Annotated in this window: 92 protein-coding genes and 1 tRNA gene (1 of these 93 running past the window's edge); 31 read left to right on the top strand and 62 right to left on the bottom strand. The window is 55.7% G+C overall.

Annotation, left to right across the window (positions count from 1 at the left end):
• Nucleotides 1-2,533, top strand: partial view of a BamA/TamA family outer membrane protein gene (locus H6815_05640; protein ID MCB9859920.1) — the 3' portion only. Its footprint begins 101 nt before the window's first position; only the last 2,533 of its 2,634 coding nucleotides appear in the window; its start codon lies off the left edge, out of view; it ends in the stop codon at nt 2,531-2,533.
• Here H6815_05640 and ccsA read toward each other — a convergent pair.
• The 3 genes from ccsA to H6815_05625 are packed head-to-tail and all read right to left on the bottom strand — an operon-like array spanning nt 2,530 to nt 6,613.
• Entirely contained in the window at nt 2,530-4,329 is a 1,800-nt protein-coding gene (gene ccsA / locus H6815_05635; GenBank protein MCB9859919.1) for a cytochrome c biogenesis protein CcsA, read from the bottom strand. The genes H6815_05640 and ccsA overlap by 4 nt on opposite strands.
• A complete protein-coding gene (locus H6815_05630) occupies nt 4,326-5,549 on the bottom strand; it encodes a cytochrome c biogenesis protein ResB (protein ID MCB9859918.1) in 1,224 nt (407 codons plus the stop codon). Before H6815_05630 ends, ccsA begins: the two co-directional genes overlap by 4 nt.
• A complete protein-coding gene (locus H6815_05625) occupies nt 5,546-6,613 on the bottom strand; it encodes a hypothetical protein (GenBank protein MCB9859917.1) in 1,068 nt (355 codons plus the stop codon). Before H6815_05625 ends, H6815_05630 begins: the two co-directional genes overlap by 4 nt.
• A 104-nt stretch (nt 6,614-6,717) precedes the next feature.
• On the opposite strand from H6815_05625, the gene H6815_05620 reads away from it, so the two are divergent.
• Both H6815_05620 and H6815_05615 read left to right on the top strand, forming a co-directional pair.
• The gene (locus tag H6815_05620) at nt 6,718-6,885 is read left to right on the top strand and encodes a hypothetical protein (protein ID MCB9859916.1); all 168 of its coding nucleotides are present in this window, start codon (nt 6,718-6,720) and stop codon (nt 6,883-6,885) included.
• Between the two features lie 163 nt (nt 6,886-7,048).
• Nucleotides 7,049-8,398 (top strand): hypothetical protein, encoded by a 1,350-nt coding sequence (locus H6815_05615; GenBank protein MCB9859915.1) that lies wholly within the window; start codon nt 7,049-7,051, stop codon nt 8,396-8,398.
• A 12-nt stretch (nt 8,399-8,410) separates the two neighbouring features.
• On the opposite strand, the gene H6815_05610 is transcribed toward H6815_05615, so the two are convergent.
• The 4 genes from H6815_05610 to H6815_05595 form a co-directional block, all read right to left on the bottom strand.
• Nucleotides 8,411-8,483: transfer RNA gene (locus H6815_05610), tRNA-Ile, on the bottom strand.
• A 52-nt stretch (nt 8,484-8,535) separates the two neighbouring features.
• The gene (locus H6815_05605) at nt 8,536-10,959 is read right to left on the bottom strand and encodes a heavy metal translocating P-type ATPase (GenBank protein ID MCB9859914.1); all 2,424 of its coding nucleotides are present in this window, start codon (nt 10,957-10,959) and stop codon (nt 8,536-8,538) included.
• An 86-nt stretch (nt 10,960-11,045) separates the two neighbouring features.
• The gene (locus H6815_05600) at nt 11,046-12,209 is read right to left on the bottom strand and encodes a N(4)-(beta-N-acetylglucosaminyl)-L-asparaginase (protein ID MCB9859913.1); all 1,164 of its coding nucleotides are present in this window, start codon (nt 12,207-12,209) and stop codon (nt 11,046-11,048) included.
• Between the two features lie 69 nt (nt 12,210-12,278).
• On the bottom strand, nt 12,279-12,812 hold the full coding sequence (locus tag H6815_05595; GenBank protein ID MCB9859912.1) for a Dabb family protein: 534 nt from the start codon (nt 12,810-12,812) through the stop codon (nt 12,279-12,281).
• Between the two features lie 136 nt (nt 12,813-12,948).
• Between H6815_05595 and H6815_05590 the strand changes: the two genes are divergently transcribed.
• Both H6815_05590 and H6815_05585 read left to right on the top strand, forming a co-directional pair.
• On the top strand, nt 12,949-13,809 hold the full coding sequence (locus H6815_05590; protein MCB9859911.1) for an RluA family pseudouridine synthase: 861 nt from the start codon (nt 12,949-12,951) through the stop codon (nt 13,807-13,809).
• 37 nt (nt 13,810-13,846) lie between these two features.
• Nucleotides 13,847-14,293: a hypothetical protein gene (locus H6815_05585; protein MCB9859910.1), complete on the top strand. Its 447-nt coding sequence runs from the start codon at nt 13,847-13,849 to the stop codon at nt 14,291-14,293.
• On the opposite strand, the gene H6815_05580 is transcribed toward H6815_05585, so the two are convergent.
• From H6815_05580 to H6815_05570, 3 genes are all read right to left on the bottom strand, one after another.
• Nucleotides 14,265-17,588 carry an efflux RND transporter permease subunit gene (locus H6815_05580; GenBank protein ID MCB9859909.1) on the bottom strand — a complete coding sequence of 1,108 codons (3,324 nt, stop codon included), beginning with the start codon at nt 17,586-17,588 and terminating at the stop codon, nt 14,265-14,267. The genes H6815_05585 and H6815_05580 overlap by 29 nt on opposite strands.
• Nucleotides 17,585-19,273, bottom strand: coding sequence for an HlyD family efflux transporter periplasmic adaptor subunit (locus H6815_05575; GenBank protein MCB9859908.1), 1,689 nt, complete (start codon nt 19,271-19,273; stop codon nt 17,585-17,587). The genes H6815_05580 and H6815_05575 overlap by 4 nt, the downstream gene beginning before the upstream one ends.
• Nucleotides 19,274-19,358: 85 nt before the next feature.
• Nucleotides 19,359-21,245 carry an HlyD family efflux transporter periplasmic adaptor subunit gene (locus tag H6815_05570; protein ID MCB9859907.1) on the bottom strand — a complete coding sequence of 629 codons (1,887 nt, stop codon included), beginning with the start codon at nt 21,243-21,245 and terminating at the stop codon, nt 19,359-19,361.
• A 334-nt stretch (nt 21,246-21,579) separates the two neighbouring features.
• Here H6815_05570 and mqnB point away from each other — a divergent pair, with 334 nt between their 5' ends.
• The gene (gene mqnB, locus H6815_05565) at nt 21,580-22,395 is read left to right on the top strand and encodes a futalosine hydrolase (protein MCB9859906.1); all 816 of its coding nucleotides are present in this window, start codon (nt 21,580-21,582) and stop codon (nt 22,393-22,395) included.
• 127 nt (nt 22,396-22,522) lie between these two features.
• On the top strand, nt 22,523-23,068 hold the full coding sequence (locus tag H6815_05560) for a histone H1-like repetitive region-containing protein (protein ID MCB9859905.1): 546 nt from the start codon (nt 22,523-22,525) through the stop codon (nt 23,066-23,068).
• A gap of 39 nt (nt 23,069-23,107) precedes the next feature.
• On the opposite strand, the gene H6815_05555 is transcribed toward H6815_05560, so the two are convergent.
• From H6815_05555 to H6815_05545, 3 genes are all read right to left on the bottom strand, one after another.
• Nucleotides 23,108-23,596 carry a hypothetical protein gene (locus H6815_05555; GenBank protein ID MCB9859904.1) on the bottom strand — a complete coding sequence of 163 codons (489 nt, stop codon included), beginning with the start codon at nt 23,594-23,596 and terminating at the stop codon, nt 23,108-23,110.
• A 68-nt stretch (nt 23,597-23,664) separates the two neighbouring features.
• Nucleotides 23,665-24,882 (bottom strand): hypothetical protein, encoded by a 1,218-nt coding sequence (locus H6815_05550; GenBank protein MCB9859903.1) that lies wholly within the window; start codon nt 24,880-24,882, stop codon nt 23,665-23,667.
• 159 nt (nt 24,883-25,041) lie between these two features.
• Nucleotides 25,042-26,235, bottom strand: a complete 1,194-nt coding sequence (locus H6815_05545) for a hypothetical protein (protein MCB9859902.1) — start codon at nt 26,233-26,235, stop codon at nt 25,042-25,044.
• Nucleotides 26,236-26,995: 760 nt separating this feature from the next.
• Between H6815_05545 and H6815_05540 the strand changes: the two genes are divergently transcribed.
• The 4 genes from H6815_05540 to H6815_05525 all read left to right on the top strand — a co-directional run bounded on the left by H6815_05540 (nt 26,996) and on the right by H6815_05525 (nt 31,291).
• Nucleotides 26,996-27,688 carry a response regulator transcription factor gene (locus tag H6815_05540; protein MCB9859901.1) on the top strand — a complete coding sequence of 231 codons (693 nt, stop codon included), beginning with the start codon at nt 26,996-26,998 and terminating at the stop codon, nt 27,686-27,688.
• A gap of 133 nt (nt 27,689-27,821) precedes the next feature.
• A complete protein-coding gene (locus H6815_05535) occupies nt 27,822-29,330 on the top strand; it encodes a hypothetical protein (GenBank protein ID MCB9859900.1) in 1,509 nt (502 codons plus the stop codon).
• Between the two features lie 98 nt (nt 29,331-29,428).
• On the top strand, nt 29,429-30,775 hold the full coding sequence (locus tag H6815_05530) for an excinuclease ABC subunit UvrC (protein MCB9859899.1): 1,347 nt from the start codon (nt 29,429-29,431) through the stop codon (nt 30,773-30,775).
• Between the two features lie 6 nt (nt 30,776-30,781).
• Nucleotides 30,782-31,291, top strand: coding sequence for a ClbS/DfsB family four-helix bundle protein (locus tag H6815_05525; protein ID MCB9859898.1), 510 nt, complete (start codon nt 30,782-30,784; stop codon nt 31,289-31,291).
• On the opposite strand, the gene H6815_05520 is transcribed toward H6815_05525, so the two are convergent.
• The gene (locus H6815_05520) at nt 31,288-32,769 is read right to left on the bottom strand and encodes a sulfotransferase (GenBank protein MCB9859897.1); all 1,482 of its coding nucleotides are present in this window, start codon (nt 32,767-32,769) and stop codon (nt 31,288-31,290) included. The genes H6815_05525 and H6815_05520 overlap by 4 nt on opposite strands.
• A 60-nt stretch (nt 32,770-32,829) precedes the next feature.
• Complete coding sequence (locus H6815_05515; protein ID MCB9859896.1) at nt 32,830-34,308, bottom strand: sulfotransferase; 1,479 nt, start codon at nt 34,306-34,308, stop codon at nt 32,830-32,832.
• A gap of 96 nt (nt 34,309-34,404) precedes the next feature.
• Here H6815_05515 and H6815_05510 point away from each other — a divergent pair, with 96 nt between their 5' ends.
• From H6815_05510 to H6815_05485, 6 genes are all read left to right on the top strand, one after another.
• A complete protein-coding gene (locus H6815_05510) occupies nt 34,405-35,136 on the top strand; it encodes a DNA alkylation repair protein (protein ID MCB9859895.1) in 732 nt (243 codons plus the stop codon).
• Between the two features lie 146 nt (nt 35,137-35,282).
• Nucleotides 35,283-36,320 carry an L-threonine 3-dehydrogenase gene (gene tdh, locus H6815_05505; GenBank protein MCB9859894.1) on the top strand — a complete coding sequence of 346 codons (1,038 nt, stop codon included), beginning with the start codon at nt 35,283-35,285 and terminating at the stop codon, nt 36,318-36,320.
• Nucleotides 36,321-36,460: 140 nt separating this feature from the next.
• Nucleotides 36,461-36,871 (top strand): hypothetical protein, encoded by a 411-nt coding sequence (locus H6815_05500; GenBank protein MCB9859893.1) that lies wholly within the window; start codon nt 36,461-36,463, stop codon nt 36,869-36,871.
• 7 nt (nt 36,872-36,878) lie between these two features.
• Nucleotides 36,879-37,466 (top strand): uracil-DNA glycosylase family protein, encoded by a 588-nt coding sequence (locus H6815_05495; GenBank protein ID MCB9859892.1) that lies wholly within the window; start codon nt 36,879-36,881, stop codon nt 37,464-37,466.
• 116 nt (nt 37,467-37,582) lie between these two features.
• Nucleotides 37,583-38,455, top strand: coding sequence for a glycosyltransferase (locus H6815_05490; protein MCB9859891.1), 873 nt, complete (start codon nt 37,583-37,585; stop codon nt 38,453-38,455).
• On the top strand, nt 38,422-39,327 hold the full coding sequence (locus H6815_05485) for a glycosyltransferase family 2 protein (GenBank protein MCB9859890.1): 906 nt from the start codon (nt 38,422-38,424) through the stop codon (nt 39,325-39,327). The genes H6815_05490 and H6815_05485 overlap by 34 nt, the downstream gene beginning before the upstream one ends.
• Before the next feature lie 80 nt (nt 39,328-39,407).
• Here the strand turns inward: H6815_05485 and H6815_05480 are convergent, their stop codons facing one another.
• The 13 genes from H6815_05480 to H6815_05420 form a co-directional block, all read right to left on the bottom strand.
• Nucleotides 39,408-41,054, bottom strand: a complete 1,647-nt coding sequence (locus tag H6815_05480; GenBank protein ID MCB9859889.1) for a trypsin-like serine protease — start codon at nt 41,052-41,054, stop codon at nt 39,408-39,410.
• Between the two features lie 312 nt (nt 41,055-41,366).
• Nucleotides 41,367-43,301: a 5'-nucleotidase C-terminal domain-containing protein gene (locus H6815_05475; protein MCB9859888.1), complete on the bottom strand. Its 1,935-nt coding sequence runs from the start codon at nt 43,299-43,301 to the stop codon at nt 41,367-41,369.
• A gap of 236 nt (nt 43,302-43,537) precedes the next feature.
• Nucleotides 43,538-44,779, bottom strand: coding sequence for a beta-lactamase family protein (locus H6815_05470; protein MCB9859887.1), 1,242 nt, complete (start codon nt 44,777-44,779; stop codon nt 43,538-43,540).
• Nucleotides 44,780-44,978: 199 nt separating this feature from the next.
• A complete protein-coding gene (locus H6815_05465; GenBank protein MCB9859886.1) occupies nt 44,979-47,084 on the bottom strand; it encodes a trypsin-like serine protease in 2,106 nt (701 codons plus the stop codon).
• Nucleotides 47,085-47,331: 247 nt separating this feature from the next.
• Nucleotides 47,332-48,045, bottom strand: a complete 714-nt coding sequence (locus H6815_05460) for a hypothetical protein (GenBank protein MCB9859885.1) — start codon at nt 48,043-48,045, stop codon at nt 47,332-47,334.
• 188 nt (nt 48,046-48,233) lie between these two features.
• Complete coding sequence (locus tag H6815_05455; GenBank protein MCB9859884.1) at nt 48,234-49,454, bottom strand: hypothetical protein; 1,221 nt, start codon at nt 49,452-49,454, stop codon at nt 48,234-48,236.
• Nucleotides 49,455-49,669: 215 nt separating this feature from the next.
• Nucleotides 49,670-51,319 (bottom strand): esterase-like activity of phytase family protein, encoded by a 1,650-nt coding sequence (locus tag H6815_05450; GenBank protein ID MCB9859883.1) that lies wholly within the window; start codon nt 51,317-51,319, stop codon nt 49,670-49,672.
• A gap of 260 nt (nt 51,320-51,579) precedes the next feature.
• Complete coding sequence (locus H6815_05445; GenBank protein MCB9859882.1) at nt 51,580-52,329, bottom strand: hypothetical protein; 750 nt, start codon at nt 52,327-52,329, stop codon at nt 51,580-51,582.
• Between the two features lie 278 nt (nt 52,330-52,607).
• On the bottom strand, nt 52,608-54,992 hold the full coding sequence (locus H6815_05440; GenBank protein ID MCB9859881.1) for a VCBS repeat-containing protein: 2,385 nt from the start codon (nt 54,990-54,992) through the stop codon (nt 52,608-52,610).
• 36 nt (nt 54,993-55,028) lie between these two features.
• Nucleotides 55,029-56,417: an aryl-sulfate sulfotransferase gene (locus tag H6815_05435; protein MCB9859880.1), complete on the bottom strand. Its 1,389-nt coding sequence runs from the start codon at nt 56,415-56,417 to the stop codon at nt 55,029-55,031.
• Nucleotides 56,418-56,445: 28 nt separating this feature from the next.
• Entirely contained in the window at nt 56,446-58,371 is a 1,926-nt protein-coding gene (locus H6815_05430) for a hypothetical protein (GenBank protein MCB9859879.1), read from the bottom strand.
• An 81-nt stretch (nt 58,372-58,452) separates the two neighbouring features.
• Entirely contained in the window at nt 58,453-59,154 is a 702-nt protein-coding gene (locus tag H6815_05425) for a hypothetical protein (GenBank protein MCB9859878.1), read from the bottom strand.
• Between the two features lie 43 nt (nt 59,155-59,197).
• The gene (locus H6815_05420) at nt 59,198-60,022 is read right to left on the bottom strand and encodes a hypothetical protein (GenBank protein ID MCB9859877.1); all 825 of its coding nucleotides are present in this window, start codon (nt 60,020-60,022) and stop codon (nt 59,198-59,200) included.
• 269 nt (nt 60,023-60,291) lie between these two features.
• Between H6815_05420 and H6815_05415 the strand changes: the two genes are divergently transcribed.
• On the top strand, nt 60,292-61,275 hold the full coding sequence (locus H6815_05415) for a site-specific DNA-methyltransferase (protein MCB9859876.1): 984 nt from the start codon (nt 60,292-60,294) through the stop codon (nt 61,273-61,275).
• Nucleotides 61,276-61,277: 2 nt separating this feature from the next.
• Here the strand turns inward: H6815_05415 and H6815_05410 are convergent, their stop codons facing one another.
• The 4 genes from H6815_05410 to H6815_05395 all read right to left on the bottom strand — a co-directional run bounded on the left by H6815_05410 (nt 61,278) and on the right by H6815_05395 (nt 66,598).
• Nucleotides 61,278-63,875, bottom strand: coding sequence for a ComEC/Rec2 family competence protein (locus H6815_05410; GenBank protein MCB9859875.1), 2,598 nt, complete (start codon nt 63,873-63,875; stop codon nt 61,278-61,280).
• A gap of 6 nt (nt 63,876-63,881) precedes the next feature.
• The gene (locus tag H6815_05405) at nt 63,882-64,286 is read right to left on the bottom strand and encodes a DUF721 domain-containing protein (protein ID MCB9859874.1); all 405 of its coding nucleotides are present in this window, start codon (nt 64,284-64,286) and stop codon (nt 63,882-63,884) included.
• A gap of 30 nt (nt 64,287-64,316) precedes the next feature.
• The gene (locus H6815_05400) at nt 64,317-64,637 is read right to left on the bottom strand and encodes a hypothetical protein (GenBank protein MCB9859873.1); all 321 of its coding nucleotides are present in this window, start codon (nt 64,635-64,637) and stop codon (nt 64,317-64,319) included.
• A 188-nt stretch (nt 64,638-64,825) separates the two neighbouring features.
• Nucleotides 64,826-66,598 (bottom strand): polysaccharide biosynthesis protein, encoded by a 1,773-nt coding sequence (locus H6815_05395; GenBank protein ID MCB9859872.1) that lies wholly within the window; start codon nt 66,596-66,598, stop codon nt 64,826-64,828.
• Nucleotides 66,599-66,740: 142 nt separating this feature from the next.
• On the opposite strand from H6815_05395, the gene H6815_05390 reads away from it, so the two are divergent.
• From H6815_05390 to H6815_05380, 3 genes are read left to right on the top strand one after another with little or no spacing between them, the layout of a single operon-like run.
• Complete coding sequence (locus tag H6815_05390; GenBank protein MCB9859871.1) at nt 66,741-67,394, top strand: hypothetical protein; 654 nt, start codon at nt 66,741-66,743, stop codon at nt 67,392-67,394.
• A 49-nt stretch (nt 67,395-67,443) separates the two neighbouring features.
• Nucleotides 67,444-68,580 (top strand): hypothetical protein, encoded by a 1,137-nt coding sequence (locus H6815_05385; protein ID MCB9859870.1) that lies wholly within the window; start codon nt 67,444-67,446, stop codon nt 68,578-68,580.
• 38 nt (nt 68,581-68,618) lie between these two features.
• On the top strand, nt 68,619-69,008 hold the full coding sequence (locus H6815_05380) for a RidA family protein (protein MCB9859869.1): 390 nt from the start codon (nt 68,619-68,621) through the stop codon (nt 69,006-69,008).
• Between the two features lie 9 nt (nt 69,009-69,017).
• Here the strand turns inward: H6815_05380 and H6815_05375 are convergent, their stop codons facing one another.
• Both H6815_05375 and H6815_05370 read right to left on the bottom strand, forming a co-directional pair.
• A complete protein-coding gene (locus H6815_05375) occupies nt 69,018-70,805 on the bottom strand; it encodes a hypothetical protein (GenBank protein MCB9859868.1) in 1,788 nt (595 codons plus the stop codon).
• Between the two features lie 198 nt (nt 70,806-71,003).
• The gene (locus H6815_05370) at nt 71,004-73,760 is read right to left on the bottom strand and encodes an AAA family ATPase (protein MCB9859867.1); all 2,757 of its coding nucleotides are present in this window, start codon (nt 73,758-73,760) and stop codon (nt 71,004-71,006) included.
• 310 nt (nt 73,761-74,070) lie between these two features.
• Between H6815_05370 and H6815_05365 the strand changes: the two genes are divergently transcribed.
• From H6815_05365 to H6815_05355, 3 genes are all read left to right on the top strand, one after another.
• Nucleotides 74,071-76,845, top strand: a complete 2,775-nt coding sequence (locus H6815_05365) for a hypothetical protein (protein MCB9859866.1) — start codon at nt 74,071-74,073, stop codon at nt 76,843-76,845.
• Between the two features lie 341 nt (nt 76,846-77,186).
• Nucleotides 77,187-77,705: a hypothetical protein gene (locus tag H6815_05360; protein MCB9859865.1), complete on the top strand. Its 519-nt coding sequence runs from the start codon at nt 77,187-77,189 to the stop codon at nt 77,703-77,705.
• A 223-nt stretch (nt 77,706-77,928) separates the two neighbouring features.
• Nucleotides 77,929-78,459 carry a PEP-CTERM sorting domain-containing protein gene (locus H6815_05355; GenBank protein ID MCB9859864.1) on the top strand — a complete coding sequence of 177 codons (531 nt, stop codon included), beginning with the start codon at nt 77,929-77,931 and terminating at the stop codon, nt 78,457-78,459.
• 25 nt (nt 78,460-78,484) lie between these two features.
• Here H6815_05355 and H6815_05350 read toward each other — a convergent pair whose 3' ends face one another.
• The 3 genes from H6815_05350 to H6815_05340 form a co-directional block, all read right to left on the bottom strand.
• The gene (locus tag H6815_05350) at nt 78,485-78,724 is read right to left on the bottom strand and encodes a hypothetical protein (protein MCB9859863.1); all 240 of its coding nucleotides are present in this window, start codon (nt 78,722-78,724) and stop codon (nt 78,485-78,487) included.
• A gap of 99 nt (nt 78,725-78,823) precedes the next feature.
• Complete coding sequence (locus H6815_05345) at nt 78,824-80,191, bottom strand: 3-deoxy-7-phosphoheptulonate synthase (protein MCB9859862.1); 1,368 nt, start codon at nt 80,189-80,191, stop codon at nt 78,824-78,826.
• Between the two features lie 184 nt (nt 80,192-80,375).
• A complete protein-coding gene (locus tag H6815_05340) occupies nt 80,376-81,161 on the bottom strand; it encodes a hypothetical protein (protein MCB9859861.1) in 786 nt (261 codons plus the stop codon).
• 141 nt (nt 81,162-81,302) lie between these two features.
• Here H6815_05340 and H6815_05335 point away from each other — a divergent pair, with 141 nt between their 5' ends.
• Nucleotides 81,303-81,482, top strand: coding sequence for a hypothetical protein (locus H6815_05335; GenBank protein MCB9859860.1), 180 nt, complete (start codon nt 81,303-81,305; stop codon nt 81,480-81,482).
• A gap of 48 nt (nt 81,483-81,530) precedes the next feature.
• Here H6815_05335 and H6815_05330 read toward each other — a convergent pair whose 3' ends face one another.
• The 12 genes from H6815_05330 to H6815_05275 form a co-directional block, all read right to left on the bottom strand.
• Entirely contained in the window at nt 81,531-84,170 is a 2,640-nt protein-coding gene (locus tag H6815_05330; GenBank protein ID MCB9859859.1) for a glycosyltransferase, read from the bottom strand.
• Nucleotides 84,170-84,745: a hypothetical protein gene (locus tag H6815_05325; protein ID MCB9859858.1), complete on the bottom strand. Its 576-nt coding sequence runs from the start codon at nt 84,743-84,745 to the stop codon at nt 84,170-84,172. The genes H6815_05330 and H6815_05325 overlap by 1 nt, the downstream gene beginning before the upstream one ends.
• A 35-nt stretch (nt 84,746-84,780) precedes the next feature.
• Nucleotides 84,781-85,071, bottom strand: coding sequence for a hypothetical protein (locus H6815_05320; GenBank protein ID MCB9859857.1), 291 nt, complete (start codon nt 85,069-85,071; stop codon nt 84,781-84,783).
• A gap of 68 nt (nt 85,072-85,139) precedes the next feature.
• On the bottom strand, nt 85,140-85,520 hold the full coding sequence (locus H6815_05315; GenBank protein ID MCB9859856.1) for a hypothetical protein: 381 nt from the start codon (nt 85,518-85,520) through the stop codon (nt 85,140-85,142).
• 19 nt (nt 85,521-85,539) lie between these two features.
• Nucleotides 85,540-85,959 carry a hypothetical protein gene (locus H6815_05310; protein MCB9859855.1) on the bottom strand — a complete coding sequence of 140 codons (420 nt, stop codon included), beginning with the start codon at nt 85,957-85,959 and terminating at the stop codon, nt 85,540-85,542.
• A gap of 30 nt (nt 85,960-85,989) precedes the next feature.
• Nucleotides 85,990-86,643: a hypothetical protein gene (locus H6815_05305; GenBank protein MCB9859854.1), complete on the bottom strand. Its 654-nt coding sequence runs from the start codon at nt 86,641-86,643 to the stop codon at nt 85,990-85,992.
• A gap of 131 nt (nt 86,644-86,774) precedes the next feature.
• Entirely contained in the window at nt 86,775-87,950 is a 1,176-nt protein-coding gene (locus H6815_05300) for a DUF5309 family protein (protein ID MCB9859853.1), read from the bottom strand.
• Between the two features lie 74 nt (nt 87,951-88,024).
• The gene (locus H6815_05295; protein ID MCB9859852.1) at nt 88,025-88,552 is read right to left on the bottom strand and encodes a hypothetical protein; all 528 of its coding nucleotides are present in this window, start codon (nt 88,550-88,552) and stop codon (nt 88,025-88,027) included.
• A gap of 43 nt (nt 88,553-88,595) precedes the next feature.
• Nucleotides 88,596-90,017: a phage portal protein gene (locus H6815_05290; protein ID MCB9859851.1), complete on the bottom strand. Its 1,422-nt coding sequence runs from the start codon at nt 90,015-90,017 to the stop codon at nt 88,596-88,598.
• Nucleotides 90,018-90,249: 232 nt separating this feature from the next.
• A complete protein-coding gene (locus H6815_05285) occupies nt 90,250-91,116 on the bottom strand; it encodes a PilZ domain-containing protein (protein ID MCB9859850.1) in 867 nt (288 codons plus the stop codon).
• Nucleotides 91,117-91,358: 242 nt separating this feature from the next.
• Nucleotides 91,359-91,931: a YkgJ family cysteine cluster protein gene (locus H6815_05280; GenBank protein MCB9859849.1), complete on the bottom strand. Its 573-nt coding sequence runs from the start codon at nt 91,929-91,931 to the stop codon at nt 91,359-91,361.
• Nucleotides 91,928-92,581 (bottom strand): cyclodeaminase/cyclohydrolase family protein, encoded by a 654-nt coding sequence (locus H6815_05275; protein MCB9859848.1) that lies wholly within the window; start codon nt 92,579-92,581, stop codon nt 91,928-91,930. Before H6815_05275 ends, H6815_05280 begins: the two co-directional genes overlap by 4 nt.
• Nucleotides 92,582-92,787: 206 nt before the next feature.
• Here H6815_05275 and H6815_05270 point away from each other — a divergent pair, with 206 nt between their 5' ends.
• Complete coding sequence (locus H6815_05270) at nt 92,788-94,179, top strand: hypothetical protein (GenBank protein ID MCB9859847.1); 1,392 nt, start codon at nt 92,788-92,790, stop codon at nt 94,177-94,179.
• 154 nt (nt 94,180-94,333) lie between these two features.
• Nucleotides 94,334-95,344, top strand: coding sequence for a hypothetical protein (locus H6815_05265; protein ID MCB9859846.1), 1,011 nt, complete (start codon nt 94,334-94,336; stop codon nt 95,342-95,344).
• Between the two features lies 1 nt (nt 95,345).
• Here H6815_05265 and H6815_05260 read toward each other — a convergent pair whose 3' ends face one another.
• From H6815_05260 to H6815_05225, 8 genes are read right to left on the bottom strand one after another with little or no spacing between them, the layout of a single operon-like run.
• Nucleotides 95,346-96,953, bottom strand: coding sequence for a hypothetical protein (locus tag H6815_05260; GenBank protein MCB9859845.1), 1,608 nt, complete (start codon nt 96,951-96,953; stop codon nt 95,346-95,348).
• A gap of 18 nt (nt 96,954-96,971) precedes the next feature.
• Entirely contained in the window at nt 96,972-98,132 is a 1,161-nt protein-coding gene (locus H6815_05255) for a glycosyltransferase (protein MCB9859844.1), read from the bottom strand.
• Entirely contained in the window at nt 98,129-98,686 is a 558-nt protein-coding gene (locus H6815_05250) for a colanic acid biosynthesis acetyltransferase WcaF (GenBank protein ID MCB9859843.1), read from the bottom strand. The genes H6815_05255 and H6815_05250 overlap by 4 nt, the downstream gene beginning before the upstream one ends.
• A complete protein-coding gene (locus H6815_05245; protein ID MCB9859842.1) occupies nt 98,683-99,549 on the bottom strand; it encodes a sulfotransferase in 867 nt (288 codons plus the stop codon). The genes H6815_05250 and H6815_05245 overlap by 4 nt, the downstream gene beginning before the upstream one ends.
• Nucleotides 99,542-101,161, bottom strand: a complete 1,620-nt coding sequence (locus tag H6815_05240) for a glycosyltransferase (protein MCB9859841.1) — start codon at nt 101,159-101,161, stop codon at nt 99,542-99,544. Before H6815_05240 ends, H6815_05245 begins: the two co-directional genes overlap by 8 nt.
• Nucleotides 101,158-102,090: a polysaccharide deacetylase family protein gene (locus H6815_05235; GenBank protein ID MCB9859840.1), complete on the bottom strand. Its 933-nt coding sequence runs from the start codon at nt 102,088-102,090 to the stop codon at nt 101,158-101,160. Before H6815_05235 ends, H6815_05240 begins: the two co-directional genes overlap by 4 nt.
• Nucleotides 102,090-102,962: a hypothetical protein gene (locus H6815_05230; protein MCB9859839.1), complete on the bottom strand. Its 873-nt coding sequence runs from the start codon at nt 102,960-102,962 to the stop codon at nt 102,090-102,092. The genes H6815_05235 and H6815_05230 overlap by 1 nt, the downstream gene beginning before the upstream one ends.
• Nucleotides 102,963-102,974: 12 nt before the next feature.
• The gene (locus H6815_05225) at nt 102,975-104,273 is read right to left on the bottom strand and encodes a glycosyltransferase family 4 protein (protein MCB9859838.1); all 1,299 of its coding nucleotides are present in this window, start codon (nt 104,271-104,273) and stop codon (nt 102,975-102,977) included.
• A gap of 419 nt (nt 104,274-104,692) precedes the next feature.
• On the opposite strand from H6815_05225, the gene H6815_05220 reads away from it, so the two are divergent.
• On the top strand, nt 104,693-105,328 hold the full coding sequence (locus H6815_05220) for a hypothetical protein (protein ID MCB9859837.1): 636 nt from the start codon (nt 104,693-104,695) through the stop codon (nt 105,326-105,328).
• 141 nt (nt 105,329-105,469) lie between these two features.
• Here H6815_05220 and H6815_05215 read toward each other — a convergent pair whose 3' ends face one another.
• Together H6815_05215 and H6815_05210 are read right to left on the bottom strand one after the other, a co-directional pair.
• Entirely contained in the window at nt 105,470-106,042 is a 573-nt protein-coding gene (locus tag H6815_05215; GenBank protein ID MCB9859836.1) for a dihydrofolate reductase family protein, read from the bottom strand.
• Between the two features lie 85 nt (nt 106,043-106,127).
• Nucleotides 106,128-106,367, bottom strand: coding sequence for a hydrolase (locus H6815_05210; protein ID MCB9859835.1), 240 nt, complete (start codon nt 106,365-106,367; stop codon nt 106,128-106,130).
• Between the two features lie 186 nt (nt 106,368-106,553).
• Here H6815_05210 and H6815_05205 point away from each other — a divergent pair, with 186 nt between their 5' ends.
• Both H6815_05205 and H6815_05200 read left to right on the top strand, forming a co-directional pair.
• Complete coding sequence (locus tag H6815_05205; GenBank protein MCB9859834.1) at nt 106,554-107,690, top strand: thioredoxin family protein; 1,137 nt, start codon at nt 106,554-106,556, stop codon at nt 107,688-107,690.
• A gap of 95 nt (nt 107,691-107,785) precedes the next feature.
• Complete coding sequence (locus H6815_05200; protein MCB9859833.1) at nt 107,786-109,531, top strand: hypothetical protein; 1,746 nt, start codon at nt 107,786-107,788, stop codon at nt 109,529-109,531.
• A 6-nt stretch (nt 109,532-109,537) separates the two neighbouring features.
• Here H6815_05200 and H6815_05195 read toward each other — a convergent pair whose 3' ends face one another.
• The 3 genes from H6815_05195 to H6815_05185 all read right to left on the bottom strand — a co-directional run bounded on the left by H6815_05195 (nt 109,538) and on the right by H6815_05185 (nt 114,223).
• On the bottom strand, nt 109,538-111,577 hold the full coding sequence (locus tag H6815_05195; GenBank protein ID MCB9859832.1) for a hypothetical protein: 2,040 nt from the start codon (nt 111,575-111,577) through the stop codon (nt 109,538-109,540).
• Between the two features lie 93 nt (nt 111,578-111,670).
• Nucleotides 111,671-112,222 carry a hypothetical protein gene (locus H6815_05190; protein MCB9859831.1) on the bottom strand — a complete coding sequence of 184 codons (552 nt, stop codon included), beginning with the start codon at nt 112,220-112,222 and terminating at the stop codon, nt 111,671-111,673.
• A 762-nt stretch (nt 112,223-112,984) separates the two neighbouring features.
• Entirely contained in the window at nt 112,985-114,223 is a 1,239-nt protein-coding gene (locus tag H6815_05185; protein ID MCB9859830.1) for a ParB/RepB/Spo0J family partition protein, read from the bottom strand.
• Nucleotides 114,224-114,375: 152 nt separating this feature from the next.
• Here H6815_05185 and H6815_05180 point away from each other — a divergent pair, with 152 nt between their 5' ends.
• A complete protein-coding gene (locus H6815_05180) occupies nt 114,376-114,825 on the top strand; it encodes an NUDIX domain-containing protein (GenBank protein MCB9859829.1) in 450 nt (149 codons plus the stop codon).
• Nucleotides 114,826-115,343: the final 518 nt, after the last annotated feature.

Raw genomic sequence — 115,343 nt, 5'->3', positions numbered from 1 at the left:
AGGCACACCTGCCTTCGCGCAGAATGCCGATGATCCGGATCCGATCGAACTCAGGCAGAATCCGGAGCTTGATCCGCTGTTCGGCAGACCCGTTCAGGATGTGCGGCTGTTCAGCTTCACAGAGGACGATCCAAACACGCTGCGCCCGATGAAACCGGTCCTCGCCTCGCTGGCAACAAACCAGATCCGCACTGTCAGGGGCATGCCGTATTCGCCGGAAACCGCACAGGAGGATGTCAAAACCCTGTCCCGTCTGCCCCAGTTTGGACGCATACGCGTCGAGGTGCAGCCAACCGGCGAGGGAACAGTCATTGTCACCTACATGGTGGTCGAGCAACCGATCATCGAGGATGTGCAAGTCGTTGGCAATGTTGTGCTGAGCGACGGCGATGTTGCACGAGTTGTTGGCGGTCTTGTTGGTACACCTGTTGACAAGTTCATCATCTCCAACCTGACGCGGCGCATCGAGACAGCATACCAGAAGAAGGGCTACTACCGCGTTCAGGTGCTCTCGGACATGGAGGAGCTTGCCGAGACCGGGATCCTGTATCTGAAGATTCGCGAGAGTATGCTGCTCCGCGTGTCGGACGTGCGATTCAGTGCGGTGATAGGCGAGCTCTCATTCACCCAGCGCCAGTTGCGATCGGCCATCAAAACCGAGGTCCGCGGGCTGTTCACGAGGGGATACATGGACGACGACAAGCTCGATGGCGACATCGCTGCGCTTGCGTCGTTCTATCGCGATCGCGGATACCTCGATGTCAATGTCGGCAGACGCATCCGCGAAGCACCCAACGGCAAGGAAGCCATCGTTGAGTTCGATATCGATGAGGGACCGGTCTACACACTCGGAACGGTCAAACTTCTCTACCGCGACGAGGAGCTGCAGCACAGACCAGACGATCCATTAAAGCAGTACTTCCAGTCGATGTACGAAGCCCAACAGGCCATGCAGCCGAACGAGTATCTGTTCCGGCTCTCACCAAACCAGGTGATGCTGTACCGCATGGGTGCATTCGCCCCGGAGCAGATTGCAGGACACATCACCGTCAAGTCGGGCGATGTGTTCAATGAAACAAAGATCAACGAGTCCGAGCAGATTATCAAAAAAGCCTTCTACGAACTGGGATACACGGATGTTTCCATCTACCAGTTCCGTCAGCGGCGCACCGACGAGCACGTCTTCGATCTGCTGATCGACATCCAGCAGGGAAAGAAGTTTAAGACAGGCGAGGTCATCATTGCTGGAATACCTATCACGAGGAAGGATGTCGTGCTTGACCGTCTGGATGTGCGCCCCGAGCGTCCCGCAAACAGAAACGATATCGACGAGTCAATAAGAAAACTGACCAACACGCGCATCTTCAGCACTGATCCTGACAAGCAGATGGCGCTGACATTCCAGCCCGAGAGCGAGACCGACCCCGGATACCGCGACATGCTCGTGGAAGTCTCTGAAACACAGACCGGCAGCTTCAACTTCGGCGCTGCTGTCAGCAGCGACTCGGGCGTCTTTGGCACTATCACTATCAAGGAAGACAACTTCGACATTACTGACACGCCGGACTCCTTCGACGAACTCATCGATCGCAAGGCGTTTCGCGGTGCTGGCCAGACAATGGAACTGAACATCCTGCCCGGCACGCAGGTGCAGACCTACAGCCTGACGTTCGGTGAGCCACGCGTCTTCGGATCTGACTACTCGTTCTCAACAACCATGCAGTACAGGGACAGGCAGTTCTCAGAATACGATGAGAACCGGTACGGCGGTAGGTTCACTGTCGGCAGAAGGTTTGGATCACGCTGGGTCGGCAGTGTTGGTCTACGAACTGAATGGGTTGGGCTGAGTGACATCGATCCAAGCTCGCCCGTGGACTTCTTCGAGGTTGAGGACACAAACCTGATCGACTCGCTCTCGTTCTCACTGCGACGATCCAGCATCGACAATCCGTATGTCGCCAGCAAGGGCAATCAGCTTGCATTTGCAGTTGAGCAGACCGGACTGCTCGGCGGCGACTTCAGCTATACAAGGCTCTCTGGCGAGTACGACGTCTATGTGCCCCTGCACGAGGACTTTTTCGGTCGATCGACCGTGTTCCGGTTCAACACGAAAGCAAACTGGATCCCGCAGGGCGAGGACGCGGTACCGACCTATGAACGCTTCTATCTGGGCGGACAAAGCTTTCGTGGATTTGACTTCCGTGCTGTGTCCCCAATCGGCATCCGCAACGACACAATGACGGTTGGCGACGAGCCTGTTGGTGGTACGTGGTCGTTCTATGCTGGCATGGAGGTTCGCCAGCCAATCTATGAGGACTTTCTCGCACTCGTCGGGTTTATCGACACCGGAACCGTGTCCAATGACATCGGGTTCGATGATTACCGCGTCAGCGCCGGGTTTGGATTGCGTCTTCTGTATCCTGGCCTCAGCTCCGTACCGCTCGCTTTCGATTTCGGTTTCCCGATTCTGAGGGAGGACACCGACGATCTTCGTCTGTTCACGTTCTCGGTTGACATCCCGTTCGGCAACTAGATCGAGACGGCCTGTTTCAAACTGGGCATGCTCTGCGAACCGGGCTGCTTCGGATCACTCATCCACAACCGCTGCGGCAGAGTGCCAACTGTCATGATGAGCAACTGGCTCGCAACAAAGACGATCAGCCAGAACGCTGCCGAGTTTGTAAAGCCGTACGAGTGGAGACCAACACCAAGCATGTTGGTGCCGAACCATGCCCACGCGGTAATGATGTTGCCGAAGACCGCCAGCACTGCCATGCCACGTTGCTTGATCATCCCTCCCCATCGCGCGTGAAGAATCAGCAGGTTCATCATCACAATGAGCACTGCACCGTTTTCCTTCGGATCCCAGCCCCAGAACCTTCCCCACGACTGGTCCGCCCAGATCCCGCCGAGCACTGTGCCAACAAAGCTCATGAGCGATGCAAAGCAGATCACTCCGTAGATCATCTTGGACAGCGCTGTTGCGCGTTCCTTGTTGAGTGCGAGTGTCAGCACACCCATGAGGATGTACACAATCGCGAGTGCGCCGGCAAGGAACGTTGCTGAATACCCGATCGTGATAACAACAACATGCGTTGCGAGCCAGAAGTTGGAATCAAGCACCGCCTGCATCATCTGCATCGTGTCGCCACCGGAACTGAGATTGTGCGCGATGATAAGCGTCGCAAACCCGACCGCAGAAGCAACGATGGAACCGATACCAATACGGAACAGACGCTCAAGGAACATACCGAGCAGCACACATCCCCAGCCAACAAAGATGGCAGAAGAGTACAGATTTGTCACAGGTGGACGACCCTGCAAATAGATGCGTGTGCCAAGACCGATGGTGTGCATGACGAACGAGATGAATATCACTCCCAGAGCTGCCCGTCCCAGCGCGTCGGCCCAACCCTGTTTCGTCTGCATGCACGAGAACAGCACACTGAAAAGGGCCAGCAGGAACGCGAGCACATACAGCACTGCTGCATTCAGAAATGGCTTTGCGCGGTTGAATATGACCTCCACATTCGCTCGTGATGTCGCTCGCCCGTTCGTCTTTGCAACCAGGTTGAGATGATTTTTCACTGCTTCATTGAACGCCTCGACATCGTCGCTCTGATGTCTCAGCATGATCTGCTCAATTGAGACGAATCCCGGGTGCGACGGTGCGTTCTGCGCAGCAGAGCTTGCGCTTTGCCAGTCTTCCTCCTGCGTCAGCGGCGGAACAAAGTACGGCGTGTCAGATCGGGTAATAAGCGCGTATGTTGTCAACTGATCGTCAAGATTTGCAATATGGCGCTGGAATGGATCGCGCTGCTTTGCTGGTACATTGAGCGCTCGTGACGCCTGCTCATCTATCTCTGCAACATTCGGGAGCAGTTCATTCAGCGAGAATCGCTTGCGATCTGTTCCTGCCAACCCGATCGTTCCAAGCACATCGGGATGATCGATGCGGAACACCGGGAAGTCGGCGGCTTCCTGCGATCGTGTCATCACCCACGCCAGCCACTCGATCGCTTCGACCTTCCTCTCTTTCCGTCCTGCTTCTACATCGGCGTTGTCGTGATGTGAAGCCGGCATCGAAAGCTCAACTGACTGCTTCCCGCTGATCTGCATCAGCGCATTGCGTGCAACGGTGTCGAGCGGCTTGGTTCTCCCCTCTGCCGAGACGGGGATGCGTCCGAATGCGTCGTAATCAAACCCGGAATCAGACTTCGGCGCACCGCGGAATATCGAACTGCCAAGAAACAGTACCAGCAGCATGCACACGATCCACGGAAACGCACGCTGCAGAAATGAGGATGGTGCACTGTGTGCTGATGTCATCGCGCCTGCCTCCGGACGAATGTGCTGAGGCGAATACCGAAGTGCCACATCATGCCGAATGCAACAAGAATGCACGAGATGTACGGAATCAACCAGCCGGGATTGTTCACCACCTGCAGCACGGTGCCGGTATCGTTGGGCTTGTACGACTGCTGATAGAACGTCTCGCCACGATAGCGTAATGGATTGTTCATCCATATCTTTACCGTGCGATCGACGTTCCGCTCACGATCGATCAATCTGCACTCGCTGGAGAAGTTGCGCGGTGTCTTTGTTCCAACAAACAGATCATGCGAGAAATCAATCAGGTGGATCTCGTACGGCTTGTATACTCGCTTGAATCGCAATGACACCCGGTACTCCGTGCCATTCACATCCAGCACCTGCACATCCTCTGAGGTGAAGTATGCCGAGAGCAGATACGACCCGAGCGATTCCTTGAAGTTCGTGCCTTTTTTATAAAACGTGACATAGCACGCGGGTACATCGACCCTGCTCGCATCAACACCTGTAATCGTCGGTACACGTACCGACGCAACAAACTGCCCCAATCCCGTGCTTACTCTTGAGAGCAGTTCAGCACGTCTTTCAGGCGACACCTCGATTGGCGGACTCAACGCTGAGTTCGATTGCCACTCATCAATGTGGATATCCACAGGCAATGCATCGTCCGAGATGCTCGCGCCGGATGTTCGCAGCAGATGATCGGGCACAACGATCACATCATCCATCGTCTCGTCTGAGTCTGATGTCCGCACGATGGCGAGTTCGGGATGGCGCGTGTCCTCGATGAAGTTCGAGTAGCTGGTCTCGTAGATCGACATGTTGCCCTCGCGCGCGAAGGCTCCCGTAACAAACTCGCCTGCCAACAGCAGGATCACGCCGAAGTGCATGATGATGATGCCGAGGCGCTTCAACGAGTACTTGAAGTGGATAATGTGCGCAGTGATCAGATTGAAAAACAGCACAACACCGATGGTCAATCCACCGGGAAAGAAGAACGCAAGCGCGTCGGGTGGCTGCTTGAACGCGCCGGGCACGAAGATCTTCACGGGAATGCGCACGATTGGCGATCGGAAGTATCTGTCGACAACTGTCCACACACCGTCGTATTGCTGCGCAAGCGTGCCCGCGAATACAAGGAACATTGACATCGCGAACAGCGCGACAGTGAGCTTCAGCGACGCAATGGGCTTGCATATGGTGCGGAGCCAACTCACTTTTTCTCCTCCGCAATCACGTGATGCACAAACTGCATGAATCGTTCGGACTCATCGCTCACACCCTGTGTCGGCCCCATGATCTTGAGATACCAGGAGATCGCGCCATCCTCCACGACCGCAACCAAGGTGCGCGTTGCCCCATCGGATGAGGTCTCGTCGAACAGTTGAGCGTTCTCACTCAGCGTCTGCATCGGCTGATCGTCCATCGACATGATCGAGGGCAATCCCAGTTGCGCGCGCCATCGGTTCACATTCGGCAGCAGCCCGCCACCTTCTCCACGCAGCGGTGTCACAGTGATCTTGACGTTCTCGTCGGAACGCGCAACGAATGACATTGCGATCATGGACGATGTCGGCTCAGTCCATGTCCACGTCTCGTGCGCCTGCCATGTGCCAAGCCGTTTCGTGATGGCGCTGATCTCCATGCCGGCCTCTGGATCGGACGCATCAAGCCCGAGGCTCTTCGGTCTCAACGACTTTGCGAAAGTGATCAGATCCTGCTCGATCAGTGCGCAGATGTCACGGTGTGCCAGCACCTTCACAAACCACGTTTGTCCGTCCCCGGGAAGCATCGCAGCACCAAGCACCTGCATGTCGTTCTCGCCGATCTCACGCACCACTGCGATCTGCCCGCCGAGCCCATCCATCAGTTCCACGTGATCGATCAACTGCGCTCCCTCGATCGGAGCGAGGTTCACCTGCGATCGCCAGCGGTTGATGTTTGCAAGCAAGCCACCAACATCGCCTCCAAACGCGTTCAGCGAGATCTCGGCAGGATCATGCCCTTCGACCTGCGCGAAGAAGGTCGTCACACGCATCTCTCTCGGCGACGGGTCCTCTGTCCACGTTGCTGGCACATCCCAGATGATCTCGATGGTCGGCTGATCGGAGCTTGCTTGGCCGTCCGCCTGTTTCACAAACTCCGGCACGGGAGGATCCTTCGGCGCCTTGTACGCCCGGATCGGCTCCTTCTCGCATCCAGCCAGCCCCAACCCGAACGCAACGAGCGCACAACAACCCTGAAAAACACGTCGGTAAAGCAGCTTCTGGAGCAGGGGCATCACAGCGTCGCATCGTATGCCTCAGCCTTGAAATGTGAACGCGAAACCACACCACAAGACACGCAATATACCCTCAAACACGGCCTGCCCGGAAGGGACCACGCATGCACGTCTCGTTTGTCATCCCAGCTTACAACGAGGAGCAGTACATCGCGGACACTATCGGCGAGATCAGGACGGCTGCGAAGGCTGTCGGTGTCGATCATGAGATCATCGGCCTGCTGTTCCGGCTCGCACTGCGAGGAACAAAGGGTGTCAGGTCACGCGACTGACTCGACCTGTGGTATGGCGAGCGGCGCGAGGATCGGGATAACTATATATGAACTACTTATCTCTTAGAAGAAGCCTTGGATTACGATCAAAAAATAAGCTAAAATGCCAGCATGTAAGTGAAAAGCCAGAGATTTGATAAATCGTATTGAGTAGGACGCCCAGATGGATGATGACATAATTGCTGCGTTGATGAGTTCCAACAGTAACTCCGAGGAACTTCCTCCGCTACCCGATGATTCATTTAATCACAATCAGCTAGCAGGAACACTTCTCAAACGGCTTGAGCGTCTGAGAGAGGGAAGTTGCGTTGCGCTTCGTGGATGTTGGGGGCGTGGTAAAACGGATCTTTTAAATCGATTAGCTAGAATCATTGAAGCGGCAAACAGCTCTAATGATTCCAGTATATCTACAACTTTTAAGCATGTCTTGACTATTAACCCGTGGAAGGCGCAAGATCTTGATTTGCTAACTCCATTAATCGCTGGTGTATGGAATCTTATAGAAGAAAGCGACCGGCAGGAATGCGCTGAATATGCTAGGTTGCTCGTAAAAGCGGGCTATATTGCCGGCCTGCATTTACTTAAAGCACCCATTTCCAATGAAAATATTACAAATTTAGTCACAGATTTCGGCTCCAAACTACTCTCGAAGCCGCCTTCATCAACAGAAGTTGGAAAACAAATAAAAAGCAACACTCATGGAATATATTTTCATAAACTTGTATCTAAAGTTATAAAAGATCCAAATGATCGCATACTTGTGCTCATAGACGATCTAGATCGTTGCTTACCTGACAAGCAACTAGCCTTACTTGAGTCTATGCATTTTTTATTGAACATGAATCCAAGAGCAATATTTGTCGTGGCAATAGACCCAGAACATCTTAGAAAAGCTCTAATGTCAAGACATGCTTTCTCGTCCAACGATGCAGATGGATATGTTGAAAAAATCTTTGACTTTAGTCAAGAGTTAGTTTCAGCCAATTTAGATATGAGAAAATATATTTATGTAAAAATAGATGAAGACATACGGCTGTCTAACAATCAGAATACCACTATTCGTAAGTGGTTTCAGGATAAAAATATTGCCCGAGAAGAAACTTTGTGGCAATATTTTTCTGGTGACCATATTTCTACGGAATTAAGAAATCCACGAGTCTATGAAAGAGCATTTTTAAAACTAAGAAATCTTGTTTTAGCTGATCCGAAGGAAAACTCGGTAATCCATGACAGAGACGACCTTCGTTCACTGTTCCCCTTCTGGGTTCTGTCCACACAGCGATGGCCCTCCCTTCGCGAAGCATATCACAGATTATATGAAGAGCTAAGCCCTCATAACTTTAAAGATGCCCACAATGTGCTCATTCAGCAAATTGGGCACTACAATCCAGTGACTCACGCATACAACAACTATCGGTCGCGACAGGTCAACACAGTTCCTGATGTAGCTTGCAGTAGATTCTTGCAGCACTTGAGCCAAGTGGATATGTTTTTTCGAAGCGCAAACTTGTAGCAAAAACTAAAGTGGCCCCGCTCGGATTCGAACCGAGGACCAAGCGATTATGAGTCGCCTGCTCTTACCGCTGAGCTACGGGGCCGCAGCCGCTCGCGTTGATCGCGATCAGACCGGCTCTGAGTGTATGTCCCGCGTCATGCCATAGCACCTTGCCCGGGTATCTTCGCTGGATGGAACCCCAGCAGGCGCAGGCTGTTGAGCACGACGAGAATCGTCGATCCCTCGTGCAGCAGTACCGCGATACCCAGATTCGCAAACCCCAGCGCACCCAATGGCGCGACGACCACGATCACCATCATCGCGAAGATTAGATTCTGCATGAGAATCCGGCGTGCTGCACGAGCGAGACCGATCATCCCGGGCAGGTTCGCAAGCGTCGACCCCAGCAGCGCGACGTCGGCGGTTTCCATCGCAACATGAGAGTGCGCAGCTCCAATCGCGATACCGACATTCGCCTGCGCAAGCGCGGGCGCGTCATTCACGCCGTCGCCGACCATCGCGATGACACCGTGATCCTGCTGGAACTGCTCGATGCGCCGCAGCTTCTCGTCCGGTGTGAGTGAGGCGAAGTACTCATCGAGATGCAGTTCGCTTGCAACACGCGCAGCCGATCCCTCGTGATCGCCGGTGAGCATAACCAATGGCGAAACATGTTGTGCTCGGATCTGGTCGATGATCTGCGATGTTTCGCTACGGATTCGGTCGTCGAGTGCGATGATTCCGATCGGTGCGTGATTGCGAGCAACAACAATGATCGTCGAGCCCTGTGTTGCGAGTTCATCGCGGATCCGCGCAAGATCATCAGTCCATGATGCGGTCACCGCTGACGGCTTGACCACATCAATCCGCGATCCGTCAACTGTTCCGTACGCACCGGAACCCGCGATCTGCCCGACATCGGCTGCGCCGGGAATCACGACAGATCGCGATTGTGCTGCGCGCACGACTGCGTCGGCAAGTGGGTGCGTCACCGACTGCTCGATCGCGGCTGCGATCGCGAGCAGCCTGTTCTCGTCGATATCTTCTGCATTGCCAGCAACGACGATGCGCACCACCTCGGGCTTGCCCTCCGTCAGTGTACCCGTTTTGTCGAACGCAATGGCATTCGCACGAGCGAGCGTGTCCATCGCAGCGCCGCCCTTGACGAGCACACCCATCCGTGCAGCACGTGCGACAGCGCACAGAATCGTCGCGGGAGTGCCGATCGCCAGTGCGCACGGCGATGCAGCGGTCATGAACGCCATTGACCGGTAGAACCACGTGCCCCACGACGTATCCGCACCGAGGACTGGCAGTTTCAATAGTGGCGGGATTACCATCACGCACGCGGTGAGCACGAACACCATCGGCACATAGAAGGTTTCAACCCGGTCGGTGAACAACTGGGCCTTTGACTTTGCTTCCTGCGCATCTTCAACGAGACGCATGATGCGCGCGAGCGTCGTGTCGGACGCAAGCTGGGTAACACGCACCGTCAGCACGCCCTGCATGTTCATTGTGCCAGCAAACACGTTTGACCCGTTCACTTTCTCAACGGGGATAGGCTCGCCGGTCAGCATGGTCTCATCGACAGATGACTGACCTTGTGTCACGATGCCGTCGATCGGGACACGATCGAACGCGCGGATACGCACAGTCTGCCCGATCTCTATATTCTCGATCGGAACTTCGCGCATTGATCCGTCTGCATTCACCACCGTTGCAACGCGCGGCGCAAGATCGGACAGCGCTTCGATGGACCTGCGCGCGTGCGACATCGCGAGATGCTCGCCAGCAGACCCAAGCCCGAACAGGAACAGCAGCAGCGCGCCTTCCTCGGGATGTCCGATGGCAGCTGCGCCCCCAGCTGCGGCGAACATCAGCACGTCGATATTCACCTGAAAACCAAGCACGCTCCGCATCGCCTCGGGGAATGTGCGAGTGGATGTCAGGATTGCGCTGATCGCGAGCAGCCCATACCGAGCAAGCATGGGGAGTTCCGTCGTTCTCCCAAGAACAAATGTTGTGAGAAGAATCGCGCCGCCCAGCAGTACCATCGCGAGTTCTGGTGACAATGTGACGAGCTTTGCAGCGTGCAAGGCACGACGCTTTACACCAAGAAACACATGCACTATCGATTGTTGCGCGGGGAGCGCTTCGACCTCACCACCACGAACCGTCAGTGTGACCGGAGTCAGCGTTGCATCGCGACAATGTGTGACCTGGGGCGCAACGCCGAGCGGCATGAGGGCGGCTGCAACCTCCTCGACCGGACACCCCCCCGCGTGGTAGCGCAGCACAACGCGCGCCGGATTTGCGTGGACCGTTGCAATGTCAGCAAGTCTGTCCGCGTTCGTATCAAGCCTTGGCTGATTATTCAGCGCCGTCTGGCACTGCGCGATGAGTGCCGCATCGAACGCATCACTGCCAGTGGACATCAAGGGAATCACCGCGCAGACCCGATCGTCGCCGATCCGCGGCGGCTTGCGCGTGATGGCTCGTCTCCAGCCATGATCACGCCACAACCGCGCAGCGGTTCTGACATTGCGTGTTGTAATGCTCGCAGGCTGATCGGTCACGTGATGCTCCGCTCGGCCACTCAGATGGCCACAGAGCATATGCGTGACACCAATACAAGGTCCTGAGATTTGATCAACTCTGAGGATCAGTAGATCGACGCACAGTTCTCGTGACGATTCCCATTCGCATCGCACACTGCAAACCGCGCGTTCGGTCTGATCGAAGCGCTCCCGTACGCACCATCCTTGCGAACCGCGTACAGCTTCACATCGAAGTTGACCTCGCCGTCTTCATTGCGAAGACGTTTCTCGCGGGTCTTCTTCACGATATGTGAGAGCACTTCAAGGCAGGCATCGGTCGGTGACAGTCCGCGTTCCATCGCGCGAACAACAGCAAACCCGCCGCAGTTCTGGATCACCGCTTCGCCGCGTCCGGTCGCGCCAGCAGCTCCGACATCGTTGTCGCAGTACATCCCCGCACCGGGGATTGGGCTGTCACCGACGCGCCCCGGGATCTTGTAGCTGAGTCCGCTGGTGGTCGTACACGACGCAACATCGCCGCTCGCATCAACGGCGCAGCAGTTGATGGTGCCAGTCGTGTACGGGATGCCGTTCCGCCACTCGACATGCATGTCAGCGCCGGTGTCTGCCAACTTCTCGCCGAACTCATTGTATAAAGCGCCGAGCGGGCCTCTGCCGTTGTTCTTCGGGTCTTTCGGATCCCAGTCCATCTCGTCGTCGCCCAGCCAGTCGTCGGACCGATTCGCGTTCGCTTTCCAGCGAAGCCAGACCTGACGCGCCTCGTCTGTCAGCAGGTTCTCAGGCGTAAATCCGTTGGCAATTGCAAAGTCACGCGCTCCCTGACCGACGATCAGACAGTGATCGGTGCGTTTGAGCACAAGCAGCGCAACAGCTGCAGGATTCTTTATATCCTCAATGCACGCGACAGCACCACATTTGTGCGTTGGACCGTGCATGACCGAAGCGTCAAGCTGCACCACGCCATGCTCATTCGGCAGACCGCCATACCCCACCGACATGTCCTTCGGATCGTTCTCAACGAGTGACACACCCTCGACAATCGCATCGACACAGTCGGCACCACCCACAATCCTGTCGTATGCAAGCTTCACAGCGTTGATACCGTTGGCTGATGCAATAACAACCGGCCCCTTTGCCGGTTTTCCCGCAAGCGATGATGATGGCATGGCTGAAACACCTGACGAGACACCGACACCAACCCCGGCCGCGATACCAAGACCAAGAACGGCGCGACGATCTATTGCCCTGAGGGCATGCTCTGAATCCATACCAAAAGCATATCAGGTTTCCGGACTCGCTGCAAAGCTTGGGGCACTCTCGTGGAATTTGTCGCGAAGTCAGCCCTCATCCCGGATGTCGTACACGCGCAGCCATTCCAGCTTCGGCTTCCATTCGGTCACCAGACCAACGTGCGCAGGATGATCGACATAGTGCTCGTACGCGTGTGTATCGATGAACCCCACGTACAGACACAGATCATAATCGGTCTCGACTGTCCCACGACCGATGTCCAGATGCGATCCGCAGAACACCGAGGTGATCCCCGGGATCTGGCGCGTCATCTCGCGGCAGTCCTCCAGAAGATCTCTGCGGTCTGACGGATCCTTGAGCTTCATGAACACAACATGGTTCACCTCGGCTGGCGATTGCATCACCAGCATGGGAGGCTCATCTTCCCCATGAGCGTCGGTATGAAACTCGTGATGCTCGTGCATCTTGCGGGCTGGCGCATCTTTCGCATCAACAACGCGCACCTCGCGCGTGCGGACATAGATGCAGCCCTGGAGCACCATTACGCTGGAAAGAAGCACACCTGCTATGGCAAGCGTGCGGGTGAGAGAAGGCAGAGAACGAGGCGGTGGGTTCGTCATGTGGATACTCCGGAAAGTCAGACAAGATGGATGTATGGTACAACATCACGCGCTCACATGATGCATGCGCCTGTATTGGGAGTCGGCAGACCACTCTTTCTGTCGTGTTTGGGTGAATGGACACTACACTCGCCATGTGGACAATCAGATGGAAGAACCCACTATCCCCGATGATGCACACGGCCTGGTCGTCCACTTTGCTGACGAACACATTGCGGTGGTAGATAAGCCCGCAGGTCTGTTCGCTGTTCCCGCCAAGGGTGCTGAGACCGATCCATCGCGGGCGGATTGCGTGGTCGCGCGGGTCAGGACCATGTTCCCTGATGCAAGTGGGCCTATCGCGGTGCATCGACTGGATCTTGAAACAAGCGGTCTGATGGTCGTCGGATTAACAAAGCCCGCGCATCGATCGCTCTCACGCCAGTTTGAGAACAGGCTCGTCGCAAAGACCTACACAGCGCTGCTGCAAGGGCACGTGACACCGGACACCGGCGCGATTGATCTGCCGTTGATCGCTGATTGGCCGAACAGACCGAGGCAGATCATTGACTTTGTTGTCGGCAAACCCGCGCGCACACTGTTCAGCGTCATTGATCGCACCGAAGCTGAATTTCACAATCTTTCCATGTCCGTCACGCGCATCAGATTCCATCCACTTACGGGCCGATCGCACCAACTGCGTGTGCATGCGGCTGCACCATGCGAAGTACGCCGGGATGACTATTCAACACTTGCGCAGGAAGCGGAGAAGAACCCGAAGCTACGCACCGACAACCCGATTGTCGGCACAGCACTCGACACGCACGCACCGAGGCATCTTCGCAATGCGAGCACGCTCCCGGGTGGGCTCGCCTGCCCTATTGTTGGAGATTCACTCTACAACACGAGAGACGGTACAGCCGCAGCACCCCGCATGATGCTGCACGCGAGCAGGCTCGCATTCTTCCATCCCGTGACCGGCGAGCGGATCACCATCACCAGCAACGCTGCGTTCTGACATGCGATCACATCCGTCATGATGTACAATGCTGGACGTGCTCTACCAGCTCCTTGAGAACATCTGCGTCTGGTTCCATCTGCTTTCAAGGGACGAGAAGCTGATGTGCATGTTTGCCATGATCCCCGTTTCATTCGTCTTCATATACCCAGCGGGTGTTTTCTTTCGCAGAAACAATGGAGGCAAAGAGACACCGGCACATATCGCACTTCACGCGGGATCCGCACGCATCGTACTGCTCTTTACTCTGGCCTTCGGTTGCACGCTGCTCGCGCTGATGTACGCAGTCGAATGGATGTCGTGGACATCCCCTGACGCGAAGCTCGCATACGAGATGTCAAAGGGGCAGGGCATCGCTATGCGGGATATCTCTTTCCACGAACAGATGCGCATGGTCCCGCAGTATTTTCTGTTGCTTGACTCAATCGGAGTCATAGCCGGAGTTGCCGGGTTCTTCAGTGTGCATCGATCTCGGCAAGGCTAACAGTCTTCGGCACGAGGCGCGTGCGAGCCATGATCAGATCGCGATCGCCGGTCCACAATCCCACAACGATCCGCTTTACATCCTGAAAGATTAGCAGCAGGCACGGAAGCACAACCAGCAGCAGCAGCGTTGACGACAACAGCCCGAAGCTGATGGTGATCGCCATGGGAATCAGGAACTGCGCCTGGAAACTCTGCTCAAGCATCATGGGAAGCAGCCCGGCGACCGTTGTGAGTGTTGTCAGCAGGATGGCGCGAATGCGAGCGGTGCCCGCGCCGATGCACGCGTCCTTCAGGCTCTTCCCTTCAACTCGATACGCGTGATTGATAAACTCCATCAGAATAAGCGAGTCGTTCACAACAATTCCCGAGAGCGCCATGAAACCAACCAGCGACAGGAACGTCATGGTGTATCCCATCAGCAGGTGCCCCCACACCACACCGATGATCGCGAACGGAATCGCTGTCATGACAATGATCGGCTGAAGATAGCTTTGGAACAGCCACGCGAGCACGACATAGATCAGCACGCACGCAATGAGCATACCGATCGGCAGCGAACTCATCGCATCAATAAAGTCTTTCTGTTTCCCGCGCTCGACGATGCTGACACCACGCACGTTCGCGATCGCTTCAGCGTACTGCGGGCGAAGCTCGGCCATCACCTGCTCGGGTTTCACATCGGCGTTGTCGTCGATGTCCGCGGTCACAGTCACAACACGCTTGCCGTCGAGCCGACGGATCGTCGCATACGCCTGCGATCGGGAGAGAGACGCGATCTCGGCGAGCGGCACAAGATCTCCCGCGGGGCTCCGCACGTACGAACGCTCAATCTCAGCAAGGCTCCTGCGCTGCTCATCGGGCAGCGTCACGCGCACATCGACACTCTCACGATCGCCCGGGAATGTGTGTGCTTCAAGCCCGAACACCGCACCACGGATCTGCCGAGCAACATTCTCCGTCGTAAACCCGAGCTCATTGGCACCGGGCAGCAGGCTGATGCGCAGCTCGCGTGCGCCAGCGTCCGAATCATCCGATATATCGCGCACGCCCGCAAACTCGTTGAGTCTGCGTTTCATGTCCTCAACAACCAGCTTGATGGATTCCTCATCTTCACCAACAACAGACAAGGTAATTGGCGGCCCGTCCGGACCTCCTTGGATCTCTTCAAGACGAAGCTCGCGCACACCCGCCAGCACGCCGAGCTGCGATCGAATGTCCGATCGCACCTGCACGCTCGTGCGATCACGCTGCTCGATGGGCACAAGCTCAAGCACAACCTGGCCGATGTGTGTTGCCACATCCACCGACTCCATGTCCATCGCGCCAACCGCGCCAACCGATGTCGAGATCGAGGACACCTCAGGCATGGAACCAGCGATCCGCTCGATCCTGCGAATCATGCTGTCTGTGACTGTCACCGGTGTTCCAACAGCCATGCGCAGCGAGATGTTTACTGTCTCGGAATCGTTGGTCTCCATCATGGTGAACTTCACACGCCCGCCACCAACAAGCCCGAGCGAGAACACCAGTGTCGCAGCAGCAATTGCCAGCGTGAGATACCGTGCTCGTAAGCACCATCGCAACAGCTTCTCATATGTCGGGATCAACAGCTTCTGAAAGAACGAAGCCCGCACCGCGTCCATGCGCATCTCGATCCTGTCAAGCCGGGAGTGCTTGCCACGAGCGCGTCTGCGGTCCATCGTCTCAAGGCTGTGCCCCATGTGCACGGGCAGGATGAATAGACTCTCGCCCAGCGACACGAGCAATGCGCATGCGACGACAACCGGCAGCACACCGATCATGTCTCCGAATCGACCCGTGATCACTGTGAACGGAAGGAACGCAACAACCGAGGTGACAACCGTCGCAACAACGGGCCAGCCGACCTGCTCGGTCCCTTTGATCGCCGCTTGCAACGGCGATTCGCCGGACTCGTGGCGCGATGCGATGTTCTCGGCAACGACAATTGCATCGTCCACAAGCAGACCCAGCACGATGATCAATCCGAACATCGTCAGAAGATTCAGCGTCTGCCCGATGAAGTGCATGACCATCAACGTCGCAGCCATCGACACAATCAATCCGACGAGCACCCAGAAACTGGCGCGCCAACTGAGGAACAACATCAGCGTCAGGAACACCAGCGCCGCGCCCCAGATCGCATTGCGTGTCAGCAGGTTCAAGCGCCCGACAACAAATCGGGCAAGGTCCGTGTCGTAGCTCAGCATGCCCGGCAGCGGAACCTCGGCACGCGACTGTCCCAGTTGGTATGCCTGCATGCGGGGCGATGGTTTGCCCGACTGGGCACTCATCGTGTCGAGGAAACTCGGCTTGAACTCATCGCCATTGCGCCCCGCGATGTAGGCCTTGACCATCTCTGCAATCTGCACGATGTCCTGATCGCCCTTCTTCAGTACCATCAGACCCATCGCAGGTTTGCCATTCGACCGGTAGTACAGGTCCTGATCAACAAAGTCATCATCGATGTCGGCGATCTCGTGCAGGCGCAGAACCTGCCCGCCCGGCGACGACTTCACCACAATGTCACGAACCTCGCTCACACGATCGTCGGCGCCGATCGTGCGGATGTTGATCGTCTCTGTGGGTGTGCGCACCGCACCAGCGGGCAGATCGATCATGCTCTGGCGAATTCGCGCAGCAACCTCGGGGATGTCGAGCCCGTGCTCCTGCAGCGCATCAGGATGCACGCGCACGCGAATCTCGTCCGTCCGAGCGCCGTTGCGCACCAGCGTGCCCATGTCCGGCAGCGACTCAAGATCATCGCGGATCGAGTTGATCGCATCCTTGAGCGCCCGCTTCTGCGCGCGTTGCACTTGCTCTGATTCCTGCGTCCAGTCGTCCTCGCTGGTCACCAGCAGATTGATCGTTGGAAGATTCGGCTCGATCTTCGTCACAACGATCCGCTCGGCTTCTTCCGGCAGATCCTGCAGCGCATCAACAATCCGTTTGATCTCGAACAGGCGCTCGTCAATGTCTGTGCCGGGGAGGAACTCGACGGTGATCGACGCAAGACCCTCTGCTGCGGTCGTGCGGATCTCCTTGATGTCGTCGACATCCTTCAGCGCGTCTTCAATCTTGACCGCGAGCGCGCTCTCTACCTCATCCGGCGACGCACCCGGATACGGCGCTGTGACGGTCACCATGTCCGAGTTGATCTCAGGAAAAAACTCACGGCGAAGTCCCACGCCAAACACAAGTCCGCCAAGCAGAAGAGCGAACATCGTGAGATTCGCGACAACCGGGCGCTGAACACCAAACCGGGCAAGACTCATGATGCGCCTCCCGCAGTGGATTCATCCGTTGGCTCAGCAGGCACCTGCGGATGCTCAGCGAAATGGATCTCGCCACCGATCGACGTGTTGACATACGTTCCCGGCACCATCTGTGACAGGTTCGACAAGATCACACGCTCGCCCGGTTCAACACCCGAATCCAGCACTGCCCACTGGGTGATGTGGTGCTCGGTCTCGGGGATATTCTCGAGCAGACTCGGCAGTTCCTTCGCATCCACGGTGAACGCGATGCGCACCGATCGCCTGGACACCTGTCCCTTCTCATCTGCGACGAACACATGATCGTTGTCGACAGAGGTGCGCGGGATGACAACGCGCTGCTGGCTTGAAGAACTGACAACCGTTGTTTCAACAAACTGTCCCGGCAGCAGCACCGGCTTGTCCGACACACCGGCCCCGTTGGCATGGTCCTGATCAACCACAACGTAGGCAATGATCGTGCGTGTCTGGGTGTCAACCTCCGGCGATATACGCGCGATCGTGGCGTTCCACCGTGTCTCGACAAACGCACCTACCCAGGCACCTGTTACGATCTCAATCGCATCCCCAGGATGCACAAGGTTGCGGGCACTCATTGGGAGTCGTACCGGCACCTCCACACGCGAGAGATCAACAATCCTCGCAACGAGCGTGCCGGGCATCAACTGCTCGCCGACACGGGCGTTAACCATCTGCAGCGTGCCACCAATTGGTGCTGAGATCTCTGTCCGGTCCACGTTCTTCTGTGCGAGCGCAACATCTGCCTTTGCAGAGTTAACCTGTGCCTGCAGCGATTTTCTGCTCGGCTCGATGCCTGCCAGTTGTACCTTTAGAATCTCAAGATCACGCTGATGACGGATCAATGACGAAAGCGTTTGCTCAACATCGATGTCGTTGTGCGCTCCCTGCTCGCGGGCTTCAAGTTCCCGGTTGTAGTCGTTCCGCGCAAGTTCGGTCTGTTCTGATGTCAGTTCGATCTGCTTCTTCAGGCTCTCCTGCTGGATGTCGAGTGACTCGATCTGCGCCTCCAGAGATGCCACCCGCTGCTGCGCACCAAGCAACTGTTGTTGGTAATCTGACGCGTCGAGCAGGACAATGCGCTGTCCCTGCGCAATAGCAGATCCCTCTTCAACACGCACGGGTCGATCGATCACAACACCCTTCACCTCGGCGGTCACGTCAGAATCAGCCATGGCACGAACCGTGCCGTACCCGTCGAATCGCTGCGCAACAACAAACTGCGGTGCTTCAATCGCAACCACGGAGTATGTGCTCTCCTCCACCGGTTTTTTTTCCGGGGGTGGCTTGGTCGCAACAAGCATCTGCGCTGCCGCCATAGCAGCACCCAGCACCACACACCCAACTACTGATCGTGTGATCAGCGCGATCGGCCTGCTCCGTTCGCCGGACTGCACAACCGTCTGCACGCCAGCGTGCGGCTTCGTCGTCACGTTTGCCTGAGATGCATATGCACTCGTGTTGTTCGCAGGTACATCAGCACGCTCGGACCGGGGTCCGTGCTGCGCCTCTTTCGTCGATGCAACACCCATGTGTACTGGTTCCTGGATTCGCAGAGCTTGCGGCTGAACCATCGCAGCCATGCGAATGTGGCGTATCGGCAGCTCGCGCTGCGCGGAAAACCCTGCATTGTTGCGCGTGATCGATGTGCCGTCTGCCCATGGCATTGAATTTCGCATGATTCCCAAACGAAAAGCCCGCGCAACTGCTGCACGGGCTTCAAAGTAATCGTCCGGAAAAACGGATGTCGTCTTAACGGTTTGCTTCGGGCTTTGCTGTGGTCGTTGTTTCGGAAGCAGATGTACTCTCTGACGTGGCTTTAACGGGGGTCTCAGATGTTCCGTTTTCAGAGCGTTCCGGAGCTGGCTGATTCCCGTCACGATTGCCCTGACGATCTCCGCCCCGCTCGCCATTGCGGTTCTGTCTGGGCATATTCCCGCGGTTTCCGTTCATTCCGCCATTCATATTGGGTGCCGTGCGACCGCCGGAACCCATGATCCCGCCACCCTCACTTGTTTCCATCATGGCTGGCATCATGCGCATGGACTCATCAATCGGGTTACCTTGGTCGTCGACGCTCAGCCCAACGAGCTGCAGTTGCGCTGCATCCCATGCCGCTTCCTCCACCTCACCGGTGTCTGGCTTGCGGACGAGCACTCTCGCCCCATTCTCTATGCCAGCAAGGATCTCGGCATAGGTGTTTGAACGTTTCCCGACCTTGACCGGAATCCGCTTTATCTCCTCGCCGTCCAGTGCGTACACATAGCGCACTGGCCCATCCGTAAAAACGGCAGGAACGGGCACCGTCAGCGCATCTGAAACCTGACCAAGCTGGATGTCCGCGTCGCAGCGCATGGAAGGCTTCAAAGCGCCAACGTTTCCGCTGGTGATCGTCACAAAGACTGTATACTCACGGCGATTTGGGTCACGCCATCCGCCACCCTCCGCCAGCACGCCGATCGAGTCCACCACACCGGTAAACACTTGCTTGCCGAGCGCATTGACCGTGATCGTGGCGTGCTGGCCTCGCTGCACTTTCCCCGAAAGCGCTTCGTTCACCTTCACGCGAGCACGCATCTCACCGGTATCCGGAATGATCATGATCAGTTCGTTGTATCGAACCTCTGTACCGACTTGGAGTGGCGTGTCGTTGTTGCCGCCACGACCGTTGTTCTCACCGAGACTTGTCGCGTACACAACGAGACCGTCGTTCGGCGCACGCACCTCGCACATCTCAAGCTGTGAGCGAAGCTTGGCAAGACGCTCATCGCGGATACGAAGCTGATCGATCCTGTTGTCGAGCGTTGCCTGCCTCGATTCGAGTGTGTTCTCATCCGAACGTTTCTGGCGTTCGCGCTCTGCCTTCGCTTCTGTCAGGTCTGACTCGGCCTGAGCCTTGCTCGTTGCACGGCGATATTCGTTGTAGATCTGGCGATCCAGTTCAGCCGTTTTGATCTTGGCCTTGGCTTCCTCCAGTTCGATCTCGTCGAGCTGAAGCCGATCAACGCTGTAATATCCCTTCTCGGTCAGCACCCGGCTCTCATCCACCTTCTCGATCAGTCGGTTCAGATTGCGCTCTGCGCTGGCATAGGCCTGATCCAGTCGGATGATCTCCTTCTTGTCTTCTTCCTCCCATTGAGCAAGAGCGAGTTCAGCAAGGTCCACCTTCAGGTTCGCTTTGCGAAGATTCGACTCGTTCTGATCGACCTGATTCTTCAGATCGTTCTCAGCATTCACCTTCGCTGCGACCGCGTTGGCCACCTCAAGTTCCTGCGACGCGATCTCCTGCTCGATCGTTTCGGTGTTCAGGCGCAGCAGTACATCGCCGGGCTTGACCAGCGTTCCCTCGTCAATGATGTATGAGATGGTTGACCTCGCTTCAACGCGAGAACGAATCTCAACACGATTCCGGGTCTCGATGGTGCCCGACGCGACAGTGTTGATATCGAACGATCTGTTGGACGCAGTCGCAAGATCTCGCCGTGCTGCAACATCAATGGAATCACCGCCGGACCGCATCGCAAAGTACCCAGCAGCCGCGAGTAAACCAACGACGATGAGCGTAACGACCAACGCCATCGCGCCCCCACGCCGGGCAGATGTGCGATCCAGATATGTGTGAAGTTTCTGTGCTGCCATATGTGCCATATCCCGAACTTGATCCAGTGTGCTGCGCCACAACAAGTCTGGCGAGGCAGAGATTATCGTCGTGTGAAGCTCAAACTGTTCCGGTTTCGATGAGGAGGCTCCTGTAGATGTTCGGAACCCATCCACAGTACCATTGTTTCTTCAGCAACGCCTGACCTGCCCCACATCGGCACCGAACAGCCGATCTTCCACTCTCACCAACCACACAAACGCGGTTGTGCTTCCATTGATTGCCTCAGAACCTGATCTTTGTCGAGAACTCCCCCATTTCAACAGAAATCCCAATCACAAGCCGAAGATCCGGACGTCCTGATATCCTCTCCTCATGCAGCACCAAGATACCCAGCCTGACGCAATCGTCTCCTCTCAACTGCCTTCTAGGCATGGGCTCGTGGTCGTTGCTGCTCCAAAGGAGTGGGAGGCAGTCGCTCCAGTCCTCGGATTCAACCCCGATTCGCCGAAGATCGGCGAAGTCTCGCGGAGCACCAGCGGCAGTCATCAGTGGGATCTCATGCGGTGCGGTGTTGGAAAGACGCAGGCTGGATTGCTTACCTTTCGGGCCCTCAACGAGTATGGACACGCCCGGGTCATCAGTCTCGGTATCGCAGGTGCCCTGTCTGGACCAGACGGGGCTCCCAGCCTTGACATCGGGACCGTTGTTGTTTCATCACAATGCCTTTTCGCGGACGAAGGAGTGCAAGCTCCGGATCGTTTCATACCCATGTCTGAACTTGGGTTCGGCATCGAGGACCCCCACAACAAACAAAGCCCGCCCCACACCATCGAGGCTGCACCGCACGATCCAAATGCCAGCAAGGCACTTCTCGACCAACTTGTCGAGCGATCAGCCCAGCCCGACAGCATGATCTCCTGTGCAGTGTCAGCTCCCGTCGCAACCGTGTCGATCTGTGCTGGGACCGACGAACTCGCGTCCACCCGGGCTCAATACTCGGGCGCAGCGTGCGAAGCAATGGAGGGGGCCGCGGTTGTCCTGGCCGCTCACTGGCTCCGCGTTTCAGCTGTTGAGGTGCGTGTCATTTCCAACACAACCGGAGATCGAAACCATCAGCGATGGGATCTGAATCTGGCCATGGATGTGCTCGCCGAGGTCGCAAGCGTGGTCGCGTCATTGCCGCAGTAGCAGGTTCGATGTTTCCCGACACGCTGTTCATGGCACGATCTTCGCGCCCGCGGGCATGTCTGGGGAATATCGTTTTGCGCTGCACGCCGCAGCGCAAACACACGGTCAACCACACAGGATGCTCGACATGGCGAAAAAAACCACCACAAAGAAACCGACTGCGAAGAAGACAACTGCAAAGAAAGTTGCTGCGAAAAAGACAGTAGCGAAGAAGGCGACTGCAAAGAAATCAGCGACGAAGAAGACAACAACGAAAAAGAAGGCATCTCGCAAAGCTGTCGCAAAGCCGAAACCGGTCAAAACCGGCAAGGGAGCAACACCAGCCGAGATCGGCGCAGATGTTGTCGAGATGATCAAGGCACAAGCTGGCGACGATGCCATCTGGAAGAAGCACTTCCATCGCAATGTCGTTTCGACCGAGGGCGCAGGAGTTGCGATGTCGTGGACAGGCATGAGAGCGCTTCGCGAGAAATCCCAGGCATGGATGGACGATCACATCGTCCACTCACTGGAAGTTGACGGTCCGTATGTTGGCGCCACCGGGTTCGGCATCCGCTACACAATTGATACAACCACAAAGTCAACGGGTCAGCGCATGACCATGACCGAGGTTGGTGTGTACAACGTAAAGAACGGCAAGGTTGTTGCCGAAGAGTTCATGTATCGGTTCTGATATACCGACTCGATTCCAAGACAAAGAGACCGGCTTAAATCATGGATTTTTGCCGGTTTTTTCATGCAATCCGTAGCAAACACTAAGCACGTTCTTTTCATCGGCGTCACATCGTCCGTGCGCATCCATCGCAATTGACCGATGTCTGGCTGTTTCTTCAACATCACCAGCAAGATGATTCGCGCACATCGCTGCACCGTGCACACACGCGGTATCAAAGCTGCTCATAGTATCAGCAATCTGCCCTGATGCACTGAGCATTCGATGGGCATAATGCATCGCACACTCGCTCAACTCAGCCTTGATATATGCAGTCACAACGAGCACCAACCCTCGAACAGCATGCGTCGGTGTGCCAATGTGCTGCCAATGAAAAGCCGAAGCATGCGCTAGCGCAATCATGCGATCGGTCTCTTCGCCGGTACGATCATCCTGCTCGATCAGATCCCACGCAGCGTTGTTGCACTCAACACCAAAGTACCGATGGGCAACAGGAAGATCAAACGATGCCTGCTTCGTCGTGTTCATGCTGTATCATTCGCACAAAAAGCTCGCGATATGCGAGCAATCAGTTTCATCTGGTTATGCGCAGCGTATCAATACCGAGCCTGGATCTGCCCTTTGAAGACAACTTCGCCCGCGTCCACACTGGGAAGCACGCCCGTGAGGGTTGACCCTGGTGTTCCACTACCCACGGGATCCTGGAAAAGCCATTGCACATCAAACGAGAGCTTGAGTGCCTGCGGATCATCCGGAATCAGATACTCGTTGATGCCAAACGTCAGAATTGTTGTCGGATCGTGATTTGGACGTGCGTCATCCGGGAAGATTGAATCGAATCGACCGAAGATCTCGGTTGACTGTGAAAGGTACATACCCGCCTGGAACTCGGCAGTAAACTCCACAAGATCGGAAGCGTTTGTCTGATCGATCGTTGCAACAGCAACTTGACCGAACAAGTTCCAGCCTGATCCCTGATACATAGCATCAAAGATAAAGTACAGCGCATCGATATCCTGCGAGCCCACTGTAGAGCCGCCCGTCTGGAACCCAAAGGCTGCACCGACACGCCCCGCTTCTTCGGCATCCATCGGACTTGTAAACTGATCGAACTGGTCCCACGCACCCGCCCATTTATACTCGCCACGGGCAACGAGCGCAACGTCCGCTTCATCCGCGGAATCGATATCGGTATTGCCGGAACCGACACCGTCGTGCAGCATCAGCCACCCGCGTGTTGCGTCCTGTTCAGCATAAACCCAAACACCCTGCACCTCAATGGGCGAGAGAAAGAGATGTGCGCTCGATACCTCGATCGCCTGTTGATTCCAAGGTTCCACAATGTCCTGCTGGAGGAGTGGAGATCTTCTCTGACCAGCACCAAACTGGACTCGTTCATTGTACTGATATGTCAGGTATGCGTCGTTTAATCCGAACTCGCCCGGATCAAAGTGGTCGAATCCGCCCTGCACATACACGCGGAACTCCTCACCGAGATCTCCGCCAAACCACACAAGCGTGCGAGAGTTCTGGAAGCCGGTTGTCAGCTCATCGTTGATAAACTGGTCGCCGCGATAGATGGAGAGATAGCGGAACTGCATGACGCCACCGAACTCGACGCCTGACAGCGTGTTGTTCCTCTCAGCAATCTCACGGAGCGCTGCATCGCCAAACAGTTCGTCATACGAGCTGACCGGCACGCTTGAGGTCCCTGTTTGCGCGAAGGCAATCGCGGGAACTGTGAATGCAACGCCTGCTGCGAGCACCCGACTCGCGACACATGCCCCTGCACGACGAGGTTGCTGTGTATGCATCGGACATGCCCTCCGTCACCCAGCCTCAAATGATACCTGAGGTCTACCCCTGGCGGTCTTTACCTACAAGACCGGGCGGACCAGCAACGGCCCGCCCGGCGATCGTTTTCATCTCATTCAGCAAATGCCGAATGTGTGATCAGCCGAACGAAGGGCTGATTAGAACTTGCCCTGCACCTGTGCACGTGCTGCAAAGTCGCCGCTCTCGGAAGAAGCGAACAGACCTGTTGTTGTGCTGGTGGTGACAATGTCACAGTTGGCTGCGTCCTCGAAGGGGATCATCACGTCAACTGTGAACTTGGCTGAGTGCGGATCAGCCGGGTTGAAGTAATGGTTCATACCGAATGTGAGCGCGAGGAACATATCGTCGCCCGAGCGATCGCCATCGGGAATGAGACCTTCGATGCGGAGAATACCTTCGTTGTTCTCGTCGAACATATAGCCGCCCTGTGCAAGGAAGCCGATGTCGAGCGTGCTGTCGCCGCCATCCGGATCCATCTGCATGAGGTCGATTTCAGCAAAGCCGTTCCAGCCATCGCCTTCGACCTGCACATAACCGGATGCCCAGAACATGGTTGCATCTGTTGTGCCGACCGTGCTGCCGCCGGACTGGAAGTGCACTGCACCACCAACCAAACCGTGGTAGTCCTGACCGTTGGCTGCGCCCTGACCTGATGTGAAGTCATCAAAGATCTTAAAATCAGAACCTGTCCATGAGTAATCGACATTACCTGTGATGGCGATATCGCCCTCGCTGCCGGAAGTGATATCCGTGTTCGAGGTACCGAAGCCGTCTGTCACAGCGATCGCACCGCGCATGTTGCTGTCCGGGTTCTCGAACATGTATGCAAGACCCTGTGAACGACCGGGGCTGAATGTGCCACGGACAATCGAGGTATCTGCAAACAGACCCTTGGATGAGGAAATGCTGTTCTCGCGTGATGCACCAGTCTTGAACTGACCAACACGGAGGTTTGCGCCTTCGCCCATATCAATGTCGAGGAATGCATCGAGCAGGCCTGCCGAACCGGATGAACGAGAGAACTCGAACTGAACGTAGTACGAGAACTGGTCGTCGATATCACCCTTGAATCCAGCGCGTGTGCGGCGTGTCTGGAAACCAGTCACAACGTCATCGTCGCCGGACTCGAGTGCTGCAACCATGAAACGGAACTGGATCATACCGAACGCAGTCAGCGTGCTCTGCGAGTTGCCGAGCAGGCTGGACTGGTTGGCTGCATTGCTGAGCACCTCGTTACCAATCATGGTATTTGTCGAGGTCTGGGCAACGGCGGAACCAGCCAGTGCCCCGCAGATGCCAGCCGTCAAGGCCAAAGTCTTTGTCTTCGTCATTGTAATTAAACTCCTTCGCTGCGTACTTGTGTCGTAAGACACGGAACATGCCGGCGTACTTGATATGAGCCGGACTTTTCCCGCATGACGCGCGGGGCACTGAAACCTTCACGTGCAATGCACACGCTGCACTGCACACAACTCTTTGTTTTTCAGCAATCACTGAACGTGATTGCACCTGGAAACTTCCCAAGCCATGTGCGAACTGCGTGGTTCCACACAATTGGAGGCCAAGACGTTATACCTCCCCAGCCAAAAAGGCTAGCAAGTGCAAACTCCTGCGGAGCGAGATAACGGCAACAGTCTTGTTGAAAAGCATAACTTTTCTGGTATACCGAACAAAATCCTACATTAATTACGGCCACTTTCGAGCAAGTTGGCATCAATAAGTGACAAAAAACCATACTTCATGTTCAGAATCAGTAAATAACGCCATCTGCAGTGGTGACTCTTCACGTTTCGTTCTTCCATGTCTTTTAGTATTGCCTCCCGACCAGAAATCCCCTCTCACACACGATTTGTGAGGGAGTCACATATGAGCAATGCCACAACGTCCCATACTGACCCGTTCCACCAAGCGAATCGCATGAGCGACGTGTTTGAAAGCGCCAGTTTGCTCGCTGCCCAGCAACGTGCCGAGCGAGCAACTCCCAGCAAGGGTGCTCCACATCACCAGACGCATGCCCAGGAACTTACAACAAGCCCCATGGGTATCGCACAACCAGCGACAGCAGTCTCCACAGTTGCGAACTCGCCAGGCATGGCCCGCCACATCCTTGTTGTTGAGGATGAGCGTGATCTTGCGGACATGTTGAAGATCCATCTCGAAAACGCGGGCTACACAACAGACGTTGTTCACGACGGACGTGATGCGTTAACCATGATCCAGACACAATGCCCGGACCTTGTGCTGCTGGATCTCATGCTCCCCGGCATGCATGGCACTGAGGTTGCACGTCGTGTGCGCACCGATCACACACTTGCGCGCGTCCCCATCGTCATGCTCACAGCAAAGAGCCAGGAAAAGGACGAACTGGTTGGTCTTGATCTCGGAGCGGATGATTACATCACAAAGCCATTTTCCATGAAGGTGCTGCTGGCTCGAATCGACGCAGTACTCAGACGGGCCGAAGCAGCCGCCGGAGCGCAGGTGAATCGGATGGGCCTGTCTCTCGGTCCGGTCGACATCGACCCGGAAGCTTGCGAAGCAACCTATGGCGGCGAACCGATCGAACTCACGAGGACAGAGTTCCGCATCCTGCTTGTGCTGGTTCAGGCACAAGGCAGGGTCATGTCACGCGAGGCGATCATGCGCCGCGCTATCGGCCCCGGGATTAACATCACCGAGCGCACGGTCGACGTACATATGACAGCTATCAGACGCAAGTTGAAGGACGCTGGTGAACTTATCAAAACAGTTCGCGGCGTTGGTTATAAGGCTGTCTCGCCCTGACCGCTGTGAGTCGTAACCAGCTTTCACACAAACACTTTCGTTCATGCCCTTGTTCTGCCGATGCACCCTGTGTCGGGGTGGGCGTATCCTCTTTGAATCACATCAGCACACCATTCCACCCAGCGGACATATCGTGTTTCGATCCAGCAGCGCATTTGAACAGCACCATAAAGCAGTCATCACAAGCATCTGCTTGATTGCACTGCTCGCTGTCATACTCAGCGTGGTTGGCACGGCTGTGTGGCTTGTGCTCATTTTTCTGAGCTGCACAACATTCGTGAGCATTCGGCTCCTGAAGAAATCACTCATCCGTTCCGAAGATGCCTTGCTACACAACATCACACCTGCGGTTGAGCAGACATTTCACGAGCTTGGTACTGAGGGCGCCATCGATCGATCTACAAATGTTGATGGTCTCAGCAAAGTCATTCGATCGATCCCGCCGCAGGTCGAGCGCATTGTTGGTTCGTATCATCAGGATCATGCCAGCGTCACGCGCTTGAACATCATGTTCGAAGCAATCAACGAGCCCATCGTCGCGATCGACAGTTCCGGCATCGTGACAAATGCGAATGAAGCCGCACTCGCATTTCTTGCATTCAAATCAAACCGACCAGTGCGTTCGATTGTCGGCATGCCGATCGAGAACGTGCTGACCAAGGCGGATCTGCTCGACGTTGTTGCTCGCGCTTCAACGGGCACGTCGTCCGAGCGACAGATCGCGTTTGCAAGGGACAACATCACTCGTCTGGTTCATGTGCGAGCTGTGCCGCTTGATGCAAACGGACACGATGCATCGCAGCGACCATCCCGCTCCGGCGTGCTGCTAACCATGCGTGACGTCACATCGCTCGCATCAGCAAATCAGGTCAAAACTGACTTTGTTGCAAACGCATCACACGAGTTGCGGACACCCATCGCCACCATCCAGTCGGCGGCGGAAACACTCGGATCGATCGAGAACCTTCCGCCTGAAACACGCGCCCGCATGGTCAATGTCATCCAGGCGCACGCGGGCAGGCTTGAGGAAATCGTGCGCGATCTGCTCGATCTATCCAAGCTCGAATCACCCCAGCTTCGTGTCGCGCTGGGTCCGTTCGATCTTGATGAGATGCGTCACCGGCTGCACACGCTGCTCGAACCAAGGCTTCTGGCGCGACATATCACACTTGAATACGAGTTTGCTCCTGAGTTTGAGTCGCTGCACACCGACCCGATGCTGCTGATGCTGGTCATGAAGAACCTTGTTGAGAACGCGGTCAAGTTTGCTCACAAAGAGACGGCTGTCCGTGTTGTCGGCCATGTCGGCAGCAAGAGCGACATTACGCATGATCGCGTAACCGAATCCATGGACAACATCGCTCCTGCGCCAATCCCATACCCCAATGGTCGAACAGCAATCATCGAAGTCATTGATAGCGGTATTGGCATCCCCATTGATCAACAGCAGCGAATCTTCGAGCGGTTTTATCAGGTTGACAGCGCCCGTACCGGCGCAACTGGCGACCGAGGTTCGGGTCTGGGTCTTGCTATAGTCAAGCACGCTGTGCGAACACTGGGTGGTCGTGTCCGTGCAGAATCTGTCTGGAAGCAGGGCACGCGCATGATTGTCGAGCTGCCCTCTGCACTCCCACCCGCGTAATCCAGGCACAAGCAAAGCTGGCACAACGCATCCTGCGTATCTTTATCCTTGTGATCGACGAGAACGCACCACAACCAGACACAACAGCTGATGCACCTATGCATCCGAGCGCGCAGGATGAGATACTCGCTTCGATGCTGAAAAAAGCACGCGCGCTCCCAAACTCGCCCGGCGTGTATCTGCTCAAAGATGCCAACGGTGTCGTGCTCTACGTTGGAAAGGCACTCCGCCTCCCGGACAGGGTCTCATCGTACTTCATTCCCAGTGCCGATCTCGGCCCGCGAAAGGCTGCACTCCCTGGGCTCGTACGAGACATCGACTATCTCGAATGTGAGACAGAGTGGGAGGCCCTGCTCGCCGAGAACAGGCTCATCAAGGACATTCAGCCGAAGTTCAACGCCTCAATGACAGACGGGCGTTCGTACCCCTATCTGGTCATCACACACGGAGAGGACTTCCCGCGCGTCACCGTCACGCGCGATCCCGATGAGATCAACATGAAGGGCGCGCGCGTGTTCGGCCCGTTCGTCGCGGTCGGCGCACTGCGAGAGGCGGTCCAGATGTTGCAGACCATTTTCAAGTACCGCACGTGTACGCTCGACATCGTGGACGGCGATCCGAAGAACAGGTTCTTCCGCCCGTGCCTGCTCTACGCCATCAACCAGTGTACAGCGCCGTGCGCCGACAAGATTACGAAGGAAGCCTACCGCAACGACATCGAAAGGTTTGCACGGTTTCTCACCTCAAAGCGTTCCATCATGCTCCGCGAGTTGCGCACAGAGATGGACGCCGCGTCGAAGAACATGCAATACGAGAAGGCTGCCCAGTTGCGCGATCAGATCCGAGCAATCGAGAAGCTCGATCATCGCGCAAAGAAATCTGATGGCTGGCAACCCGAGATGGAGATCCAGCGCATCGACCCGCGCAAGGCGCTCAAATCCCTCCAGAAGACGCTCAGCCTCATAGACCCAATCCGGTGCATTGAGGGCATAGACATCGCACATCTGCAGGGAGGCGAGACCGTCGGCTCAAAGGTCTGCTTCGTTGACGGCAAGCCGTTCAAAAGTGAGTACCGCAGATACAAGATCAAAACAGTCCCCGGCGGCAACGACGACTACTCCAGTATCCGCGAGGTCGTCATGCGCAGATATCGCGAGGCGGGTTCCGGCAACGAGCTCTATCCGGATGTCATTCTCATCGACGGCGGGCTTGGCCAGCTCCACGCCGCGATGGAGGTCTTCCACGAGCTTGACGTCAGCCCCCCCATGGTCATCTCGCTCGCGAAAAAAGAAGAACTTATCTACACACAAGCAAGGTCTGAGCCCATCCGTCTTGGCCGGGAAAACCTCGGCCTCAGGCTCATTCAGTCTGTCCGCGACGAAGCGCACAGATTCGCCCAGCACTATCACCATACACTGCGCAGAAAAAAGACGCTGGGAGAGTAACTGATCATGCCTCCAAAGCTCACACGAGATGTGCTCCTTGATGAGATACAGCGCGAGTACGACAAACTACTCACGCTCATTGATCGCGTGCCGAAGAAGGACATGGCAACATCAAGCATCAACTCGGCCGGATGGTCGCTGAAGGACGCGCTCGCGCATGTTGCAGACTGGGCCCATCGCTGCGCAGATTGGTGCAAGGCAGGACTTGCAGATGATGCGCCCGAACCACCCAGCGACGGGTTCAAGTGGAACGAAACACGTAAGCTGAATGAAGCAATCTACAACAAACGAAAGAAGCACTCCCTGCCGCGTGTGTTGCGGGATTTCCACGCGGGGCATGAGGCACTCGTCGAGCTTGCGCAGACAATGGACGAGCGCGATCTGTGCGATCCGAAACGATTTGCATGGTGCGGCCCGTCGTGGAGTGTCGCAAAGCACATCCGCGCAAACACCGCGTCGCACTACAGATGGGCAAGCAAACATTTCAGAACATGGCTCGCTTCACAGAAGAGTTAAACGCTGACTGCATCCCCCAACGCTTCAATCAAAGGCCCGAGATGCTTCTCGTACCGCTTCCACCCCCCTCTGGAAGTTGTGTAGAGCTTTTGACGCACCTGGTCCTGGCTCGCGGTCAGCACGACTCGCTTGTTCTCATGGAACTTCATGCATGCGTCGTCCCACGCAAGATCAAGATGATCAAGCAGCGCACGCACCTGCCTCTCGGGCTCTTCAAGCAACTGCTCGTACACCACCTCGTGGATCGCGATTGGGAGCACACGCTTCCAGTGGTCCATCACGTGCAGATACTCGCGATAGAACGCGCCAAGATTCGCAAGGTCGTACGCGAATGGGCTTCCACTCGTGAAGTTCTGCCGGTAGCACGACCAGCACGTGTCGATCGGATTGCGCACGCAGTGGACGATCCTCGGCTCCTTCCCCGGTGCAAAGATGCGCGAGATCAATCCAAGATGGAAGAAGTTCGACGGCATCTTGTCAGTCACATGCAATGCACTTGACGAAACATGACGAATGGCGTCAAGATATGCTCGCGCAGCTTTGTCGACCGAAACCTGATTCAGCTTTGACGTGTCCGTCATCAACGAGACCAGCTGCGCCGGGGCTGGCGAGAGCGCATGCACAGCGCGCTGCATGGCAACGAGCTCGCCACCACCAACAACATCGGGATGACTCGCAAGAACTTGTTCTACGAGACTCGTCGCCGATCGCGGCATACCCACAATGAACACACAGCGCGACCCGTCCAGCCTGCCTCGCGGCATCGATTGCATTGCCTCGGCAGACCATGACGCGATCAACTGCCCGATCCGCTGCGCATGATGCGCTGCATCAAACGGCATATCACGCACCGTGTTCGCCTGCACGTACAGATAAAATGCCTCGTCAATCTCCCCCTGTTTGTCCTTCAGATCACCTAATGCATACAGCATCGCGGCTCGATGGATCGGCGAAAGCGAGTCCTGCGACGCCACTGCCTCGACACGCGCTACCGCAGCATCAACATCGCCCGATCTCAGCGCAAGCTTTGCCCCAACCATCGCAAGCGGCGCAGAAACCATCCCGCGTTCATCGCAGGATGAAATCAGCATCCTGCACTCGTCAAGCTGACCCAGCGCAAACAAGCAGTCGGCACGCACTCCAGCAACATACGGGTTCGTGGGCGCAAGCTCTGCTGCTCTGGTAATCGAACGCAGCGCCTCATCCCATCGACCGAGCCTCTGATACGTGATGCATAGATCGTTGTGGATACCCGGATTGCTCGTCTGGATCTTTGCAAGTTTCTCAAGCACCCGGCGTGCATCATCGTAATAGTCGAGCCCACGCAACGATGTCGCATAGCACATCTGGACGTTCGGGTTGCTCGGGTACAACTTTGCCAGCTTGCGGGCAATCGATAGCGCGGACGCATAGTCTCCGGCGCCACAGAACGCTGCTGCCTGTCTGAGCTGCTGCTGATGGGCCAGGTTCACATTCATGAGAGAATCAGCGTAGCCGATCGAACCGCCTGTTGCACGATGATACTGCAATCCACATCGTTACATCTGCGCAGCATCTCCGAGCGCAGCGATCAGCGGTCCAAGGTGCGTGCTGTACCGCTTCCATCGTTCGCGCGATGAACGAAACAGTTTCTGTCGCACCTGGTCCTGGCTCGCCGTGAGGACGACCCGCGGATTCTCATGGAACTTCATACACGCGTCGTCCCAGTCAAGCCCTGCAAAGTCGATAATGCGCCGGATCCCCGCTTCGGGATCGTCCAGAAGATCCTCGTACACCACGTCGGTCATCGGGATCGACAGCGTCGACTTCCAGTGCTCCATCACACGCACGTAGTCACGGCAGAACTCGCCAAGATGCGACAGATCAAACGCAAATGGCACTGCGCCGGAAAAGCTCTGCGTGTAACACGACCAGCACGTATCAACCGGGTTACGAATGCAGTGGATCACGCGTGGTTCTTTCCCTTTCGCAAACATGCGCGAGACAAGCCCAAGATGGAAAAAGTTTGCTGGCGTTTTATCTGTCACCCGTGCAGCGGACGACGAGACCTTCTGGATCGCACTGAGGTACTCGCGTGCGGCTTTATCAAATGTAAACTGTGACAATGTCGACGTATCGGTGATGATTGGCACGCGTTCATTGAGCGGATCAAGCGAGTGAGCGATGTCCTGCAAAGCTCGGAGCTCGCCACCACCCGCAACCTTGGGATGGCTCGCGAGGATCTGTTCCACAAGACTGGTCGCCGATCGGGGCATGCCCACAATAAACACACATCTCGAACCGTCCAGCCTCCCTCTCGGCATCGATTCCATTGCTGAAGATGACCACGCCGAGATCATCGCGTCGACACGCTGCCGATGATGTGCAGGATCGAACGGCTCATCACGGAGCGTGTTTGCCTTCACATATGTCTCAAACGCCCTGTCGATGTCATCCGCTCTGTCAAGCAGATGCGCGAGCATGAACGTCAGCGTTGCACGATGGGCTGGCAGCAGCGTGTCCCGCTCAAGCAGGCGCTCAAGACGATTGATTGCCTCATCCACCTTTCCGGTCCGCAGCGCGTGGCGACCGCAGATCATGCCGAGCGATTGTGACTCCAGACCCCTCTCAAAGCACGAATCAAGAAGTTCGCCGCACGCGTCATACTCTCCCATCGAGAACAGACACTCGGCATGAACCCCAGCGATCATTGCGTTGTCAGGCTCCAGCTCGGCTGCTCGGCTGACTGCGCGCAGCGCATCGTCCCATCGACCAAGACGCTGATACGTCAACGACAGATCGTTGCATGCGTGCGCGTTATCAGGATGAAGCCGTGTAAGTTTTTCGAGGGTTTTTCTCGATTCGTCGAAGATCCCAGCACCGCGCAGTGCAATCCCGTGCAGATGCATGACGCGAGGATCACTCGGCTTGGTACGGATGAGACGGCGGGTGATCTCTACCGCTGCGTGGTACTGCCCGGCACCACAGAGCTGCCGAACCTGCTGGAACTGTTGCTGGAATCCGAGTTTTATTGTCATCAAAATGCCACCATCGCACCAACCTGTCGACACCATGTGCCGTCGTGTTGAGACACTGCCATATCGGTCTTGCCATCGACCGCATAACCTTGCGTCGTGCCACCAGAGTCATCTATAACCCCACTCGCTCGAACGTACGTCAGACTCATTCGCACACATCTTCGTGCGGTTGCCGATCCGAACAAATCTGGGCCCATGCAGGTGTACATGAAAACCGACATGCCGTTCTATGGCGTGCAGAAGCCGCAGCGGTCTGCCATTCTGAAAGAAATCAGAAAAGCACATCCAATCACCTCTCGTGATGACTATCGCAGCGTCGTCATAGCGTTATGGAACCTTCCGCATCGAGAGGAAAAGTACCTCGCAATATCAACAGCCCAGGCATTCCCGAAGCTGATCGAGCGCGATCACATCCCCATGTACGAGCAGATGATCCGCGAGGGGGCGTGGTGGGACTTTGTGGACGATCTTGCGATTCGACTCGTCGGAAGGGCTGTCCTCGACGCACGGAAGAAGAACCAGACATGGCCCAGCACACTCATGGACACGTGGATCAACGATGACGACATGTGGATCCGCCGCAGCGCGATCATCATGCAGGTGCTGCACAAGGAACACACCGACGAGGAGCGCCTGTTCACCTACTGCATCGATCACATGCACGAGACAGACTTCTTCATCCGCAAAGCTATCGGATGGGCACTGCGGGCGCATTCATACATCAATCCGACTGGTGTGAAGAAGTTTTTGAAGCAGCACAAGTCTGACCTCTCGGGCTTGTCCTATCGCGAGGGCGCAAGGGCACTGGTCCGCAAGGGGAAGATGTGAACACAACCTAACTGGCGTGCATCATCTCTCCCTCGCACCTCTGTCCCTTTGTCTCTCGGTGGTGTGCTCTTTTCCGCTTTTCTCCTTTTCTGTTTTCCCGGTTTTCTTCCCCGTGACAACGCCCTCCACCCCTCGAACAATCAGGCATGAGAGCACTCTACAAGCACCACGCGGGCGAAGGCCTGAAGTTCGACCCCGACCGCCCCATGCCCGAAGTCGGGCCGCGCGATGTCCTCATCCGCGTCAAGAAGGTCGGGATCTGCGGCACGGACCGGCACATCTGGGAATGGGACGACTGGGCCGCCTCGCGCATCCCCGTCGGTGTCGTCACCGGGCACGAGTTCGTCGGACACATCGAGCGCGTTGGGAGTGCCGTTACCAAGTTCTCGCCCGGGCTCCGCGTCAGCGCCGAGGGGCACATGACCAAGGGCATCGACTACAACTCTCGCACCGGCAATGCCCACATTGCGTCGGATGTCCGCATCTTCGGGATCGACACCGACGGGTGCTTCGCCGACTACATCGTCGTGCCCGAGGACAACGTCTGGCCCGTCCACGACGAGATTCCGGATCGGTTCGCAGCGATTCTCGATCCGTTCGGCAACGCGGTCCACACCGTCATGAGCGCTGATGTGAGCGCGAAGACCGTGCTCGTCTCGGGTGTCGGGATCATCGGACTGATGGCTGTCACCGTCGCCAAGGCTGCTGGCGCATCGCGCATCTTCGCGACCGATGTGAACCCGCCGAGACTGGAACTTGCAAAGAAGCTCGGCGCGACCGAAGCCTTTGACGTGCGCGAGGGTGACAGCTGGATCAACGATGTACGCAAGGCATGCCGAGGCGAAGGTGTCGATGTTCTGCTCGAAATGTCGGGCGCGCCGCAGGCGCTCGATCAGGGATTCCGAGCACTTCGCAACGGCGGCGTCGCAGCATTGCTCGGCTTACCCGCAAAGCCCGTTACGTTCGATTTCAACTCGCACATTGTCTTCAAGGGATGCACCGTGCTGGGTATCAACGGGCGCAGGATGTTCGAGACATGGTACCAGATGGAAGAACTTCTGCTCTCGGGTCGCATAGAACTCGACGAGATCGTCACGCACGAGTTCCCACTGGAACAGTTTGAGACCGCGTTCGCAACGATGATCTCGGGCGAGGGAATCAAGGTGCTGATGAACGTGGAGTGAACCTGACGAATAATCGAACAACCACAGAGACACGAAGACACAGAGTTTTCAAAGCCCAGGGATTCCAATCCCTGGGTTTACCATGTGGCCTATTCGCACAACTACAATACACGAGCATTGATTCCAACTGAGAGCATCTTATGAACGGCGCGAAATACTATAAGAAAAAACTTATAGCCGACGGCTTATTAGAGTTTGAGATGACCGCAAAGTCGGTTGCTAAAGCAAAGCTGTTGCGCAAGAAAATAGTGAATCAACAGAAAAGACTGCGACAAGTTAAGCGCCAGATCAATCTAGAAATGACTGAGATTCGAGCAAATTATCGCGCAAAGACAGGTGCAGCAGGAAGTGGCGGCTCGTTTCTTCTTTCACTATTAGGCAGCCGACGCGAAGCTGGAAAATGGCGTGCGGACGCAAAGCGAAGTTTGCAGAAAGAGCGAGACAAAAAGTTAAAACCATATGATCAAGTGAAACTGATGATTGATGATATGCTTGTGCAGCTTGATGGAGCAAAGCTACAAACCGATCAGTATATTGATGAAGAGAGTTGATCGAGTCATGCCATCCCTCCCCGTCCTGCTCAAAGACGTCCGCAACTGCACGATCTGCAGCGACTACCTGCCGCACGGCGTTCGTCCCATCGTCCAGGCGCACGCGAAGTCACGCATCCTCATCGCGGGGCAGGCGCCGGGCAGGAAGGTGCACGAATCAGATGATGGATTGCCCTTTCACGACGCGTCGGGCGATCGGTTGCGGGAATGGATGGGCATCACGCGCGACCAGTTCTATGACCCAATGCTTGTCGCGATCCTGCCGATGGGTTTCTGCTATCCCGGCACGGGCACATCCGGCGATCTCCCGCCAAGACCGGAGTGCGCGCCCGCGTGGCGCAAGCAGTTACTCGCCTCGATGAAGCATGTGCAACTGACACTGGTCATCGGCGCGTACGCGCACAAGTACCATCTGCCAGATGCAAAGGGCTCACTGACCGAGACAGTCCACGCATGGAAAACGTACTGGCCAGACGTCGTGCCAATGCCCCATCCAAGTCCGCGCAACAACATCTGGCTCAAGAAGAATCCATGGTTTGCAAAGGAGCTGGTACCAACACTGCAAATGCACATTGACAAACTGTTATCGAACTAAAAAACGAGCCTTCTGGTCTAATAACCGCAAGAAAAAAGAGCTGCTAAATGAAACATATAAGTAGACTGTTCTTTGCTTTGTAAAAGTGCATCCTGCTCCTGTATATTGCACTCGCCGTGGAAAACTGGTGCAATATTGTCATCCCTTGCAGAGCAAGCGACGGACGTTGCAGCGCAGCTGCCGAACGCCTGCTTTCTCAGTCCGATACTCCATTTCTCAATGTTGTTCTTGTTATCAACGGCAGTGAAGCAGAAGCTGTCCATATTGATGATTCTCTTCATCAGGCATTTACAGAACGCGGCTGGACACTGACAACACTCAGAAGATCGGTGCTTGGCAAGGTCAGCGCGTTGAACGCTGGTGACATGCAGCTTGTGGATGGAAGCATTGTGTACCTGGATGATGATGTTGTTCTTTCAAGCAACGCAGTTAGGCACATCCACAGATCGCTTTCTGCGCGTCAGTCTCCGGCTATTGCGCTTGTCCCTCCGCGCAGACATGACATGAAGAGCTTCATCTGCCGATCCTACTTTCAGTTTCTTGCACAAACGCCCTATTGCAAGCTGTGGCTGCCGGGGAATGGCATGTACGCAGTGAACCCAGCTGGGCGATCTCGATGGATGGAGTTTCCCCCTATCTGTTCCGACGACACATTTGTTCGATTGCGGTTTGACGAAAGCGAACTCATCAGACTTGACAGCTGTTACGCCCTTACCTCGGCGCCCGACAACCCATTGACATTGATGCGGGTGCGCGCCCGTTGGTGCCGAGGCAGCCGAGTTGCACGCGCAAGATCCAAGCGGCAGCGTGGCATTAGGCGGAATCGTTGCAGCGGAATCTTGGGCAGCTGCATTCGTCATCCGCTTATGCTCAGGCACGCTCCTGGATTTGTTCTTGTTGTCGCGGGCAGTTGGATATGGCGGCTTATTGATCGACAAGCGGGCTCCGTTTCCGCGTGGCAACCCCACCATCAGCAATCGCAAGCATGATCGGCACGGTTGTCATCCCCGCGTACAACGAGGCCGATGTGATTGGGCCCTGCTTGTCATGCCTGCTCGCACAGGACATCGCACACTGGCGAGTGGTTGTTGTAGCAAATGGGTGCGAAGACAACACGAGCCACATTGCCGGCACATTCATCGATCGATTCGCTCAAGCCAACGCCGAACTGCATGTCACTGATCTGCCAGACGGGCACAAGCCGAGTGCGCTCAATACGGGTGACACACATGCCGTCGGCCAGATTCGTGTGTACATGGATGCAGATGTTCGCATGCAATATGGCTGCCTCGCCGCGATGACACGATCACTTTCAAACGCCATCCATGCGTGCTTTCCTACGGTTGTGTACGAACCGAATCGATCCATTATTGCAATGCTACACTGGCGAACATGGAGAACGTTGACAAACTCGACAACGGATTCTGTTGTTGGAAACTGCATTGCACTCTCAATCGAGGGTAGATCGCGATGGAGCACATTCCCCGATCTCATCAGCGATGATGGATTTATGATCTCCCGATTCGCAAAGCAGGAACGCACTGTTGCGCCCGATGCGGTCGCACACACTCGCCTCCCCTCCACATTTCGTGAGATTGTTGGTGTACGTGCTCGATGGCGCGCTGGACATCGACAACTTGCTGATCGAGTTGGCAAACTGAATGTTGAACGAGCCCAGCTTGCACGCATTGGCACAAATCCGGTAGCGATGCTCGGACTTCCGGTTTTCGCCGTTGCAACATATCTTGCTCGTCGAGAAGCAAGCTTCATACTTTCAAAGCCTGCACCTGCGTGGTATCAAGCAAGATCAAGCCGTAAATCTGCGTCCAATCGGGCAGGTTCCAGCAAGTATCAACTTTAGCGGACAAGATTGAAACAAAGAAAACGGGACCGTGCATCGCTGCACGATCCCGCATCATAGAAGCGGTTTATTCACGCGACTCAGTTGCAGCCAAGTCCGTATGCTGTGCCGAAGCAGATGTAGTCAAAGATGTTCAGCACGCTGTTGCCGTCGCAGTCAGCATATGGATCGTTCGCAGCGTATAGCCCGCCGAAACAGATGTAGTCGAAGATATCGAGCGTGTTGTTCTGGCTGCAATCGGCATATGTTGTTGCAGTCGTGGAGTAGGTCTGCGTCGGCGCGGTCTTTGGATCGGTGTACGTTTGTCCACTGGTGGTTTCTGCGCTGAAGAAGAAGTCGCGGACTGTGCCGCAGGACGATGTTGGAAGCGTCACGCTATACGTGTTCGAGCTGGTTTGTGTCATTGCAACTGTGACAACACCCGAACCATCGTCGTAATGGAACTCACCCGTGCCTGGCTGCGGGATGTTGCTGCCATTTGCCTGCACGACGACCTCAATGGTGTCACCACCATGGATCTCAAAGTTTCCAGGCAGACCTGATGGATAGACAAATGTCAGGCCAGCAGGGATGCAAATACCCTTCGGATTGTTCAGAAAGTTCTGCATACCAGCATGCGCAAGCTGTGTGCCGTTGTTGCCAGCGGTTGATGAGCAGCCAGCGTGTGTGTGGATGCCGATTGCCATTCCGGTCACGTCGTTGATGACCGGCGAGCCGGAGTTGCCACCGGTTGTGTCGACCTGATACGAAACCGGATTCGGACTGCCCTGTACAGATGCCACCCGCGGACCTGTGTGGGTCTTCTGCACCTGATTCCATGTTGGGCTGACAGGCGATGATGTTGTGCCGTAGCCAGTGATACGTATGGTGGTTCCGTTCGGAGGCAGTGCGGTTGTGATTGAATACGCATCGCCTTGGCGCTCGAAGGGTGTCATGCCCGAGCTCTGGTTGAACCCAACATAAGCATAATCGTTCCCGATACCCTGGCCGCCGTTCGATTGGATCGATGCCGAGTTCACTGGATACTGATGGATTGATGGCGGATTGATTGTGCCACCACCTGAGCTTGAGAGAGGTACGTTAAACTGCGCAACTGCGTTGGTTGTGCCGTTGGAAATGCAGTGGCCAGCGGTAAGGAAGCAGTGCTCCGCATCATTGATCAGCCACACCGTGCAACCAATCGGCATCAAACGCGCGTTGCGAGGATCGGTCGAAAGCTGGCGATCATCTGCGCCGCAGAGCGACTCGGGTGATGCCGCAACCGGGAGACCAGCATCCGCACTGTCGATGATAAGACGATTCAGCCCGGTGTCGGGGGCGGCAAGAAGCTCGACGATAACGGTGTCACCATTGAGGTATGCTGTTGAGTTGTGCCAGTCCTCAAGCTCACGCGCGTTCAGTGTCTGCACGTCGCCATCGAACATGGATGTGATACGGATATACGACGCTCGGTTCACATCGTACTTGTTGCCGGAAAGCACAACATCGCCAAAGTACAGACGCATCCACGACGCGCCAGGCTTACTGACAACTGTCGAGTAGACCACGTTGAATCCCGGTTCGCCGTTGTTCGCAAGGAAGCCGGAATCTGATCCGATCTGCACGGGCTCAGAAAGCACGGGGGCAGCCTGAGCCGATGCCGACTGGGTCAATCCGAATCCAGCGATCGCGCCCGCAGCAACGCACAGCGCAGCAATGTGTGATGAACCAACTCTCTTGTTCCGCATTCCGGTCTCCTTGTTGATGCGTAATAAATCCCTTGTGGTGTTCTGCAACAGGACATTGATACCGCGATGCCCATCACGGGCATCTTCGACTCCCCACATCACAATGTCGAGAATACACGCTACGAACGTTTTCCCCAAGTGGTTTCAGGCAACTTTGCACGAAACCGCACCGGTCTCGACCCTCACATCCCACCTGCATGCGTCCAATAAACGACATCTCCCCTGATCCTCCGAGAATAAAAATGCGGAAGACATGCCTAACAGCACATCTTCCGCTTTGCTCATTCAGTCATTTCGTTTACAGACTCGGTATTATGGGCATCCTACAGCGTACGCATCACCAAAGCAGATGTAGTCAAACACGTTCAGAGATCCGCTGCCATCACAGTCAGCATATGACGAGCCAGCCGCATACCGATTACCGAAGCAGATGTAATCGAAGATGTTCAGCATTCCATCAAAGTTGCAGTCAGCAAAGCAGACACTCTCGATGCGACCTTCGCCGCCGAACGGGTAGTCCTGTGTGCTGATCACACCGCTGAGATCATTCGTGATGTAGTTTGCGAGAGCCTGCTGGTACGACACGCCGAGCGACGTGAACGCAGCACCATTGAATGGGTATTGATCACCGCCCCGTGCAAGGAAATCAATGGTTGCAACATCGATATCCGGCGCGTTCTGATTCACCATGCCTCCCTGAACAACAATCGTGCCGTCGTTGAGTGTGATATTCACAACGCGGTTTCCTGGTGTTGTGATCAGTCCGGTGTTTGGATCGATGATCTGGGCGGTACCGTCCTGATTGATATCCATCTCAAAGCCGGCAATCTGGGCAAAGCGGCCGCCAGACTGACCAACCTGTGATACCGCGTTCTCCATGATCTCCTTGAACTGTGCTGGCGGAATATTGGGCACAACAGAGACAAAGTTTGCAAATGGAAGCACCGAGAATGAGTCAAACTCTGTGATATCACCGGTTGGGAGGATGGTGTTGTTACGGATACCGCCGCCGTTCTGCAGCGCAACCTGCGGCGCATCAACGCCAAACTGTCCAGCGAGCGCCTGACCCACCGCGAGCATTGAGTCTGCGCACAGGTTACCAAGATTTGTTTCCCGATTGCGTACCTCGGATCGGCGACCATCAAGTTGCACCTCAGACTGACCGAGAACGTTCGCTGCAAGCGATGCAACCGATGCCTCAACCGGATCAACAACCTGCGCCTGCACTGATGGATCAGGGATGACAGCATCCGGCGCAACGCCGGACACACGCACGGGGTCGGACTCACTCAGAATCTCGACGATATTGCCGTTGACATCAAACCCAACAACAAGACGCCCAATGTACTTGTAATCCCCGTCGGTTGTCACGACTGGCACCATCGCGCCAGTGCTGTCGGTACGCAAGACTGGATAGCCCGACTCGCCAGTGGAGAGCATCGCGGGATTATCGCCAGGGACAAGCAGCGCGCCAGTCGAAGCGAGCAACTCGTCACCACCACCACCGACCACAATGTCGATGTTGGAGAGACTGGCAACAAGATCAAGCTCGTTGATGATGCCCTGCAGATGGCTCGTCAGAATGATGATGTCAACACCCGCATTTGTCAGCGCTGTTGCCTCCGCCTGCACAGCCGGGAGCACCTGATTGATAATGGTGTTGCGAGGGCTGGAAACATACGAGAGTGTTTCGGTGGTCGCACCAATGATCCCGATCTGTCTGCCCTGCACTGTCACAACAGTTGATGTTGCGATCTGGCCGTTGTTCACCTGTGCCTGCAAACCTGGCTCGTTCGTGAAGTCAAGATTCGAGCTGAGGAACGGCACTGGGCCAACAAAGCTTGAGATAAAATCTTCGAGCACATCGGGACCGAAGTCGAACTCATGGTTGCCGATACACGCCGCGTCGTACCCGATCAGATCCATGCCGATCGCGTCATAGAACGGCACACCATTGGTGATGCTCGCATTGAACTCCGGGCCTGCAAGAAAGTTATCGCCAGCGGAGATGAGGATCACTCCCTTGTCGGCACCCGGCGCCGCTGCCGGAAGAAGATTCGCGCGGAGATTATCTGCAAGTGTCTTAAACCTCGCGATTCCACCAAAGTCTTCAATACCCGATCCTGCGTTGACAAGCTGCGATTCGCCGTCGTTGTGATGAAGGACTGTGAGGTAAAAGTCGGCCTGGCCGAACGCTGTACCCGCGATTCCCAGAATCGAGGCAACTCCCAACAATTGTGTGCGCATTCTCTGTTCCTCTCTTTCGTGTGGTCTGTGTGAGCATCAAATCGCCGGAACATAAACGGGTATCACGCCCGGGCCAAGCAGAGCGCACGTTTCGCGCGAAAGACTTAGCGCACCACAGACAGACTATGCACATCTTCACCGTTTGCTGGCGAGGTCTGAACACATCGCAAACAAAGAAAGCCCCGTGAAAACACGGGGCAGAGATACACACAGTTGTGCATCGAAGTGCGGACAGCTTACGGGCAGCCAGCTGCATAGGCGTTGCCATAGCAGATGTAGTCAAAGATATTCAGCGATCCATTGCCGTCGCAGTCGGCGTACGACGTGCTCGCTGCGTACTCATTCCCAAAGCAGATGTAATCGAAGATATTCAGAGTACCGGAACTGTCGCAGTCGGCATAACAGCACGACACCGGCGCATCCACAATATCCCGTATCAGGCGCTGGACGACAAAGAGATCGTCCAGAAGGATGATGCTCGTCTGCGTCATGAATACAGCAACAATTTGGCGATCCTGATCGATCCAAGGCGTAAAGCCGCTTGCGCCAGGGGAAGTGTTGATCTTTTCTCCTGCCGGATCATTGAAATCGTACGGCTGAATCCAGTTGCCAAGCCCATACCGCGGATCTCCAAACCCGCCAACAACATACGGCGAATAGGTTGACGGAACACCGTTGGTCTGGCTCGACAGAACGTCAGTCACACTCGCAACACTCAGAAACTCTGCCCCCTGCCACATTCCTGCATCAAGCAGCATCTGGCAGAACCTCGCGTAATCTGGCATGGTGCTTGATGCACCTCGCGCCAACCTGGGATTGGTTGCAGAACCCCACACTGGATGGTCGTACCGTGTGTTGAGCATGCCAAGCGGCTGCGCAACGCGCTGCTGGAACAGATCGTTCCATGACTGACCTGTCAGCACTTCGCAGACACGCCCCGCTGTCTGCATCGATGCGTTCCCGTAGAAGAAGTCCTCACCGGGTAGAACACCGATCCGCAGACCGGTCGTCGCAATCTGATCGACACATACGTCAAGTGTTGTGTTTGGATTGGTCTCGCAGGGAGGATCACCCGGCAATCCCGACGTCAGCGAGAAACACTGGCGGAGTGTGATCTGATCCAGACCGGGCTGCGCAAAGGAAGGGATATACGTCGCAACGGTATCATCAAGCTGCGCAAATCCATCGTCAATTAATGTCATCAGCGTCACCGCAGAGAGCCACTTACTCGCTGAAGCGATGCGCACTTCTTCCTCTACGGTGTACACACCAAACGCCTGCGAGTACACCTCCTTTCCATCCACCCACACCACCATCCCAGCACCTGGGAGTGTGGGGTGGGAGACCAGCAGGTCCTCCATAGCCGTTGTCAATGGACCAAAGTCATACGTGCACACTTGCCCATTCACAGATCCGACATACCCGCACACCCCAACGCAAAGCGAACCGAGAACCCGTATCGATATGTTGGCTGCCATACACACCTCATCTTTCCATCACTTCGATGCGATTTACTACACAATGTAGTAGATTTCAGGTTTGACGAGGTATGCGAGACAGAATCTACAGGAATCGCTCTCTGCTGAAAAAATGATCTGACCAGCAACCGCATAAAGACAAAGACCGCCCAGAAAGGACGGTCTTTGTTTATGTTTTACTCGGATTGCTTCAGCGGTATTACGGGCAACCAGCCGCGTATTCGTTGCCGAAGCAGATGTAGTCAAAGATGTTCAAAGATCCGCTGCCGTCACAATCTGCGTACGAGGTGTTTGCCGCGTACTCGTTGCCGAAGCAGATGTAATCGAAGATGTTCAGCGCGCCGCTGCTATCACAATCAGCATAGCAGGCGTTGCAGTCTGCTGTAGAAGCGCTGATCTTCACACCATCAATCTGCGGTCCTTCATGGTCGTTCTGAATGCTGTCGACCGTGTTGAAGGAGAACGAGATTGTCACGTTCTGACCCGAGAAGTTGGACAGATCAATCGAATGTGCGGTCCAGCTGCTTGTATCGGAGAGCTGCTCGATCTCTGTCCCGTTCACAAGCACCTTGAGCTGGTCATAGCTTGCGTTGTTCTCGGTGCGAAGCGTGTAGCAGAACTCAAGCACACCGTTCGCTGGAACAAAGACGGATGGAGCTGTCAGTGTTCCTGAGTTTGCTGCGCCGGTGTTGTATGTGCAGTTTGCCTGGCTGTAGTACGCGTAGTTGGCTCCATCGCACGGTGAGCCAGACGCTGCGCACGCTGTGCCGAACGCCCACAGACCGGTTGCCGCCCAGCCGGACGGAACACCACCCGACTCAAAGTCTTCTTCGAGCACGGTGTTTGTGGTGAGACCGGTTGCTGAGAGTGTCGCGAATGTGTTTGTGGGAGCGTTGAGCGGATGGACATACATGTTGCCACCCGTCGAATCAGCCGAGAAGAAATAGTCCATCACAGTGCCGCAGGGAACAGCCGGTGTGATCGCCTGATACACATTCGGGGTCACCTGATTCATCGGAACAGACACAAAGCCCGAGCCGATGTCATAATGGAACATGCCGGTGCCGGGCGCGGGCGTGTTTGCACCAGAAGCGCCAACCTCGACGTTGATCACATCGCCACCAGCAGGGTCGATCAGCGCAGGGAGACCGCCCGGATACGTGAACGTCAGTCCAACCGGAATGCAGTTGCCTTGCGGGTTATTCAGTGCGTTCTGCACTCCCGTGTGCGCAAGATGTGTGCCGTTATTGCCGTCGGTGCTGCTGCAACCGGCGTGTGTATGGATACCGATCGCCTCGCCAGTCGACTCATCAACAACAGGCGAACCCGAGTTGCCACCGGTTGTATCTGTCTGATACGAGATGGGATTTGGTGAGCCAGTGGTGGATGTCACCTTCGGGCCAGTGTGTGTCTTCTGCACAAGGTACCACGTTGGACTGACAGGCGAGGTTGTCGAGCCATAGCCTGTAATGTTGATCGGTGTGCCGTTGGCGGGCATGTTTGTGGTGATGTTGTACGAGACCATACCCTGGCGTTCGTACGCCGTCATGCCCGCACTCTCATTAAAGCCAACATACGCGAAGTCATTGCCAATGCCCTGACCGCCGTTCGACTGGATGGATGCGGTGTCCACCGGATACTGATCCTGCGGTGCTGGATTCACAGGGCTGCCACCGGATGTTGACAGCGGCACATTGAACTGTGCAACCGCGTTCGTTGTGCCGTTGGAGATGCAGTGGCCCGCGGTCAGGAAGCAGTGGGCAGCATCATCGATCAGCCACACCGTGCAGCCAATCGGCATGAGTCGCGCATTGCGGGGATCACTGGAAAGCTGGCGATCGTCTACGCCACAGAGCGATTCGATGGATGGCGCATTCTGCGGCTCGCCAACATCAACGCTCTCGATTTGCACGCGATTCAAGCCCGTGTTTGATGCGAGAATCTCAACAATCACCGTATCGCCGTTGAAGTACGCCGTAGAGTTGTGCCAGTCACGCATCTCCTTCGCGTTGAGCGTCTGCACCGCACCATCCTGCATGGAGGTGATGCGAACGTACGACGCGTCCGGGTTGAACATGTTGCCCGAAAGAATCACATCACGGAAATACACGCGAAGCCACGACGCGCCGGGGCGGGAGATCGTGGTTGTGTACACAACCTGATGGCCCGGTCCTGCGTTATTCGCAACGAACCCGGAGTCAGAGTTGATCGTGTCGACATGGAACTGGGCCGGCGCTGTCTGTGCAACAGCGTGACCAGCAAGAGCAAAAAATGCTGCTGCTGCAGCGGCGCGATACTGACGCATGAGAACTCCTCTTCTCAAATCAGAATGAAATGGATCAATCCAGAGATTCACAACAGCCCGGCATACAAGCAGACCGCCGAACAAGCCCAGCATACACGATCCAGCGGCAAGTTGGAGTACCAAGTGCGAAAAAACTATCTGGACCTATAAAAACAAGTCGCACGGAGCGATCCGTGCGACTCAGCAAACGCAATATGCCTTCAGGATTTGCTGTATCCAAACCCACCCCGTTCAGGCATCATCTGTATTACGGACAACCGGCGCTGTACTCGTTTCCGAAGCAGATGTAATCAAAGATATTCAGTGAGCCTGAACCATCACAGTCAGCATACGCGGTACCCGCTGAGTACTCGTTGCCGAAGCAGATGTAGTCAAAGATGTTCAGCGCGCCGCTCCCATCGCAGTCGGCATAGCAGCCAGTATCAGGCGAACCCTGCACTTCGTAACGATTGGCAAAGGCGCTGGAGTTGCCATTAAAAATATAACCAGCGCTTGTTGCAATACCAGTGGGTTGTGCGCCGCCGGAATCGCCTTCCCAGCGAGTACATCCAGACTGTATTGTCGGCTCCACATACACCCAGTATGTCTGGCCAGCTTCAAGGGTCACAGGTGAATCGGGGACGAAGTCGAACGCGCCGAGGCCTGTTGAAGTTCCTGACATTGTTGTCGTTGTAAGCAGTGTTGATGGTGCACCCGCACCAGACCATACCGACACAGCCAGATCTTCTGCTGGCGGCGATGTGTCAAAGTTCACATAAAGCTGGACAAGATCAAGCTCATAGTTCGGACCGCTGGTGGGCATGGTAAACCCGCCTGCCTTGTACACAGTTGTCGCACAGTTACCAAACACTGTGCCACTGGCTGAAGCTATATTGAGGTTGCTGATAACAACATCGGCAGATGCTGCTCCAGCAAGCGCTGCTACGGCCAGCATTCCAACCAATCCACTTCCTGATTTCATTTTGAACTCCTCTCGTTTCACTCTAACACAACAACAAACACAACTACAGCGTCCAGAAGAGACCCTGCAATCAAACTCAACAGTGGACCAAGGCCCACGAAGCCCTATCCGTTGTTCAGTTTACTGGAAACAGGGAGAAATCGCAACCGGTTTTTCGGACATATAGCCGTGGAAATGGGGCTTGACTGTTAAGGGCACCCTCCTGCATACGCATTCCCAAAGCAGATGTAGTCAAAGATGTTCAGCGAGCCGCTCCCATCGCAATCAGCGTACTGAGAACCGCTTGCGTACTCATTCCCAAAGCAAATGTAGTCAAAGATGTTTAGCGTGCCGCTCCCGTCGCAGTCGGCATAGCACGATGTGGTCGGCACCATGGCATATGCCCGTGTGTTGCTGTTGTGAACACCCGTCCCGACAATGATGCCATCATCCGAGATTCCCATGGCCGAGGACGACGTGTTCATGGACAGATCCCATCCGGAGCCCGCAGGCAGCAGATCCGCGACGAGATACGTCTGCGTGCCATCGAACAGAAATGGGATTGCAAACGCATTGGACGCTGTTCCAACAGCCCAGCCGTTCGCGTTCACACCGCGTGCTGATCCCTGGCTTGTGCCAACAGGCAAAGGGATCGCAAGAGAACCAGTAGTCTGCGTCCAGATGAACGGCTTGCCGTTTGCCTGATTGAATGAGCTTGATCCAACGACATGTCCGCCGTTGCCAACTGCAAAGCAGATCACAGAGTTGTCACCCGACAATGCAGGAATCAAAAACGCACTGAGCGTGTTCATGTCGAACGCCACACCTGCGTTTATCGCTGCGTTGTTCGGATCAAACCCAGTCCCAACAATCAGCCCAGCATCATTAATGCCATACGCGACCTGCATGTAGCTGCCGTTGGTCGTTGTCTGTGTAATGACCGACGGCACAGGCACATTGAAGATCGCACCGCGCTCCAGGCTGCCGCCATTGACCGAACCAACAGCAACACCGAGCGAGTTGATGTCGTACGCACGTCCAAGTGTCTCGGTCACTGGGAGCGGAAGCACTGAGACAACGCCATTCTCCCACATCAATGGCAATGGATCTGAACCAAACGCAGTGGTTGAACCAACGCCGACGACAACACCAGCGTCGTTCACGCCGTTGCCAACCGAGAATGCGCGGACAGGCGACGCGAGGTTTGGCAGATCGACACGACCACCCACTTCAGTCCAAGACCACGCATGCGTTGGGCTGCCAAGAGATCGTCCCGTCACGATGCCGCTTGGCGAGACACCGAACGCCTGCGAACCAAAGTCGCTCGTCTGCACAATGCCGATGTCATAAATCTGGTACTCCGGCTGAGCGGAGAGAACACATGCGAACCCGCACACAACCAAAGATCCCAATGCACATTGTTGTTTCACGGCTACTCCAATCTGGTGAAACCCACGATCGGCCATGATACTCGAATGTCTTCCCATGACTCCCTGCGTGTGCCACTGCTGAGACACAATCGTATGATACAGATCGGTTATTGGACCGCAAGTCCGCTTGCAGACATATCAGCAGCGACAGTTAAAGCGCCGGTCGAGAACGACCGGCGCGCAAACATCACAAGGCTGTTGTGTGCTGAGTTCAGTTACTGGCAACCAACCGCATACAGGTTACCAAAGCAGATGTAGTCAAACACATTCAGCGTACCGTTGCCATCGCAGTCTGCGTATGGGTCGTTCATGCTGTATGCATTACCGAAGCAGATGTAGTCAAAGATGTTTAGCGTACCACCGCCATCGCAATCGGCGTAGCAGAGATCAAGCGTCACGCGATATGCAAGGAACATGGTATCGTGATCGAACGGGTCGCTGTATGCGAACGGAGCAATGCCAAACGGCGCCATCACACCGTTGGTCGCAATGAAATCGTTGTCATTCGCAACAAAGAGGAAGTAATCATCCTGCTCGGGGGTTGAGAGATCTGGCACGAGTGCGAGTCCTTCCCATTTTTCAGAGAATGTGTTGGCATCGCCATCGGGCTGCTGAGTTGTGATATCAAGATTAAGACCAAATCGAGTCAGGTCAGCAAGATTGAGCATATTGATGACCTCCTGCGTTGCAACCGCAGTAATAGACGGATCAAGCACTCCACCGGGTGCTACCGGCGTCGTGTCATGAAACGCTGTGCCGACAAGATTCGTTGCACCGGATATGTCTGCTGCAACAATGCTCGTGTATACGAGCGGCTGCCCGTTCTGCGAACCACGACCGTTAGAATCGCGCGGGAGCAGGAGGAACTGCGTGTCACTGAGTGCGACCAGCTCACTCTGCGAAGCTGTAGCGTTCACTGCTGATCCATTACCATCATTGCGATACGTTGGAAGTTCAAGAACATAGTGCCCAATCGGCGCTGTGGGGACCGGGTTTGTCTGGATATCGAAAATCAGTACACGCGTGTGCCTGCGTGCGGGCTGCCCGCCTGAGCTGGAGTCCTGGATAGCCGCGCTCTGATTCACTGCGATGAGGTATGCACCATCGGGAGTCAGACCAATCGCTTCCATGCCCTGGTTCTGCCTGCGCCCGGTCACTGGCGCAGCTGTCGATGTGAAGTGTGGTGTCGTTGCAGCATCACGGGGGAGCAGTGCATCGGGTGGATTAATCACGCCAAGGAGTGTTCCACTTGCGCTGATGTAGTAGATCGCCGAGCCGTACTCATCGCTGATGTAGTAGTTCCCGTTGTCAAGCGCAATGATGCCTTCAGCATCCACAGTGATATTGCCGTTCAGTCTTGGCACTAGCGCGCCCAATGTCGTGGTGAACGTGTCAGGGTCGTTGCCAACAAGCGGCTCACCGGTCGCCTCTGTCGCCAGTGTCATGCCGGTATAGTTGAATGTAATCTGGTCCTGCGACACTCCGCTTCCAGTTGCGAGCGGATTGAAAGTAAAGTCAAACATCTGGATTCGTGTCTGGTAATCGATGAAGCTGGATGTTGCAGGGTCATTGCGTCCACGATCGGGAACCGTGAGGAACGTGCCTGAGAACCCCGTGGCAGGCGCGTAGCTCCATGTACCGGGCGCGATAGCCAGTGCCGACACCGATCCATATGTCGAACCCTGCGCATCAAGAAATGATGGGATGCGCCCTACACCGACAAGGCCATGGTTCACAAACCGCATCCCGCCAAGAGAAGCGAATATGGAGCTTGGCTGATTGATCACGTTCGGCGTGGTGTACTGAGCGTGGGCAAGTCCTGCAGCCCCGAGAATGGATACGACAGCAAACGATGTACGACGCATGATGCATTCCTTCCATGATTCGCGCTCAGCACCGGACCATGTTTCCCGGGAGCGGGAAGCTTCCGGCACTGTGCGACGCGTGTGAAAGGAAGAGTGAAGCCGCGAAGCGCGTGGATCAACGTTCAGACTGATTTCAAGTTCAATGAAGATCTGTACAAGACAGGTTCAGATGCTTACTGGTTCTTCACAAAGGCCAAGACAAAGACACCTCGCAGGAACACCCGCGAGGTGCCGATTGACAGAATACAAACTCATACCGGTTACGGGCAGCCTGCCGAATACTCATTGCCGAAACAGATGTAGTCGAAAATATTCCACATGCTGTTGCCATCGCAATCACCATAACTGGTCTGTGCAGAGTACTCGTTTCCAAAGCAGATATAGTCAAAGATATTCAGCGATCCGCTGCCATCGCAATCGGCATAGCAACTATCCAGTTCAGTATAGTTGATACTGCCGGAGTACATCCGTGTGCCAATACCGAACTGGTTTGGTGTAAAGTTGAGGTCGTTCGCAATAGCACCAGGAACCGCGGTCAACTTGCCATCTGAATATGGCCCCGTTGCATCCGTCTGAACGGTAAGAGATCGCACCGAACTCGTGTTTGGCGCATGCGACAGAAGCGCAAACCCGTAGGTCTCACCCGGGTTGATCACCAAGGTTGTCACGTCAAGGTCCATGTGCTCAGTGCTGCCATGCGCCCCAGTAAGGTCGTACGTGTGATCGCCTATCACAGTCCAGTTTGCTGGCATACTCGCGTTGACTTCCCAGCCTCCCGGTGCGACAAAGCACTGGATCTGTGTCGTGTAGACTGGTGGCGCTGCTGAACCTGCGCCAATGAAAAAATCTAGACTGTCAAGCTGGATGGGATTCGGACTGTCATTGCGGACATCAATCAGGGCGCCACGAGTGATCCCCGTCCCTGCTGGTCCGCACACCAATGTTTGTGCAGACACATAGCCGGATGATACTACAACTGCTCCAACAGAAAGAACGTGCATCAAACGCATGTCAAACCTTCCCTTCATTGCTCTGCCTGATGAAATCGTGCCCGAAACTCCTGCGACAACATTCCACCAAACAACGTCGTTGCGGCACACTCACACGCATGAGCGTGACACCTCAGTGTACAGGATTTTCCTACGTTTCACACAAGGAATGCATCGCGCGTGCTGACAATGCACAAGAGCATCTCCATGCCGGCTGTGACGCTGAAGGCGCATCTACAGCCCGGACCACATATTGCACAATATCCGTCCATTCGCAATGACTGCGTTGTACGGCATCCTTACGGGCACCCGGCTGCGTAGGCATTCCCAAAGCAGATGTAATCAAACACGTTGAGTAATCCGTTGCCATCGCAGTCCGCGTAAAGCTCGCTCGCGCTGTACGCGTTGCCGAAGCAGATGTAATCAAAGATGTCAAGGTTCTTATCGTTGTCACAGTCTGCATAGCAAAGAGCCTGCTGATGGTTTCTCAGTAGAGATACGCCAGAATCATTTTGGTATTGCGCCCGACCGCATGCTACAACATCAACCGAACAATCTCCATCAAAATCGTTAGCCGCTATCGTAACAACGCGGGGCCACGCAGAATGAAGGGTCGGTGCCTCAAACGTGCCGTCACCATGTCCCAATACCACACAGACCCCGCTGTTTGTATAAGTATTCATGAGAATATCGATTGTTCCATTTGAATCAACATCCTCTGCTATAAGAGCGTTTGCGGATCCTGTGACAGTAATAAACTCATCAACTAACTCAAACTGAAAGCTGCCGTCCCCTGCGAATGAATACAGGTACAAGCCAGCCGCGCATATGTCAAGGAGACCGTCATTATTCAAATCTACAAGAGCTACCTGTTGAATACCGCCAATAGTTTCAATCACTGACTCAACTGAGTAACTGCCGTCCCCCCTATTTTTCAATACTTGAACTCGATTGCGAGAGCACGCAACAATATCTAATAGCGTGTCATTATTAATATCTCCAGCGGCAAGGCATACTGTTTCTGGTTCCAGATCATGAAGCACAAGTACAAACTGCTCGCCATCGTTTTCCCATATCGCCAAGTTACTGGGCGAGGAAGCGTTCGAATAAACAACGGAAGCAATGTCTACATAGCCGTTATTATCAAAGTCGCCAGTAACTGTCTGGCCCACGCGATTTCCCGGCGGTTGCATCAGGGTCAGCTGGGTATAGCTGCCTGTATTGGTTCCCATAGCCACCTTAAATCTTACACCTCTCGCATACTCTCGGAATCGGGACATTACAATGTCATATATACCATCTTTGTTTATATCGATATATTCCATCGGGTACTCAGACGAACTAAATAGTGCAGCGCTCTTTGTAAATGTTCCCAAACCGTCATTCAGCATGGGAGTCACTTCTCCACCTACGCAACAAAGAAGATCCTGATTACCATCAAAGTTAACATCTGCTGCGATTAACCACTCATTCTCTGGCAAGGATGTGCGTTCACAAGATTCGAAAGTGCCGTTGCCCTGATTTATCAGAATCTGAAAAATCTCCGGATCAAATGTGCCGATCGAAATGTCACCTGAACGAACAATGTCAATATCTCCATCGCAATCCAAATCAACAGGCTGAGTCCAGCCAATAACGTTTACACTTCCCGCCGGCAATCTCTGGGTTTCGGTTAGCACTCCATTGCCATTATTGACAATAACTACGTGCTCATCGGAATCGATTGTTGTAACAATAAAATCAGGATCAAGATCATTATCCAAATCTGCAACTGATATGGCCCTAACTTCACCTATAACACCGACTCCAAACGAGAGCGATAAACCTCCAGCACCATCATTCTCAAGCACAACGATATTGTCTGATCCATAACAAGCAGCAACGACATCTAAATCCGTATCGTTGTCGATGTCAACAACATCAATTCCAGTTGGATTTCGATCAGCCACATAATGAACAACCGATGCAAAGGCCTGGTTGCCTATATATTTTCCAATAGCAACTCTTCCAGTAGTCTGCTGAGTTGAAACAGAGGCGACAATGTCGAGATCTCCATCGCTATCCATATCTGCTAGCTTGATGTCCGCTGCGCCATTGCCTAGTCCAACTATAACAGGGTCCGCAAAGTTACCGAATCCGTCTCCAAAGAGAACTATGGCTGCTTCGGCGTTGTTTCCATACCCCAATATGACAGCATCAACATTTCCATCTAAATCAATATCACCGGCCAGCGATGTCCCGGACATGTTGATGCCGACAACTTCGATACGACTTTGCTGAGAAAAAAATGCTAACCCATCATTTACATAAAGTAAATACTCTCCGTTGCCAGACATCAGCAAGTCAATGTCTCCATCATTATCGAAGTCACCCGACGTAACCAGTGCGTCTCCAGGTGAGTTAATCCCGTTAGCAAAGACAATTTCTGGATCAAAGCCTGGTCGTTTATTCCCCAGGTAAACATGGAGACCTAACGATGCACTTGCTGCATCAACTATTCCATCACCGTCTAAATCACCGACAAGCCTCGCCTTTCTAGCACCGGCGACAGAGCCTGATCCCGGAAAAGCTCGAGCATAGTGCTGCGCATGAAGAGATGTCGCAAAGAGACAAATTACCAATAGACACCACAAAGTTTTATAAAAAAGTTGAACAGAACTTGTTATCATAATTTGTTTTTTCATTAGTGTTTTCTAAATCTAAATATGTTTGACCCCAAGCTAAGGGCACCCGGCTGCGTACGCGTTCCCAAAGCAGATGTAATCAAACACGTTGAGTGATCCGTTGCCATCGCAGTCCGCGTAAAGCTCGCTCGCGCTGTACGCGTTTCCGAAGCAGATGTAATCAAAGATGTTCAGCATAGTGTTCTCGTCGCAGTCCGCGTAGCACCACAAAAGCCCCTCAAGGCGTGGATCGTGCTCGCCAATCCGTGTCGCACGAAACTGTGTTCCACCTGCAGCAAAGCTCCACTGGACGTTGCAGTTTGCGTCTATCTCGATAAACGTGCCAGCTGTTGCAGGGCAAACAAGGCTGTTGCCATTGGGCATACGCTGCAGACCCGACATAATCAGCGAAAAGAAGGATTGCCCGCTCAGCGCATCGCACTCCCAGACAAATCCGGATGGTCCATATCCACCAACTGCAGGAAGTGTGTATGTACCGTCGGGATTGACACCCGTATCAAGCTCAACAACGGATGAGTATCCTCGCCCGTCGCCATTGTTAAAGATCGTGATATTGCCCTCGCCCGGCAGACCATCGGGAATCCACTCGGGGTCGTGTTGACCAAACAGCATCTGATCTGCTTGTGTCCCGCGTCCGTACGCACGTGGATTGCCCCATCGATACACCAGATCTCCCGAGTGCCCCTTCTCATGCGACAGAATCCAGATCTCCGACCATGTTCTTGACGAAACGACGATCTGGTCGAGCTCGGCGTTGTAATCGATGGCGTTCCAATGCAGCCAGTCTGAGTCGCTCGGCCCAAAGTTGATATCGATTCTGCCGGGATGATCCGCGGGGTTCCCATAGTTTGGTTTCGTTGGATCAAGATTCTGCACGAGATGGTCCCACACGTGCCATTCCCACACGATGTCGCCCGTCGTTGGGCCCGTTGGTTCGATTTCGTAGATGAGTTCCGACCACACCCACGGGCCAGCATGTGCAGGATCGCGACCCATCGCAACTGCTTCAGCACCCGTAAACCGTTCCCATGCCATGACCAGCACATTCCCGTTCGGTAGTATCTCGATATCGTGATGCTGCACGTAGTTTGGACCAGCTGCAACATAGTTCCATTCGATTGTGCCATCCCACGCGATCTTCTGGATGCGGCCCCCACGACCTCCGCCCCCGAAGTTTGACACGGTCTGGTCGTTGCACGTACGCATCAGCGCGCCATCATCAAGAAGATAGACCGCAATGCCAGGCGCAAAGTTACTTGACCACGTATGCACGTTGTTCCCTGCAAGATCGATCAGATAGGTCGATGTGGATCCTTGAAACGGCGCATAGAGCGTCCATTCCGGATAGGCCTGAGCCATCACAGTTGAGTTCACACCAGCAGTAAACACCACGGAGCACACGAACTGGACAGATATCGATCGCATGAACCCTCTCCATTCAGCGTATCCAGGGTTATGGACAACCGCTCGCATACTCGTTCCCGAAACAGATGTAATCGAACACGTTGAGCGATCCACTGCCATCGCAATCGGCGTATGGGTCGTTTGCGCTATATGCGTTGCCAAAGCAGATGTAGTCAAAGATATTCAATGAGCCGCTCTTGTCACAATCGGCGTAGCAGGCACTCGGGAGAGGCGGGATCGAGTTGAGCGCCTCAAAGATCTCGGAGGTGATCTCGCCATCATCCGTTGTTGAAGTGTGTACGCCATCTGAGAAGTTCGCATGACCGCCAATGTGGTACCAAAGCACCGACCAGTCGTCGTGGCCATTGAGAATTTCGTTCGGCGACGGCTGTTGATAACAGTTTGCCGGTGGTGGAGTGCATGTGTAGAGGTAGTTGATGTCGCCGGACGTTGCGCTCATACTGATTGTGCCGGTGTTGTTCCAATCGACCGGATCCCCATGGTCGAGGCTGGCGTACTGGAACTGGCGCAGTCCATTCGGGTGTGGCGTGCCCGGCAAACCGAACATCACATACGCGCCAACTGGATACGCACCCATGGGTGCGCCGAGTCCGTCGGCTTCGATAAGCATCGCCTCGTTGAGCGATGGGAGTTCGATGCGCGAGTAGTCGAGAATCCAGAATGCGTTTGACCAGAACGCCGGTGTCTGCCAGAGATAGTTCATCACGCTGACATAGTTCGGTTTGTTATGGATGCTGTCATCGCCACCGTGGCGAAGGAACAACGTGTGTCCAAGCTCATGCATGAACGTGCCAGCCTGCTGATTGGGCGTGCCGCCAGGTGTATTCCAGCCGCCGAGTGTGACCATGAAATCGTCGCCGGGGAGTTCTGCGAGCCCGCTTGATGTTGTCCCACCCCACGTGTTTGCAAAGATGCAGTACCGAAACGCGAGATTGCGTGCTGCCTTTATGTTCGTCCAGTTGGCACTGGCTCGCTCGGTCATTGTGCCGAAGTACGCGTTCTTGTCCTGATCGAACTCAGTAAATTTATTCGGATAATCGCGGAGCGGAAGATTGATCTCGTCGAGCACGGGATGGAGCGTGATCCCCGTTGTGCCGTTTGGATTCTCCACCGGCGAGTTCGCAAACGCGACGATGACCGCTGGAAGCACCGAGATGTGCGGTGCACGACCCGTCATCGCGTCAACCTCGATAAACAGATCCTTGCGCATGGGGTCGGCACCCATAGCTGGCAGATCAAGATCAATCGTGCCGTCGCCATTGACATCAATGCCGTTTGTCTCCCACCCGTCCGCGAGCCCGTCGCCATCTGTGTCGCCAGCGTCAATGATGAACTCGAACGTTGCTGTACCAGAACCGAGCGACTCCGTTTCCGTGGTGTGCGACACACAACCAACCGAGAGGTAGTAGGTTTCTTCGGGCTCGAAGGTTCCCGAGAACATAATCTGCTCGGTAACGGAAGTCTTGGACGCCTCAGCCAGATTGGTGTAGAGCTCGCCTGTGACTGAGCCCGAGAGGGATATCTCGCTCTGCGCTACACCCTCGTTCACGTGCAGCGCGTGCAACTCACCAATGATCGAGAACGGCGTGGATGTCGCCACGGTGAACTCTGCGAAGATTCTGGACTCCGCGTTGCTGTACATTGTGCATCCACCGCCACAGAACGCGTCCTCCTCGGTTCGACCACTCCCTGTGATCTTGAACGAGGTCAGCTCCGATTGCTGCATGGCTTTCGCCTGAACACCCGCGACGCTGGCATCCACCGACTCGTTCCATGGCTGACCGGGATACACCAAGCCCGTCTCCTTGAACTCATCATCGAGCGCAACGCCAAGATTCTCTGCCGACGCGACAATGAGCCGGTTGTCAGATGTAATCGATATCTGTGCGCTGGAATCAAACGTCAGCAGCGCAGTGAGTGCGGCGAATGAAACAAAGCCGATGGGGGATCGCATGGATGCGCCTCCTGTGCTCAAGAATATGTGTATGTAAAAATCTGCACAGCGTTGCTTCCAACGCCAGTGCAGTACTGAGACTTACGGACATCCATTTACGTACTCATTGCCGAAGCAGATGTAATCGAAGATATTCAATGATCCGCTGCCATCGCAGTCGGCGTACGAACTTCCAGCAGAGTACTCGTTGCCGAAGCAGATGTAATCAAAGATATTCAGCGAGCCGCTCTGATCACAATCGGCATAGCACGTGGTGTCAACGTATTCGATACGCATGCGGGGGAACGCAACATTCGAATAGTTTGACGCGTCGTACCCGGCTCGGCCATCGCGGATGGTGACAACGCCGAGATCAAGATCCTCACCCGGATCATCGCCCCAGAAGAACCGCTGATAGCTGTTGGCGACTGACAGATTCGGGTCTGCGCTGCGAAAGTGAAGGAGGTAGTCCTGTCCAGCGTTGAGCGTGTAGCTGATCGCAGCGTCCTGCCATGTCTGTCCGATCCCGCCAAGACTCACAGTTACCGAGTGCAGCAGCGGCCCGGGAGCAGCAAACTCGCCAGCACCCTGATAGATCTGCACCTCGTAGAGACCCGGATTCATGTCGCAGTAGAACCCCGCGCCAGTGAGCGTGATGGTCTCATCGCACGTGAAGTATGCGGCACGCCCACCACCAACACCGCCGGCAGAAGCCCAGCCCTGCATCGGGTCAAACTCGAGTGTTGTCTGCGCCGATGCGCAGCATGTCATCACACACACACCAAGGAACCAAACGCTCTTCATGTTGTTCTCCCTTTCTTTCCACTCACGTGAAACACGCACGGATTCACGGACACCCAGCTGCGTACGCATTGCCAAAGCAGATGTAATCAAACACATTCAATCCACCGGACCCGTCACAGTCAGCATACGGGTCATTTGTGCTGTAGGCGTTGCCAAAGCAGATATAGTCGAAGATGTTCAACGTGTTGTTGTTGTCGCAATCAGCATAGCAGGCGACCGGTGCATCAAAGAGGAACCGCGTCACAATCGGTCCCTGGTTGTACCAGTCGTTCGGATTCGAGATATCACTCGTGCCCTTTGCTTTCATGTCGGCGCTACCCACGGTATCAAGCGCACAGTTCGAAAACCCGTGTCCAGTATGCAGGATTGTCAGGCACAGATCTCCGCCCTGATAGGTGAAGGGGCTTGCGAACTGGATCGTTGTTCCCCACGCGTTCGGTGTCGGCGAGAGACTCCCACCAGCATACGAGTTCGCATCCACCTGCCATGCTCCGCTATGCACTTGCACAACATCGGGCCCGATGTTCTCGGTGTACGTGGTGCTCATGTTTGCAGGCGTATTTGCAGCTGTTGCCAGCGACACATCAAACTGTGAGTACAACAGCGTCACGCTCGGCCATGACGGATACACCTGCCATGATGTCTGACGCCATTCGAGCCCTGTCACCACACTGCCCACCGGCATACCGCCGAGTTCCGCCTGACCGATGATCAACTGGTACCCGCGAGGCTGGTTGTTGAAGATCGTCGTGTACCCGCCAGTACCGGCGGCATTGGCAGCCGCGTTCGGTACAACGACCGTCTGCGCTGTTGCTCCCGCACACACACACAGAACTGCTGCGGACACGATGCTTGCTCTGATGATCATTCCAGCTCCTCTTTCTCAATGCCGCTATGCGCATTGTCTCTTGTGCAGCGGCTGCTACACATACTGATTCATGTTCGGCCATGTCAGGCGCCTGTTCAATATACAGGATACCTGCAACGCTGTGGAAGAAATTCTCGCCAATCTACCGAGTTTTTCGCCCCTTCCCCCATCCAGCCACCGATCAGATCCTTCCCGAAAACCCGAGAATAAATGCGTGAATGACAGCCGAACGAACTTGCGCTTTCCAAACAAACCATCTATCGTTGCTCATGCCGACAGCAACCAAGCCAAAGCGTACTGCGCAGCGTGCAAAGGCGTTCCCTTGCACAAGCATCAAGGGGCCGCCCGAAGCGCGTGTCTACATCGGCGATTGCCGCGACATCATCCCCACCATCTCCGATTGCCAGCCGACGAAGGAAACAGGCGCAGGGGTGGTCGATCTCGTCTTCGCAGATCCGCCGTTCAACTGGAATCGCGCGTACGACAAGTGGGAAGACAACATGCCTCGCGAGGACTTCCTCGAGTTTACATACCAGTGGCTGAACCTGTGCCGCATCGCGTTACGCCCCGGCGGTGCATTCTGGGTGAACATTCCGGATGACACCGCAGCTGAGATCGTTGTGCATCTCAAGAAAGAAGACGACAAGAACAACCAGCCCGGGCTTGAGATGATCAACTGGTGCATCTGGCACTATCGGTTCGGGCAGAACACAAAATCGCGCTTTATCAACTCAAAGGTCCACGCCCTCTACTTTGTCAAGCCCGATCCCACAGGCACATTCGAGCGCACGTGGGACACTTCAGAGATCCTTGAGCCCACAGACCGTGCAACAACATACTTTGACCCGCGCACGCTCTCAAAGCGTGACGGCATGCCTGCTGGCAAGCGCGTGCCGCTGGATGTGTGGTACGGACCATACTGGGGTCGTATCCAGGGGAACAACAAGGAACGCCGCCACGGTCACGACAATCAACTGCCCGAGGCCTATCTCGAACGCGTAATCCTCGCGACGTCAAAGCCGGGCGATCTCGTGATGGACCCGTTCCTTGGCTCTGGCACAACGGGCGTCGTTGCACACGCGCTCAATCGACGATTCATCGGTACAGAGTTTTCAAAGGACAATGCGGCACGATGCATCCAGCGGATCAAGGCCGGCCCTGTCAATCTCGGCAAAGCCCGCGGCGTTTCCACCGCGATCCATCAGGCGCGATCAACATCCGAGAAAACCCGGCAAACATTCCGTAATGTCTGAGTTTATCGCATGGTGCGCACACGCCATGTGCCATCGCGCAAGAGTTCCGTCGTGATTGCGCCGGTGTCCGGCGTTGCATACCACTGTCGCGTCTGCTTTGCCCGATCCCATCGTGTCTCATCAAGCCGCTGTACGCCGGTCGATTGCACAACGATTGCCGGGCTCAGCATACCAACAAACTCGTGCGAGACGTCGGAGTAACTCCCGTGATGCGGAAGCTCTAGCATATCGGCTTGCAGTTCTGGATATTCTGTCATGATCGCGATCATCGCGCTGCGCTGGATATCTCCAGTCATCAGCATACGACGTGTCGCGAACTGCTCATCGGTCGATTCGATCAGGGCAACAACAGATGTGTCGTTATCAAAGGCAAAGCGTCGAACTTCAACCGGATCCTTTGGTGGCCAGAGCACGCGAAGCTGCATGCTGCCGAACGGGATCACATCGCCCTTCCCGATCGTCAGAATCTCGATATTCATTATCTCCAGATCTCGCAGCAAATCAGCAGCTGCGCCATGCGGCCTGGTACTCGCTGTATCAAGAAACCGCTGCGTCACGAGCACACGCCTGAGTCCAATGTCGTTCGCTGCACTCACCAGTCCGTTATAGTGATCGATGTTCGGATGAGTGAGAATCGCAGTCGGCACACGCCACCCACCAACTGCGCGCAGCGCGTTCGGCACAAGGCGCACACCAATATCAAGCCCGAGACTCCCGCAATCCCACAGAAGTGCGTCGCGATCAGAGCGAAGTATGTGGCACGTGCCATCGCCAACGGCGAGCGTATCAACACGCAGCGCTGTCTGCGATGACAGGTGCGTCGCGAAGCGAATCTCGACGGCCAGCCATCCCAGTAACACGACACATCCAATCGCAAACACAATCCGTGAACGCCAGTGGTATCGAAATACGCGACCGCACCAGAAGAACCCATACACGACTGCCGCAACCACCCACGCGATCGACACCGCGGGCACACGAACTGATGAGCCCGGAATGCTGTCGCACCATCGCACAATCAACACAGCAAGTTCAGCGGGGACAACAACCACAGAGCCAATCAGTGTCCCCAGTGCGTGACTTATTGCAGCCGCGCAGAGCATTACAGCGCCCAGCATCAGCACCACCACGACCACCGGGCCGACAAGAATCGTTGCAACAACACCGATCACACTCAGGAGTCCAGCATGGTACATCACAATCGGCGTTGCGATCAGCCAGCACATCACATTCGTCACAAATAGATCGCGAGACTGCGCCCATATCCACTGCACGCGCGTAGTGCGATGAGCCTCCCCCGGCTTCCCAACAATCACATTTGCCTCGAATCTCGCGGCAATCATTGGCGTTAACACCAGCAGCGCTCCAACCAGCACAAACGTGAGGTGGAATCCCATGTTGAACGCGTCCATCGGCTTGCAGATCAACATACCGCACGCCGTCCACGCAAGCACAGCAACCGGGTCGTACCGTCTTCCAAGTGCTTCAGCGCCCATCAGCGCAAAAACCAGTGTTGCTGCACGCACGATCGGTGGATTTGCAGGAACTAGCGCAACATACACAAGCACCATCGCTCCAACAAACACCGGTTCAAACCGACCCCAATCGCCAGTCAGGCGCACACACAATCGCATCAACCACGCAAGCACCGCCAGATGGAACCCAGAGATTGCCAGCAGATGCGCAACGCCGGTGCGTGCAAAGATCTCCTGCGATTCTTGGTTGTCACGCTTGCCGAGCACCAACGCTCGTAATAGCGCGTTTGCAGCATTATCGTCATCATCGCTGCCAAACGTATTGTCCATCCAGCGCGATGCTCGCCGTTGCAGGATCGATCTGCCGCTCTTCAGTGTTGTCAGTGCATGAAGGAGCATGGGCACTTCCAAATGCTCTGCACTGGTCACAAGATCCATGTTCGGCACACTCACGGTACACGCAAGACCCGCCTGTCTGCGAAGCAGCGTTGTGTCGCGCTCACCAGGATTCAATGGTTTTTTATACTGTGTAGCACGTCCCATCACACGCACACGATCGCCGATCGCAATCCCGCCGATTGCGTCTTGAGCGTCGTAGTTCTCTGGAAGATCAACGCGGATTCGTGCTGTTCCACTCGTTTTCTGTTCCGGCGCCAGAGCACTATGCACAATGCGAAGATCAAACACCAGCACGTCCGGACGTGGCATCAAGGAGATATCTTTCCGATGCTCAATCCGAGCGGCGGATGACACAACTCCACCGATATCAACAAGCACCGCCCGATCGCTGCTCGCTGCAGAAAGCTGATGCACTACTGAATGATCTGGCCACGGCCCAACGCGAACGACCATCATCAGCACACCAACGAGCATCATCGCAAGTGCGAGCACAAACGCCCTGCGGATCGCAAGTACTGCGACCAGTACACCAAAGATCGCACCAGTCCACAACCCCGAGGACGCCAGCAACGAGTGCTCCGCAGCATCACTCGAAAGAAGTGCTCTACCAACCAGAATGCCAGTGACCAGACACGCCAGCGCAATACACGCCCTTCGCGCTGCGCCTGTCGGTATCCACTCCGGTAGCGGAATCACGGTGTGTGTCGCTGAAGACGTCCCACCCATAGCGAGTCACTTATGCGATTCGACCGGCTTGACAACCGTATGTACCTGTTGAACATCAGGGAGCAAATCCTTCAGTTGACGGATCGCGCCCGCCCGCAATAGACGATCAACCGTGTGCCTCGCGCCGATGTCTGCACAATGAACAACAAGCGTACCATGGCGCAGCCCGACTGGTCTGCACAACTGCCCGGTTTCATCGGGAAACAGGCGCATCCACACTTCAAGTGCTGCATCAAGCCACTGATCTGCACGGATGCTCGCTTGTGACTTTGCCTTCCAAGACCGTTGCTGGGTCTGCACCAGATCATGCACTGTTGCCGAGCGCGATTTTCGCACCAGGCTTCGCGCAAAGATAAGGCGCTGCTCAAGAACAGGATCAACGTCGGATGCGTTCTCTGCATTGTGCGTCATCGCGCACAGTGTATCACAATCGGCTACGCATTACACCGCCGGAAGCTGCCCGATCATGTCGGTCAATGTGCGAAGTTCGGTATCGCTGAGTGTCTTCTTGAGAGCCGCAAGCTCACGCTGGAGCATCTGTATCATCCGCTGGGTTGCCGCGATAGCATTGTCGATCGCGCTTGTCCCCGTGACCGCTTTCATCGCATCGGTCTGCCTGGCATCCCGCAGACGTGCCTCAGACTCCTCGCGCGCACGGGTCAGTGCTGCAAGATCTTCCTGCGCCCGTCGAATGGAAGCCGCCCAATCACGCGCTGCACGAAGTCGATCGGAAGTGAGCATGTCAGCCGCCTTTCGATTCACCCAGTCCAATCGGAGAACCCGAGTGGACACGTCACAGACAAATGCTGAACACACAAATGATGCGGTATGTTCACACGATCTGAATGATTTGTCAAACCCAATGCGAACAAATCCCTTTCACATTCTCTGATGTGAAAATCCTGTGTATCAATCACCTGTGTTTGTGCGCACATACCACCACGTTCTGGTCAGGCTGCCGCCTTCTGCATATTCGGCACCCATCGCTGGATGGCTGACACAACACCCGCCCGATCTCGCAGTGCTCGAGCACGATCAAGATCTGCAACCATCCGCTGGATCATCGCTACATCAACCGCGGGCCCACGCCACCCACGCACACCCGCCACCTGTGTTGGTTCGAGTGTCTCCCACGCAAGTGCAAGCTCTTCGTGCAGTTTCTCGCCCGGACGGATGCCTGTTGTCCGAATCTCCATCGAAGGGAGCGCGCTGGCGTGATGCATCGCGCTATCGTGCATTCCGTCGATCATCGGCGCAAACGCCATCGCGCGTGCAAACCGCGATGCGAGATCAACGATGCGCACTGGCTCACCCATGTCGAGCACGTGTACCAGCGCGTGCGCAGACGACGACTCGATCCCCGCAGCCTGAATCACAAGCGCAGCCGCTTCAGGAATTGTCATGAAGTAGCGCGTCATGCGCGGATCGGTGATCGTGATCGGCCCGCCATCGGCAACCTGCGCCGCCCAGATCTGCAGCACGCTGCACGCCGACCCGAGTACATTTCCGAAACGAACCATAGAAAACTTCGTCGGCGCTCTGTTGGTGTGCAGATGATCCGCGTTCACTCGCGCGTGCAATCCCTGCACGTACAGCTCCGCAAGACGCTTCGTCGCACCCATAACCGACGTCGGGTTCACTGCTTTGTCGGATGAAATCAGCACAAACTTCTCGCACCCGACCTCTGCTGCAGCATCCGCAACGGCCTTTGTTCCAAACAGGTTGTTTGTGATCGCGTGCGATGGATGATCCTCCATGAGTGGCACATGCTTGTGTGCTGCAGCATGGAAGACGATCTGTGGTGCAAACTGCTGCATGTGGTGCAGCGTCAACTCCGCATCTACAACGTCGTTCAGAACAGCAGCACGCTGAAGTTGCGGAAACTGCCTCCCGATTCGACGATCAATCTCAAAGAGCGCATTCTCGCTCCGCTCCATGAGCATGATCGCACTCGGGTTGTGTGCAGCAACAATGCGCGCGATCTCCGAGCCGATCGAACCACCGGCGCCCGTGATCATCACGCGTTTGTTCTCAACGACGGACTCGATTGCACCGGGCGCAGGCACGCGCGCCGAACGACCGAGCAGTTGCACCGGATCCACCGCTCCGCTGCTTCCTGTGCCGGAACTCGATCGCTCCTGCGCCATGCCAATCGTGTACGGCGGTGTGCGTTCGAGCAGTTCCCCGATCGGCGGTACGAACCTCTCGATGATACCAAGCTCGCGAAGCATTGCGCGCACGCGCCCGATCGTCTTCGACATTGCGCTGGGTAGGCACACAACCGCAATGTCGATCTGTTCCCGACCAGCAATCGCACCGAGCGCATCGACCGACCCAAGCATGGGAAGCGACAGATTCGTTGACGCATCTTCTGACACAAGCAGCGGCGATTTGTTCTGTTCAGACAACCCATGCGTGACCGCGCGCGCGGTGCTTGTGGTGGATGATGTGAGGTTCGTGATCGCTGGCGCGCTTATGTTCGCATCGATTGGCTTGGACTCAACAACCATCGTCGCGATCGACCGGCAACCGTCGCATTCCTGCTCTGCTCCAACCAGCACCGTGCCGATCGCATCAAGGTGCGTGCTCGCGGACAGATCGATCAACCGCTGCGCCTGCTGCACCGTCTGTGACGTGCCGATGAGTATCGCGGTCTGCGTCGCGGCAGTCGTTGGGGCGGGAGCGGAATCGGGCTTGATTGGCGTGGAAAGACGTGTTCGCATCGTCCCTGTTGATCGGTTGAGTGCCCGATCGGCGCGCGAAACCCATTCCAAACTACATCATGCATAGTTCTCGGACGTCGTTGATCGACAGTTCGGCATAGTTCACCGCGCAAAGCACCATCAGCCCGGCTTTACTCTCGGCATGATCGCCAGAATCACAGGCACACTCGAAGCCATCGATGGACTCGCCATTCTCATCGCAACCCCGGACGGGCTCGGACGGGAACTGCTCATGCCAGCCTTCCTCACCGACACACTCACGCCACAACTCGGCCAAACCGTCACGCTCCACACAATGGAGTACCTCGAATCACATAATCAAGGCGCAAGCTTCATCCCGCGCCTGATTGGTTTCACAAGAATCAACGAGCGCGAGTTCTTCGAGTTGCTCACCACTGTCAAGGGTGTCGGCAACCGCAAGGCACTCCGCGCGATGATACATCCGCCCCAGCGTATCGCTGCGTGGATTCTCGCGCGTGATGCCAAGGCACTCACCTCGCTGCCCGAGATCGGCAAGCGCACCGCAGAGACCATGATCGCGGAACTCTCGGGCAAACTCGACGCATTTGCCAGCGCAGACGATGCACTTTCGATGAAGACAAAGTCGGGCTCTGCTGTCGAGGCTCTCCCAATCTCAAACCTGCAGTACCCGCCGAATATCCAGGATGCAATCGACGCGCTGATCACATTGGGCGAGTCACGCCAGATCGCAGAGCAGCGTGTGGCGCGAGCCATTAAAGCTGTTGGAGACGACGCCACAGCGGACACGCTCGTCGCAGCAGCCTTCGGAAACTGACCATGCACATGCAACCAGTCTCCGAATAATGCGGAATAACTGGAAGGATATGGCACGACACAGGTTCTCCAGCACGGTTATCGCGATATGTACCACGCTCATTGCGTGCTGGTCAGCCCGTGCCCAGAACGAGATCACCAAAGCCCACCTGGAGGAATACTGCGACATCTTGCAACTCGACGACCAGGCCCGCGAACTCACCACCCAACTGCACCGAAGCTACATTGCTGCACGCCAGCAACTGCGCGAAGATATCAGAGAGAACCGAGGCAAGATAGATTCGGAGGACCCGGTAGCATTTATTCAGTACAACGTCGATAGCACAACCGATTTGCGCAACCTCAACCTGCGATTTCTCGATGACCTTGCTCTGCTGACAGACTCCGATGATCACATCCCGCGGCTACAGATCGCGCATCGCCGCCACCAGACGCTTCGCGGCGCGTACGCCATGATGACATCCGCTGGAAGTACTGACATGGTCATGCTCGCAATGTCGGTCGTTCAGCCACTGCGCGACGAGATCGAACCGCAGATTCTGCAATGGGAGAAGGAACTCGACGCGGTCCTTGTGCCGTTCGAGCAGGAGAATCTTCGCATAGGCCCGGTGCTTGTCAGCACATTCGGCGATGTGCAGGCACCCGAGTACCGCGACATGCGACTTGCGCGAGAGATGCACCGCCACCGCGTCTATCCGATCAATATGCGTATCTTCGCATATCTCGACACGCACACATCAGAGCCCGATCGCACACGCATCAGACGCGAGTTCATCGAGCGTGGCGCGAATCTGCCATCATCAAACATCGAAGCAGTCTGCGAGCAACTGCTCGAGCGCGACGATATCGACGACGAGCTTCGACAGTTGTGCGTGAAACTGCGGGACGAGTACCGCATCGCCGAAACACCAATCATCACGGGCTATATCGAGCGCGACGAGCGGTTCCGCCATCTCAACAGCATGGCTGCATGGGGCGACGATCCCGAGCTTGAGATGATCTCCCCAACGCTCATGGACATCCAGGAGCAGCAGGAGCACACAATCGCAAAGCTCGTCGATCTCCGCATCCTCACGGCTGAGAAACTGAAGAGGGTTCTGAATGCCCGGGATATCGAGGCAACGATCGACCCGCAGGCAGACGTGGAGAAACTCGCCAGTGACAACCTGCCGTACATGCCCAAATAAAACGCATCGCAGGGAATCGACCCAGCAGGGAGCAGACAATGCAAGCGGCCTTGACTCGTGTTTACTCCGGCTCGCCATGGGAGCAATCTGTCGGATACTGCAGAGCGATCCGTACGGGAAACACAATCATCGTCTCTGGCACAGTTGCTGTCAATGACGACGGCACACCCCACGCTCCGCACGAGCCATACGCCCAAACACGATGCTGCTACGAGATCATCTTCAAAGCGCTCAAAGAGTTACAAACCAACCACACCTGCATCACGCGCGTGCGCATGTTCGTGACAGACATCGCACGATCAGCAGATTATGCAAAGGCGCACACCGAGATAATGCAGGGGCACCATCCGTGCATGACGATGGTCGAGGTGTCAAAGCTGATCCTGCCGGAGTTCGTTGTGGAGATTGAGGTTGAGGGATCAAACTGAGTGAGTCTGCTACTTCCCCTCTTCGGCATCCTTCGCTGGCTCACCAGACTGCTTCGATTGCATACGATTGAAATACTCGCGCACTGCTCGATGATACTCCAGCGGCACCGTCTGCTTCTCGATCGCTTCCTCGGCCCGATCGATCGCGTCGGGCACCAACTTGCGGAACGCTGCGCGTGACTCGCCGCGGAACGTATCGCCGTTGATCAGCGTCTGTCCAATGATCGGACCGCTGCGAGGCTTGGCATTCTCTTTCCTTTCCTCTGTCTCGAAGGCCGCTTCCTCGTCATCAGGATCGGCACCATTGCCGCGCCCCGGACCGCCGGTTCCACTGCCCTGGCTCTGGACCTGACCGGGCTTGAACTTGTCGCTGTTGCCATACCGGTTCTGGCCGTTGCCCTTGCCATTGCCCTGACCATCGCCGTTGCCGTTGCCATCACCATTGCCGTTGCCCGGTTTATCACCGGGGTTGTTGCACATGGCTAGCGCGTTCTTCATGTCCTGCATCGCTTCGGCGGTCATCTCCATCTCGGAGAGTTGCCCTGCCATTTCCTGCATCGCCTGCATGCCCTCGGGGCTCATGGCGCCGGGCTTGCCGTCCTGTCCGGGATTCATGCACTGGCTGCACTGTTGCATGGACTTTGCCATGTTCTGCATCATCTTCTGCGCAGCTTCAGATGCCTTGGCTGCGTTCATCAGCGCTTGCTTCTGCTCAGCCGACATCGACTGCATCTGTTCCAGCGCCTTCTGCAGTTGCGACGGATCAGATGCGAGCTTCTCCGCCTGCTCCTGGCTCATGCCTGCGTTCTGCAGTTTCTGCTGAAGGGATTGTTTCTGGTCTGCCAGCTTCTCCATCTGCTGCGCAAGATCATTCATCTGCTTCTTGAGTTGTTGCGCATCCTCGGCCTTCATGTCCGAGCTTGCCAGTTTCTCGGTCAGCTTTTGTAACTCTTCCTTCGCTTTGGAGAAATCACCCTTGGCAAGATTCTTCTGCACCTCGGCAAGCGGGCCCTTCTCCGGCAGTTTCATCTGACGCATTGCCCGCTTCATGTCGCGGAGCATCTGCGATTTCTCGCCCGAGTTCAGCTGTTTTTCAAGCTGCTCCTGCACGCGGTTGCGCTGCTTGATCGCCTCGCGCTTGAGCTGATCAACGCTCTGTGGCCTGCCGTACTCGCCTTCCTTTGTGAAGTCGGGCGATAGATCAGTGACTTCAATCCCAGCCTTCTTGAGCGCTTCCTCAAGCTGCTTCTGCTCATCCTTGATCTGCTGCTCAACCTTCACAAACTCGCGCCGAGCTTCTTCCTTCTGGCCTGCCTGCGTCCACTTGAAGTGCTCTGGCAGCATCCAGAACATGAGCGCAACAACCGCAGCTGCACCAAACGGCGCAAACCAGTATCGCGGTGCCCGCACAGGAAGCACCTCGCGGAGTTTGACAGTCACAGCTTTCTCGCGCGCGGTCTGCACAACAGCCTTCGACCACGCGTCGTCGGCCTGCTCGACACACATCGCGGTGGAGATAGACTCGCGCAGGTTCGCTCGCTCATCGACCTCGCGCGCAACAGCCTCGGCCTTCGGGCGCGTCACAATCGCGATCACAACCGCAGCAACAACCGACGCGCCACCGATGACCAGCAGCGCAGTCGACCATGCGAACGACCACACAAAGAACGCGTCAAGCACGCGCAGCAGCAGCGTCACACCAGCAGCAACAGTCAAACAGACTGTCAACCACCACAGGATGGAACGGGCAAGCAGACGCTTGGCAGCAGCACTCACGAGCGAGCGGATTTCGACCATGACGAGTCCTCCACCTTCTTTATACCGGAAATTGGGGCACCCTGTTCACACAATTCGCCACTTCCAGCCACCAATTGCGCGATTGTGACATTCTCAGCCACACGGATGCATCTGAAACCCACCGTTTCATATTCTACGTCCAAATAAGCCCAGGGATTGCAATCCCTGGGCTTCTGTATTCATACTGAAAACGTGCCCTTACGCGCTGCCCACACCCGCACCGTTCGGCTTCGGCTCCACGTCTACGTCGGCCGGTCTGGCTGACTTCGTGAAAGTGAACGAGTCGCCCGTCACATCGACCAGCACATGGTCGCCCGCGCCAAGATCGCCCTGGAGCAGCTTCGTCGCCAGCGGGTTCTCGATCCGCTGCTGGATCACGCGCTTCAGAGGGCGTGCACCAAACGCGGGATCCCATCCTTCGGCTGCGAGCTTCGCGACTGCTTCTGCCGTCAACTCGATCGACATGTCGCGCTCGCGCAAACGTGTGCGCAGTCTTGCGAGTTGGATGTCCACGATGGACGCGATGTTCTCGCGACGCAGCTGATGGAACACAACCGTCTCGTCGATGCGATTGAGGAGTTCGGGCCTGAAGAACGCCCCGCGCGTCTCAACATTCAGATGCGCGTTGAGTTTGCCGCTCTCCATGTCGGGCGTCATGCCCTTGCCCTCGACATCGACACCCGGACCGTGACGGATGAGGTTGCGCACCTGCGCTTCGATCTCCCAGTCTTCTGCGCCGTCCTCGGTCATCTGCTGGATCTTTTGCGATCCAAGATTGCTGGTCATGACAACGATGGTGTTGCGGAAGCTCACTGTGCGTCCCTGCCCGTCAGTCAGGCGACCGTCGTCAAGAAGCTGCAGCAAGATATTGAACACGTCCGGATGTGCTTTCTCGATCTCGTCCATGAGGATGACACAGTACGGGCGCCGGCGGACCGCTTCGGTCAGTGCGCCGCCCTCTTCGTATCCAACATACCCGGGAGGCGCGCCGATGAGGCGCGACACCGCGTGCTTCTCCATGTACTCGGACATATCGATGCGCACAAGTGCTTCCTCTGTGTCAAAGAGGAACTGCGCCAGCGCCTTGCATGTCTCGGTCTTGCCAACACCCGTCGGGCCGAGAAACAGGAACGAGCCGATGGGCTTATCAGGATCAGAAAGTCCGGACCGCGATCTGCGGACCGCGTCCGCAACAACCTTGAGCGCGTGATCCTGGCCAACAACTCGATTGGCAAGGAAGTCTTCCATGCGGATGAGCTTGTCGCGTTCCGACTCGATCATGCGATCAACGGGAATGCCGGTCCAGCGCGCGACAACGTCTGCGATCTGCTCTGCATCGACCTCTTCCTTGACCATGGAATCGCCGGCAGCCTGACGCGCATCGAGGGCAGTTTCCGCCTGCGCCATCTCGCGCTCCAGGTCCTTGATCTCACCGTAGGTGATGCGCGCTGCCGCCTCCAGATCGCCGCGACGCTGCGCCTGTTCCGCTTCGATTCGCTTGAGATCGATCTTTGACTTGATAGATTTTACTGCGTCGAGATCCTGCTTTTCATTCTCCCAACGCTCGGTCAGCGCGTTGTTTGTCTCGCTCAGCTCGGCGAGTTCCTTCTCGATGCGTGCAAGTTCACGCGAGGAATCCGTTTTGTCGCCGAACTCCAGCTTGATCGCTTCCCGCTCGAGTTCCAGCTGCATGATCCTGCGTCGTATTTCGTCAAGCTCTGTCGGAACGGAGTCGATCTCGATGCGCAGTCGCGATGCAGCCTCATCAACAAGGTCGATTGCTTTGTCCGGGAGGAAGCGATCGGTGATGTATCTGTTCGAAAGCTGCGCAGCTGCGAGCAGTGCCTCGTCCTTGATGCGCACGCCATGGTGGGCCTCGTAGCGTTCCTTGAGTCCGCGCAAGATTGCGACGGTCTCCTCGACGGTCGGCTGATCCACATACACCTGCTGGAACCTGCGTTCGAACGCAGGGTCTTTTTCGATGTGCTTGCGGTACTCGTCGAGTGTTGTTGCGCCGATGCACCGAAGCTCGCCGCGCGCAAGCGCTGGCTTGAGCAGGTTGCCTGCGCTGACCGCGCCCTCGGCTGCACCAGCGCCGATGATCGTGTGCAGCTCGTCGATGAACAGGATCACCTGTCCCTCGGCAGCCTGCACCTCGCGAAGAACCGCTTTCAGTCGTTCCTCAAACTCTCCCCGAAACTTTGCGCCGGCGAGCAACTGACCAACGTCGAGCGCCACAATGCGCTTGCCCTTCATCTGCTCGGGGCAATCACCATTCACAATGCGGAGCGCAAGCCCCTCGGCGATAGCAGTCTTGCCAACGCCGGGCTCACCAATAAGCACAGGATTGTTCTTTGTTCTGCGCGAGAGCACCTGCATGCAGCGACGGATCTCGTCGTCGCGCCCAATGACTGGGTCGAGCTTGCCCTGCTGGGCTTTCTCTGTCAGATCGATAGAGTACTTCTTGAGCGCCTCGAACGATCCCTCAGCGTTCTGGTCCTGGATGGACTCGACGCCGGACGCTGCGCGTATCTGCTTGATCGCATCCTCGATCGCACGAGTGTTGAGACCAACGGTGTCGAGCACGGTCTTTGCGCCGGAGTTCACCGTTGATACCGCGTAGAGCAGATGCTCACTCGAGATGTACGCGTCGCCTAGCTTCTTCGCGTACTTGTCTGCGTGCGCAAGCACTTCCATCATCGCGCGTCCCGTGCCGCGCATGGCGCCGCCGGACTGTGACGGCAGTCGTCCGAGTTCCGCTTCAGCGATCTGGAGCACGCGCTTGGGCTCGTACCCCGCGCGGGAGACGATCGCAGCGCCAGGGCCGCGCGCATCATTCACCAATGCGCACAGCAGGTGCAGCGGATCAACCTCGGGGTTGGAACGCCCGGTCGCGTCCATCTGCGCGTCTGCGAGTGCCTGCTGAGCGAGTGTCGTAAATCTGTCCGGTCCCATGAATGAACTCCTTCACGAGTGCAAATGCAATCAGCGCGCCAGCTTTGATGCAGGAAGATACATGGGTGATACGCCACAAGGTCCTATAGAAATATGGCTTGGTGCCAGTTATTGTTGATTTTTGTCGCTAGATCACGGTATACGCCTGCCGGGATGACAGTTCACAACCTCCACACGCACATTTCTGTGTGGTTGATGTTGTATGCTGGGATGGCAAACACCGTTTCAGCGGTTTGCAGAGCGTCACTCGACCGTTCATCATCCGGACGCATCGCGCCCCGGTATTTCTCTCGCGAAAGCACAGCCCACCATGACACGACACGCAAAGCCACGACACACCGCGCTCGCACTTTCGATCGCGTCACTCTGCTTCACATGGGCTTCATGCGCCCAGCCGCTGGTGATCAAGCAAACACCAAGCAACGAGTATCAGCGCGACTCAGGCCGATATCGCGTCGGCTCGCCCGAGCGTCTTCGCATCGAAGACCTCACTTTCGACAAAGCCATCCCCACGCCAGCGTCGTTCCTTGGATACGAGATTGGCGATCAGTACACGCGCCATCCCGACGCCATCGCCTACTTCAAGCTGCTCGCAGAGGCATCCGACCGCGTGAACATAGAGGAATACGGCAGAACACACGCGGATCGACCACTCATCTATATGACAATCAGCTCGCCGAAGAATCTGGCAAATCTCGACACCATCCTTGCAAAGAACCATGAGTTGACACGCATCCGTGATGTTTCAGATAACGAGAAAGGCATCACCGAGGACCGCGTGCGCGAGATTGTCGACGAGAACCCAGCCATTGTCTGGCTGTCCTACAACGTGCATGGAAATGAGCCATCAAGCACGGAAACCGCATTACTTGTTGCGCACATGCTCGCTGCCGGCACGAACAAAGAGATCACCGAAGTACTCGACAAGTGCGTGATCGTGATCGATCCGTGCCTGAACCCCGACGGGCGCGAGCGATACGTGAACTGGATACGTGACACGCTCGGCAAAGGGACAAATCCGAATCCCGACGCGCGTGAGCATGACGAGCCATGGCCTGGCGGGCGTGTGAACCATTATCTGTTCGACCTGAACCGCGACTGGGTCTGGCTGACCCAGCCCGAGTCGCAGGCGCGTATCAAGGTCTACACAAAGTTCAAGCCACAACTGCACATCGACTACCACGAGCAGGGGCACAACAACCCGTACTTCTTCGGCGCGGGTGATGAGCCGTACAACGCGAACATCCCCGATGTTTCCCGAAAATGGTTTAACCGGTACGGACAATCCAATGCCGAAGTATTCGACGCGGAAGGACTGATGTACGCGACGCGCGAGCGTTTCGACTATCTCTATCCCGGGTACGGCAAGGTGCTGCCATGTTACCACGGCGCGATCGGGTTGCTGTGCGAGAAGGGCGGCCACTCTGCTGCATCGCTTGCAATCGAGGTGAGTGATCAGTACACACTCACGCTGGGCGATAGGATCCGCCATCACTTCCTGACAAGTATCAACTACCTGCAGGCAACCGCCGAATGGCGCCACGAGCAACTCTGGCGATTCCACCAGTTCTACCGGGATTCTGTGCGCGACAAGACGGGGTTGCGATCCATCGCAATCCTGCCCGACAACGACCCAGCCGTCATGAACACGCTGCTCTATATCTGCAAGTCGCACGGCATCGACATCATGCGCACGACAAGCGAGTTGTCAGACACAACGCAGTTCAAACGATACGACACAGGAAACAATCTGGCTGATCCGCAGATGTCGTTCCCCGAGGGCACATGGATCGTGCGCACAGATCAGGAGATGGGCCGATTGATCCGCGCACTCTTCGAGCGCGCAACATACGTCAGCGATCCCGAGACATACGACATCTCTGGATGGTCCATCCCTCTCACGTTCGGTTTGCACGCGTACTACGCCGAGACCGATATCACGGCGCTCGAATGGAGCAATCTTGAGCCTGTCACAGAACCATTCGATAACCGCGCGATCATTCTCGACCAGACCAACGGTAACAATCCGGTCGCTGTCATCATCGCAGCTGGACAGAACAAGTTCGCCGACGCGTTGGGCGCAATGCTCAATCTGAATGTCTACGCCAAAGCAGCGGACGAGCCGTTCACCATGTACGGACGCACGTATGCCGCAGGCTCTATTATCGTGCCCGCGATGATGAACCCCGACCACTCACTCCATGATGTCGCGCGTGCGATCGCAGAAACCGGCGCAAGCGTCACCGTTGTTGACCGATCGCTTCCCGAGCACGGCAAGGCCTTCGGAGTGAACGCAAACCCCGAGGTGAAGATGCCGAAGATATTGCTCGCATCGGGCGGACGCGTGAGTGCGAACTCGTTCGGTCAGCACTGGCATCTTCTTGATGTGGCGCACAAGGTACCGCACACCGTTGTAAACATTGACTCGCTCGGGCGCGTCAATCTCGACGACTACACCGTGCTCGTACTCCCGTCGGGCGCCTCGCTTTCCGGCGGCTCTCTCGACGCGGTGAAGGAATGGGTGCGCTCTGGTGGCACTGTCGTCGCATCAGGGTCTTCTGGCGCGTGGGCAAATCGCGAGATCGCAGGCGTAGACCCTGCAGAATCAAACACCGGCCAGCGTGAACGCGGCCGAAACAATAACCAAGACGACGAAGATGATGATGATCGCGATCCAAATGTTGCGATGACATTTGCCGAACGCAAGGATCAGCCGATTGCCTCACGCATCTCTGGCGCGATGCTCATCACTCGTGTGGACACAACGCACCCACTCAGCGCAGGATCGCTTCCATACATGGGTGTAATTAAGCAGGGATCGTCAACGGTACCCGTCGCGCCCAACGGCTCCGTCATCGCGCAGTTCATCGCGGACGGTAGCGGCAGCGCGACCGCTGTCGGTGGGCTCGCAGGCCCGCGAGCGCTGAAATCGATTGGCTCTGGCGCGTTTGTATCACACCATCGCGTCGGCAGCGGCTCGGTCATCAGTTTCTCCGATGATGTCACAATCAGAGCGTTCCATCATGCTGGCAATCGATTGCTCCTGAACGCGATTGTCCTCGGCCCCACGCTGAACAGGTTCTGAGCTGCGAATCTGTGGAAAACCCGATAGTTTGCTTATTTTCGTGATTTTCAACCAAACTTCATCGATTTTCCCTTAACATATCCATCCCGGAACTGAAAGGCTCCGGCGAAGGAGGAGACAGAGAGACACCCAGCGCTCCACATCGCTGCTTCCTCCCATGCTATCTGCAATCAGCCGCAACTGGATCGGCTGGTATGTCCATGCGATGCGCCAACACGCGCATTGCCTGTGTTCTGCTATTGCGCAGTGCATAGCAACCCGCTGTGTGCGTGAAGGAGAGAGCCTGCACCAGCACATTCGTACCCGCTCGCGCGCGAGCACACCACAGGGAGACAGGACATATGAAGAGAACACTCGCACTCGTCGCAGCAACCTGGCTTGCATCGGTCGCATCAGCCCAAGTGCTCAACGTCGGTAATACAGGCCCGATCTTTGATGATCTGTTCGGTGGGAGCTCGAACTCGTTCAGTACAACCATAAATGTCGCAACAAGTGGCAGCATCACTGGGTTCAACATCACCGCGGATGCGCTCGCAGCAACCAACGGCGGTGATCAGACCGACATGGCAATGCGCCTCACCGCGCCAAACGGTTCCGAACTCGTTCTGCTTGGTACGGGCTGGTTCAGCGGCACAGGTATGACACCCGCCAACTCTGCAGCGGCGCAGTCCATCAACGCCAACTACGACTTCAACTTCGGCGACTCGGCGGGCGACTGGACAGTCAACTTCTTCGCTGCGCAAACCTTCGGCGAAACAACCGAGTGGAACAACGTCGTCATCACACTGGTCCCCGCACCAGGACCGGTCGCACTACTCGGCGTAGGCGGGCTCGTCGCGATGCGCCGCCGTCGCAACTAGGACACAAAGTCGATTTCAATATGCAAAGGCACCCAGAAAAAAATGTTTCTGGGTTTTTTTTGCTACAGAAGTAACTGATTCTTTGAAAAAAAACCTTTGCAGCCGAACGTTTTCGGTTAGAATACGCTGAATCGACGAGGTTCTCGGCAAAGTAAACACCTCTAACGTGGTGCAGTCGAAGTGATTGGGAAGTGGTTTAGATTATATCAAATAAGAGTGCGCTATGAAAAAGAGTATGGTCGGTCTCATTTCTATTGCTGCTCTCGCATTCCCCTCCGCAGCCCAGATTATTCTGGATGTTGGAAATACTGGGGAGATATTCGATGATGGGCAGGGCAACTTCTGGTCGTTTGGTGTGACATTCAACGTGCCTACCAGTATGAGTGTGACTGGATTTCATATCCACGCTGATGCACTCCCTGTTACAAACAATGGCATCCAATCCGGCATGGGAATGCAGATTAACGACGCACACGGGTTTGACTATTACTACGAACTTTTCGAATGGACAGGACCGTCATTCGTAAGTGGCACAGCTCCGTCGAATATGTCTGCTTCACAAACAATCGACGCGACATACGCACTCAATCTCGGAGATTCCGTCGGAGAATGGTCTTTCAGTTTTTATGCAGCGATAGCCAATGGCCAGGTTACACAATGGAATAACGTTGTGATCACGCTCGTACCAGCTCCAGGAACGGTTGCGTTCTTTGGTGTCGGTGGACTGGTCGCGACGCGCCGCCGTCGTGCATAAGTTCTAACAACCACGCAAAGCACTTTTAAAGCCCAGGGATATCGTCTCTGGGTTTTTCCGTATACCGCTCACCCGGATTTCGTGCGGCTTTGCCATCACCTTTCACAGCACCAATCGCAAAGACATCAGTCACTGGCATGTTAAGCAGAATCCGATGCGCAACAGCGAGATGCGGTGGCGCGTGTACTGCAAGAGCGATCACACGCTCATGCAGGTGCTGCAAATCCACAGAGTCAGACTCCAGCACATCGAGCAACCGATGCATGTCATCCAGCCAATCGCACAAAAGAAATGCTGCTTCCTTTGCGACAGCTTGTCCATCTGCGTGGCCTCACTCTTTCTCTCTGTGCCTCTATGGTTGCTCTTATCGCCCCAGTCTTCGAGCGAGCGTAAAACTCAGCTCCAGCGCCTGCTGATAGTTCAATCTCGGATCGCAAGGCGACGCGTAGTTCTGATGGAGACCGTCCTCGGTCACACCCGATGCGCCGCCAACACACTCCGTCACATCCTCGCCGGTCAACTCGCACGAGATTCCACCCAAACGCGTACCAAGAGACTCGTGCAGTTCGATTGTCTGCATGAGTTCGGTAATGACATCGTCGAATCGCCGTGTTTTGATGCCGCTAGCCACACTCTGCGTGTTCCCGTGCATCGGATCGCACACCCACAGTACGTTTTTATCCTTCACCGACTCGATCACCGGCGCAAGTAATCGCACCTTACCAGCACCAACGCGCGTAATGAGCACCAGCCTCCCTGACTCATCATCCGGATTCAAAGCATCTGCAATAGCTCGAACTTCGTCCGGGCTCGTGTCAGCACCCAGCTTCACGCCAACGGGGTTCCGAACTCCGCGAAAATACTCGATGTGCGCTGCGTTTATGTCGCGCGTGCGATTGCCGATCCACGGCATGTGCGTGGACAGGTTGTAATGCCAGTCACGCCGAGGAACCCGGCGGGTGTGAGCGCTCTCATATTCCAGATTCAATCCTTCGTGGCTCGTAAAGAACTCTACCCGCGCAACATCGCTCGCGCTCTTTTCACCAAGCGCCTGCATAAACCGCAACCCATCCGCCAGTTTGCTGGTCATCGCCTCATACTGCGAGCGCTGCTCGTCGGTCAGCCGTGCGCTTCCGAAGAGTGACACATTCCAGTTCTCGGGATGATGGATATCGGCAAATCCGCCATCCACAAGCGCGCGAACAAAGTTCAAAGTCATCGCAGCATGCAGGTGCGCAGCGATCATCCGCTCTGGATCAGGCTTTCGAGACACCGGGTCAAACGCGTACCCATTGATGGAATCACCGAAGTAGCTTGGCAGCGACACAACTTTGCCACCAATCTCCCTCGTCTCGATCGCGTTTGATCTCGGCTTAGCGTACTGCCCCGCGAATCGCCCCACGCGCGTCACCGGCTGCTTCAAACCGTGCACCAGAACCAGAGACATCTGCAGAAGAATCTTCAGCTTGTTTGTTATCACATCCGGCGTGCATTCGGCAAACGACTCAGCACAGTCGCCGCCGTGCAGAAGAAACCGATCACCGCGCTGGGCCTGAGCAACGTGTTCGCGCAGGTGCTCGATTTCGCCCGACGTAACAAGTGGTGGAAGCTCGCGCAAACGTTGCGCAGCACGACGCACACTGTCCGCATCACTGTACTCAACCGCCTGATGCACTGGCCTGTCACGCCACGAATCAACCGACCATCCCGCAGGCACATGCGCGCTGCGCATCGGCCCAGGAGACCCGGTTTCACCTGTTTTACCTGTTTTTTCCCGTGCAGAACCAGCGCCCATCACACCCGCACCTTCCGTTGAGATTCAAGCACGTGCGCTATCGGGTCGATGCACGAGCACCTGCACACACGCCACACACATTGTTCGCGAGAATGCACCCCATGCACAATACCAATACAAATTATTCAAGCCCTTTGAATAAACGTCCGATCGACGTCTCACACACGTTATTCGAGTCGTTTGTGCGTTGGCTCAAACCCAGCGTATTCACACCAGCCGAGGGGCACCCGCAAACCATCATCTCGCGACCGTCGATCCAACAGGCTGAAACAGGAAACAACCAGCCATTCGTCGACTCGCCCCCCGGAACACCAACATTGAAGGATTTCACAGGAGATAACGCAATGGCAACATCAACACGGTCACGAAGCTCGTCGCGCTCAACCAAACGTGCGTCGACATCAAAGTCCAAACGCACCGGCACAAAGACTTCATCACGCAAGTCTTCAACGACCAAGCCATCCGCTCGCAAGACAACAAAGAAGAACACATCGAAGAAAACAGCCACACGCAAGCCGAGCACCACAAAGAGCCGTTCCTCTTCAAGCAAGACAACAGCTCGCAAGCCATCAACAAAGACATCTTCAGCACGCAAGTCCACAACCACAAAGAGCCGCTCCACTTCAAGCAAGACAACAGCTCGCAAGCCATCAACAAAGACATCTTCAGCACGCAAGTCCACAACCACAAAGAGCCGCTCCTCTTCAAGCAAGACAACAGCTCGCAAGCCTGCAACAAAGACATCTTCAGCACGCAAGTCCACCACCACAAAGAGCCGCTCCTCTTCAAGCAAGACAACAGCTCGCAAGCCATCAACAAGGACTTCTTCAGCACGCAAGTCCACAACCAGCACGAACTGGTCCTCTTCCTCACGGAAGACCTCGACTCGCAAACCCGCAACACGCAAGTCGACCGCGAAGTCAACAACCCGCGCTCACAGCACGAGCAAACCATTCTCATCGTCAACTTCCATCAGCAGCTCCACCAGCCGCACACCACGTACAGCAGCAGCGAAGCGCTCAACCTCATCGAAGAGCTACAGCAAGTCGTGGAACTCGTCGAATCGCTCCACCACACGCAAGTCAAGCACGAATCGTTCGAGCGCCAACCGCTCAACATGGTCGAGCAAGTCGGGCTCATACAAGCCAAACTTCAAGGCAGCAAGTCGCAAGACATCCAGCCGCCGCTCAACTCGCAAGGCAGCGTAACCTCATCGCATAACACGTAAAGTAAAGCCCAGGGACCGTATCCCTGGGTTTTTTCTAATGAAGAGTACTTACGCTGTGACGCTGTCTTCCTGCGTCTGTGCATCCGTGTCACGGATGTTCCACCGCAACTCGTCAGCCCTGCGCTGCGCACGCACAACATGGTCGTGCTCGTACCAGAACCCGTCAAGACTGCGCTCGATGGACATCGATACCATCGAAGCACGAGCAGAAGTGCCCATCCGCTGACGCACCAACGCATCGCAAATCAGCCCAAAGACATGATCTACCCACACGTCGACTTCTGCCGCGAGCACATAGCCTGTATCGTTGTGTGAGACAACATCGCTCGGTCCTCCCTGATCAGTTACCACAGCGGGCAACCCGGACGCCTGGGCTTCAAGCACAACCTGCCCCAGCGTATCTGTCACGGACGGGAACACGAACACGTCACTACTCGCGTACACACGCGAGAGCATCTCACCTGAGATAAATCCAACGAACTGCGCATCAGAGCCTGCAAGTCGTCTCTCCATCTCCTGCCGGTACGGCCCGTCCCCGGCAACGATCAGTTGCGCATCGATACCACGTACGGTGCACATGACCCGCACACGCTCCCACACCTGTTCAAGCAGTTGCAGATTCTTCTCGACACTCACTCTCCCCGCGTACAGCACCTTGATAGAGCTCTCGCGCAGATCACACCCGCACGTACGGTTCAACGTGTTCCAGTGCTTCTGCGATCGATACGCCGGATCGAACAGGTCCACATCAACACCCGGCCTGATGCGCACAATCCGATCGGTTCTGACACCCAACTTCTCCACGAGTGGAACATACGCACTACTCCGAACCATCACCCGATCGCACGGTGCATGGACGGCACGCATCATCTGCTCTGCAACGCCGCGTGCCAGTGGATGCTGCCACATCCGCTCAATATATGCTGGAAAATCGGTGTGATATGTTGCAACAAGGGGAACATGGAACAGCTTCGAAGCCATCAATCCATGAAGCCCGACAGGGCCCGGCGTCGACATGTGGATCACATCGGGCTCGATCATCTCAATCTGATGCATCAACTGTACTGTTGACGGGAGATGTAGCTTAAGATCGCCATACCCAGGCATTGGAAGCGTGAGTGCCGGCACAATGTTGCGCACGTTCGGCAGTTCGAACACCTCATTTCGCGCAGCCGTCTCGCTATCAACACACGTCAGCACAGTCAGATCAAGATCGTGCGCATGTGCATGCGTCGCAAGATTCTCGATAAACCGTGCAACACCGTTCACATCTCCCAGCGTGTCAGTCACGAGACACATCCGCATCGGTCGATCGGCATGCGACCGCGACATCAGATGAGCAAACCGACGCTCACGATTCTGGTAATACATTGCGATGCAATAGGGAAGCTGCGACACAAGCGCACCAGCACATGATTGCAACGAGCGCACAAGCTCATCGGTGTCGTTCATGTGCATCGCCATCAGCGCGTCCATCGCGTGTGTCTGAACAATCTTCTCAAACAACTCCTCTCCGCAGCGCCCAACCCGCTCGTGCATCGCAAGCGCAGCACCATCCGTCCATCGGTTCGTCTGAAGTCGCTCGTGAAGATCCGGATATTTGATCTCCATCTCAGGCATGTGATCAGCGGCGGACTCGAGCATCCTGTTCAGGATCGACCATCCAAACTTTCCAAATCCACCCATTTCTACAGGCATTTCATGCGATTTTCGCTTCGATCGCTCTTCCAGTGCGACACCAGCGCTCGCAGCTACAGCCTTTGCGACATCCCACGCATCCGCACTCAAACCCAGATTTGCTCGATCACCACAAGAGCGTTCGGCAGCACACGCAATCCCAACTCGTGTGATCTGATGCGCGAGCACGCGCGTCGTCCCGTGAGAACCCTTTGCTATACACTTCCCACGACGAACAGCTTCGAGAAATGCGCTTGCACGATCACGCTCGCGAGCTTTCACGCGAGCTTCCGTCCACGTTCTTCCAATATTCAACAGGCCGTGGTCATCACTCCCACCGGTTCGTGCGATACCACGAGCATCAGGGTACAACGAAACCAGCCCATGCGCATCCTCAATAGCTGCGATTCCAGCCTCATCCAGCCTGTCCAGATATGTGTTGATCGACTTATTCAGCACACGTGCGTGCGCTCCATTGATGCCCTCAAACGCACGGAACATCAGCACACAACGCTCGATATGCCACTGTGATAACGCACCGTTCTGGGCATACAATGGATGCGCAAGCGAATGCGCAAGACGTTCTTCCTCGATCCATTGCGCGAGCGCATACACATCATCTCGCAAGCCGAGTATCTCAATCACCTCATGCTGCTCAGGAGTCAGCCCCCACACAAGCACATGGAGCACACAGCCATCCTCAGGAAACCGCGTCGTAATCTCCTCGCCCACAATCACGTCATCGAATCCTCGATCGACAAGCTCCATCGCCCCGTCGATCGTGTCATGATCCGTCAGACACACAAGATCCATCCCGCGAGTCCGAGCCTGGGCATACACACGCTCGGGCTCGGAATAGCACTCTGAAACACCGAGAAATCCAAGCAGAGCAGTCGCCGCACCACGCGATGCGTTCGAGTGAACATGCATGTCGGCGCGCAGTACAACGCGGCTGACGCCATCGGAATGTCCCGACACGCCAGCCAACGACTCGTCACGATCAAATATCATTACTCAGCTCCGTTCCAGCCTAACTCGTCGGTTAACGTCACATCGCCCTCACTCGTGCTCATCACGAAGATCGCGTGGACCGCAACACGCTTGTTCCGTTCCCCGCCCTCACGAATCCACTCGGGCAGATCAACAAGCTGAACGCGATACGTTCTCGTTGCCTTGTCATACAACTCCGCGTTCCGCGCAAGATCAGAAAGATCAACTGCTTCCCATTCAACAGACTTGTTCGGCTGACTTGAGGCACCCTCTGTCAGTGTCACAGAGATCGTCAACATCCCCGCTGCTTTCACGCTCTCGCCCCACGCGTCGCGAAACTCGATGTGGCACACGACAGCTGGCATCCCCTGCGGGTCCTCAGCCATGTGGGTCAGCGGAAACACACGAACAGAAACGGGGATAAACGGATAATCTGCTGGCACACTTGCAACTGTGCCAGGCTGAAACGTGCCCACACAGCCAGCCGACCATCCACACCACGCACCGAGCATCACACCACACACAGTCCATCGCATGCCACGCAGGGTGCGAGAGAGCCTGGGTCGCAGAATGGAACTGGAAGCATGTGTATCCATGTCACATGATATGTAATCTGTTCTCGGCCCTGTGCTTACGAGCGTTCTGACTTTCTCCTGTCGTCAGCACCCGTCCTGATACTCTGACGAACCAGATCATTGAGTTCACGCTGCTGATTCCCAATTGTCTCAAGAGCCGCAGTATTCGCTCTCACAACTCCAAGTAATGCCTCAAGCTCGATCTTTCCATCGATCAATCGGGCATGGGCCTCGCGAATCTGCCGCTCGTGCTCCTGCGCGCTCTTTCGCTCACTCAACCACATCATTCCTATCAACCCAGCAGTACCAAGCTGAGCAAGAGAGCCCATCAAATCAGGTCCAATCATTTCTCCCTCTCGGCATATGACCAGCAAACATGACAACGCCAACACCAAGTCTCATCGTTTCCAAACAATCAAACTTCAGCAAATCGACGAAACGTGGCCGTATAACCAAGTGATCGAACCCGGCCACGATCAGTTGGACCGTGCTCCTCATATTCAATGAACGACATGTCAGCCCACGTCCGTCCGTGCAGATCAATCAGCGTGCCAGGTGCTGGTGGTGACGCTAGCTCATCCGAAATCGCATCACGCAGGTCCCATAGCGCACTCTCAGTTGATGCAGCAAGTCGCCCCTCAACAACCACCGTCAGGTCTGTTGCCCCAACAACCGTTGCACTCTCTGCTGGAGGAGACATGTCAACATTCTCAAGCAGTGTCACACCCTGAACGCCCATCCGGAATCGGTGTGGACCGGAACCAAACAAGTCAAGAGATTTGAACGAACTTGCCATGTCACACCCCAGTTTTACCTTACACCCCTGTGAACGCCGCATCTTCCACAACGACAGGATCGCTTGAGCCATCCTCAGAAACTGCAACAAACCGAAACACGCGATGCGTACCACGATCAACATTCAACTCGTGCTTCACATCCATCAGCACAGCATCCATGCTGATTCGTCTGCGCAGCGTGTCCCCGGACGATCGGGACGTATAGAACACAAGCTCACCCATCACCCCGGGCACAAGAGACCCGAGATCCTCCGTCCCAAGCCGCTGCACCATTCTCACCTCGGTCAGCACTTCTGGCACATCTGCCAGAGCGACAAACGGTCCGAGATCGGACCACTCGACCACCTCGTTTTCAGCCGATCGATCGATAGCAATCAACGACACCTCGCCAATCGTCTCACCATCGAATATAACAACTCTCGGATTCAGTACAAGCATCGCACCGCCTCACAATCCTGCAAAGCACAATCACACACGTTCGAAGCGCATCATGTTCATCCGACGGGTAAACTCCGGCTCTCCGTCGCCATCCGCATCAAACCGCACCACCGCACGCTCACGCTCAAGCGAAAACAAACGCCTGTATAACTCGGCACGCTGCAGCAACGGCGACCCTTCGCTCGAGAGCGCACTTGCGGCTGAGTACGCCATGTGCAGCGTCCCCATCACCACAGCCTGCTTCAGATCATCCGTGTCATACAGGTCGTCGACAGTCACTTCGGTCCCCACCAGCCCCAGCCCAGCGGGCACAAGCCCAAGCAACCGATACACCTGGTTCGTCACAAGCTGGATCTGAGGACGAAATGTGTACACTGTGGTGAGCGCATTGCTGACATCACCAACGACAATAGCTGCATCATCCGTACTCGCGCGCAACCGCGACACGCTCACGCTCGTCGAACTCGTCCGGTCGATCACTTCATATGCGATACCACCGTGAAGAACAACGTGCCCGGCACCAACACCCGCATCCTCAAACGACACGTCATAGAAACTCGAAAGCTGCGTCAGCACATTGCTCGTAATGGACCCTGTTCCATTGGTCAGACGCTGACCAACCCAGGCAATATCGCGAAACACGTTCGGCTCAACAGCCAGCAGATCACGATCCGTCGCTACCATCGCTTGCCCCTCTCAGCCATCATCCGGTCTGCGCATCACGCAATGCGCTGTAATCCCGCCCCGCGCCATCACAACACGGGGCGGGCTCCTCCTCCGGGCAGCGCCCACTGCCCGGCTCGCACATCTCACAATCAACCCGACGAAAGACCCAGACCACGAATCACACCGTGCGCGTTCTCGTTCTTCATCTCAAGCGTGTACTCTCCAATCACCTGGCCAGAGATCGAGTCACCTGAAGCCGCAAGAGATTTGTAATGGAAGCTCCGCCCCGTCAGCGGCATCACTGAAATACGCGATGAATCGAGGAGCAGCAGAGCATCCGTCGGCACCCAGCGCGACATCACCACCCGACACACACCAAAGTCGCTCTCGTACACACTTAACAGGTCCGTGTACTTCGTGCTGCTCGCATCAAACGACCGCGATCCGCTCAGGAATGAGTTGATCTTCCGTTTCTGCGTGCCACTCACAACAATCGTGTCAACCACACCGCTCGACTGCTCCCAGATCTCGCGAAGCACCGCGTTGAGCACCTCCTCGGTCAGATCCGTGGAGAACGTACCACTGCCCGCCGGAATGCCGCCCTGCCCGGGAATGAACGAGTTCGTGCTGACCTGGTGCAGAATGCCCGTCATGCTTCGACGAACTGTCGAGCTTCCCTGCCCGTTGCTCGACGGCGCAACTCCGTTGATCACGCAGTTCTCAAGGTCACGAAGCAGTTCACGCATCCGCTCAAGCTTCTGGTATTCAACCTCATCCGAAATCCCGTGCGCTCGTGCTGACTGCATTGAGCCCGATACATCAACAGTTGATGTAAAGATCTGTGTGTAGTTCTGTTTGCGCACTCGATCTGTAAATCTCGCAGCCGGCGCCGTGTCTCCTTCAAGAGCCGCGTTTCCGAGAATCGTTAGCGCAAGACCATTGGCGATCGATGCAGCCGATGTCCCGCCATACGAACGTGTCACAGTAATCGTTGGTGAACTCACGCCCGTCACGAGCATCACCTCTGCAGTGTCACCAGGTCGAACCAGGTCGCCAACGCGAAATCGGCTCGCATTTGCGACATCGAATGATGTCACGGTCGTCGGCCCTGATATGCTCGTGTCGTCAACCGCATCCATATTCGGAAGCAGCGTGTCCTCAATCCACTCATGCACGGTGCTTCGCGCCTCAACCTTTGGATCACCAAGATGATCCAGCAGCGCCACCTCGTGCGGACTGACAATGCCGATCAGATCCGACACATCCTCAGCAAGTTCGGGCAGACTCACGCCCGCGCTATATGTCGCCTTGCCAGTAAATGCCATCAATCAACCTCCTCTTCAACTACCCTTGCCCCTCACCCGCGCGTCAGCGATCCGTCGCACGCGCACAACCACGCTCAAAGCCCGTTCCGCATACGAAGATACCGAAGCAGCGCATGACGATCGCCTGTTTCACGAGCGGCAGTCGCTGCCTCAACAAGTTCGGACTCACTGTCAACCGCCCCTGCCATCACAGACGCGCGATACCGATCTCGAGAAACTCCGGCGTCGCGAGCAAACAGATACGGCTTTGTGCGCACCATCTCCGCAACGACATCCTTGAGATCGATATCACCATCAATCTCACCAATCGCCGCCTCGGTAAGCAGGAGTGCCGCACCTACGTCAACAGATTCTGCATCGCGCAGCAAACCCTCGATCTGTCGGCGTCGCTCCGATTGCGCAAGTGCGCGATGTAATGAATCACGCTCGTTTGTCAGTTCCCAGATTTGTGATTCCAGCTCATGTGCACGTGGTGCATGAGCGCCGCCTTCCGCTTCTCCAGCATCGCGCCCTGGAACATCTGCTTTCGGATCTGTCTGCGCAGGATCCGTGTCAACTGCGTCATCCGTGCGTGCCTCTTCATGGACCACATGTTCTGCCATCGCCTCTCCTTTGCTTTGCTTGCGCGAAATCACACCGGCGCACTCACTGCACACCGGGGTCTGCGTCTGCGTATCCAAGTTCTGATTGGATTTGCTCGTCAGAAACACCCAGACTCTGCTTTGTTCTTGCCTCGATCTCCTGCTCACGGATGTCATCCGGAAGCGGATCACGCCAGACGACACGCACACTCCGGTCTCGCTCACTGGTGCGCAGCACACCCGCTGTGTCAAGCGAAGCAAGCACCATTTGGCTCATCTCAGAGATCCCACGCCCATACACAACACGCTTGCGAGCAGTCTTGGAAAGAAGCCCGAGCAGCGTCACACGAAGCGCATTCGCACTCGACAGATTCCCGATCTTTGCGCGAACAACACCTCCCGCCACCGGCGGCACAGCGCTCACCTTGTCCATCGCTTCACGAACATCCTCGATGTGCTTGTCCTCACTCGGGCTCGACGCGTCACCGCCAAACGCGACAATCTCAGCGTGCTCGTTGTCCGTCGACCACACCTGCCCGGGGCCAACCGGAACCTTGTCGAACCCCTCGATTCCTTTCGCAAGATACATTTTGAAACTCTGCATCGTTACTCGGCTCGCACGATCACTCAGACGAGTGTTTAGCTCGTCCTGCAGCCCGATCAACTGCTCAACCTCACTGATTCCCTCGTACCTGAACGGCTGCGATTGATTCTGAATATGCACTACTGGCACAAATCCCAACTCGTTCCGCCAGCGCGCAACAACTTTGCCATCCCGGCGTTGCTCAACAACGTCACGAGTCACAATCTCCGTCACGTGTTCGCGCTTTCTGCCCCCCAGCATCGCGCCAAACAAACGGAATGAGGTTCTCACATCTCGATCAATCTGCGCAAGCTCGCGCTCAAAGTGCACGATATACGAAGTAAAACGCCTGTAGTCAAAGCTGTCCGACACTGGAATCCCGCGCGCCGGCTCGATAATCTCGATCACTGGATATGAACCAGTTTCCCCGATACGCAGCATCAGATCAACATGCCCGTACACATGCGCCAGAAGCGCTGCATCCTGCAGCAAAGAAACACCGCCACTCAACTCCCATACGCGCTCAAGCGCCTCTTCGATCTTTGATCGCAGACGTTCATCTTCAGCCTCACTCACAATCCGGATCGGTTTTCCAAACATGAAGTCAACCATCGTGTGGATTCGCCATGCGATGTCGTTCTCAAGAACGATCTCTGGCGCACTTGCACCCCGATACCCGGGATCTCCCGCAGGCATGCGAAGCCGCGCTGGCAAACCGTCAGCCTGCGCCGCAACAACCCGACCGCTGCTCGTTCGAACATCGGGGTTCCTGTAGTACTTCCACAGCCTTGCATATCGCGGTATCCGATCCTGCCGATGCGCATGGATCAGCGATTCAAGAAGACCGGAATCAATCGCTGATGCACTCTCAACCTGCCGGGTTGCAATCTGCAGATCCGTCATGCCCGCCTCCTGGTTTCGCCATGCTGCACAACATGTGCAAAGCTCTCAACCAAAGACACGCATCGACCTGCATGTGCGCACACCCAAAGTGCCGAGCATGCGCAGAACCAGCACATGTCGGCATCTATGGGCATTCACGGGGATGATCTGCTATCAAAGTGGACGTGCTCAGACACGATGCCGAGTTGCTGCATGTGCGCACAAACTCGGATTCTCCGCTCCTGAGCAGAGGCTACGCTGCTCGCTTCTCTCCACTTTGGATCTTCTCAATCTCCTCAAGTATCGAGTTCGGCACAGGCTTCTGCAGAACCAGCGCATCATTCTCCTGCACGAACGTATCCGTCTGATCGGGGCCGCACCACGTCATACCAACAACCCTCGATGTCGACGCAATCCCGCACACCTGAAGAAGAACATCTGCAGGTTCAAAGCCATCAATATCAAGATCAACGACCACGTATCCATACGTGTTCTGACGCAATCTATCCAAACCCTGCCCGAAGCTCATTGCCTTCTCGGTCAACAAACCGTCACGTGCTAGCACAGTCGCAATATATCCTATTTCTTCAGCATCATCCCCAATGCAGATCGCCATTCCCTCCGCGGGCTTGGGCTGCTTCGCATTTGAAGCTATCTTCTTCCTGTCCTTTGAGAACGGCTGCGACATCGCCTCCCGCGAACAGAACAAGTGCGGCGAAACATATTTTCCGAATGTCACACCAACCTCGTGCAGATTTCCTCGCACCATCCGGCACCAGACAACCGTGCCATCAACCTGTCTCTTCTCTCCATCGCGACGAGTAAACATCATCTGCACGGGTGTGCCCTCGTGCATATATCCGTACTTCACGAATGACATCCCACTCGCAGACAGATTCCGTGGCAGCACAATCGAAACACCAGTGTCTCCATTATGATGCTCAAACCGACACGGAACTGTTCCCTGCGCAAACGAGTACCTCGGGTATTTCCGGCGCTCCTGAACATCCGAAAACTCTGCATCCTCCGCAGCAATCACATCCATCTGACGAACAATCCCGATAACAGAGCTCACAATCTCCGGCCGGCTCAGTATGTCCTGTCCATCCTTTGCAAACATGCTCAAAACACTCCCTGATCCAGTGGAAAAACAACTCCTGTCGGGGCCCATCCATCGGCACCGAACACGAGGGTGTTCACCCAATCAGGGCAACAAGAAAAAATATTTATGCGGTGTCTATTTGCGCAACTCCCACCGCAATATTACTTTACACACCGCAATGGAAAACCCTGACAGCTGAATAAGTGATTCTGAGCGCAAATATCATCAACTTTGATTCAAGTCGCTCATGAAAACTAGAACTACATGTTCGAAACAAGAACTTCCAGCATTGCTCGCCACTCTGCGTACCTGTACACAACACCATACTCCGTGTGAATGCGCGTGATTTGCGCGTGCAACCGCTCCGTTAGATCCTGCTGCCACTCTGTTGCAGTCGGGTCACAGAAGTATGTCCGGCATGCGAGGGGCTTGATCGTGTGGATGCTGCACAGCCCATCCACCTGAAATGGACACCCACCTTCACTCCGCGCTCGCTGCAACGCGCTTGAACTCAATACTGGCAGCGACACCCGCGCAACGAAGCGTTGTGCCTGCGTGTCCGACTGTAGCGTCGCCAGACCGTTCACCGGCCTTGCTGCGTCGAGCTTCATCATTGTGTACGCAGCTTCAAGACCCGTCACATAGAGCCGATGCCCGTACTGCTCGAATCTGCAGCACCTGCCCGACGCCTCACACTTTGGCTGTCTCTCTGCGATCGCGCGCATTGCCGCTGCATACACGTGCTCAAGCGCATCACGCACATCTTCCCGCGCAACCATGTCACGCCAGTGCTGCTTTAACTCTGCATCACTCATGTCATCATGCGATGTCACGACTGATTTTCCGGTTTGCACAGTCGCTCAACTTGTGCGCACAAAATGCTGGACGCCTCAATACGGGACTCGGCATCACGAACCAGCGCCTCACGAGCCGCAACATCTCGCACAGAACCGGCGTTGACACGCACATTCCACGCGCCAGCGCGACAGCACGCATCCGCAAGAATCGCTGCGATAGCAAGATCACTCATCAGCCAAGGGTTCGATCGACCAACCATCCGCTCAACCAGCAACAAAAGCTCACCTGCACACACCATCACCCGGGATGGCACCGCAATCGCATCGCGCACTGCCTCGTCATATCCTGCACGTGCAGGATCATCCGCATCCAACCGCTCAATCGCATTGAGCTTTGCGTATGCCCTCGCGTCCTCGTCCGCAAGCCACAACATCTCGTCACGAAACTGCGTAAGCAGCCGAGCATCAGCAGCAAGTGCATCTGTGTGCAATGCAAGAGACTTGCGACCAGTCGAATAGCTGTTCACCATCTGTGCGAGCGCCGCACCAATCGCACCGCACAGCCCCGCAACTGCCCCACCGCCGGGTGCTGGCTGCTTCGACCCGAGCGCATCAAGAAACCCACCGACCGTGTCCGCTTTGATACTGCTCGTGTGCTGATCCGTTTGGGGATGGTTCTGTGTCACACCAACATCATTGGAGGCACGAGCGTTCCGCGTCGTGCACCCTCGTCAATACGTCCAATATGAACTGCTTACTTCGAGATATTTGTAACAAGCAAAGGTTTTGGCACCTCCTGCAATGATCATCCATCCCGCCCGTTTGCTCCTAGGAACAAGCGAAATCGCCGATGGGTGGTTGGGGCACAGGCCCGAGGCGGAGGAGAACAAACATGGCAGTAAGAGGAAACCAGATGAACACCACACGGAACCGACGCCACCAGCGAGGACCAGCATATCTCATCGCAATGCTTGCGATTGCGGGGCTTGCAACAACGGTCTCAGCACAGGCCCAGCGTCAACAGCAACGCCAACCCGACCGCGCGTTTCTGGAAGGCCCAAGAGTCAGAGACAACAAGGCCCCCGGAACCCAGGGCATGTTCGGCGAGATGGATGACAACGTGCGCACGCGTGCCCGAGCGCAGGAGCAGGTTCCTCCCATGGTCTTCCATCGCGCGATCAGAGAACTCGGCGCAGTAGATCACGGTCGTCTTGCGCTCCGCCCGGAACAGCGTGATCAGCTCGCTCACGTCATGGATGAGTACAGACTCGAGATCGAACACTGGCTCGACGCACACCGCGGTGAAATAGACGAACTTCGCCAACACGCGCGTGAGCTTGGCGCAGATCCACAAGTCATGAATGGTCCGTGGTCCCAGTTCGACCGTGCCCAGCGCAACGATCAGTCCCGCAACAGAGGCCCATTCGGTCCCGAGGCGCGCCGTGGTATGCAGGATGATGCGCCGTTTGGACCAGATGCACGCGGAAATCGGCGCACCCCACAAGCCGGCGCTGCACCGGAATCCGATCGACCGCAGCGTCGCAGCGGGCCTCAGCAGGACCGCCCACCGATGGCGGATCGACCGGACAGACCCGACCAACGAGAGACATCAAACCCGTGGTTTGGCAACAATCAGGATGATCGCGCACCCCGCGCTCGAACCAACGATCGTCAGCCAAATGATGAACGACTGCGTGAACGCAGACCTGAACGCGATCGTGAGGCTCTCCAGCCGTTGCTCGAACATATGCAACAACTGCGACAGTCCATGCCATCAACCGACCGCGCAATCAATGAAGCGTGGCGCATTCTCGACCCAGCACAACGGGAGTTCGTCGAGCGTCACATTGCCGACTACCACCGCCAGCAGGAAGAGCGCAGAACCAATGCCGACCAGCGGAGGTACGAGGAACGCTTCCGCGAACAGGCGCAGGATCGTCAGAACGATCGCGAGCAGCGTCCACAGCAACGAGGAAACAGGCGCAGCGATCAGTCGAGCCCCGGAGCGGATATGGACATCCCACAGGAGTTGCACGATCGCATCGCTCGCAAACTCGAATCACTTCCACCGGAAGAACGCGAACAGGCCATCGCCCAACTCCGCCAGCGCATGGAGCGCCTACGGAATGCCAGCCCGGAGGATCGTCGTGAGGCTATTCGCCGCATGATGCAGGAAAGCAGCGATAGTCCACAGCAGCATCTGCGCAACCGGGAACGTCAGGGCGATGATCGTCGTCCGCCAAGAACATCCGATCTGGATCTCCCGCGGCCGGAAAAACAGTGACATCACTGAGAGAAACGGAGAAACCCGCCCGCGGAGATTGCTGAGCACGTTTCTTGCGTGACGTGTTCATGCCCCGGCCAAGGACACTGTCCCTCGCCGGGGTTTTCTTTCTCTACAAACAAAGCGGCCAGCTTCGCCGATACATAATCTGTTCATGGACGAAAGCCCACAACCCCCAAAGCCTCAACAGCGTTTGCTTCGACGCTCTGAATCAGTGACCTGGTGCGCCATCGCACTCTGCATACTGCTCTGCTCGCTCACGCCACATGTTTCTATCCGCTTGTATATCACCGATGTCATCGCGAACTTTGCAGCACATGTTGCAACATGTGCTGTCATCCTTTGCTTTGCAACACTCGTCAGAAAGCAACGGACCAGCACTCTCCTGCTCGCACTGTCAGCAATATCTGCGATCGTCAGCGTTGTATCGACGCCGCGGGCAGAGTGGACGCGCGCCCAGCAGACAGATCTCTCCGTGCTTGTATTTAACACGCAGTCTGTGGGCGACAACCCGGAAATGACACTCAAACTGATCCTTGGATCGAACGCAGATCTCGTCGCTCTGCCGGAGATGTCACTCCAGCTCATGCACGAGCTTGAAACGAACCCGCGTGTTCAAGAACACTACCCATACTTTCACCTTGAGCAGAATCGCAGGCCTGGCATGCGCACATTGCTGAGCCGCTGGCCGATCGACGAACTCTTTGAACAGAGCCATCGCACCGAATGGGCGTTGACCCCAGCGCCATCTGTCTTTGCCGCTCGTGTACAGACCCCATCAGGAGATGTTGGAATACTCGTGTCCCATCCGCTCGCACCAAAGAATCCCCAGCTTTGGAAGTGGGGCAATGCCGCAGTCAACGCGGCGATCAGTGTAATCAACGATGCACACGCACTTGGTATACCGCTGGTACTTGCTACAGACATGAACGCAACGCCGTCAGCCTGGCGCAGCAGGGCTATCACACGACGCACGGGTTTACGCCGGGCAAAGCCCGTGCTTCGCGCAACAGGCACCTGGCCCGCATGGTTATTCTGGCCTCTCCAGATCGCCATTGATGATGTATGGGTGTCACACGATGTGCGAATCGTCTCATGGAACACATTACAGGTGTCCGGCTCAGATCATCTGCCGGTGATGGTTGAGCTGAGCTTGAACAGATAGCTCACTGCGTGATTTCACCACGGGATCGACTCATGCGACGAAGCATCGCACCAGTGAACCGATGCCGCTCTTCGCGCGAAAGTCCAAACAATCCGAACAGCACACACACCGCACAGCCATAGAGCCCGCACGACACGACAGAACCCAGAAAGCTTGTCCATTCAAGCACATATCGCGCAACAAGGAGAATCGGAGAGGCTACAAGAACAATCGCAAGCGGCGCAACCATCGGCTTGAACGTGTCGCGAATGCGCATCCGCAGACACCGCGCCGCAACACGGGGCAATAGCACAAGCTGAAAAATAAATATTGTTATCGCGTAGGCAGCAGCTGCTCCTGCAAAGTTGGGACCATACTCCCCAATGATCGCTGGCTCAGATGGAAGCAGAATCGAAAGCAGCACTGCAAGCACAGGGCTGAAAACAGCACCAGCCATCACCAGCTTCGCATACCTGTCAACATACCCGGCCCCATACAATATCCGCATCCACCCCTCGGATATTGCTCGCGAAACAATCCCGAGCATGATGACGGCAGTCAACGGAGCCGCCAGTGGGATCGCCTCTTCAGCGTTCTCCTTCTTGCCAAGCCAAAGCGACATCAGCGGCTGCGCATACACCGCCACCATCATCCCAGCGGAACACGCGACGAGCGTCTGGAGACGGGTCGCATGGTGGAACAGCACCTGTGTTGCACGCCCACTCTCGTCACGAGAACTCAGCCGTACACTCACCGCATCAAGCCCATCGGTCGTCCCCACCGTCAGACGCAGTACATACGCAGAAAAGACTTGCGCGAATCCGAACGCAAGATTTCCGATAAGCCCAAACACCAGATTCATCACAAACTGTGCTGCGGGCAGATGGATGCTCGTTGCAAATATGACGCCCGCGTTCCACTTCACAGACGCAAGAATCTGCTTGATCGTGCCAATCCGTACCAGTGAGCGGGTCGGCACCAGCGTCCGATCAAGCACCATCACCGCGCTTCCGAAACCAACAAGGACAATCGCGATCAGTCCCGTCGAGATGACACCGAACAACACAAGCGCCGATGCAGGATCTGTCACCTTCATGATAAGAAAAATAATGATGCCAGCAATCAACTGCGATGCCCGCCGGAGCAACTCGATCAGATTTGCCCAGACAAAGTGCTCTTTGACCTGATACATCCGCACAGGGCATGTCAGCAAAAGGACAAGAGATAACTCGATACCACGCGTCAGAACATAGATCTGAGCCGCGCGAATCAGCGACGAATCGATATCCAGCACTGGCACAACGAGCATCAGTACGAATGTGATAACAAGCGTTGGCGGAATGAGAGCGACACAGAGCGCGATAGCCGAGTTATAAACAGACGCAAATACATCCCGATCGGGGTTGTGCCACGCCGACCCAACCTCGCGCACAAGACTCGCATTCATGATGTCAATAAAGACCGCCGCAATCCCCGCACTGGATCCCAACAGAATAATCAGCGCCGTCACATCTTTTCCGCCATGCTCAAGGCACATACGAAAAAAAGCCAGGCCCATAAGCACACTGAGAATGAGACGAACGTAGTTCGCTCCCATTCGCACGATCGCCTTGGATGCCTCTGTTGCCATAGATCTTTGTGTATTACCTCATGAAGCGTTGCCTGTATACATCTCGTTGTACTGCGCAATGATCCGCGCTTCGTCAAGATACTCAAACACCCACGAGCGTCCCTTTTCGCCCATCTCGCGCAGCGTGTCACGGTTCTGCAACATTTCCGCAATATCATGAGCAAGCGCTGCACCAGACACAGGATGCGTGATTCGAGCAGCGCCAGACCGCTCAAGATCGGGCCACGTGTCAGTGCCTCGCGTCGTCACGATCGGCGTCCGACACGCAAGCGATTCAAAGTACACAAAACCGAAGTTCTCCTGGCTTGTCGGCAATACAAACACGTCCGCCGCCTCGTACAGCGACAGCTTTTCAGCACCGCCGATGTGCCCAACAAAGTGAACATCATCGCTCACACCAAGATCTTCCGCAAGCACTTCAAGCGAGCGTGTGTACTCGGCATCACCAGTCCCCGCGACCACAACAACAGGATCAAGATCACGCAGATGCTTTGCTGAACTGATTAGATGCTCAATACCCTTCTTCTCATGGATTCTGCTGAGAAACAACAACACCGGCCGATCTGTCTGCAGGAATGACCATTTCTGACGCGCAATATCCGGCCCGGGCAGTTCGTGGTACGCATCCATCGCCAGCAAGTTCGGTACGATGACCCCGCGACCCTTCGGAAAGTACTTCTTCGACTGATCAAGCTCTGCCTGGGCGGAGCAATGCACATACTGCGCTCTCTCAAGTAGCCGCTTCCCGAAGAGCGCGAGATAAATCTTCTTCTTCAGCCCGCGCTGCGTCATGCACCAGTCATCGAGCATTCCATGGATCGTCAGCACATACGGCTTGCTAGCCTTGAGGGCAATCTTCGCGAGTTGCAGGTTCGCCATCTCCCACGGCGTGTGCAGATGCACAACATCTGCGCGCTCAACACACTGTCGAATACCGAGCATGTCCTGCTTGCGTATCAGCCCGCCCCTGCCTGTTGAAACCAGATGCACACGGTCTGTTATATCACGCCAGCTCGCAGGCACATCGCTATCGTCCGCGGTAACAACCGTGACCTTGTGACCTGCTGACGCAGCAAGCTCCGTCATGTCGAGCACAGCCCGCACAACACCGCCCTCGGACAGTAATATCCTGGGAATGTAATGCACTATGTGCAACGGCTCGATGGGGGCGCTGCTCAATGTGCTCCTCCCGCGACAGGCTCATATTGCTGCTCGTGTCTCCAGACGCGCTCGCCAATCCGCTTCGCACGATCACCAACACAAATGCTTCGTTCGGGCAGCGAATCAAACACGCTCGATCGAGAACCGACCACAGTATCGTGCCGGATCGTCACACCCGCCCCGACAAACACATCAGCTGCAACCCAGCAGTCATCCTCCACCCGAATCGGCGCAGGAAAATCATCGTCAGCATCGGGGCTGGTAAATACAGTGCAGAGATGCGCGTACTGGCTGATCGTTGATCGAGCACCAATGAAAACCGGCGCGACACAGTCAAGGATGGCGTAATCACCTATAGCCGCGTGATCTCCGACAACGAGATTCCATGGGCGATTGACTCGTACTGTTGGCCGAATTTTCGCGGAGCGAGAGACGCGCGCTCCGAAGATGTTCAGAACCATTCCGCGCGCACGATACCAGTTGTGGAACGTACATCGAAATGCTGGCATGCCACACCACGACCAGAAAAGCCGGCGAAGCAGACCCGCATGTATCTCGTGTGTATCGGTCACAGAGTCTCGTCCCATTCGTATCCCAACTCGTTCAGTGCCGGCTCGAGAATCGAACGCACATGATCAAGGTTCGTTTTTTCTGCTCTGCGCTTTGCATTCCGTGAAGGATCAGCCGTCGCAGCAACGTGCTCGATCACGCCATCAGCATCCGCAAGCTCACAGAACTCGGCGATCTCCCGCATTGTCTCGGCGGGGCGCTGCATCATGTCCTCGAATCGGAAGATCAGAACGTCGCCCATCTCTTTCGCATCGCGATACGCGCACAACACCGTCGCAGCCCACTGCTTCGCGCGAATGACCTCGGGCTCGTCGTGCTTCACCCAATCCTTCCAGCCCGGCGGTTTCGGCCCCCAGAACTTCATCGGCTTCCCCGTCACCTTGTTGTGGACAGCGGAAAACAACCTGCCCATCTGTGCAGGCCATTCAGGCAGCGGTGTCTGCAATGCACGGCGGAAGATCAGCTTCGTCTGTACACCTTGCTGCTGGATATCCTCGGTCGAAGCGATCACGCTCCGTCCGTCGCGCACAACAAGCACAATCTTTGCCTCGGGGTACACCGCACGAACAAACGGCAGCCGAAGACAGTTGCTCGGCGTTTTCTCGACAAGCCGCTTCTTTCCGTCTTTTTTCACAAGCTGCTCAAACGCTGCGCGAATGTGCTGGCGCACCTTTGGCGTCGCATGCTCACTCGTCAGACGATCATCACCCAGCGATTGATGCGACCATGACCAGATGTGTCGCGGCTCAACCGCATACGCAAGATCCGGATGGCGCGAGAACTCGTCACCCATCCACGTCGTGCCCGAGCGATGCGTCCCAACAAAGATGATCGGGCGATCAAAATCACTCGTGCTGCTACTCATCCCCGCTCGCTTTCTCGTCACGGATCGTCCGCTCACGGATCAGCTTCGCTGGATTCCCCGCGTAGATCATGCCCGCTTCCAGATCCTTATACGTGCTCGCACGCGCACCGAGAATCGCCCGATCACCCACCGTCACATTCGGTCCAACGAACGCATCCGCACTGATCCATGCAGCGTCCCCGATCACAATCGGATCCCGAATCAACGTAAACCGTTTGTCTGTAAAGTCATGCGTGCCCGCGCACAGATGCGCATACTGACTGATGATCGCATACCGCCCGATCGTAATATGACCAAGCGAGTACACGATCGCCCGATCGCCAACCGAGCACCCCTCTTTGAATGTGCAGTTCCACGGAATCTCGATGTGCGCACTGGGTCTGATGCGCACATCCTTCTCTACCGTTGCACCGAACAGACGCAGCAATCCACGACGAACACCGTACCAGTTGTGGAATGTCAGCCTGAACACCTTCGATCCAATCAGCATCCACATTGCTCGCCCGATCTTCTCCTTTGTCGTCCACGGGCTCTTTTCTGGGAGCACTTCTATCGATTGAGCAGCCGCTGGCAAGACAGATGCCGCAGAAGAACCTGCTCGCGTTGCGGGGGCGGTAGCAACCGCCATCGATTGCGATGTGCCCGCGCTCGGCACCATAACAGTCTGCTTTGTCGACGGTGCTGCTGGCATCGCATCAGACTCGAACGTCGTTCCCTGCTTGTGCGCATGACGAAGCAGGCGCAGCTTCACACGGATCTGCTGCTCGTACATCGCGAGCATGGTGCAGTATGTGATCCCGGCCTTGCCCTCAAGAATCCCGCCAAACACAAACAGACGCGCGCACAAGTTAATCACCGGCCAACCCGGCACGCCGTAAAGCACACGCTTCCACGCGCGCCGACGCTGCGTCGAGTTCCGCGCAAGCAGATCGGATAGCGCTGGCAGCGATTCCTCGCGGTTGATGAACTGGATCGCCTCCTGAGACGAGTACCTGTTGTGCTTGTCGAACCAGTCATAGAGACCCTTGGAGAACGAGTAATGCAGGTATGGCGTCTCGATGCGCGATACCTTGCCCGTTGTGTCCTCGCGCTGTCCGTGCCCATAGTCAAAGAACCGCATGCGATCCTTATGAAACAATCGCATCTGGTAGTTGGGATACGCCCCGGAGCGCTTCAGCCAGCGCCCCATGAACATCATCTTGTTGGGCAAATGGAACCCAGCCTCTTCCGGATCCTTGGCAAGCAACATGCGCAATGTCTGCACGAGTTCCGGCGTAAACCGCTCGTCAGCATCAAGATGGAAGATCCACGGTGTCTGCACTTTGATATTGTCGATCGCCCAGTTCCGCTGCGCGCCAAAGCTCTTGAACGGATTGACCCAGACCGTTGCGCCTATCGATTCAGCGATCTCGCGTGTTCTGTCCGTGCTTCCCGAGTCGAGCACATGGATGTCTACCGCATCCTCGCACGATTCGATGCACGCCTTGATGTTGATCTCTTCATTCAGCGTCAGAATGACAACACTCACCGGCAGCGTCCCCGGCACGCGCACGACACCCCCATCGCTCGTGTGCTTCACATCATCCGGGGTTGTGACGGTCTGGCTGATCATGCGGACTGTGCAGCTGCCCGCTGCTGGGTCTCCGTCTCCTGCTGTTTCATGGTGCCCGATCGCGCAAGCACATCGGCGCATGTCGTCCACCGATGGTGCGTGAGCATGTGTCGCAGCTTCGCCTCGGTCGAGGCAGCACCCACATAGCACTTGAATCGTCTGTGTGGCGGCATTGGCACACGCGGGCAGTCTGGAGCAAAGTCGCGTGGATGCAAATACACCACTGTTGATCGATCCTGTACGCTCTCGCTGGCAATGCCCTGCTCAATCATGCCAATGGGGAGCAGACGCAGGTATCCGCCGCCGGAATAGCACATACGCTTTTTGATCGGTCCAATACCAACCGGCGCGATCGACATCGGCAGTTCGGGAATCTGTCTGCCCGATGGGGCAGTGACAACGTGCGGCCCAGGCTCGCACGCGTACCCACCGTGCCCGCGCGCCGCTGGGAACAGACTCGCGTCGTAGGTAAATCCTAGATCAATGAGCGTGTCAAACGCCCATTCCGCACCCTGCGTGATAGAGAACGAAGGCGCACGAAACCCCGCGATGGATGTCTCTGCGCCCGCTGCGCTGCGTATCGCATCGTTCGCTTGTTGAAGATCGTCGCGAAAGATATCAGGATCCAGCTCGTACACCTTGCGATGCCAGAACGAGTGCGATCCGATCTCGTGCCCAGCGTCAGCAATGCGCTTCACCAGCGCTGGATGTTTGTCCGCGATCCATCCGAGAATGAAAAATGTTGCGTGCGTCTTTGCATCGTCACAGATGCGAAGGATCAGATCGGTGTACCGCTCAACGAGCGACGACTCAGCACTCAGCTTCGGCCACTGCGACGGATCCTCGACAGCTTTGACCTCGACAATGTGGAACCAGTCCTCGATATCGAAGGAAAGCGCATGCACGCGTTGTGACGGATCGTCTGGCATCAGAAGAACTTGTGCCCCGCCTTCCTGAATGCGTCAACATCCTGCTTGGTCGGCATGGAAAAATGCGTCGATTCCACTTCCGGATTCGGCATCAGTGGCGTATCGCCCGCCTCGACAAGACGAACCGCCTGAATGATTGTCTCTGCAGCGAGGTCTTTCGACCGCGCCATCACATCCTCGAGCGTGTCGTGCGCATGGATCTTGTACCGGTTCTGCACGATGATCGGCCCGTTGTCGAGCTTTGCATCCACGTAATGCACCGACGAGCCGCCCTCCGTCTCGTTGTTGGCGAGTGTCCAGAAGCTTGGCATCAGCCCGCGATACTTCGGAAGCAGCGCGCCGTGGCAGTTGACAATCCCAAATGGTGTCTGCTCACGGAGCTTCTTCTTATACAGTTGCGTGCCCGAGATTGAGACAATGAACTCAACGCCCAGATCGCGCAGCAGTTTCAGAAACTCCTCGCTGTTCACGTCCGCGGTCCGATGCACGGGGATGCTATACTTCTTCGCGACGGCTTCGACGTTGTAGCACCGCTTCGTCGAGCCGAGGATCTGGTTGAACACCTTACCCTGCAGCTTGCGGATGATGTAGTTTCGAAGCTTCCACTGGAAGTACCAGAATCCGTACATCTTCAGCAGCGCCATCGCTGTCTGGAACACCGTGCGCTTGCCCTGCGCGACCGACTGGATGTTCACACCAGCCGTCGAGTCAGCAAACTCGCGCAGATACTTGTCAAGCACCCTCGGCAGATAGAACGGGTCGTCCTGGATAAAGACATACTTCTTCAGTGGGCGAGCGTTTGATTTGGACAACACCTGGAACTCCATGTTCGCAGGCTGAGTCAGAGTTGTTGGCGTCGTCTCAGTAATCATTGTTTGTTCCGCTCAGTTCCCGTTTCCGACCAGCACACGCTCAACAACATCGCAGAATGCTCCCTTGAGCGATGTTGCACTGAACTGCGTGTTGACAAGCTCACGCGCCCGCTGTCCCATCTCGATAAGTGTCTCGCGAGATGTATGTAATATCTCATCAATCACCTTCACAGCGCCATCCACGTCACCGTGCTGGATGTGCCAGCCGATGTTGTGATCGCGGATGACGTCGGACACGTGACACGGATCAGGTCCCAGCAGAAGGATCGGTCTCGCCACCGCCATCGCGCCGTACACCTTGCACGGATGCACCACGCCGACGACATCATCGCCGACAGACACAAGGTGCACATCCGCCGCCGAGAGAGAGTACTTGATCGAATCAAGCGGCTGGTACGGAAGATCAGCGATATTCGTCGGTTTATGGTCCTCAATGGTGCGCTTCACATCCTTCTTCCCAACGCCACCACCGATGAAATAGAACTTCAGATTTTCACGATCCTGCATCTTCACCGCAGCATCAAGCACTGTGGTGACCGGTGTAGAGAATCCGTGGTTACCCGAGTACATGATGACAAACTTCGCGTTTGCGTTGTCATCCGTGCTCAGATTGTGCTCCCTGCGGAACGGATTGTCTTCGTGCGCAACAACCTCAAGATGCCCTTCGTGCGGCCAGGGAGGCATGATCGACACTTTGTGAGACACGTCGATCTTCTTGTTGATGCGATCAGCCATAAACCGATCCATGACCACAATCTCACGCGCACGCTTGAAGATCCGGCGATTAAAGAAGTCGTACAGGCGCACAACCATCGATGTCGGTTTAAGTTTTCCGAGTTCGACCATCTGGTCAGGATTCAGGTCCATCACCCAGTACACAATCGGCTTGCGACGGATGTACGAGATCACGAGCGCTGCTGCTGCGCACATCGGCGGGCTGGTTGAAACAAGGATCGCGTCGGCCTTTGTGAACATCCCGCGCACCATGCACTGACCCATAAACAGAAACCCAGCGAGCAAGCGCAACGGGATCGACTTCTTGCCAAAGCTCGACAGCGGCAGTCTGCGGATATGAACACCGTCGAGCGTTTCCTTCGGCGCATACTTCTGTGTCGGATCGTCGTACCCGCGCCCGGAACAGATGACATGGACGATGTGCCCGCGCGATGCCATCTCGGCGGCCGCGTCGTGCATGTGCTGACCGACACTCGCTGGATCGGGCACGTACACCTGCGAAAGCACGAGCAGATGCCGGTGCTTACCGGTGCGTGGTGCGGGCAGGCTTTGTGATGGTGTTGAGGTATCAGTCATCGTGTTCAGCAGCGGATGGAGACAACCCGGAGCATCAGCTCCGGCGGAAATGGTGCAGACGATACGACACCCAGCCCGCCAAATCAGATCAGCGAGAGATGCCCGTGTCAGGATCGGCTCAACAGGGTTCTACGGCTCGGGATCGGAACAGGTGCGATGGTGTTGCGCGTGGAAAGCAAAATAGTCCTATAAAATCAACATTGTCGACCAACTATTCGGTCGGCCAAAGCTTGCTGCCACTGCATTGTCACAGCGCGCCTTGCACCCAATATCTCAGGAGCCCGGGGCGTCTCGCCGCGGGAACGCACGCAGTGGTCTCGTGGGGTGGGACGCCCACGCTCCTGCAACACAATGGGCCAGATCATGACATCCCACGCTGAGCGAATCAGACACACCTCCTGCTCTCGGTACGATCTCTCATGCGCTGGCTGATTCTCACCATCGTGTTCGTGTTTTCCCTTGCTCTGGTCTTTGCTGAGTCTGCGTACTTTGCAGCCCACAGCCCGATGGACTTCCAACCAACGGAAACTCGTCCCTGGCCTCGGCACCTTGATGCAGAATGGCCCAAAGAACCTGAGCATACTAGACAAAGCAACTCAGCCGGAATGTCAGCAATCTGGTACTCAATCCTTACGGGTGATCTCACAAAGCAGTTGTATCCGGATCTGTATCAAATAGTGGTTGTGCGCACAGGCTGGCCGATTCGAACATTTGCCTTTGAACGCACGTTCGTACTCCCGGAAGCGAGAGGCACCATCGGCTGGCAGATGGACAATGTCACATCGATCTGGACCGGAGGCATCGAAATCCCCTCATGGTTGCGCCAGCCGGACGAAAGACCGTGGCTAGAACCGAGTGTTCGCCGCGTTCCCATCAGGCCGATCTGGCACACAAGCTTCCTCATGACTCTAGTACACATGAGTATCCTGTGTTCGCCATGGATTGCGTGGCGGCGCTTTGTGCGCCATCGAAGGCGATCCAAAGGTTGCTGCATCCATTGTGGCTATAACATCGCCGACCTGACAACATGCCCGGAGTGTGGCCATTTCAACTGATGCCCAATGACCACTTGTCACGTTGCGCATCGTCTCTACCAAATTCTGCACTGATTCTCAATGCATGAGATTCCAGGGCCACCAAAGAACTCCTGTACATATTCGATGTCTTTTCAGAAAGTGGACACAAACTCGGCTAGCTCAAAGCGATCCAACATGTCTGTATGTATTGATAAGCACGCCTGAAGGCAGCGATTTTGTGCTGACCAGAGCAAGCTCGCGCGGATCAGCAGCCTGTGAAAAGCAGCGCTTGCCGCTGCCAAGCAGAACCGGGTAGATGATCAGCACAACCTCGTCAACCAAACCCTGCTCAAGCAGCACGGGTATCAGTGTCGAACTTCCCCAGACGACCAGGTCAGGACCACCGTTTGACTTGACACTGCGAACACCCTCAATGACGTCAGCGCCAAGATCTCCAACCGGACCCCATTCAAGACTTTGGGGTCTGTGGGTCGCGACATATTTCGTCGCAGCGTTCAGAACATCCGCAAACGGTCCGCCATTGACTGCTGGCCAATAGCCTGCCCACAGATCGTACGTACGGCGACCAAGCAGCAGATCAAAGTCCTTGCCCTGCGCCTCGGCTACGGACGCTGCTCCATCCGGACTTCGGTACGGCGCTGTCCATCCGCCATTCGCGTACTCATCGCCCCGTCCGTCGGGAGCAATCACGCCATCAAGCGAGATGTGTTCGAAGATCCTGATCTTTCTCATGTTGCCCTTCCCTCTTCACCCACCCCAATGTTGCACGTACTCCAAACTGTGACGCACTCCATGAACTTGCCAGTCACACCTTAAACTATGGAAGTTCCTCGGGCAGCGGCTTTCGCACAAACTCCAGCGCAGCTGTATCACACGCACCAAATCGCGTGAAGTTCTCCCATGCAACCTCGAGCGAAACACTGTTTGCTCCACCAGCAAGATCTGGATCAACAAACTGTGCTGGATCATCCTCCCAGCCGCACACCGGGCATATGTCGTAAGAATCACGTGATGCTGAGTCCATTGTGAGACAGCGGCAGCATGGGCATGGGTGCATGGGAAACGACCTCACAGGAGAGGAGTTTACACGTACAACAACTCGGTTGGAGGGAAAGGGCGTGGGCAATCCCCCCCACGGCAATCCCGCCCAAAGCACGCTTTCAGAGCACATTCGCTCCCACATTTTTCCAAGATCTGTTACAATGTGACTTCCAAACCCGTCCTTCCCAGAGAAAGGCCGCCCATGCGCCACATCCTGCCATCGCTTGTTGCTCCACTCATGCTCTGCTCCGGGGCGTTCGCCCAACCTGCAGAATACGGCGAGAGCAAGACGCCGCCCGTGGGACCGCCGTGGGTGCGCGACTTTGCAACCGCCCAGCAGATGGCGGCCGACCAAGGCAAACCCATCTTTGTGTACTCGACAAAGACCTACTGCCCGCATTGCGTTGTGATGGAGAAGAACCTGCTCGTGAATCCCGATCTTGCATCGTCCTACGACGATGTGATATGGATGTACGTGTACCAGGATTTTTCTCACGACGAGGCCGACCGCAAGAACGAGCGCGTCGCAATCCGCTTCGGGATCACGTCCTGGCCCCAGCATTTTCTCGTTGATCCTTACACCATGAACGTCATCGGTGACACAGGACGCGAGCTCAACACATTCCGTACAGGCGTTGCATCAGCAGAGCCGAAAGTCACACAGCAGGCCGAACTAACAACGCAGAAACTCATCGAGATTGATACCATCGCTGCATCGCTTGAAGGTGACGACGTCAAAATCGATCGTGCAGCGGAGTATTTGAAGCACCCCGATGTTGTTGTGCGCTATCGCGCAGTCCAGCGCGTCGCAAAGGACGATCCCGCGCGCGTGGTCGCAGCTGCTGCAGAGATTCTCGATACGCCGCACGATCAACTCCGCTTCCTTGTCTGCGGCTTACTCGCTGAGCATGGCGACGGAAGTGTTCGTGAAAAGCTGGAATCACTCCTCACAACGCCCGACGGCTCAAAGAATCCGAACGTGCTGCGCATCAACGCAGTCAAGGCACTCGCGCGGTGCGGCGATGCTCGCTCAATAGACGTGATCGCGCCGTTTGCAACATCGGGCGAGGGCCGCAACAGTCTGACCAAAGCATCCATCGATGCCATCGTGTCAATTGCCGAGCATCATGCTGACGCGGTAGAACATGCGAAGGACACACTCGTTCGCGCATTTCCTACCGTCCCCGCGGATGTGCCCGAGACCGAACTTCGGTTCTATCGATCGGTTGCTGTCAACGCACACGCAGCGCTCCAGAAGCTCACAGGCGAGGCGCACGAGTTTCCAACAGAGTACGACAACGCCGCACGCGAGATACTCATCAAAGCGTGGAGCGAATAGCACGCTGCATTTTCATGCCGGCTCACGAATCTGAGCGATAACGACAACCGAAGAACTGTCTTTCAGACTGCCCTCTCCAGTTGCAGGAGCCCACTATGCTCGTGACCGCTGCTCTCGCTGCACTCTGTCTGCCCGCACTTGTGCCCGATCCAGAGGATCTCGTCGGAACCTGGCGTGTTGATCTGCGCGTCTTCCCCGATTCTGTTCCGTATTACAAGCAACTCGATATCAGAACCGCGCTGGGCATACGACTCACTGGCACGTTTTACGACTCAGAGCTTGAGCAGACAATCGTCACGCCACACTGGAATGGCCTGTCGTTCTCTTTCGTCACACACGACGCGTCGACAGAGTACCGCTCGACTGGCGTGCTCCGTGACGGCAGAATCAGCGGCATGACGCACGCGATCGAGCGCGACTCGCTTGTCCCATGGCGCGCCATCAAACTCTACGACGATCCAAAATTAACATCTGAGCAGGCGATGGAGGATGTCGTACTGTTCCGTCACGCGCTTGAGACTATTCACCCGGGGATATATCGATATACGTCAAAGCCAAAGCTCGATGCAGAGTTCGACCTGCTGGGAATTGCGTACGCAAACGGAGTGCAGCAGACTGTGTTCTATCGCGACATCGCATTGCTGGTTGCAGCGATCGGGTGTGGGCATACGCGCGCAGAGGCGCCGGAATCATTGACGACATATCGCCAGTCGACGCCAACACATCTGCCTTTCACGTTCAGGATCATCGACAATCGCATGATTATTGATGATGTGCGGGAAGATATCACAGAGTTGCGTCGGGGCGATGAGATTACATCGATCAACGGCATCGCGGTCGAGTTTCTCATCAAGATGATCGCCCCGACTATGCAGGTAGACGGAAATGTTGACTCGATCAGGACCACGCGTCTCGACACCGCGTACGAGTATGCCGACACGGGACTGGAACACTTCCTTCCGCTGAGTGTGGGCTGGCGCGACGACTTTCAGCTCGAAGTGGTTGATGAGAACAACATATCGCGCAAGGAACTAGTAAACGCGATCACGTTGACGCAATGGGAGCAAACATTTGCTGGTGAACCGGCAAACTTTGCAGACTCTATCTCGCTCGAGCTCTTCAACGAAACAGCGGTGCTGACCATTGACAGCTTCATCAACTATCGAAACACGGTGAACGCAGCAGAAACACTCAAACCGTACTTTCAAAGTATCACTGTCGCGGGTATCACCCACCTTGTGATCGATCTTCGGAACAACGGTGGAGGTTCCGGCGATGCAGTGTGGGCGCTTGCGAGCTACCTGATCGAAGAGCCACTCACATTTAGAGCCCCCCTCGTAAAGAACTACCGATTTGACGACGCGCTCAAAGCCAACATGACGACCTGGGATCCGGCTGCGATGAGCATGCCCGACAATGCGTTTATCAAACTCGATAACGGGATGTATGAACTCAAGCCAGAGGTCACGGGCGGCGTGCAGACACTCTCGCCGCATCAAAACCGGTATCGTGGCCCGTTGACGATACTCACAGGACCATATAACGCATCGGGAACAACCATGCTCGTCGCAACACTCGACGAGCAACTGGGCGATCGACTCAAACTCATCGGCGAGCCCACAGCAGGGAACGCGCAGGGGCCTACCGCGGGCACACTGTTCTTTCTCACACTCCCCAACAGTGGGATACGCGTCAACATCCCGGCGCTCCTGGAGCGCACACCGTTAAATAAACCCATCACCAGTGTAGGTGTGGTCCCGGACATCATGATTAAACCGACTATCGATGATTTTCGCGCGGGCAGAGACCCTGTGCTGGAGCGTGCAGTAAGGGAGTGGTGAGCACACTTATTCACGCAGCGCATCACGCATTTCTAGATCGAAGCGTGTCTTGTACCCCTCACTCGGGAGTGTCTCGCGGAATGTGCTCGCATAGTTCTGTGCAGCTGATTTCCCCTGAGTCTCGCGAATCGCACGAACGATTGCAGCACCGTCGCGATCCACCATGTCCTCTCGCATGTAGGTGCGGAGCAGGTCCTCGACCTCCTGTGTTGCGCGGCCTGTCGCCACAAGCTCCGCCCCCACTGTCAGCCAGAGCGCGTCGCGGCAGAGCATCTGGTCCTTCATTCTGGAATCCAGACGAAGGAAGCACTCTTTCACAACCGCAGCATCGCCCGCACGCGCGCCGACAAACAGCGCTATCTCAGCAGCTGCAGGTGTCATCCACTCAGGCTTATCCCGCAATGTCGCAGCGGCCAACTTTGCTGCATCATCATCACGCCCGAGCATGACCAGCGTCCTGAACCCACCTGCCAGATCGCCAGACTTCAACTGCTCCGCGAGTGCATCCTGAACTTGGACAAGCTGCTGCTCCCCAGCCGGGTTGCTTGAGTTCACAAGCGTGCCCGGCAGTCGCTGTGCGGGAGGCCCAAATGTGATCAATGGATCGCCGATCATTGCGAGCTTGCTTGCCGCACCATCATCGAACCGCATGGCAGCGCCCATCGGAGCGGGCGCAAGCCAACGTTTCGCTATGAGCTCACTCGGTAGAAACGCCGCAAGCGTGGGCTCCTGCACCGACCCGAAGAACGCGTACGCGCCTCTCGCCAGTAACCTCCCCGCTACCGTAGAGCGAATCCCTGGATTCTCACACGAAAACGAGTGAACCATGTATGCTGCGACCGGTTTTTTCAGCATCGGCCAATCACCCGGGCGCGCTCTGCCCGCGGGCGCACGGCTTCCGTGCAGATCAAAGTTCCACGACGGTCCTTTGCTTGTGACAAAGACCACGCCTGCATCAATCGCACCCATCCGCGCAAGCCCGGCAAGATCGGTCTCCGGCGGTCTGTGAACCTCAACCTCGATCTTTGCATCTGCAAACTGATGACTCGCCGAAGTGAGGTTGTACTGGCCCCATGGCATGCCTGTGGGATAGGTATCAAACAGCCACGCACGCTCCGGTTGAAGAAACAATGCGCACATCGCATCATACATAGAGCGTGCTGGTGTTCCAAAGATTTGCCCACCCCACGCCCAGCGCTCGCCCGGTATGAAAGTGCCGTTCTCTTCGACCAGCGTGCGCGTCAGCACATCTGTCGTTGCAAGATAGTTATTCTCAGAATGCAACAGCTTCGAGCCGATTCCGCCACAGAAGGTCAGCCCATCAAGATCATCTCCGGCCCCTCGCCATACAAGATTCATTTCAGCAAGCGCAGCATCCTCATCAATCGCCTGCACAATACCGGCATCAACCTGCTTTGATATCTGAAGCACCTGCTCGTTTGTCAACGGCTGATTGTGATTTGTTGGCAGATCTGCCCACACGAGCAGCTGCCCATGTCCTGCAGCCAGCGCCACAGCGCTCGCCCACGCGGGAGAATCGATGCTTGTCACAACAACACCAACCGGCTTAAATCCGACATCCTGCCAGAGTTTGCCAATCGAAGAACCAGTCTGATCAACACCAGGATTGCGCCACGCACCAAGCAGCGCATATGCAGCAGCAGTCTTCCGATCATCTGCCGCCAGCGACCGGGCTTTCATGTCTGCCAGACGCAGCACACGTTCCGGTTTGTACGCGCGAACAAACAACCCAATCAGCTCGCGAGCATCACTCGAACCATCATCAATAAGAACGGGATATCGCGCGCCCAGCGACCACCCAGCAATCGCATCAACCGCTTCCGCTGGACCTGGCACAATCACAACTTCGCTCAGCACGGGAACCTGCCGGCGCACCTGCTCGACACGCACACCGAGCTTCACCGCCGGGGGAAGATCATCAAACGAGATAGGCTGATTCGCTGAGGGCTGCTGTCCCATCGCTCTCACAACACCCATCAGACATAGAGAAAGCAGCGCAACGCATTGGCTCGCAGAATGTTTCATGTCCAGATTGTACGCAAACACAGTGCGCACAAAGAACACCGCACATATCCAAGAGGATACGTGCGGCGTCCAGATATGCTAGAAAAGTCGAGATCAGGCCGCTGTGTACTGCCCACGAGCGATCTTCTTGATGCGATCACTCTTGGTCAGGCACTGGTTCACGATTGTGCGGAAGTTGGGTGAATCAGACTTGTACCCAGCTTTCAACACCGCATCCGCAACCTCGGTCACACCCATGGTCTTGCCCGTCAGGACAGCAACAAGCGAGTCCTCAAGTGTTGAGCCTCCCTTGCCCTTGCGACGACCGCCGCCACGGCGCTTCTTCGTCGACGCACGCTTCCCACCTGTGCTGACGCGTTTGGTGGACGCGCGTGTCGCGCTACGACGAGTTGGCTGTGACGAAGACGCTCCAAGCGATGCCATTTCGGCGTCGATCATGTCAAGCTCAGCGAGAAGCTCGTCGCGACGTTCAGCAAGTATGTGAGAACGACGATACAACTCGTCATACAGGGCTTGTGTGGAGATACCACGCAGGCCGCCCGCTGTTGACGTTTTTTTGTTCTTCGAGCCAGCGGGGCGACCACGCTTGCGACCGGTTGTTTTCTTCGCAGTTGTGCCCGACTTTGTGGTTCTCTTCTTTGCCATTTCATTGTCCTCCACCAAAACAAGTAAATGTTTCGGCCTAAATCTGTGATATCTGATCCTCGTGATTGCGAGCCCCATGCGGGAACCTGTTGCACTGCTCACACATCGCCAAACGCTGGCGCGAACCTATGAATCTGGAATCAGAAAACGAAATACGACACAAGCTCAAACGCAAAAACTCTGATAATGTAACCAAACCAACACACTATGATGGCGTGCAAGGTACGGGCGATTGGGCACCATGACGGTGCATATATTTGTTTGCAGAGAATATAACTGATGATATAAACAAAGATTGAATGGTGTGGGACATGGTAACTACGCCGCCGCACATGCGGTGCGAACAAATCGCACACAGTTACTGAGGCAAAGCACCCTTTCTACCCCCAGCAGTAAGAACTCACGATATAGAGAACTAGGTTATACACCTATTTTAATGTAGTTTCAACTCGATTTATACCAATCGACACAAAATTATGTCAGACATGGGGAGTCGTCAGTAGTTATCAACCGAAAAACAAAGCGCCTTCAGCATTGCAAGAATGCTTGCCTATCAGTGATCGTTTATCGCAACGATGGAAAGAACAAACAATACACATTGCTTGAAGCACATCGAATGAATACCTATTCATGCACAAGGGAATGAACCAAGGACTTTCCCTTGATTATTGTCTTGGTGTTTCTATATGAACAAACGAAATGCAAACAGATTCGCCGTGTCTGCAAAATCAAGTACTTCAAACACGCATTGAAAGATTGTTGTTACAGCTTGTTCGTGTCAAACCCGAGCCGTTGCATCAACCCTTCAAAGTGATCCAGGTCATAAAAATCCATTGTCAGGGTTCCCCGCTTTCCAGCCTTGTCGGTTCGCAGGCGCACACGAGTTCCAAGATGTTCAGCCAGTTTCTTTTCAATCTCCTGATGCACAGCGGGGCGCACAGGGGTGGTCGCTGGTGACCGCGTCGAGACCTGCGATGTCGAGGATTTCACCATCTGCTCAAGCTTGCGAACACTCCAACCAGCTTCTGCCGCCTGCTTGCCAAGCTCAATACGGCGCTTGCCTGGCTCACAGGATAAAAGCGCCTTGCCATGACCGGTGGACAGTGAGCCTGCGTCAATATGCTCCTGCAGTTCCGGTTCGAGTTCGGTCAGCCGTTGGAGGTTCGCAACACTTGAACGCTCAAGCCCGACACGATCTGCAAGCTCTGTCTGCGTCAAACCAAACTGTTCCGCCATCCGACGGAGCGCCCACGCACGATCCATTGGAGGAAGATCCTCACGCTGCACATTCTCAACGAGCGACTGTTCAGCTGCCTCTTCATTGCTCAGATGGCGAACCAGAGCAGGCACTCGCAGCAATCCAGCACGCACAGCTGCACGCCAGCGTCGTTCACCAGCGACCAGTTCGTAGGCTGCCCCACCATTCTCGTTCGCAATCGGCCGAACAAGCACAGGCTGCATCATCCCACTCCGACGAATCGAAGCAGCAAGCCCAACGAGCCCAGCCTCGTCCATCTTTCGTCGCGGCTGGTACGGACTTGGCGCAATCACCTCAACATTGATCATCTCAATACGATCAGCGTCATCGTTCAAAGTCGTATTATAGGACTTATCAAGTTGAATAGCGTCGGTCGGTTGTTTCCCAGCATTCGCGATTGGAGCATGAAGCGTGTTTGAATCGTCCACCGCTTCAGCAACAACAGCTCCATCTTCGTGGATCTCAGACTCATGTGCCTGCTGAAAAGCGGTATCAGAAGCTGCTGCAGAAGACTCGCTGCTTTCATCTTCGGGCTGATTCACAACAACAACAAAGGGAGGTTCGGGAGTGTGTGAAGGCACAACAAAGGGGGATGCCGAAACTCGATCAACAGGTTTGTTTTCGACGATGTTATTAGACCTTAATTCGATCTCATTCGGCACATCGACACGTACCGGGATATCGATCATGTTGCGCAACCCCTTGCCGAGTCTGGTTGGTTTCGCATTGCGACGGTGTGCCATCCGTATTCCTCCGTAGGGATGTTCAATCAAACACATTTTAGCCTAATACATACAGAATGTTGCTTGCCTGGCCTTCTGGACGAGGCTGTCATATAGGCGGGTCTCATATGCCAGTTCCGTATGATGAGTTACAGCAGCATAATGGAGGGGTGATGTCACACAAGTACGCACAACAAATCGAGATCATCGCTCGCGGTTTGATCCAATCGGGATCAAAGATCCTGCTCTGTAAAAGCATTGATCGCAACTACATGTACCTTCCGGGTGGCCATGTCGAGTTCTGCGAACCTGCCCAGATTGCTCTCGAACGAGAGATGCGAGAGGAAACAGGATTATCAGTAACCGCAGGCCCCCTCCTCCTTACCCACGAGCACACGTTTACTGACCAGAAAGGTCGAGCACATCACGAGATCAATCTTGTGTTCCACGTGGAACACACCTTGTCATCTGACTGTCCCGTACCCAGCTCCGAAGCGGATATCGCATTTGAATGGATAGAAGTAGCCAGCATTGTCGATCTCGACATCCGGCCAGTGGGGGTCCGGGCGTTCATCGCTGCCGGCGTTGACACCGATGTGTTCCTATCTGAATGCACACTCTAGTTTGACTATTTCGCTCACGAAGTGCTGCTCCAACTGCCCGCAGCTCGGCTCGCGATGATCGAGCACGAACGCCAATCATCCGTGTTCGTTATCCCTACTCTTGTTCCGCTGTACACCACATGTTCCACGAAGAGCAACGAGATCTCTGCATTTCGAGATGACCTGAATCATTGCGATACCAAGAAATCTCGCAATATGTAAATGATGTCTATCATAGTCCTATATTATTTGAGAGTTTAGCTGAACTCGCGCATCACTATGGCGTACACGATAGATCCACAGCGCCGAAAACGAAATACGCATATGTGCCACACGGTTCCAAAGCAGACTGATTCCAATCGTATCTACACGCTCTATTTCGTTGGCGTCTTATTCATCATTGGTGAAATGATGGCCTGGCTGCTCGTTGCTGTTGCGTGGTCGATGGATCATCACTCGCTCAGTTTTCGATCGCTGATCGCCCTTGGGTACTTTGTACTGTTTGGAATGATGTGCCTGTGGTCGATGAAGCACATGTA

The organism is Phycisphaeraceae bacterium (assembly GCA_020639155.1).
Lineage (GTDB): Bacteria > Planctomycetota > Phycisphaerae > Phycisphaerales > UBA1924 > JACKHF01.
Note: the sequence above shows the minus strand (reverse complement) of the source record. Positions and strands in the feature narration are given on the sequence as shown.

Excerpts from the sequence above, each read along its gene's own strand:
- ccsA (MCB9859919.1), bottom strand. The coding sequence starts at position 4,329 with ATGACATCAGCACACAGTGCACCATCCTCATTTCTGCAGCGTGCGTTT.
- H6815_05625 (MCB9859917.1), bottom strand. The coding sequence starts at position 6,613 with ATGCCCCTGCTCCAGAAGCTGCTTTACCGACGTGTTTTTCAGGGTTGT.
- H6815_05620 (MCB9859916.1), top strand. The coding sequence starts at position 6,718 with ATGCACGTCTCGTTTGTCATCCCAGCTTACAACGAGGAGCAGTACATC.
- H6815_05615 (MCB9859915.1), top strand. The coding sequence starts at position 7,049 with ATGGATGATGACATAATTGCTGCGTTGATGAGTTCCAACAGTAACTCC.
- H6815_05600 (MCB9859913.1), bottom strand. The coding sequence starts at position 12,209 with ATGGATTCAGAGCATGCCCTCAGGGCAATAGATCGTCGCGCCGTTCTT.
- H6815_05595 (MCB9859912.1), bottom strand. The coding sequence starts at position 12,812 with ATGACGAACCCACCGCCTCGTTCTCTGCCTTCTCTCACCCGCACGCTT.
- H6815_05580 (MCB9859909.1), bottom strand. The coding sequence starts at position 17,588 with ATGAGTCTTGCCCGGTTTGGTGTTCAGCGCCCGGTTGTCGCGAATCTC.
- H6815_05575 (MCB9859908.1), bottom strand. The coding sequence starts at position 19,273 with ATGCCATGGGCAGACGGCACATCGATCACGCGCAACAATGCAGGGTTT.
- H6815_05570 (MCB9859907.1), bottom strand. The coding sequence starts at position 21,245 with ATGGCAGCACAGAAACTTCACACATATCTGGATCGCACATCTGCCCGG.
- mqnB (MCB9859906.1), top strand. The coding sequence starts at position 21,580 with ATGCAGCACCAAGATACCCAGCCTGACGCAATCGTCTCCTCTCAACTG.
- H6815_05560 (MCB9859905.1), top strand. The coding sequence starts at position 22,523 with ATGGCGAAAAAAACCACCACAAAGAAACCGACTGCGAAGAAGACAACT.
- H6815_05555 (MCB9859904.1), bottom strand. The coding sequence starts at position 23,596 with ATGAACACGACGAAGCAGGCATCGTTTGATCTTCCTGTTGCCCATCGG.
- H6815_05550 (MCB9859903.1), bottom strand. The coding sequence starts at position 24,882 with ATGCATACACAGCAACCTCGTCGTGCAGGGGCATGTGTCGCGAGTCGG.
- H6815_05545 (MCB9859902.1), bottom strand. The coding sequence starts at position 26,235 with ATGACGAAGACAAAGACTTTGGCCTTGACGGCTGGCATCTGCGGGGCA.
- H6815_05540 (MCB9859901.1), top strand. The coding sequence starts at position 26,996 with ATGGCCCGCCACATCCTTGTTGTTGAGGATGAGCGTGATCTTGCGGAC.
- H6815_05530 (MCB9859899.1), top strand. The coding sequence starts at position 29,429 with ATGCATCCGAGCGCGCAGGATGAGATACTCGCTTCGATGCTGAAAAAA.
- H6815_05525 (MCB9859898.1), top strand. The coding sequence starts at position 30,782 with ATGCCTCCAAAGCTCACACGAGATGTGCTCCTTGATGAGATACAGCGC.
- H6815_05520 (MCB9859897.1), bottom strand. The coding sequence starts at position 32,769 with ATGAATGTGAACCTGGCCCATCAGCAGCAGCTCAGACAGGCAGCAGCG.
- H6815_05515 (MCB9859896.1), bottom strand. The coding sequence starts at position 34,308 with ATGACAATAAAACTCGGATTCCAGCAACAGTTCCAGCAGGTTCGGCAG.
- tdh (MCB9859894.1), top strand. The coding sequence starts at position 35,283 with ATGAGAGCACTCTACAAGCACCACGCGGGCGAAGGCCTGAAGTTCGAC.
- H6815_05500 (MCB9859893.1), top strand. The coding sequence starts at position 36,461 with ATGAACGGCGCGAAATACTATAAGAAAAAACTTATAGCCGACGGCTTA.
- H6815_05495 (MCB9859892.1), top strand. The coding sequence starts at position 36,879 with ATGCCATCCCTCCCCGTCCTGCTCAAAGACGTCCGCAACTGCACGATC.
- H6815_05480 (MCB9859889.1), bottom strand. The coding sequence starts at position 41,054 with ATGCGGAACAAGAGAGTTGGTTCATCACACATTGCTGCGCTGTGCGTT.
- H6815_05475 (MCB9859888.1), bottom strand. The coding sequence starts at position 43,301 with ATGCGCACACAATTGTTGGGAGTTGCCTCGATTCTGGGAATCGCGGGT.
- H6815_05470 (MCB9859887.1), bottom strand. The coding sequence starts at position 44,779 with ATGGCAGCCAACATATCGATACGGGTTCTCGGTTCGCTTTGCGTTGGG.
- H6815_05465 (MCB9859886.1), bottom strand. The coding sequence starts at position 47,084 with ATGCGTCAGTATCGCGCCGCTGCAGCAGCAGCATTTTTTGCTCTTGCT.
- H6815_05460 (MCB9859885.1), bottom strand. The coding sequence starts at position 48,045 with ATGAAATCAGGAAGTGGATTGGTTGGAATGCTGGCCGTAGCAGCGCTT.
- H6815_05450 (MCB9859883.1), bottom strand. The coding sequence starts at position 51,319 with ATGCGTCGTACATCGTTTGCTGTCGTATCCATTCTCGGGGCTGCAGGA.
- H6815_05445 (MCB9859882.1), bottom strand. The coding sequence starts at position 52,329 with ATGCGTTTGATGCACGTTCTTTCTGTTGGAGCAGTTGTAGTATCATCC.
- H6815_05440 (MCB9859881.1), bottom strand. The coding sequence starts at position 54,992 with ATGAAAAAACAAATTATGATAACAAGTTCTGTTCAACTTTTTTATAAA.
- H6815_05435 (MCB9859880.1), bottom strand. The coding sequence starts at position 56,417 with ATGCGATCGATATCTGTCCAGTTCGTGTGCTCCGTGGTGTTTACTGCT.
- H6815_05430 (MCB9859879.1), bottom strand. The coding sequence starts at position 58,371 with ATGCGATCCCCCATCGGCTTTGTTTCATTCGCCGCACTCACTGCGCTG.
- H6815_05425 (MCB9859878.1), bottom strand. The coding sequence starts at position 59,154 with ATGAAGAGCGTTTGGTTCCTTGGTGTGTGTGTGATGACATGCTGCGCA.
- H6815_05420 (MCB9859877.1), bottom strand. The coding sequence starts at position 60,022 with ATGATCATCAGAGCAAGCATCGTGTCCGCAGCAGTTCTGTGTGTGTGT.
- H6815_05415 (MCB9859876.1), top strand. The coding sequence starts at position 60,292 with ATGCCGACAGCAACCAAGCCAAAGCGTACTGCGCAGCGTGCAAAGGCG.
- H6815_05410 (MCB9859875.1), bottom strand. The coding sequence starts at position 63,875 with ATGGGTGGGACGTCTTCAGCGACACACACCGTGATTCCGCTACCGGAG.
- H6815_05405 (MCB9859874.1), bottom strand. The coding sequence starts at position 64,286 with ATGACGCACAATGCAGAGAACGCATCCGACGTTGATCCTGTTCTTGAG.
- H6815_05395 (MCB9859872.1), bottom strand. The coding sequence starts at position 66,598 with ATGCGAACACGTCTTTCCACGCCAATCAAGCCCGATTCCGCTCCCGCC.
- H6815_05390 (MCB9859871.1), top strand. The coding sequence starts at position 66,741 with ATGATCGCCAGAATCACAGGCACACTCGAAGCCATCGATGGACTCGCC.
- H6815_05385 (MCB9859870.1), top strand. The coding sequence starts at position 67,444 with ATGGCACGACACAGGTTCTCCAGCACGGTTATCGCGATATGTACCACG.
- H6815_05380 (MCB9859869.1), top strand. The coding sequence starts at position 68,619 with ATGCAAGCGGCCTTGACTCGTGTTTACTCCGGCTCGCCATGGGAGCAA.
- H6815_05375 (MCB9859868.1), bottom strand. The coding sequence starts at position 70,805 with ATGGTCGAAATCCGCTCGCTCGTGAGTGCTGCTGCCAAGCGTCTGCTT.
- H6815_05370 (MCB9859867.1), bottom strand. The coding sequence starts at position 73,760 with ATGGGACCGGACAGATTTACGACACTCGCTCAGCAGGCACTCGCAGAC.
- H6815_05365 (MCB9859866.1), top strand. The coding sequence starts at position 74,071 with ATGACACGACACGCAAAGCCACGACACACCGCGCTCGCACTTTCGATC.
- H6815_05360 (MCB9859865.1), top strand. The coding sequence starts at position 77,187 with ATGAAGAGAACACTCGCACTCGTCGCAGCAACCTGGCTTGCATCGGTC.
- H6815_05355 (MCB9859864.1), top strand. The coding sequence starts at position 77,929 with ATGAAAAAGAGTATGGTCGGTCTCATTTCTATTGCTGCTCTCGCATTC.
- H6815_05350 (MCB9859863.1), bottom strand. The coding sequence starts at position 78,724 with ATGCATCGGTTGCTCGATGTGCTGGAGTCTGACTCTGTGGATTTGCAG.
- H6815_05345 (MCB9859862.1), bottom strand. The coding sequence starts at position 80,191 with ATGCGCAGCGCGCATGTGCCTGCGGGATGGTCGGTTGATTCGTGGCGT.
- H6815_05330 (MCB9859859.1), bottom strand. The coding sequence starts at position 84,170 with ATGATATTTGATCGTGACGAGTCGTTGGCTGGCGTGTCGGGACATTCC.
- H6815_05325 (MCB9859858.1), bottom strand. The coding sequence starts at position 84,745 with ATGGATACACATGCTTCCAGTTCCATTCTGCGACCCAGGCTCTCTCGC.
- H6815_05320 (MCB9859857.1), bottom strand. The coding sequence starts at position 85,071 with ATGATTGGACCTGATTTGATGGGCTCTCTTGCTCAGCTTGGTACTGCT.
- H6815_05315 (MCB9859856.1), bottom strand. The coding sequence starts at position 85,520 with ATGGCAAGTTCGTTCAAATCTCTTGACTTGTTTGGTTCCGGTCCACAC.
- H6815_05310 (MCB9859855.1), bottom strand. The coding sequence starts at position 85,959 with ATGCTTGTACTGAATCCGAGAGTTGTTATATTCGATGGTGAGACGATT.
- H6815_05305 (MCB9859854.1), bottom strand. The coding sequence starts at position 86,643 with ATGGTAGCGACGGATCGTGATCTGCTGGCTGTTGAGCCGAACGTGTTT.
- H6815_05300 (MCB9859853.1), bottom strand. The coding sequence starts at position 87,950 with ATGGCATTTACTGGCAAGGCGACATATAGCGCGGGCGTGAGTCTGCCC.
- H6815_05295 (MCB9859852.1), bottom strand. The coding sequence starts at position 88,552 with ATGGCAGAACATGTGGTCCATGAAGAGGCACGCACGGATGACGCAGTT.
- H6815_05290 (MCB9859851.1), bottom strand. The coding sequence starts at position 90,017 with ATGACGGATCTGCAGATTGCAACCCGGCAGGTTGAGAGTGCATCAGCG.
- H6815_05285 (MCB9859850.1), bottom strand. The coding sequence starts at position 91,116 with ATGTTTGCAAAGGATGGACAGGACATACTGAGCCGGCCGGAGATTGTG.
- H6815_05270 (MCB9859847.1), top strand. The coding sequence starts at position 92,788 with ATGGCAGTAAGAGGAAACCAGATGAACACCACACGGAACCGACGCCAC.
- H6815_05265 (MCB9859846.1), top strand. The coding sequence starts at position 94,334 with ATGGACGAAAGCCCACAACCCCCAAAGCCTCAACAGCGTTTGCTTCGA.
- H6815_05260 (MCB9859845.1), bottom strand. The coding sequence starts at position 96,953 with ATGGCAACAGAGGCATCCAAGGCGATCGTGCGAATGGGAGCGAACTAC.
- H6815_05245 (MCB9859842.1), bottom strand. The coding sequence starts at position 99,549 with ATGAGTAGCAGCACGAGTGATTTTGATCGCCCGATCATCTTTGTTGGG.
- H6815_05240 (MCB9859841.1), bottom strand. The coding sequence starts at position 101,161 with ATGATCAGCCAGACCGTCACAACCCCGGATGATGTGAAGCACACGAGC.
- H6815_05235 (MCB9859840.1), bottom strand. The coding sequence starts at position 102,090 with ATGCCAGACGATCCGTCACAACGCGTGCATGCGCTTTCCTTCGATATC.
- H6815_05230 (MCB9859839.1), bottom strand. The coding sequence starts at position 102,962 with ATGATTACTGAGACGACGCCAACAACTCTGACTCAGCCTGCGAACATG.
- H6815_05225 (MCB9859838.1), bottom strand. The coding sequence starts at position 104,273 with ATGACTGATACCTCAACACCATCACAAAGCCTGCCCGCACCACGCACC.
- H6815_05220 (MCB9859837.1), top strand. The coding sequence starts at position 104,693 with ATGCGCTGGCTGATTCTCACCATCGTGTTCGTGTTTTCCCTTGCTCTG.
- H6815_05215 (MCB9859836.1), bottom strand. The coding sequence starts at position 106,042 with ATGAGAAAGATCAGGATCTTCGAACACATCTCGCTTGATGGCGTGATT.
- H6815_05210 (MCB9859835.1), bottom strand. The coding sequence starts at position 106,367 with ATGCACCCATGCCCATGCTGCCGCTGTCTCACAATGGACTCAGCATCA.
- H6815_05205 (MCB9859834.1), top strand. The coding sequence starts at position 106,554 with ATGCGCCACATCCTGCCATCGCTTGTTGCTCCACTCATGCTCTGCTCC.
- H6815_05200 (MCB9859833.1), top strand. The coding sequence starts at position 107,786 with ATGCTCGTGACCGCTGCTCTCGCTGCACTCTGTCTGCCCGCACTTGTG.
- H6815_05195 (MCB9859832.1), bottom strand. The coding sequence starts at position 111,577 with ATGAAACATTCTGCGAGCCAATGCGTTGCGCTGCTTTCTCTATGTCTG.
- H6815_05190 (MCB9859831.1), bottom strand. The coding sequence starts at position 112,222 with ATGGCAAAGAAGAGAACCACAAAGTCGGGCACAACTGCGAAGAAAACA.
- H6815_05185 (MCB9859830.1), bottom strand. The coding sequence starts at position 114,223 with ATGGCACACCGTCGCAATGCGAAACCAACCAGACTCGGCAAGGGGTTG.
- H6815_05180 (MCB9859829.1), top strand. The coding sequence starts at position 114,376 with ATGTCACACAAGTACGCACAACAAATCGAGATCATCGCTCGCGGTTTG.